At 71.4% G+C, this 114,854-nt stretch carries 99 protein-coding genes, 1 tRNA gene and 4 pseudogenes (1 of these 104 running past the window's edge); 54 read left to right on the top strand and 50 right to left on the bottom strand.

The window, feature by feature from the left end; translation table 11 throughout:
• Positions 1-504 precede the first annotated feature (504 nt).
• Positions 505-661, bottom strand: a pseudogene (locus tag ACFY2B_RS30100) (ISAzo13 family transposase); the annotation flags it as partial.
• Between the two features lie 187 nt (positions 662-848).
• Positions 849-2,147 (bottom strand): hypothetical protein, encoded by a 1,299-nt coding sequence (locus tag ACFY2B_RS30105; protein ID WP_390766221.1) that lies wholly within the window; start codon positions 2,145-2,147, stop codon positions 849-851.
• 216 nt (positions 2,148-2,363) lie between these two features.
• Here ACFY2B_RS30105 and ACFY2B_RS30110 point away from each other — a divergent pair.
• A pseudogene (locus ACFY2B_RS30110) lies at positions 2,364-2,723 on the top strand (transposase); the annotation flags it as partial.
• Between the two features lie 114 nt (positions 2,724-2,837).
• Here the strand turns inward: ACFY2B_RS30110 and ACFY2B_RS30115 are convergent.
• Positions 2,838-4,073 carry a cytochrome P450 gene (locus tag ACFY2B_RS30115; protein ID WP_390766222.1) on the bottom strand — a complete coding sequence of 412 codons (1,236 nt, stop codon included), beginning with the start codon at positions 4,071-4,073 and terminating at the stop codon, positions 2,838-2,840.
• A gap of 242 nt (positions 4,074-4,315) precedes the next feature.
• Here ACFY2B_RS30115 and ACFY2B_RS30120 point away from each other — a divergent pair, with 242 nt between their 5' ends.
• Positions 4,316-5,485 (top strand): steroid 3-ketoacyl-CoA thiolase, encoded by a 1,170-nt coding sequence (locus ACFY2B_RS30120; RefSeq protein ID WP_390766223.1) that lies wholly within the window; start codon positions 4,316-4,318, stop codon positions 5,483-5,485.
• Here ACFY2B_RS30120 and ACFY2B_RS30125 read toward each other — a convergent pair.
• Together ACFY2B_RS30125 and ACFY2B_RS30130 are read right to left on the bottom strand one after the other, a co-directional pair.
• Complete coding sequence (locus ACFY2B_RS30125; protein WP_390766224.1) at positions 5,469-5,720, bottom strand: DUF397 domain-containing protein; 252 nt, start codon at positions 5,718-5,720, stop codon at positions 5,469-5,471. The two genes, ACFY2B_RS30120 and ACFY2B_RS30125, sit on opposite strands and share 17 nt — an antisense overlap.
• A complete protein-coding gene (locus ACFY2B_RS30130) occupies positions 5,701-6,528 on the bottom strand; it encodes a helix-turn-helix domain-containing protein (RefSeq protein ID WP_390766225.1) in 828 nt (275 codons plus the stop codon). The genes ACFY2B_RS30125 and ACFY2B_RS30130 overlap by 20 nt, the downstream gene beginning before the upstream one ends.
• Before the next feature lie 119 nt (positions 6,529-6,647).
• Between ACFY2B_RS30130 and ACFY2B_RS30135 the strand changes: the two genes are divergently transcribed.
• The gene (locus ACFY2B_RS30135) at positions 6,648-7,025 is read left to right on the top strand and encodes an ATP-binding protein (RefSeq protein ID WP_390766348.1); all 378 of its coding nucleotides are present in this window, start codon (positions 6,648-6,650) and stop codon (positions 7,023-7,025) included.
• Position 7,026: 1 nt separating this feature from the next.
• Here the strand turns inward: ACFY2B_RS30135 and ACFY2B_RS30140 are convergent, their stop codons facing one another.
• The 3 genes from ACFY2B_RS30140 to ACFY2B_RS30150 all read right to left on the bottom strand — a co-directional run bounded on the left by ACFY2B_RS30140 (position 7,027) and on the right by ACFY2B_RS30150 (position 11,489).
• On the bottom strand, positions 7,027-8,088 hold the full coding sequence (locus ACFY2B_RS30140) for a winged helix-turn-helix domain-containing protein (protein WP_390766226.1): 1,062 nt from the start codon (positions 8,086-8,088) through the stop codon (positions 7,027-7,029).
• Positions 8,089-8,374: 286 nt separating this feature from the next.
• A complete protein-coding gene (locus ACFY2B_RS30145) occupies positions 8,375-9,844 on the bottom strand; it encodes a hypothetical protein (RefSeq protein ID WP_390766227.1) in 1,470 nt (489 codons plus the stop codon).
• A 205-nt stretch (positions 9,845-10,049) separates the two neighbouring features.
• The gene (locus ACFY2B_RS30150) at positions 10,050-11,489 is read right to left on the bottom strand and encodes a glycosyltransferase family 39 protein (RefSeq protein ID WP_390766228.1); all 1,440 of its coding nucleotides are present in this window, start codon (positions 11,487-11,489) and stop codon (positions 10,050-10,052) included.
• Positions 11,490-11,762: 273 nt separating this feature from the next.
• Here ACFY2B_RS30150 and ACFY2B_RS30155 point away from each other — a divergent pair, with 273 nt between their 5' ends.
• The gene (locus tag ACFY2B_RS30155) at positions 11,763-13,412 is read left to right on the top strand and encodes a hypothetical protein (RefSeq protein ID WP_390766229.1); all 1,650 of its coding nucleotides are present in this window, start codon (positions 11,763-11,765) and stop codon (positions 13,410-13,412) included.
• A gap of 40 nt (positions 13,413-13,452) precedes the next feature.
• On the opposite strand, the gene ACFY2B_RS30160 is transcribed toward ACFY2B_RS30155, so the two are convergent.
• The 3 genes from ACFY2B_RS30160 to ACFY2B_RS30170 form a co-directional block, all read right to left on the bottom strand.
• Positions 13,453-14,316, bottom strand: coding sequence for a hypothetical protein (locus ACFY2B_RS30160; protein WP_390766230.1), 864 nt, complete (start codon positions 14,314-14,316; stop codon positions 13,453-13,455).
• A gap of 112 nt (positions 14,317-14,428) precedes the next feature.
• On the bottom strand, positions 14,429-14,839 hold the full coding sequence (locus ACFY2B_RS30165) for a peptidase inhibitor family I36 protein (RefSeq protein WP_390766231.1): 411 nt from the start codon (positions 14,837-14,839) through the stop codon (positions 14,429-14,431).
• A gap of 110 nt (positions 14,840-14,949) precedes the next feature.
• Positions 14,950-16,998: a bifunctional glycosyltransferase 87/phosphatase PAP2 family protein gene (locus ACFY2B_RS30170; protein ID WP_390766232.1), complete on the bottom strand. Its 2,049-nt coding sequence runs from the start codon at positions 16,996-16,998 to the stop codon at positions 14,950-14,952.
• Positions 16,999-17,641: 643 nt separating this feature from the next.
• Here ACFY2B_RS30170 and ACFY2B_RS30175 point away from each other — a divergent pair.
• The 3 genes from ACFY2B_RS30175 (at position 17,642) to ACFY2B_RS30185 (ending at position 20,327) form a co-directional block, all read left to right on the top strand.
• Positions 17,642-17,794, top strand: a complete 153-nt coding sequence (locus ACFY2B_RS30175; RefSeq protein WP_390766233.1) for a hypothetical protein — start codon at positions 17,642-17,644, stop codon at positions 17,792-17,794.
• 240 nt (positions 17,795-18,034) lie between these two features.
• Positions 18,035-19,378, top strand: coding sequence for a YcaO-like family protein (locus ACFY2B_RS30180; protein ID WP_390766234.1), 1,344 nt, complete (start codon positions 18,035-18,037; stop codon positions 19,376-19,378).
• A gap of 277 nt (positions 19,379-19,655) precedes the next feature.
• Positions 19,656-20,327 (top strand): O-methyltransferase, encoded by a 672-nt coding sequence (locus ACFY2B_RS30185; RefSeq protein ID WP_390766235.1) that lies wholly within the window; start codon positions 19,656-19,658, stop codon positions 20,325-20,327.
• A 28-nt stretch (positions 20,328-20,355) separates the two neighbouring features.
• On the opposite strand, the gene ACFY2B_RS30190 is transcribed toward ACFY2B_RS30185, so the two are convergent.
• Complete coding sequence (locus ACFY2B_RS30190; protein ID WP_390766349.1) at positions 20,356-20,748, bottom strand: hypothetical protein; 393 nt, start codon at positions 20,746-20,748, stop codon at positions 20,356-20,358.
• Between the two features lie 108 nt (positions 20,749-20,856).
• On the opposite strand from ACFY2B_RS30190, the gene ACFY2B_RS30195 reads away from it, so the two are divergent.
• Positions 20,857-21,270 (top strand): DUF1992 domain-containing protein, encoded by a 414-nt coding sequence (locus tag ACFY2B_RS30195; protein WP_390766236.1) that lies wholly within the window; start codon positions 20,857-20,859, stop codon positions 21,268-21,270.
• A gap of 185 nt (positions 21,271-21,455) precedes the next feature.
• Here the strand turns inward: ACFY2B_RS30195 and ACFY2B_RS30200 are convergent, their stop codons facing one another.
• On the bottom strand, positions 21,456-23,495 hold the full coding sequence (locus tag ACFY2B_RS30200) for a DHA2 family efflux MFS transporter permease subunit (protein WP_390766237.1): 2,040 nt from the start codon (positions 23,493-23,495) through the stop codon (positions 21,456-21,458).
• Positions 23,496-23,801: 306 nt separating this feature from the next.
• Between ACFY2B_RS30200 and ACFY2B_RS30205 the strand changes: the two genes are divergently transcribed.
• Positions 23,802-25,010: a peptidoglycan-binding protein gene (locus ACFY2B_RS30205; RefSeq protein WP_390766238.1), complete on the top strand. Its 1,209-nt coding sequence runs from the start codon at positions 23,802-23,804 to the stop codon at positions 25,008-25,010.
• Between the two features lie 79 nt (positions 25,011-25,089).
• On the opposite strand, the gene ACFY2B_RS30210 is transcribed toward ACFY2B_RS30205, so the two are convergent.
• On the bottom strand, positions 25,090-25,440 hold the full coding sequence (locus ACFY2B_RS30210; protein WP_390766239.1) for a hypothetical protein: 351 nt from the start codon (positions 25,438-25,440) through the stop codon (positions 25,090-25,092).
• Between the two features lie 170 nt (positions 25,441-25,610).
• On the opposite strand from ACFY2B_RS30210, the gene ACFY2B_RS30215 reads away from it, so the two are divergent.
• Positions 25,611-25,841 carry a DUF2277 domain-containing protein gene (locus tag ACFY2B_RS30215; RefSeq protein ID WP_390766240.1) on the top strand — a complete coding sequence of 77 codons (231 nt, stop codon included), beginning with the start codon at positions 25,611-25,613 and terminating at the stop codon, positions 25,839-25,841.
• A gap of 155 nt (positions 25,842-25,996) precedes the next feature.
• Here the strand turns inward: ACFY2B_RS30215 and ACFY2B_RS30220 are convergent, their stop codons facing one another.
• Entirely contained in the window at positions 25,997-26,440 is a 444-nt protein-coding gene (locus ACFY2B_RS30220; RefSeq protein WP_390766241.1) for a winged helix-turn-helix transcriptional regulator, read from the bottom strand.
• 97 nt (positions 26,441-26,537) lie between these two features.
• On the opposite strand from ACFY2B_RS30220, the gene ACFY2B_RS30225 reads away from it, so the two are divergent.
• A complete protein-coding gene (locus tag ACFY2B_RS30225) occupies positions 26,538-27,407 on the top strand; it encodes an alpha/beta fold hydrolase (RefSeq protein ID WP_390766242.1) in 870 nt (289 codons plus the stop codon).
• A gap of 89 nt (positions 27,408-27,496) precedes the next feature.
• Here ACFY2B_RS30225 and ACFY2B_RS30230 read toward each other — a convergent pair whose 3' ends face one another.
• The 4 genes from ACFY2B_RS30230 to ACFY2B_RS30245 form a co-directional block, all read right to left on the bottom strand.
• On the bottom strand, positions 27,497-28,102 hold the full coding sequence (locus ACFY2B_RS30230) for a DedA family protein (protein ID WP_376526032.1): 606 nt from the start codon (positions 28,100-28,102) through the stop codon (positions 27,497-27,499).
• Positions 28,103-28,264: 162 nt separating this feature from the next.
• A complete protein-coding gene (locus ACFY2B_RS30235) occupies positions 28,265-30,175 on the bottom strand; it encodes an FAD/NAD(P)-binding protein (protein ID WP_390766243.1) in 1,911 nt (636 codons plus the stop codon).
• A 374-nt stretch (positions 30,176-30,549) separates the two neighbouring features.
• Positions 30,550-30,873: a hypothetical protein gene (locus ACFY2B_RS30240; protein ID WP_390766244.1), complete on the bottom strand. Its 324-nt coding sequence runs from the start codon at positions 30,871-30,873 to the stop codon at positions 30,550-30,552.
• Positions 30,870-31,106, bottom strand: coding sequence for a hypothetical protein (locus tag ACFY2B_RS30245; RefSeq protein ID WP_390766245.1), 237 nt, complete (start codon positions 31,104-31,106; stop codon positions 30,870-30,872). Before ACFY2B_RS30245 ends, ACFY2B_RS30240 begins: the two co-directional genes overlap by 4 nt.
• Before the next feature lie 585 nt (positions 31,107-31,691).
• Here ACFY2B_RS30245 and ACFY2B_RS30250 point away from each other — a divergent pair.
• Positions 31,692-32,423, top strand: coding sequence for a DUF4232 domain-containing protein (locus ACFY2B_RS30250; RefSeq protein WP_390766246.1), 732 nt, complete (start codon positions 31,692-31,694; stop codon positions 32,421-32,423).
• A 184-nt stretch (positions 32,424-32,607) separates the two neighbouring features.
• Here ACFY2B_RS30250 and ACFY2B_RS30255 read toward each other — a convergent pair whose 3' ends face one another.
• The 4 genes from ACFY2B_RS30255 to ACFY2B_RS30270 all read right to left on the bottom strand — a co-directional run bounded on the left by ACFY2B_RS30255 (position 32,608) and on the right by ACFY2B_RS30270 (position 39,519).
• Positions 32,608-33,573: a hypothetical protein gene (locus ACFY2B_RS30255; RefSeq protein WP_390766247.1), complete on the bottom strand. Its 966-nt coding sequence runs from the start codon at positions 33,571-33,573 to the stop codon at positions 32,608-32,610.
• Between the two features lie 4,001 nt (positions 33,574-37,574).
• Positions 37,575-38,057, bottom strand: a complete 483-nt coding sequence (locus ACFY2B_RS30260; RefSeq protein ID WP_390766248.1) for a hypothetical protein — start codon at positions 38,055-38,057, stop codon at positions 37,575-37,577.
• Positions 38,058-38,485: 428 nt separating this feature from the next.
• A complete protein-coding gene (locus ACFY2B_RS30265) occupies positions 38,486-38,695 on the bottom strand; it encodes a DUF397 domain-containing protein (RefSeq protein WP_390766249.1) in 210 nt (69 codons plus the stop codon).
• Positions 38,692-39,519 (bottom strand): helix-turn-helix domain-containing protein, encoded by an 828-nt coding sequence (locus tag ACFY2B_RS30270; RefSeq protein ID WP_390766250.1) that lies wholly within the window; start codon positions 39,517-39,519, stop codon positions 38,692-38,694. Before ACFY2B_RS30270 ends, ACFY2B_RS30265 begins: the two co-directional genes overlap by 4 nt.
• Before the next feature lie 357 nt (positions 39,520-39,876).
• Here ACFY2B_RS30270 and ACFY2B_RS30275 point away from each other — a divergent pair, with 357 nt between their 5' ends.
• The 4 genes from ACFY2B_RS30275 to ACFY2B_RS30290 are packed head-to-tail and all read left to right on the top strand — an operon-like array spanning position 39,877 to position 41,308.
• Entirely contained in the window at positions 39,877-40,149 is a 273-nt protein-coding gene (locus ACFY2B_RS30275) for a hypothetical protein (RefSeq protein ID WP_390766251.1), read from the top strand.
• Positions 40,146-40,637, top strand: a complete 492-nt coding sequence (locus ACFY2B_RS30280) for a hypothetical protein (RefSeq protein WP_390766252.1) — start codon at positions 40,146-40,148, stop codon at positions 40,635-40,637. The genes ACFY2B_RS30275 and ACFY2B_RS30280 overlap by 4 nt, the downstream gene beginning before the upstream one ends.
• Before the next feature lie 3 nt (positions 40,638-40,640).
• The gene (locus ACFY2B_RS30285; RefSeq protein ID WP_390766253.1) at positions 40,641-41,054 is read left to right on the top strand and encodes a hypothetical protein; all 414 of its coding nucleotides are present in this window, start codon (positions 40,641-40,643) and stop codon (positions 41,052-41,054) included.
• Positions 41,055-41,077: 23 nt separating this feature from the next.
• Positions 41,078-41,308, top strand: a complete 231-nt coding sequence (locus ACFY2B_RS30290) for a hypothetical protein (protein WP_390766254.1) — start codon at positions 41,078-41,080, stop codon at positions 41,306-41,308.
• Here ACFY2B_RS30290 and ACFY2B_RS30295 read toward each other — a convergent pair.
• Both ACFY2B_RS30295 and ACFY2B_RS30300 read right to left on the bottom strand, forming a co-directional pair.
• Positions 41,284-42,951, bottom strand: coding sequence for an alkaline phosphatase D family protein (locus ACFY2B_RS30295; protein ID WP_390766255.1), 1,668 nt, complete (start codon positions 42,949-42,951; stop codon positions 41,284-41,286). The genes ACFY2B_RS30290 and ACFY2B_RS30295 overlap by 25 nt on opposite strands.
• An 89-nt stretch (positions 42,952-43,040) precedes the next feature.
• Entirely contained in the window at positions 43,041-43,685 is a 645-nt protein-coding gene (locus ACFY2B_RS30300) for an HNH endonuclease family protein (RefSeq protein ID WP_390766256.1), read from the bottom strand.
• Positions 43,686-44,067: 382 nt separating this feature from the next.
• Between ACFY2B_RS30300 and ACFY2B_RS30305 the strand changes: the two genes are divergently transcribed.
• Together ACFY2B_RS30305 and ACFY2B_RS30310 are read left to right on the top strand one after the other, a co-directional pair.
• Positions 44,068-44,646, top strand: coding sequence for a TMEM165/GDT1 family protein (locus ACFY2B_RS30305; protein ID WP_376526009.1), 579 nt, complete (start codon positions 44,068-44,070; stop codon positions 44,644-44,646).
• A gap of 622 nt (positions 44,647-45,268) precedes the next feature.
• Entirely contained in the window at positions 45,269-45,925 is a 657-nt protein-coding gene (locus ACFY2B_RS30310; protein ID WP_390766257.1) for an HAD-IA family hydrolase, read from the top strand.
• Between the two features lie 53 nt (positions 45,926-45,978).
• On the opposite strand, the gene ACFY2B_RS30315 is transcribed toward ACFY2B_RS30310, so the two are convergent.
• Both ACFY2B_RS30315 and ACFY2B_RS30320 read right to left on the bottom strand, forming a co-directional pair.
• Entirely contained in the window at positions 45,979-46,170 is a 192-nt protein-coding gene (locus ACFY2B_RS30315) for a hypothetical protein (RefSeq protein ID WP_390766258.1), read from the bottom strand.
• 198 nt (positions 46,171-46,368) lie between these two features.
• Positions 46,369-46,584: a hypothetical protein gene (locus ACFY2B_RS30320; RefSeq protein ID WP_389009508.1), complete on the bottom strand. Its 216-nt coding sequence runs from the start codon at positions 46,582-46,584 to the stop codon at positions 46,369-46,371.
• 244 nt (positions 46,585-46,828) lie between these two features.
• Between ACFY2B_RS30320 and ACFY2B_RS30325 the strand changes: the two genes are divergently transcribed.
• The 6 genes from ACFY2B_RS30325 (at position 46,829) to ACFY2B_RS30350 (ending at position 52,032) form a co-directional block, all read left to right on the top strand.
• On the top strand, positions 46,829-48,274 hold the full coding sequence (locus ACFY2B_RS30325; protein WP_390766259.1) for a VanZ family protein: 1,446 nt from the start codon (positions 46,829-46,831) through the stop codon (positions 48,272-48,274).
• A 143-nt stretch (positions 48,275-48,417) separates the two neighbouring features.
• Positions 48,418-48,489: transfer RNA gene (locus tag ACFY2B_RS30330), tRNA-Val, on the top strand.
• Positions 48,490-48,739: 250 nt separating this feature from the next.
• Entirely contained in the window at positions 48,740-49,510 is a 771-nt protein-coding gene (locus ACFY2B_RS30335) for a DUF4097 family beta strand repeat-containing protein (RefSeq protein ID WP_390766260.1), read from the top strand.
• 74 nt (positions 49,511-49,584) lie between these two features.
• A complete protein-coding gene (locus ACFY2B_RS30340; protein WP_390766261.1) occupies positions 49,585-50,976 on the top strand; it encodes a hypothetical protein in 1,392 nt (463 codons plus the stop codon).
• Positions 50,977-51,057: 81 nt separating this feature from the next.
• Complete coding sequence (locus tag ACFY2B_RS30345) at positions 51,058-51,654, top strand: DUF4383 domain-containing protein (RefSeq protein ID WP_390766262.1); 597 nt, start codon at positions 51,058-51,060, stop codon at positions 51,652-51,654.
• A 147-nt stretch (positions 51,655-51,801) separates the two neighbouring features.
• Positions 51,802-52,032: a zinc ribbon domain-containing protein gene (locus tag ACFY2B_RS30350; protein WP_390766263.1), complete on the top strand. Its 231-nt coding sequence runs from the start codon at positions 51,802-51,804 to the stop codon at positions 52,030-52,032.
• A gap of 23 nt (positions 52,033-52,055) precedes the next feature.
• Here ACFY2B_RS30350 and ACFY2B_RS30355 read toward each other — a convergent pair whose 3' ends face one another.
• From ACFY2B_RS30355 to ACFY2B_RS30365, 3 genes are read right to left on the bottom strand one after another with little or no spacing between them, the layout of a single operon-like run.
• Positions 52,056-52,868, bottom strand: a complete 813-nt coding sequence (locus ACFY2B_RS30355; protein ID WP_390766264.1) for an HAD family hydrolase — start codon at positions 52,866-52,868, stop codon at positions 52,056-52,058.
• Positions 52,868-55,768, bottom strand: a complete 2,901-nt coding sequence (locus ACFY2B_RS30360) for a phosphoribosyltransferase (RefSeq protein WP_390766265.1) — start codon at positions 55,766-55,768, stop codon at positions 52,868-52,870. Before ACFY2B_RS30360 ends, ACFY2B_RS30355 begins: the two co-directional genes overlap by 1 nt.
• A 21-nt stretch (positions 55,769-55,789) precedes the next feature.
• Positions 55,790-56,956 (bottom strand): HpcH/HpaI aldolase/citrate lyase family protein, encoded by a 1,167-nt coding sequence (locus tag ACFY2B_RS30365; protein WP_390766266.1) that lies wholly within the window; start codon positions 56,954-56,956, stop codon positions 55,790-55,792.
• 198 nt (positions 56,957-57,154) lie between these two features.
• On the opposite strand from ACFY2B_RS30365, the gene ACFY2B_RS30370 reads away from it, so the two are divergent.
• Positions 57,155-58,030 (top strand): TerD family protein, encoded by an 876-nt coding sequence (locus tag ACFY2B_RS30370; protein ID WP_390766267.1) that lies wholly within the window; start codon positions 57,155-57,157, stop codon positions 58,028-58,030.
• Between the two features lie 392 nt (positions 58,031-58,422).
• Here the strand turns inward: ACFY2B_RS30370 and ACFY2B_RS30375 are convergent, their stop codons facing one another.
• The 6 genes from ACFY2B_RS30375 to ACFY2B_RS30400 form a co-directional block, all read right to left on the bottom strand.
• Positions 58,423-59,160, bottom strand: coding sequence for a Tellurium resistance (locus tag ACFY2B_RS30375; RefSeq protein WP_390766268.1), 738 nt, complete (start codon positions 59,158-59,160; stop codon positions 58,423-58,425).
• A gap of 88 nt (positions 59,161-59,248) precedes the next feature.
• Positions 59,249-60,394 (bottom strand): DUF475 domain-containing protein, encoded by a 1,146-nt coding sequence (locus ACFY2B_RS30380; RefSeq protein ID WP_390766269.1) that lies wholly within the window; start codon positions 60,392-60,394, stop codon positions 59,249-59,251.
• Between the two features lie 77 nt (positions 60,395-60,471).
• A complete protein-coding gene (locus tag ACFY2B_RS30385; RefSeq protein ID WP_390766270.1) occupies positions 60,472-61,047 on the bottom strand; it encodes a TerD family protein in 576 nt (191 codons plus the stop codon).
• A gap of 94 nt (positions 61,048-61,141) precedes the next feature.
• Entirely contained in the window at positions 61,142-61,717 is a 576-nt protein-coding gene (locus ACFY2B_RS30390) for a TerD family protein (RefSeq protein WP_376525980.1), read from the bottom strand.
• A 143-nt stretch (positions 61,718-61,860) separates the two neighbouring features.
• The gene (locus tag ACFY2B_RS30395) at positions 61,861-62,319 is read right to left on the bottom strand and encodes a peroxiredoxin (RefSeq protein ID WP_390766271.1); all 459 of its coding nucleotides are present in this window, start codon (positions 62,317-62,319) and stop codon (positions 61,861-61,863) included.
• Between the two features lie 235 nt (positions 62,320-62,554).
• The gene (locus ACFY2B_RS30400; RefSeq protein WP_390766272.1) at positions 62,555-62,992 is read right to left on the bottom strand and encodes a DUF3052 domain-containing protein; all 438 of its coding nucleotides are present in this window, start codon (positions 62,990-62,992) and stop codon (positions 62,555-62,557) included.
• A gap of 458 nt (positions 62,993-63,450) precedes the next feature.
• Between ACFY2B_RS30400 and aceE the strand changes: the two genes are divergently transcribed.
• Complete coding sequence (gene aceE, locus ACFY2B_RS30405; protein WP_390766273.1) at positions 63,451-66,168, top strand: pyruvate dehydrogenase (acetyl-transferring), homodimeric type; 2,718 nt, start codon at positions 63,451-63,453, stop codon at positions 66,166-66,168.
• Between the two features lie 727 nt (positions 66,169-66,895).
• Here aceE and ACFY2B_RS30410 read toward each other — a convergent pair.
• The gene (locus ACFY2B_RS30410; RefSeq protein WP_390766274.1) at positions 66,896-68,524 is read right to left on the bottom strand and encodes an MFS transporter; all 1,629 of its coding nucleotides are present in this window, start codon (positions 68,522-68,524) and stop codon (positions 66,896-66,898) included.
• 122 nt (positions 68,525-68,646) lie between these two features.
• Here ACFY2B_RS30410 and ACFY2B_RS30415 point away from each other — a divergent pair, with 122 nt between their 5' ends.
• The 3 genes from ACFY2B_RS30415 to ACFY2B_RS30425 all read left to right on the top strand — a co-directional run bounded on the left by ACFY2B_RS30415 (position 68,647) and on the right by ACFY2B_RS30425 (position 71,646).
• On the top strand, positions 68,647-69,273 hold the full coding sequence (locus ACFY2B_RS30415) for a TetR/AcrR family transcriptional regulator (protein WP_390766275.1): 627 nt from the start codon (positions 68,647-68,649) through the stop codon (positions 69,271-69,273).
• A 222-nt stretch (positions 69,274-69,495) separates the two neighbouring features.
• The gene (locus tag ACFY2B_RS30420) at positions 69,496-70,713 is read left to right on the top strand and encodes an alpha/beta hydrolase (protein WP_390766276.1); all 1,218 of its coding nucleotides are present in this window, start codon (positions 69,496-69,498) and stop codon (positions 70,711-70,713) included.
• A gap of 66 nt (positions 70,714-70,779) precedes the next feature.
• Positions 70,780-71,646: a DUF4429 domain-containing protein gene (locus ACFY2B_RS30425; protein WP_390766277.1), complete on the top strand. Its 867-nt coding sequence runs from the start codon at positions 70,780-70,782 to the stop codon at positions 71,644-71,646.
• Positions 71,647-71,655: 9 nt separating this feature from the next.
• On the opposite strand, the gene ACFY2B_RS30430 is transcribed toward ACFY2B_RS30425, so the two are convergent.
• Positions 71,656-72,144: a MerR family transcriptional regulator gene (locus ACFY2B_RS30430; protein WP_390766278.1), complete on the bottom strand. Its 489-nt coding sequence runs from the start codon at positions 72,142-72,144 to the stop codon at positions 71,656-71,658.
• A 97-nt stretch (positions 72,145-72,241) separates the two neighbouring features.
• Between ACFY2B_RS30430 and ACFY2B_RS30435 the strand changes: the two genes are divergently transcribed.
• On the top strand, positions 72,242-72,712 hold the full coding sequence (locus ACFY2B_RS30435) for a GNAT family N-acetyltransferase (protein ID WP_390766279.1): 471 nt from the start codon (positions 72,242-72,244) through the stop codon (positions 72,710-72,712).
• Between the two features lie 18 nt (positions 72,713-72,730).
• On the top strand, positions 72,731-73,552 hold the full coding sequence (locus ACFY2B_RS30440; protein ID WP_390766280.1) for a serine hydrolase domain-containing protein: 822 nt from the start codon (positions 72,731-72,733) through the stop codon (positions 73,550-73,552).
• Positions 73,553-73,580: 28 nt separating this feature from the next.
• On the opposite strand, the gene ACFY2B_RS30445 is transcribed toward ACFY2B_RS30440, so the two are convergent.
• A complete protein-coding gene (locus ACFY2B_RS30445) occupies positions 73,581-74,234 on the bottom strand; it encodes a pirin family protein (protein WP_390766350.1) in 654 nt (217 codons plus the stop codon).
• 298 nt (positions 74,235-74,532) lie between these two features.
• Between ACFY2B_RS30445 and ACFY2B_RS30450 the strand changes: the two genes are divergently transcribed.
• The 5 genes from ACFY2B_RS30450 (at position 74,533) to fabF (ending at position 79,489) form a co-directional block, all read left to right on the top strand.
• Positions 74,533-75,735 (top strand): PucR family transcriptional regulator, encoded by a 1,203-nt coding sequence (locus tag ACFY2B_RS30450; RefSeq protein WP_390766281.1) that lies wholly within the window; start codon positions 74,533-74,535, stop codon positions 75,733-75,735.
• 89 nt (positions 75,736-75,824) lie between these two features.
• On the top strand, positions 75,825-76,742 hold the full coding sequence (locus tag ACFY2B_RS30455) for an ACP S-malonyltransferase (RefSeq protein WP_390766282.1): 918 nt from the start codon (positions 75,825-75,827) through the stop codon (positions 76,740-76,742).
• Between the two features lie 15 nt (positions 76,743-76,757).
• Positions 76,758-77,789 (top strand): ketoacyl-ACP synthase III, encoded by a 1,032-nt coding sequence (locus ACFY2B_RS30460; RefSeq protein WP_390766283.1) that lies wholly within the window; start codon positions 76,758-76,760, stop codon positions 77,787-77,789.
• 104 nt (positions 77,790-77,893) lie between these two features.
• A complete protein-coding gene (locus ACFY2B_RS30465; protein ID WP_004001566.1) occupies positions 77,894-78,142 on the top strand; it encodes an acyl carrier protein in 249 nt (82 codons plus the stop codon).
• An 84-nt stretch (positions 78,143-78,226) separates the two neighbouring features.
• A complete protein-coding gene (gene fabF / locus ACFY2B_RS30470; RefSeq protein ID WP_390766284.1) occupies positions 78,227-79,489 on the top strand; it encodes a beta-ketoacyl-ACP synthase II in 1,263 nt (420 codons plus the stop codon).
• Between the two features lie 355 nt (positions 79,490-79,844).
• On the opposite strand, the gene ACFY2B_RS30475 is transcribed toward fabF, so the two are convergent.
• On the bottom strand, positions 79,845-80,339 hold the full coding sequence (locus tag ACFY2B_RS30475; RefSeq protein ID WP_390766285.1) for a DUF3145 domain-containing protein: 495 nt from the start codon (positions 80,337-80,339) through the stop codon (positions 79,845-79,847).
• Between the two features lie 273 nt (positions 80,340-80,612).
• Here ACFY2B_RS30475 and ACFY2B_RS30480 point away from each other — a divergent pair, with 273 nt between their 5' ends.
• The 3 genes from ACFY2B_RS30480 to ACFY2B_RS30490 all read left to right on the top strand — a co-directional run bounded on the left by ACFY2B_RS30480 (position 80,613) and on the right by ACFY2B_RS30490 (position 84,089).
• Complete coding sequence (locus tag ACFY2B_RS30480; RefSeq protein ID WP_390766286.1) at positions 80,613-81,491, top strand: SGNH/GDSL hydrolase family protein; 879 nt, start codon at positions 80,613-80,615, stop codon at positions 81,489-81,491.
• Positions 81,492-81,506: 15 nt separating this feature from the next.
• Entirely contained in the window at positions 81,507-82,487 is a 981-nt protein-coding gene (locus ACFY2B_RS30485) for an aldose epimerase family protein (protein ID WP_390766287.1), read from the top strand.
• 342 nt (positions 82,488-82,829) lie between these two features.
• Entirely contained in the window at positions 82,830-84,089 is a 1,260-nt protein-coding gene (locus ACFY2B_RS30490) for a pyroglutamyl peptidase (protein ID WP_390766288.1), read from the top strand.
• On the opposite strand, the gene ACFY2B_RS30495 is transcribed toward ACFY2B_RS30490, so the two are convergent.
• Both ACFY2B_RS30495 and ACFY2B_RS30500 read right to left on the bottom strand, forming a co-directional pair.
• Complete coding sequence (locus ACFY2B_RS30495) at positions 84,079-84,942, bottom strand: EI24 domain-containing protein (RefSeq protein ID WP_390766289.1); 864 nt, start codon at positions 84,940-84,942, stop codon at positions 84,079-84,081. The genes ACFY2B_RS30490 and ACFY2B_RS30495 overlap by 11 nt on opposite strands.
• 290 nt (positions 84,943-85,232) lie before the next feature.
• Positions 85,233-85,679: a MarR family winged helix-turn-helix transcriptional regulator gene (locus ACFY2B_RS30500; protein ID WP_376531635.1), complete on the bottom strand. Its 447-nt coding sequence runs from the start codon at positions 85,677-85,679 to the stop codon at positions 85,233-85,235.
• An 85-nt stretch (positions 85,680-85,764) separates the two neighbouring features.
• On the opposite strand from ACFY2B_RS30500, the gene ACFY2B_RS30505 reads away from it, so the two are divergent.
• On the top strand, positions 85,765-86,763 hold the full coding sequence (locus ACFY2B_RS30505) for an NADP-dependent oxidoreductase (protein ID WP_390766290.1): 999 nt from the start codon (positions 85,765-85,767) through the stop codon (positions 86,761-86,763).
• A 128-nt stretch (positions 86,764-86,891) separates the two neighbouring features.
• Complete coding sequence (locus ACFY2B_RS30510; RefSeq protein WP_390766291.1) at positions 86,892-87,311, top strand: organic hydroperoxide resistance protein; 420 nt, start codon at positions 86,892-86,894, stop codon at positions 87,309-87,311.
• Positions 87,312-87,444: 133 nt separating this feature from the next.
• Here ACFY2B_RS30510 and ACFY2B_RS30515 read toward each other — a convergent pair whose 3' ends face one another.
• From ACFY2B_RS30515 to ACFY2B_RS30525, 3 genes and pseudogenes are all read right to left on the bottom strand, one after another.
• Positions 87,445-88,602, bottom strand: coding sequence for a serine hydrolase domain-containing protein (locus ACFY2B_RS30515; RefSeq protein WP_390766292.1), 1,158 nt, complete (start codon positions 88,600-88,602; stop codon positions 87,445-87,447).
• Positions 88,599-88,853: pseudogene (locus ACFY2B_RS30520) on the bottom strand (hypothetical protein); the annotation flags it as partial. The pseudogene ACFY2B_RS30520 and the gene ACFY2B_RS30515, both read right to left, overlap by 4 nt.
• Before the next feature lie 513 nt (positions 88,854-89,366).
• Positions 89,367-90,353, bottom strand: coding sequence for a hypothetical protein (locus tag ACFY2B_RS30525; protein WP_390766293.1), 987 nt, complete (start codon positions 90,351-90,353; stop codon positions 89,367-89,369).
• A 333-nt stretch (positions 90,354-90,686) separates the two neighbouring features.
• On the opposite strand from ACFY2B_RS30525, the gene ACFY2B_RS30530 reads away from it, so the two are divergent.
• The 6 genes from ACFY2B_RS30530 (at position 90,687) to mmsB (ending at position 98,315) form a co-directional block, all read left to right on the top strand.
• Complete coding sequence (locus tag ACFY2B_RS30530) at positions 90,687-91,844, top strand: mandelate racemase/muconate lactonizing enzyme family protein (protein ID WP_390766294.1); 1,158 nt, start codon at positions 90,687-90,689, stop codon at positions 91,842-91,844.
• Positions 91,845-91,921: 77 nt separating this feature from the next.
• Entirely contained in the window at positions 91,922-92,926 is a 1,005-nt protein-coding gene (locus tag ACFY2B_RS30535; protein WP_390766351.1) for a zinc-binding dehydrogenase, read from the top strand.
• 215 nt (positions 92,927-93,141) lie between these two features.
• Positions 93,142-94,119, top strand: a complete 978-nt coding sequence (locus ACFY2B_RS30540) for a hypothetical protein (protein WP_390766295.1) — start codon at positions 93,142-93,144, stop codon at positions 94,117-94,119.
• Positions 94,120-94,323: 204 nt separating this feature from the next.
• Positions 94,324-95,430 carry a multiple monosaccharide ABC transporter substrate-binding protein gene (gene chvE, locus ACFY2B_RS30545; RefSeq protein ID WP_390766296.1) on the top strand — a complete coding sequence of 369 codons (1,107 nt, stop codon included), beginning with the start codon at positions 94,324-94,326 and terminating at the stop codon, positions 95,428-95,430.
• 39 nt (positions 95,431-95,469) lie between these two features.
• Positions 95,470-97,074 (top strand): multiple monosaccharide ABC transporter ATP-binding protein, encoded by a 1,605-nt coding sequence (gene mmsA, locus ACFY2B_RS30550; protein WP_390766297.1) that lies wholly within the window; start codon positions 95,470-95,472, stop codon positions 97,072-97,074.
• Positions 97,071-98,315 (top strand): multiple monosaccharide ABC transporter permease, encoded by a 1,245-nt coding sequence (gene mmsB / locus ACFY2B_RS30555; protein ID WP_390766298.1) that lies wholly within the window; start codon positions 97,071-97,073, stop codon positions 98,313-98,315. The genes mmsA and mmsB overlap by 4 nt, the downstream gene beginning before the upstream one ends.
• Before the next feature lie 104 nt (positions 98,316-98,419).
• Here the strand turns inward: mmsB and ACFY2B_RS30560 are convergent, their stop codons facing one another.
• The gene (locus ACFY2B_RS30560) at positions 98,420-98,878 is read right to left on the bottom strand and encodes an RrF2 family transcriptional regulator (RefSeq protein WP_390766299.1); all 459 of its coding nucleotides are present in this window, start codon (positions 98,876-98,878) and stop codon (positions 98,420-98,422) included.
• 74 nt (positions 98,879-98,952) lie between these two features.
• Between ACFY2B_RS30560 and ACFY2B_RS30565 the strand changes: the two genes are divergently transcribed.
• Positions 98,953-101,952, top strand: a complete 3,000-nt coding sequence (locus tag ACFY2B_RS30565; protein ID WP_390766300.1) for a beta-galactosidase — start codon at positions 98,953-98,955, stop codon at positions 101,950-101,952.
• Positions 101,953-102,030: 78 nt separating this feature from the next.
• Here the strand turns inward: ACFY2B_RS30565 and ACFY2B_RS30570 are convergent, their stop codons facing one another.
• A complete protein-coding gene (locus ACFY2B_RS30570; RefSeq protein WP_390766301.1) occupies positions 102,031-102,876 on the bottom strand; it encodes an SMP-30/gluconolactonase/LRE family protein in 846 nt (281 codons plus the stop codon).
• A complete protein-coding gene (locus ACFY2B_RS30575; RefSeq protein ID WP_390766302.1) occupies positions 102,873-103,646 on the bottom strand; it encodes an IclR family transcriptional regulator in 774 nt (257 codons plus the stop codon). The genes ACFY2B_RS30570 and ACFY2B_RS30575 overlap by 4 nt, the downstream gene beginning before the upstream one ends.
• A 129-nt stretch (positions 103,647-103,775) precedes the next feature.
• Between ACFY2B_RS30575 and ACFY2B_RS30580 the strand changes: the two genes are divergently transcribed.
• Positions 103,776-104,381 carry a hypothetical protein gene (locus ACFY2B_RS30580; protein WP_390766303.1) on the top strand — a complete coding sequence of 202 codons (606 nt, stop codon included), beginning with the start codon at positions 103,776-103,778 and terminating at the stop codon, positions 104,379-104,381.
• Between the two features lie 226 nt (positions 104,382-104,607).
• Here ACFY2B_RS30580 and ACFY2B_RS30585 read toward each other — a convergent pair whose 3' ends face one another.
• On the bottom strand, positions 104,608-105,480 hold the full coding sequence (locus ACFY2B_RS30585; RefSeq protein WP_390766304.1) for a RimK family alpha-L-glutamate ligase: 873 nt from the start codon (positions 105,478-105,480) through the stop codon (positions 104,608-104,610).
• 145 nt (positions 105,481-105,625) lie between these two features.
• Between ACFY2B_RS30585 and ACFY2B_RS30590 the strand changes: the two are divergent.
• The 3 genes and pseudogenes from ACFY2B_RS30590 to ACFY2B_RS30600 all read left to right on the top strand — a co-directional run bounded on the left by ACFY2B_RS30590 (position 105,626) and on the right by ACFY2B_RS30600 (position 109,882).
• Positions 105,626-106,692, top strand: a pseudogene (locus ACFY2B_RS30590) (MerR family transcriptional regulator).
• A gap of 396 nt (positions 106,693-107,088) precedes the next feature.
• Complete coding sequence (locus tag ACFY2B_RS30595; RefSeq protein WP_390766305.1) at positions 107,089-108,537, top strand: acyl-CoA synthetase; 1,449 nt, start codon at positions 107,089-107,091, stop codon at positions 108,535-108,537.
• Positions 108,530-109,882 carry a carboxyl transferase domain-containing protein gene (locus ACFY2B_RS30600; RefSeq protein ID WP_390766306.1) on the top strand — a complete coding sequence of 451 codons (1,353 nt, stop codon included), beginning with the start codon at positions 108,530-108,532 and terminating at the stop codon, positions 109,880-109,882. The genes ACFY2B_RS30595 and ACFY2B_RS30600 overlap by 8 nt, the downstream gene beginning before the upstream one ends.
• Position 109,883: 1 nt before the next feature.
• Here the strand turns inward: ACFY2B_RS30600 and ACFY2B_RS30605 are convergent, their stop codons facing one another.
• Positions 109,884-113,534 carry a S8 family serine peptidase gene (locus tag ACFY2B_RS30605; RefSeq protein ID WP_390766307.1) on the bottom strand — a complete coding sequence of 1,217 codons (3,651 nt, stop codon included), beginning with the start codon at positions 113,532-113,534 and terminating at the stop codon, positions 109,884-109,886.
• 343 nt (positions 113,535-113,877) lie between these two features.
• Here ACFY2B_RS30605 and ACFY2B_RS30610 point away from each other — a divergent pair, with 343 nt between their 5' ends.
• Positions 113,878-114,264 carry a CU044_2847 family protein gene (locus ACFY2B_RS30610; RefSeq protein ID WP_390766308.1) on the top strand — a complete coding sequence of 129 codons (387 nt, stop codon included), beginning with the start codon at positions 113,878-113,880 and terminating at the stop codon, positions 114,262-114,264.
• 359 nt (positions 114,265-114,623) lie between these two features.
• Positions 114,624-114,854 carry the start of a rod shape-determining protein gene (locus tag ACFY2B_RS30615; protein ID WP_376531589.1) on the top strand. Its footprint extends 807 nt past the window's final position, so 231 of the gene's 1,038 nt are visible here — the first part of the coding sequence; the start codon lies at positions 114,624-114,626; the stop codon falls past the right edge of the window.

A 114,854-nucleotide genomic window follows, 5' to 3' on the forward strand; every position in this document is an offset into this window, starting at 1 on the left:
CCCAACCCCGACCCCCGCTGCGCCGGCACCGGCATCCTGCCGGTGATCTCCCGCAAGCGCGCCCCGGACACCAAGACTCTGGGCAAGCTCTGTCAGGTCGTCGAGCAGGCTTTCTCGCTCCTGCACCACTGGGAGAGAAGTGCAGGGTGGCATCTGGCGATCGATCAGGCGAGGCGAGCTCTACACACGGCGTTGAGGCCCGCCGGAGAGGTCGTCGTTCCCGCCCAGAACGTCTGCCGGGTTCGTCGGGTGCTGAGAGGCGGAAGGTCACTCATGCCGCGATCCATGCGCACCCTCGTAGCCGAAGAGGCCGGTGAGCCGATCCCTACGGCTGCAGTCGCAGCCTATTCCCACGGCAGAAGCCGGTCAGGCGTTGATCCGTGTGAAGGCGACTCCGATTCACGCCGGCGATCTGCACGTGTTGCGTGGTCGCCACGAGCGTGTGGTGATCGTTTCGGTCCCGGCCGTACCCGGGCCGTAGGTGGCCGGCACCTGGCAGGAATACCTTGTCGCGCCCGGCCGCCACACGCGTCTCAGAAGTAGTTCCTCACCGGCCTTCAACTCGAATTACGCCCTTGCGGACCGTGGTCTCACTCACCGAGGATGCCCGCACCACGGCCCGAACACCGCCGTGTCCCAGGACACGGGCCGCCGCAGCCATCGGCAGCCGTCACGGCAGCTCATGACAGAGCTTGCCCAGAGTCTTGATGTCCGGGGCGCGCTTGCGGGAGGCCACCGGCGGGATGCCAGTGCCCGCACAGTTCGCGGGGGTCGGGGTTGCTGGGGGTCTCGTGACGGATACGGCGTCCGTCGGCCGCACCTCCTGCGGGCTGCCGCCGACGGGCTCTTCAGCGTCCGCCTCTCGCCTGCCCCTGCGAGCCGCCGTGCCCGAAGAAGGAATCCGGTCGTGGGGGATTGTCCGGCAGCTGGGGAAGTGGCCCCTTGCTGTTGCCGGACACGGGGGCAGGGGCGGGGGTGCCGGGACCGTGGAGGTAGTCCGACGACACGGCACTGCTCGGGAAGGGAGGGGGAAGCGTTCTGTTGTTCGCACCGAAGGAGGAAAGGCCGCCAGGCAGGGCAGGACGAGGACGGTCCGCGGCGGCAGCTGCCAAAGTAGTGGAACCGAGGGCTCCGGCCGGGCCCTCCATCGCGAGGAGGCCAGCAGTTGCGTACTGCGCGAGGGACGGCTGAGTGTAAGACTCCGACGCCTGCTGCGGCGGAACCGCCGCAGCAGGCGACCCGGCGGCCGCCTGTGGCATATCTTCCACCGCAGCACCCACGCCAGTGCCCGCCACCCCCAGCTCCAGCCGGGGCCCCCTCCTGGATTTTTCCCGCAAACGATCGTCCAGCTTCACCTGCTCCTCGGGTTCCAAACCCGCACGACCACCCGGAACCCTTACGCCTTTGGCCCAGTTGTAGAAGGTAGACCGATTTAAATCTTTTTCTGTTACGAATTCCTGCATAGTTTGATCGGAATTCAAGAACTCTTTCAAAATTTCTGTTACCTCTTGGAAATCATCCTCATCCCTCACATTTTCCCGCAAACGGTCGTCCAACTTCTCCCGATCCTCGGGTTCCAAACCCGCACGACCACCCGGAACCGCTATGCCTCCGGCCCAGTTGCGGACGGTAAGCCGACTCACCTTTTTGCTTTTTGCGAATTCTGGCAGACTCAGATCAGAATGCAAGAACTCTTTCAAAATTTCTGTCACCTCTTGAGGATCCGCCTTATTCCGCTTTTCCTGCAAACGGTCGTCCAACTTCTCCCGATCCTCGGGTTCCAAACCCGCACGACCACCCGGAACCGTTACGCCTTTGGCCCAGTTGTAGAAGGTAGCCCGACTCGCCTTTTTACTTTTTGCGAATTCTGGCAGACTCTGACCGGAATGCAAGAACTCTTTCAAAATTTCTGTTACCTCTTGAGGATCCGTCTTATTCCGCTTTTCCTGCAAACGGTCGTCCAACTTCTCCCGATCCTCGGGTTCCAAACCCGCACGACCACCCGGAACCGTTGCGCCTTTGGCCCAGCTGTAGAATGTATTCGGTTTTATATTTTTACTTTTCGCGAATTTCCGCAGACTCTGATCGGAACGCAAGAACTCTTTCAAAATTTCTGTTACCTCTTTGGGGTTTGTCAGCTTCGGCATCGTGTGACCTCCGGTCGTCTGCGGTCGGGAGTCCCGGCCTCCCAGGCTTTCCGGTGCTACAACGGGACTGATCCGCCGTAAGTTCATCCCGTCTTTTTTTCCCCGCGACCGTAACTGCTGGTCACGGGTGAGATGATCTTGATGTGGGTAGTGTGATCACGGCATCGGAACCGTCCTGGACAGCCCCGTTCAGCGGGCTCATCCCTCCCCGTTCGGCAGGACACCGGACTCATCGCGGACGGCACCCTGGTCCCGGCCCGGGACCACACGGTGGCGGAACAGTCCAAGAACCGCCGGTACTCCACCAACCACCAGGCCGTCATCGACGCCGACACCCGCCTGGTCGCCGTACTGGGCCAGCCCCTCACCGGAAACCGCAACGACTGCAAGGCGCGGGAGGAATCCAGCGCCAAAGCCGCCGCCGGCAGAACACTCACGACCACCGACAGCGGCCGTCCCGGCACCGCGCCCGTCGTGCCCCACCACCGACACAAGAACGAAGACCCTCCGGACCGGAAAGAAGCACACAACAAGTCCCACCAGCAGGTCCGCGCCCGCGCCGCGCACGACTACGCGAGTGGCGTTCAGCGCGAGCGCCGTCTTTTGCCGCGGGAAGCGGCCACGTAGGCCGTGCTGATCGGAGCGGCTGTCTCCGGGCGCGGTGCGGGTGACCGACCGGGACAGGGCCGGTCAACCCGCGCTGACCTGAAGCTCCTTGACCCCGTTGATCCAGGCCGAGCGCAGCCGGCGCGGGTCGCCGACGAGGCGCAGGTCGGGCATGGCGTCCGCGATCGCCTGGAAGATCAGGTCGATCTCCAGCACCGCCAGGGACTTGCCGAGGCAGAAGTGCGGCCCGCCGCCGCCGAAGCCGAGGTGCGGGTTCGGGTCGCGGGTGATGTCGAAGGAGTCCGGGTCGGCGAAGACGTCGGGGTCGTGGTTGGCGGAGGCGTAGAACAGGCCGACGCGGTCGCCCTTCCTGATCCGCCGCCCGCCCAGTTCGGTGTCCTGGGTGGCGGTCCGCTGGAAGGAGTTGACGGGGGTGGCCCAGCGGACGATCTCCTCCGCCGTCGTCGCCGGGCGCTCGCGTTTGTAGAGGTCCCACTGGTCGGGGTGGGTGAGGAAGGCGTGCATGCCGTGGGTGATGGCGTTGCGGGTGGTCTCGTTGCCCGCGACCGCCAGCATGAGGACGAAGAAGCCGAACTCGTCCATGCTGAGGTTGCCCTCGCCCTCCGCGGCGACCAGCGTGGTGACGATGTCCTTGGCCGGGCACTGCTTGCGGTCGGCGGCCATGTTCATCGCGTACGCGATGATCTCGGTGGCCGACTCCGCGCCGATCTCCTCGGTGATCGCGTACTCCGGGTCGTCGTACGCGATCATCTTGTTGGACCAGTCGAAGATCTTGGTGCGGTCCTCCTGCGGTACACCGATCAGTTCCGCGATGGCCTGGAGGGGCAGTTCGCAGGCGACCTCGGTGACGAAGTCGAAGGGCCCGGAGCGGGCCAGCGCACCCTGGACTATCGCGTGCGCCCTGGCCCGCAGCCGGTCCTCCAGCGCGCGGATGGCACGTGGCGTGAAACCGCGCTGCACGATCTGCCGGACCCTGGTGTGCTCGGGTGGGTCCATGTTGAGCAGGATCAGCCGCTGGACGTCGATGGCGTCCCGTTCGATGTGCTCGCCGAAGCGGATGATCGCGGTGTTGAGGGTGGAGGAGAAGATCTCCGGGTGGGTGGAGACGTACTTGACGTCCTCGTGGCGGGTCACCGCCCAGTAGCCGTCGTCGGCGAATCCGGCCAGGCCGTGCGGCTGCGGGATCCAGCGCACCGGCTCGGCCCGGCGCAGCTCGGCGAACTCCGGCAGGGGCACGCGGCTGTGCAGCAGATCGGGGTCGGTGAGGTCGAACCCGTCGGGCAGCGCGGGACAGGGCATGAGCGGCTCACTCCCACCATTCTGACGAACCATCAGGATAACCCGGTTGCCGCGAAGGTAGTAACAGGTTCTAGAACTAGCAAGGCCCATGAGGACCCAAATTGCCCGCAACCCCCTTGCGGTCACGGACGGTCTGTCAGCAAACTGCACACAGAACTGATACGCGTTCTAGTTATGCGTGGCGGGGCCGGGCCGGGACGCCTCCGCGCCGCGCGGGTGACCGAGGAGAGGACGTTTCCCCCATGGCCGCGGAACCCGTGATCGTCGAGGCCGTACGGACCCCCATCGGCAGGCGCGGCGGCGCGCTCGCCAACCTCCATCCCGCCTATCTCCTGGGCGAGACCTACCGAGAACTCCTGGGCCGCACCGGCATCCCCGCCGACTGCGTGGAGCAGATCGTCGGCGGCACGGTGACCCACGCCGGCGAGCAGTCCATGAACCCCGCGCGTACGGCCTGGCTGACCGCGGGCCTGCCGTACGAGACGGCGGCGACCACCGTGGACTGCCAGTGCGGTTCCTCGCAGCAGGCCGCGCACATGGTGGCGAACATGGTCGCGGGCGGCGTCATCGACGTCGGGATCAGCTGCGGCGTCGAGGCCATGTCGCGGGTGCCGCTCGGCTCCGGTTCGAAGCACGGTCCGGGCAAGCCGTTCCCCGACGAGTGGAACGTGGACCTGCCCAATCAGTTCGAGGCGGCCGAACGCATCGCCCGCAACCGCGGTCTGACCCGCGAGGACGTCGACCGGCTGGGGCTGCGCTCGCAGGAGCGGGCCGCGAACGCCTGGGCCGAGGAGCGCTTCAAGCGGGAGACGTTCGCCGTGCAGGTGCCCACCACCGAGGAGGAGCAGCACGCCGGGCAGGGCATGTGGCGGCTCGTCGACAAGGACGAGGGGCTGCGCGACACGTCCATGGAGGCGCTGGCCGGGCTGAAACCGGTCATGCCGAAGGCCATCCACACGGCGGGCAACGCGTCACAGATCTCGGACGGCGCGGCGGCCCTCATGTGGGCGTCCAAGCGGATGGCGCGGGCGCTGAAGCTGCGCCCGCGGGCCCGGATCGTCGCGCAGGCGCTGGTGGGCGCGGACCCGCACTACCACCTGGACGGCCCGATCGACGCGACCAACGCCGTGCTCGGCAAGGCCGGGATGTCCCTGAGGGACATCGACCTTGTCGAGATCAACGAGGCGTTCGCGTCGGTGGTGCTGAGCTGGGCCCGGGTCTTCGACCAGGACCTGGCGAAGGTCAACGTGAACGGCGGTGCGATCGCGCTCGGGCACCCGGTCGGAGCGACCGGGGCCCGCCTCATCACCACGGCGCTCCACGAACTGGAGCGCACCGACAAGGAGTTCGCGCTGATCACGATGTGCGCGGGCGGTGGACTGGCCACCGGGACGATCATTCAGCGGCTGTAGCCCACCCCAGGAACTCCGTGAACACCGCGGGCTCGAACGCCAGGTGCGGGCCCGCGGGGTTCTTGGAGTCGCGGACGGCTACGGTGGCCTGGAGATCGGCGATCTCCAAGCATTCGCCGCCCTGGTCGCTGCTATACGTCGACTTCCGCCAGGCCAGAGCGCCGAGGGTGGCGCACTCGACGCAATCACCGCCCTGGTCACTGCTGTAGCTGGACTTACGCCACTTGCTCTCCATAGCGGTCCTCCATCACGCGCCGGATCAAATCCGCCGAGTCCTTGAGGGATAGAGCGGCGGCCTGAAGATGATCGTAACGGAGCGAGCAATCCGTGATGGTTTCCGGGTTCGCGGTTGGATGCCCGCTTCCGTAACCCTCTGTGTAAACGATGGCCGGGTCGCTCGTGAAACGGTAGAGGTTGAACGAGCCGGTCAGTCCCGCATGCGCACCGGCCGAATACGGCAGCACCTGGACATTGATCCGCGGATTGCTCTCGAACGAGATCAAGTGGGCCAGTTGGCCACGCATGATCTCCGAGTTGCCGATCTCCTGGTGCAGGGCTGCCTCGCTGAGCACCATCCAGAAGATCGGTGGTTCCGTCTTCTCGAAGATGCGCTGACGGGCCAGCCGTACGGCGGTGCGGTCGTCGAGGTCAGTGTCGTCCAGCGCGCCAAGTACCGCACGTACGTATTCGGGCGTCTGCAACAGTCCGTGGACCATGCCCATTTGGAAGGTGCAAACCTCGGTCGCCCGCGCCTCCAGCTCCGCCACCTGCCGAAACCAAGCCGGAAGTTGCGACCGCATCACGAGCTCGACCAGTCGTGACAGCAGGCCGCCCGTCTCCAGGGCCGCGTCCGCCCGTTCGCTGAACTCCTGCGTCGGCAACTTCCGCGCGGTTTCGATCTGGCCGACCAGCGACCCCGTGTAGTTGAGGATGTCGCCGAGCTGCCGCTGTGTCAGTCCCGCGGACTCTCGGTGACGGCGCAGTTCGAAGCCGTAGTAGTCGAGCGGCGAGGCGCCCGGGTCGAGGACGTTGATGTGGGTCACGTGTGATCCCCTCTCGCGCAACTCGGTCCACAGCGGGACCCGTTGTGTCTGTTCCATAGCCGAGCGTAGTCGCGGCAGGTCAGCCTCGTTGCGTGAACTTCAATATTCCCCATTACCGCATGAGCCTCACGGTCGGAGAGCACTCCGTACGGCACATCCGCAACATCGTCCGTTCGCTGCTGCACGACTGGGGGCGGGCCGAGCTGTCGGACGCTGTGGAGCTGGGCGTGAGCGAGCTGGTCACCAACGTCGTCCGGCACGTACCCGACCGCCGCTGCGTCCTGCTGGTGCAGCGGCGGCGGGCGGTCGTACGGGTGGAGGTGACCGACGGGTCGCCCGAGTTGCCGCTCGTCTCGTTCGGGTCGGCGATGGACCGGGAGGGTGGGCGCGGGCTCGTCCTGGTGGACGCGGTGGCCGACAAGTGGGGCGTCGAGCCGCGGCCCGGCGGCGGGAAGACCGTGTGGTTCGAGTGCGGTACGGGCCCGTCGGCCCCGTGATTCAGCACATGGACACGTGCGGGGCGATCTCGATCGTGCCCGCGGCCCACTTGGCGCCCGTAACGGGCCGCAGCCGGCGGTCCGGGCGCTGGGCGGCGCGGGCGCGGCCCTGGCGGGCGACGAGCCGGTCGCCCTCGGACGTGCGCTGGTAGTACACGCGGTTGCCCTCGCGTATCCGGTTCAGCAGGCCGACCCGGTGCAGCCGGGTCAGGTGGTACGAGACGGTCGAGGCGGTCATGTGGTGCCGCTCGGCGAGTTCGATGGTGATCCGGGGTCTGTCCAGGTCCGACAGCAGGAGGAAGCGGGCCTGCCCGATGACCTGGCCCAGCGAGTCCGACGCCGTGGGATCCGCCGCCGGCCGGATGCCGCTCCGGCCGGAACTCACCGGGTAGGTGAGGTGTGTTCCGTCCTCGCCCCACGGGTCGGTGCGCAGGAGCCATGTCGTCGCCAGTGGTGCGGGACACAGGGTGATCCGGCTGGTTTCGCGGACCTGGAGCGTGCGCGGGTCCTGGATGCGGAGGGTGCCGGAGTCGTAGGTGAGGGCCGGGTGCAGGGAGTTGAGGGTGGCGGCCAGCCCGTGTTCGGCGATGGCGGCGGCGCGGTGCCGGATGTCGCCCTCGGCCGCCTGGCGTACGGAGTTCCAGCGGGCCGACACGCTCGCCGACCAGAACCGGCCCAGTTCCCGGGCGATCCGCTGGGCGAACGCCCGCTCCCCGGCCTCCAGGGCGGTGGTGATCTTCCGCAGTTCGGCCGGCTCCGGCCCCCGGACGGCCCGTACGGACTCCAGGAACCTCCCCATCTGGCGTGCGACGACCCGGCTCGGCGCCGTGGCCACCGCGTGCAGTTCCTCGTCGAGCGAGCCGTGGTCCGCCGCGCCCGCGAACAGGAAACCCGGCACATAGCTCTGTTTCGCCCGCCGCAACGCCATGAGCAGACCCCCGTCGTGGCGCAGGGAGGTCTCCCGTACGGCTCGTTCCAGCTTGAGCCCGCCGACGGCGGTGAGGCCGAAACCGAGCAGGGAGCCGAGCTGCTCCAGCGGGGAGACCACGAACGTGGTGGACATCAGAGCGTCAGAGGTCAGATAAGCGGAAATCACACAATCCCCCATTGTTGACTGCCACACACCGCCGGTCGGGTCGGCGACCAGCGGAAGAGACGTGTGCGGCGGTCTCGGAAGGCCCCCGTCACCGTCCGTTCGGATCCTCACACGACGGCGGGATTTCCTCCATATCGTTTCGGACACCCGCACATGTCGAGTGAGGAGAAAACGGGACGGAAGCGCTTTTCACCCGTCAAAAAGAATCGCCAGATACGGGACATTCGAGCCTGTTCAAAAGACTCCGTGCGCATCAGCGAACACAGTGCCCGGGGCGGGCGTAGACCAGAACCTGCGCGCCGCGCACGCGAATCCGCTCGCACACCTCGAAAGACGACCGCAGGGTCTGCCGTTTGACCTCCTCCTGCGGGAAGGGGTCGAGCGGCTGCCCGGCGGGATCGGCCAGCGCGATGACGCGGTCCGCCGACAGGATGCGCCGCCGGATGGTCTCGGCGGGCAGTTCGGTGCCTTGCAGGGTGCGCGAGGCGGCCGGGGACCCGGCGAGCGCCAGGTCGTCCAGGCGGTCGAGGACGGACGGGTACGACAGCAGCCACTCGCGGCGCCGGGCGGGCATGAACAGGACGCCGTCGCCGTCGTGCGCGGTCCGCTCGACGGCATGGGCGACGGCGACCACGTCGTCCTTGCGGCTCTCCGGGGAACGGACCAGCAGCGACCACGGCAGCAGCACCGCGACGGCGAGGGCGGCCACCGCACCGGCGGTCAGCGCGCGTGCCACCGGGGCCAGCCGGTGGCGGCGCCGGACGGCGCGGGCCAGGGCGGCACCGGCGGGCAGCGCGAGACCGGCCATGCAGTACAGGACGTACCGGTCGACGTACCACGACTTGACGAGGGAGACCGCCATGAGCAGTCCGGCCGGGGCGATCAGCAGCGGGAGGGCGAGGGCGGCCAGGGTGCCGGAGCCGGTGGCGCCGGAACCGCGCGCGAGGAACCGGCACAGCAGCAGGCCCGCGACGGCCAACGCGGCGAACTGGAGCCACGCGTTCAGGCTCGGCCGTCCCAGCCAGCCCAGTTGCTGGTCCGCCTGCCCCGCGCTCACCGCCGCCAGCGGGAGCAGGCTCAGCGCCGCGCAGGCCGCCGCGAGGGCCCAGCGGCGCCAGGTCCGCCGGGGCACGCGCAGCCGCCACAGCGTCAGCGCGTGGGCCACGAGCGCCAGGACGGCGAACTCGTGCAGCCAGCTCGCGAGGCCGAGCGTGAGCGCGTACGCCACCCACCAGTGGGCCCGGGAGGCTCCTGGCCCGCCTTCGGGGCCGCGGTCGACCGTGCCGTCCGTGCCGCCCTCGATGCCGCGCAGGAAGAAGTACGTCGCCCAGGTGACGCCCGCGGTGACCAGGGCGTAGGAGCGGCCCTCCTGCGCGTACTGCTGCGTCACCGGCAACAGCGCGAAGACGAGCCCGGCGAGCAGGCCCGCGAGCCGGCCGGACAGCCGTCCGCCGATCGCCGCGACCCCGGCCGCCGCCAGCGCGGTCGCCGCCACCGAGGGCAGCCGCAGGACGACGAGACCGCCGTCCCACACGGCGAACACGGCGTGCATGAAGAGGTAGTACAGGCCGTGCACGGCGTCGATGTGGCCCAGCAGGCCCCACAGGTCGCCGAGCGAGCGATGGGCCACCTGGTACGTGACCGACTCGTCGCGCCACATGCTGTCCTGCCGGTCGATCCCCCACAGGCCGAGGGCCAGCGCGGTCGCGGCCGGGACGGACATCGCCACCGCCCGGTCGCGTCCGCGGGTCCGCCGCGTCGCGGACTGCGGGGCGTCGGCCGGTGGGGGATCGACCGGGGCGACGAGCCCGGCGTCGTCTTGCCGAATGATGGTCTTCTCCTTGCGCAGTCGGGTGGTGCTCGGTGTCGTGATGCTCGGTGTCGTGGTGGTCGGTGTCGTGGTGGTCGGTCGGGGGGCGCTTTCCGGGTCAGCAGTGGTCGCCGCGTTCGTACACCTCGATCCGTGCGGTGCTGACGGTGCTGCCCTCGCACCGGGTGAAGTGGTCGCGCAGTTCCGTCTCCTTGGCCTCCTCCCGCCCGTTCGCCTCCCGGCGCTCACGTGCGGGTTCCCGCACCACGACGATCCGTGAGACGCCCAGGATCCGCTTCCGGATGCCTGCGGGCGGAAGTTCGGTGCCGTAGAGCGTGTGCGACGGGTGCGGCGCGGCGGCCAGCGCGAGGTCGTCCGCACCGTACGCGGCGGGCTCCCGGCCGAGCGTCCACACCCGGCGGCTGCCCGGCAGGAACAGCACGCCGTCGCCGGGTGCCGTCGTCTCCCGCACCGCGCGGGAGATGGCCGCCACGTCGTCGGTCCGGCTGGCCGGGCCGCGCAGGTGTGTCCCCACGGGCCCCACGGCGACCAGTACGGCGACGGCTGCGGCGCAGGCCAGGACCGCGCGTGGGCGGACGGACCGCCACAGCACGTCCAGGGCGGCGGCCACCAGGAGGGCGAGACCGGCCTGGGCGTAGAGCACGTACCGGTCGACGTAGAGGGGTTTGACCGCCGAGGCCAGCAGCAGTGACGCCGGGGGCAGCAGGAGCAGCGGGAGGGCCAGTGTGCCGAGCGCCCGGGGGGCGCGGGCGTGCCGGAGCACCGCCGCGCAGGCCGTCCCGATGGCCGCGGTCAGCAGGAAGCCCAGCACGTCCGTGCGCACGGACACCTCGATCCAGGCGACCTGGCCCGACTGGCGCAGGCTCAGCAGCACCAGGGGCGAGACCACCGCCGCCGCGCCGCCCGCGGCGGTCGCCCACGCCCGCAGGACCGGCCGCGGCGCACGGGCCGCGAGCAGGGCGACGCCGTGCGCGGCGAGCACCAACAGGGCGAACTCGTGCAGCAGACCGGCCAGTGCGGCCGGCGCCGCGTACCCGGCCCACCAGCCGCGGCGGCGCTCGTCGCTCGCCTTCAGGAGCACCCAGGTCGCGGCCACGACGAGGGCGGTGACCAGGGCGTAGGAGCGGCCCTCCTGCGCGTAGCGCTGGACGACGGGCAGCAGCGCGAACACCACGCCCGCGGCCGGTCCGGCGCGCGGCCCGGCCAGCCGTCGGCCCACCGCGGCGACCCCCACCGCGGCGCCCGCCATGGCCAGCACCGACGGCAGCCGCAGCGCGACGAGGCCGCCGTCCCAGAGCCCGAACACCGCGTGCATCAGCAGGTAGTACAGGCCGTGCACCGCGTCGGCACCGCCGAGCGTCGCCCACAGGTCCGGCAGGCCGCGGTGGGCCATGTCGTAGGTGACGGCCTCGTCCTGCCACAGCGTGTCCTGCCGGCGGATGCCCCACAGCCCCAGGGCGAGGCTCAGCACGCCGGGGGCCAGGACGGCGAGACGGTCCGCGCGGCGGGCCCGGCGGGACCGCGGCGGGGACGGCACGGCCGGGTGGATGGGCAGCGGGCGGGTTGCGGTGGCGATGACCGGCTCCTCGGGTGCGGCGGGGCGGGCCCCCGGCGGGCGGGCGCGGCGCGGTGCGACGGACGCGTACGACGCGGTGGGCGGGTACGGTGCGGTGAGCCGTCGGCGGGTGGCTCGGCAGCAGTCAACGGGCCGGAGAATTGATGGTCAGCCGCCATGGGGCCCGCCTATCAATCCCGCGTCGCGTACCGTGAACCGCTGATCGCAGGAACGGGGAGCGCAGGGGGAGTCACCGTGGGCCGTGCGGAGAAGCCGCTGGATCCGGACGCCGGTCCGCTGCCGCGGTTCGCCCATGGGCTGCGCGAGTTGCGCCGGATCGCCGGGAGCCCCACCTACCGGGCCATGGCCGCCCGCGCCGGGTACTCCGCCCCCACCCTGTCCGGTGCCGCCACCGGCGAACGGCTGCCGTCGCTGCCGGTGACGCTGGCCTACGTCGAGGTCTGCGGCGGCCCGCGCGAGGAGTGGGAACGGCGCTGGCACGCCCTCGCCGACGCACTCTCCGCCCGGCCGGTCGCGGCGGAGGACGACGAACCGGCCCCCTACCGGGGCCTCGCCCGGTACGGCACGGAGGACGGCGCCCTGTTCTTCGGGCGCGACCAACTGGTGGCGGACCTCGTCGCCCTGGTCCGCGAGCACCGCTTCGTCGCGGTCGTCGGCGCCTCGGGCAGCGGCAAGTCCTCGCTGCTGCGCGCGGGGCTCGTCCGGGAACTGCGCGGCCTCGGCGAGCGGGACGGGCGGCCGGCCGCCCTCCGGATCTGCACACCCGGCCCGACGCCCCTGCGGACCCATGCCGCGCTGCTGGAGCCGGTGCCGGGCGACGCGGACACCGTGCTGGTGGTCGACCAGTTCGAGGAGGTCTTCACGCTCTGCCGGGACGCGGCGGAACGCGCGGAGTTCATCGGCCGGCTGCTGCCCGCCCGAGCGCCCGCCGACGCGCGGCCCGCCGACGGGCCCCGGCTGCGCGTGGTCATCGCCGTCCGCGCCGACTTCTACGGCCGGTGCACCGACCACCACGGACTCGTCGACGCGCTCAACGCGGCGACCCTGCTGGTCGGTCCCCTCTCCCCCGAGCAGGTCCGGGAGGCGGTGGTGAAGCCGGCCGCGGCCGGGCGGCTGGTCGTGGAACGGGCGCTGACCGCCCGGATCGTCGCCGACGTGGCCCGGGAGCCGGGGGCGTTGCCGCTCATGTCGCACGCCCTGCTGGAACTCTGGCGACGGCGGCGGTCCCGCACCCTGACCCTGGAGGCGTACGAGGCGATCGGCGGCGTCCAGGGCGCCGTGGCCCACACCGCCGAGGAGGTGTTCGCGGGTTTCACGGCCCGACGGACCGCACTCGCGCGGGGGTTGCTGCTGCGGCTGATCACTCCGGGCGAGGGCACCCCGGACACCCGGCGGCCGGCCGCGCGGGCCGAGCTGGCCGGGTCCGAGGAGGCGGAGCAGGTGCTCGAAGCCCTCGTCCGGGCCCGGCTGCTGACCGTCGACGGCACCGGCGTGGACCTCACGCACGAAGCGCTGATCACCGCCTGGCCACGGCTGCGCGACTGGGTGGAGGGCGACCGCGAACGGATGCGACTCCAGCGGCGGTTGACCCGGTCCGCCGGGGAATGGGAGGAACTGGGCCGGGATCCCGGTGCCCTGTACCGGGGTGCCCGGCTGCTGGCCGCGCGGGACGCGTTCCTGACCGCGGACGGGCCGGCGCCCGATCTGACCCCGCTGGAACGGGAGTTCCTGACGGTGAGCGTGCGCACCGGGCGGTTCGTCCAGCCGGCCCTGGTCCGGCTCCGGCGTTTCGTGCGCAGCCGCTGGTGGCTGGTGTTCCGGCTGGCGGTGCTGTGCGCGGTCGTGCTGTGGACGGTGTGGTTCCTCAACCGCGACCACCCGTGACCGTGCCGTCGCGGAGCAACAGACCGCGCGGACGGGCCGGTCAGCGCCGGTCGAGTACGGCACGGGCGGCGGCGAGATGGCGGTCCTTGGCCGACTTCAGTGCCGTGAAGTACGCCTGGTGCGCGCGGATGTCCCGCTCCTGGATGCCGCGCTCCTCCTCGCTCAGCGCCTTCACCAGCCCGACCCGCTGCTTGCAGGCCACGTCGGCCTGCGCGGTCTGCTTCTCCGCGGCGGACGGGGTCTTCGAGCGGGCCCAGCGCGGATCCTCGGCGGCGGCGTAGAAATCCTTGTACGTGTACCCCTGCTCGGCCATGCAGCGCGCCCAGGCACGCGTGACGCGTACGCCCTCCGGACTGTTCAGCGCCTCGTCGAGGCTGCCGGAGTTCAGCCGGCCCACCAGGTCCTCGTCCGGCTGGTTTCCCCGTGCGAGCCGGTCGCCCGCCTGCGGGTAGCAGCCGTCGCCGGGAGCCAGCGCGGCGGCCCGCTCCGCCGCGCCGAGGCGGTTCTCCCGGTCCGCTTTGCGGGCGGTGACGTCGGTGGAGCCCATCAGCCGGGGGTTGGTCCGGTAGCCCATCTCCGTCGCGACCGCCGTCTCGATCAGGCCGTAGCGGCGGCGGTTGCGCAGATCGGGGTACTGCCCGCGGTCGTCGATGACCTCCCAGTCGTATCCCTGCCGCTTCATGCAGTCGCGGGTCAGGACGTCCTTGGCGGTCTCGATCAGGTAGATCTCGTTCACGGACAGCTGGTAGCCGTCCAGCGGGAGGACGAGGTCGCGTACCTCCGCGGTCGGCTCGGGGGCCGCGGCGAGCACGGTCGCCGGGACCTCCTGCCGTCCGGAGGTGCTGCCACAGCCGACGGCGAGAAGGACGAGGGCCACGGTCCCCACCACACGGTGCCTGGTCATTCGGCCACTCCACTGCTTCGGAACGGAATGGAAGGGATTGGGAGGAAGGGATTGGGAGGGAAGGGAAGGGACCGGGGCGGCGCCGGCCGGGCCGGCGCCGCCCCGGGGTGGGTCACAGGAAGACGACGCAGCTCGCCTTGTTGTCGAAGCTGTTGTTGCTGAAGTCGCTGTCGACACTGTTCGGCTTGGCGGTGTACGAGGAACCGCTGCACGACGTGCCCTTGTCCCACAGGCCGACGTAGGAGCTGGTGAAGTTCCGCATCGAGCTGGCACCGTTGTTCATGACCTGGGAGGTGCCGCCCCAGTACTTGTTGTTCAGCTCGACGTCGGAGCCGGAGAAGTTGGCGTAGTTCCCGCCGTAGTTGTCGTGCTGGTAGAGCACGAAGTAGGTGGCCTGCGTGCCCGCCTCGGCCGCGGACGCCGTGGGCGCCGTCGCGATCGCGCCGACGGCGCACAGGGCCAGAGCACCGAGAGCCACGCCCAGCTTGTGCTTCATCTGCTGTCCTCCCGTTCGGGTGGTCATGGTGGTGGCGGATCTCCGTCCGCCACCGACAGTTCACGCGAACCGGGGCCACAGGTACAGATGATTGGAAAACCTTCGAATGTTGCCGCTGAGGCGGAAGGTACGTGCCGTCAGACGTCGGTCGGGTGCAATCTCCCCCGGCCGCGTCCGTCCGGCGTCCGGTCGGGCGGGCCGCCGTCCGCGCCCGCGGCGGCCGGGCGCGGCCCGGTCAGGGCATGGGTCAGCCCAAAACCGGCGGCCACCACCGCCGCGCCGCCCACCGCGTCCAGCACCCAGTGGTTGCCGGTGGCCACGATCGCCGACACCGTGAACAGCGGGTGCAGCAGACCGAGCGCCTTCATCCACCACTTCGGCGCGAGGACCGCGATGACCACCCCGCACCACAGCGACCAGCCGAAGTGCAGGGACGGCATCGCCGCGTACTGGTTGGTGAGGGCGGTGAGGGTGCCGTAGTCCGGCTTGGAGAAGTCCTGGACGCCGTGCACGGTGTCGATGATGCCGAGGTTCGGCATCAGGCGGGGCGGGGCCAGCGGGAACAGCCAGAAGCCGACCAGGGCAAGCAGGGTGGCGAAGCCGAGGGAGGTACGGGCCCAGCGGTAGTCGACCGGGCGGCGCCAGTACAGGACGGCGAGCACGCTCAGCGGGACCACGAAGTGGAAGGACTCGTAGTAGAAGTCGAAGAAGCTCCGCAGCCAGTGGATCTTCACGACGGCGTGGTTGACCGCGAGCTCGATGTCGATGTGCAGGAACCGTTCGGCGTCGAGGATGAGACGGCCGTGGTGCTCGGCGGTGGCCCGGCCCGCCGCGCCGCTGCCGGCCGCCGCGAGCCGGACCTGCTGGTAGGCGGCGTAGGTGACGCGTATGAGGAGCAGTTCGAGGAGCAGGTTGGGGCGGGTGAGGACCCGGCGCAGGAAGGGCAGGAAGGGCACGCGGCGGAAGCGGGCCGGGGCGGGGGCGTAGCACGTCGGGACCGGTGAGCGGTAGTAGGGCGAGGTGCGGGGCAGGAAGGGTACGGCGGTGGCGGCGGCCAGCGCCGCGAGCAGCACGATGTTGTCCCGCAGCGGGTACACCGCGGGCGTGTTCGGCAGCAGCATCTTGGCGGGCAGCGTGGTCACCAGGACCACGGCCACCGGCCAGACGTAGCGGTCGGAGGCGCGGCTGCCGACCCGGCCGACGACCGCGAGCAGCACCCACAGCAACTGGTGCTGCCAGGTGGTCGGCGAGACGGCTATGGCCGCGCAGCCGGTGATCGCGACGGCGAGCAGCAGTTGGCCGTCGTGGGCGTAGCGCACGGCGCGGCGCAGGGCGAGGGTCGCGACGACCGCGCCGAGCAGCAGGAACAGCGCGATCTCCAGCGGACCGGTCAGGTCGAGGCGGAGCAGGGCGCCGTGCAGGGACTGGTTGGCGAGGGCGTCGGCCTTGCCGCCGAGACCGACGCCGGCCATGTGGTGGACCCAGTACGTGTACGAGTCGTGCGGCATCGCGGCCCAGGCGAGCACGGTGGCCGCGGCGAACGTGCCGGTGGCCCAGACCGCGGCTCGCCTGCGGCCGGTGAACCACAGCAGGGGCGCGAACAGCAGCACGGTCGGCTGGAGTGCGGCCCCGATGCCTATGCACAGGCCGCCGGCGCGCTGCCCGCGCACGGCGAAGCAGCCGAGGAGGACGAGCAGCACCGGAATGATGCTGGTCTGGCCGAGCCAGAGGGTGTTGCGGACCGGCAGCGACAGCATGAGCAGGCTGATCGCGACCGGCGTGGCCAGCAGGGAGGTGCGGCGGCTGACGGGCTGGGGCAGGGCACGGGCGGCGACCAGGCCGAGGGCGACGACCAGCAGCAGGGTGCCGAAGGTCCAGCCCCAGCCGAGCGCCTGCTGGGCGGCGCGGGTGAGCGGCTTGAGGACCAGCCCGCCGAAGGGGGTGCCGGTGAACTGGGTCGAGTCGTACAGGGACCCGTTGACGTGCAGGACGCCGCCTGGGCCGACCCAGGTCTCCAGGTCCGTCAGCCGCTTCCCCCGGGGTGTGCTGAGGACGGTGGTCAACTGCCGTACCGCGAGGATCGCGGCCACCGCCCACAAGCCCAGCCTGGCCACCTTCAGCCGCGCCTGGTCCGGCGCCTGCGCGAAGGCTTCCCCCCCTCGCCCGCCGTGCTCCACGTTCGCCACGCCTCGTCGGCCTCCCGCCGCATCCGTCCCGCACGCCCCGCGCGGGTTCCCTGAGCCCCCCCCGTGAGGCGGCATCGCCCCCTGGGGGGACGCGGGAAACCCCTGCTTCACCTGACGTCCGCCCGCCTTTTGTCCGGAAGACGATAGTCCGAGAGGGGCACGGCTGCGTCCGCGGGGGCGGGACGCTACGTCCACGGGGCGGGAGATCGGTGGCGACGAGGGGGTGTGCGTCGGGGATCCCGGGGCGACTCGGCGGGCTCGGGTCACCCCGGGCTATTTGGCTGTGCTGTACATCGAGACTCGTATGTAACGTAAGGGGCGAATTCCGCCTGATCACTTTTCGGCCTGGGTGACGGACCGCACCCCCGCCCTCACCGCAGGGGCAGACGCGCACGGTTCCGGCGACCAGCAGGGTCGTCACCCTCCGCGACCGGCCCGCACCCACCACGATCACGCCACCGACCTGATCGACACCCACCCTCCGCAAGTCGCTTCTGAGTCATCTTTATGGCCTGGCCGGGGCTTTCGTGGCCCGCTTTATGGCCGGGTCAGAACTGTTGTGGCGTCTGTGGCCCACCGCAGACTGCAAAAGGCAAAGTAATTACCAACACACAGCAAAGCACACACCAAGAAGGAGAGGGCCATGGGCATCGGCGTCCAGTTCGACATGCAGGGCATCAAGCACCAGACGAACCCCGAACTGTCCGACAGCGAGTTACACGTGCTGGAGGTCTTGGAGTCGGAGAGCGAGGCGGCGGACGCGGCCGGGACGACCGGGGCGACCGGGGGCGCGTAGCGAGGTCCGGGACCGGGCCGGGACGAGCCGGGCGGGGACGAGCCGGGCCGGGCCGGGGCCGCGGACGCGAGGGATGACCTCGGCCCGGTCCGGTCCCGCACCCGTGAGAAGTGGGCCCTCGGCCCGGTCCCCGTCCCCGCGCGACGAACCTGCGCCCACGCGCACGCACACGCACACGCCCCACGCTCCACGCTCCACGAGAAGCCCGTACCCGCGTCAAAAAGGGAGAGCCCCGCACCCGTGACCGCGTCAGCCGCCTCCGCTCCCACCGCCGCCGAAGCCCCGCAACACGGCGAGCGGGCGACGCCCGTCGAACAGGCCGCGCGGCACGCCCGCCGGGCCGTGGCCGACCTGGGCCTGACCGCGTCGCTGACCCCGCTGCCCGTGGACGGGACCGAGCCCGGCGCCTGGCGCTGCGATCTGTTCCGCGGCGGCGTTCCGGTCCCCGGCGGCGTCGGCTTCGGCAAGGGCCCTGGGCCGACCGCACGTGTCGGCGCCGTCTTCGAAGCCCTCGAACACCACCTCGGCGAACTGCCGCCGCCGGGACAGACGGTCCTGCGCGGCGCCCACCGGGTGGCCGCCGCCCTCGGACGGCAGGAGGCCGTACTGGCGCGGCTGTCCGAGGGCCCCGACCGGCCGCTGGCCTGTCTGCCCTACCGGTCCCTGACCGGTCCGGGCGGCGCCGACGTACCCGTCTTCCTCTCCATGCCCGGCTACGTCGACCAGCCGGCCGCGGCCCGCGCCGCCGGGGGCGACCGCTACGACTACCGCGTACTGGGCCGCTACGCGCTCAACAACGGCTGGGCGGCCGGTGTCACCCGGACCGAGGCCGTGGTGCACGCCCTCAACGAGATCATCGAGCGGGACGCGATGTCGCTGCTGCTGGTCCGGCAGTTCCTCTCCCGCACCCCGCCGCCGCTGCGGGTGCTGGACCCGGCCGCCCTGCCCGGACCGCTGGCCGCGCTGCACCGGGCCGCCGAGGAGCGCGTCGGGGCGCGGGTGTGGCTGCTGGAGATGACGACCGACCTGGGCGTGCCGGCCTACTGGGCGTACCTGCCGGCCGCACCGGGCGTCGCGGCCCGGGTGCGCGGCTGCGGCGCGTCCCTGTCGCGGACGTACGCCGTCGAACGGGCGCTGCACGAACTGGTCCAGATCCACACCGGCGTGACCGGGTCCGGCGCCGGGCCGCAGCCGGCGGCGCCCCGCTTCGGGAGCCGCCACCCGGCCCTGCGCCGCTGCTACACGGCCGACTTCTCGGCCCGGCTCAAGGACGCGCACCACGTACCCTTCGCCGCCGACGGCGCGCACGATGCCGTGCCCTGCGTGCCCGCCGCGAGCGCCGTACCCGCCGTGGACGCCGTACCCGCCGTGGACGCCGGCACCCTGCGGACCCCGGCGGACCACCTCGACGCCCTCCTGGCCCGGCTCTCGGCCCGCGGGTTCTCCTCCTACGCGTGGGACCGGTACACCGGCGACCACCTGGCCGTGACCAACGTCTTCGTCCCCGGCATGGAGCGCTTCATGGCCGTCACCGACGGCCACCTCGTCCTGCCCGGCCCCCGCGGCCTGGCGGCCCGCACCTGAGCACCTCCCGCGCCCGGGGCGCGGGCCATCCCCGATATACGGTTCCCCGCCATACCGCCATACCGCCATACCGCCATACGGCTAGCTATACCGCTCCCCGATACGCGGCTCCGCCGCGCGGGCGGCGGAGCCGCGGCTGACCCACGGCTGACCCGCGGGGAAACACCGCCACATCACCCGTGCCGCGAGGCAGACTGGCCGCATCCGGCTTCCGCTGAGGCCGGAGGCGGGGTACTCACCCGTACCGCCGTACCGGACACGGAAAGGCATGCCACGCATGAGCGGGTCGCAGCTCTGGGACGACGTCGACTTCTACTTCTCCAGCCACCTCTCACCGGACGACGAGGCGTTGCAGGCGGCCCTGCGCGAGAGCGATGCCGCCGCCCTCCCGCACATCGGCGTCACCGCGAGCCAGGGCAAGTTCCTGCAACTCCTCGCGCAGATCCAGGACGCCCGGAACATCCTGGAGATCGGCACGCTCGGCGGCTACAGCACCATCTGGCTCGGCCGCGCCCTGCCCGCCGACGGCCGGCTGATCTCCCTGGAGTACAGCGCCAAGCACGCCGAGGTCGCCACCCGCAACATCGCCCGCGCCGGTCTGGACCGGGTCGTCGAGGTGCGGGTGGGTCCGGCGCTGGAGTCGCTGCCCAAGCTCGCCGACGAGAACCCGGCCCCCTTCGACCTGGTCTTCATCGACGCCGACAAGGTCAACAACCCGCACTACGTGGAGTGGGCGCTGCGCCTCACCCGGGCCGGCAGCCTGATCGTCCTCGACAACGTCGTCCGCGGTGGGCGCGTGCTCGACGCGGAGAGCCGCGAGCCGGACGTCCTGGGCACCCGCGCCGCCATCGAACTCATCGCCACCCACCCGAGGCTCACCGGCACGGCGCTCCAGACGGTGGGCAGCAAGGGCTACGACGGCTTCGCGCTCGCCCGCGTACTGCCGTGACCGCCGTGCGGAGCCGGCCGCCCGGACGCTACGCCTCGTGGTAGAAGCCCACATTGACCGTGCGCGGGCCGGTGCGGTCCTGGATGACGACCTCGCCGGCGCCGCCCCGCGGCAGCGCCACGCTCGCGCCGTACTCGATGCTCTGGGCGTACTCCCCGACCGTCAGCCGCACCACGGAGGACGGATCGGGCTGCGAGCCGCGCAGCCAGGTCACCTGCCAGCCGCCGTCCGGCCCGCACAGGAACTCCAGGTGCACCCGGGAGACGAACAGCCAGTCGTCGGGCGTGGCGAGCCGGCACACGGCCCGGTCGCGCCCCACGCGCAGCACCGCGCCCGGTTCGCTCGGCGCGTCGGCCAGGGCCATCCCGGCCGTGGCGCCCGCTTCGGTCCCGGAGACGGTGGCCATGGTGAGTTCGAGCACGTGCGTTCCCCCTGAGGTGATCATGTTCGTTCCGAAGTGCGCCGGTGGCAGCGGGCGAATGATAAATCGCCCGGCCGTGATGCGTGCGCCGTCCGGCACAATGGACGCATGACCGAACGAAAGCCACCGGGTATCCCGTTCGAGTCCTGGGTCGACAAACAGATTCACGACGCGCAGGGGCGCGGCGAGTTCGACGGACTCACGGGTGCCGGCAAGCCGTTGCCGCAGGACGTTTACGCCACGTACGACGAACTGTGGTGGGTCAAGCGCAAGATGGTGCGCGAGGGCCTGGCCCTGCTGCCGCCCGCCCTGGCCCTGCGCAAGGAGGCGGAGGACGCGCTCGCGGCGGCCCTCGCCGCCCCCTCGGAGCGGATCGCGCGGAAGATCATCACCGAGGTCAACGTCAAGATCCGCGACATGATGTTCAAGCCGCCGCCGGGTCCGCCGCTCGGCAAGAAGCCGTACGACGTCGAGGAGGTCGTACGGGAGTGGCAGCGGCGCAGGACGACGCGGGAGACGTAGGCCGGAAACGGCGTGCAACCCGGTCGGCACGGGCGTCCCGCTCCCCGGCAGCAGACCGTAGGGCGCCGCACCGGTCGCGCCGTCGAAGGTGACACCGGTGAAATCGACGTCGTGGCCCTGCCAGAAGTGGCTCGGCCGCCGCGTCAGGTGAACTTCGGCACGAGGCCACGGCATCGGCCGCTGCCTCAGGTGAACTTCGGCGCGGGTCCGCTCGACGGCTGCTCCCGCCGCGAACCGCACATCTCGTCGGTGAGCACCTTCACCAGCCGGTCCAGGTCGGTGGGCCGGTCCGGTCCCCACCAGTCGCCCAGCAGCTCGGCCAGCGAGTCCTCACGGGCCCGGGCCAGCCGTTCGGCGACGTGGCGGCCCCGGTCGGTCAGGTACAGGCCGAGTCCGTCACGCACCGCGAGGCGCCGCTCCTCGATCTGGCGGGCGGCGTCCATGACCACGCCCAGCGTCACGAGCCCGCTCTCGGCGAGCACGCCGGGCTCCACCGACCCGTGCTTCCGTATCCGCAGCAGCAGCCAGCTCGCCCCGGGCAGCAGGTCGTACCCGGCCCGCTCGGTGATCTTCCGATACGTCTCCCGCCGCCCCTCGCGGGTGCCGAGCAACGACAGCGCGCGGCACACCTCGTCGTACGACGACCGCTGGACCGGGTTGGAGGCGAGCGTCTGCGTCCCTTCCGGCGCCGTCACCGAGGCGCGCAGCCGGTCCTCCTTGAGGAACCACGCCAGCGCGAAGCCGAGGAGCGCGACCGGCGCCGCGTACAGGAAGACGTCCGTGATGGAGGTCGAGAAGGCGTGCAGGGCCGCCGGGCGCAGCGGCGGCGGCAGGCCGCCGATGTCACGCGGGTCGGCCTGGAGCGAGTGCACCGTGATGCCGGGCGGGAGGTGCACGCCCCGGAAGGCGGTGCCCAGTTCGACGGCGAGGCGGCTCGCGAAGACCGTGCCGAAGATGGCGACGCCGAACGAGGCGCCGATGGAACGGAAGAAGGTCGCGCCGGAGGTGGCGACGCCGAGATCCTCGTAGGAGACCGCGTTCTGCACGATGAGCACGAGAACCTGCATGACCAGGCCGAGGCCCAGGCCGAGGACGAAGAAGTACGTGCTCATCACGGCCGTGGAGCTGTGCTCGTCGAGGCGGTGCAGCAGGAGCAGCGCGATCGTGGTGACCCCGGTGCCCGCGATCGGGAACACCTTCCAGCGGCCGGTGCGGCTGACGATCTGGCCGGAGACGGTCGAGGACAGCAGCAGGCCCGCCACCATCGGCAGCATGTGCACACCCGACAGGGTCGGCGAGATGCCGTGCACGACCTGGAGGAACGTGGGCAGGTAGGTCATCGCGCCGAACATCGCGAAGCCGACGATGAAGCTGATGAGGGCGGCGAGCGTGAAGGTGTGGATGCGGAAGAGTTTCAGCGGCAGGACGGGTTCGGCGGCTCTGCGTTCCACCCGGACGAAGACCCCGGTCAGGGCGGTACCGAGCACGGCGAGGGCGATGATCTGGGGCGAGTTCCAGGCCCAGGTGGTGCCGCCGAGCGAGGCGACCAGCACCAGGCAGGTGGCGACCGCGGCGATCAGGAAGGTGCCGAGGTAGTCGATGACGTGCTGGGCCCTCAGGCGCGGGATGTGCAGGGAGGTGGCGATCACGGCGAGGGCGACGACGCCGAGGGGCAGATTGACGTAGAAGACCCAGCGCCAGCTCAGGTGCTGGGTGAACAGGCCGCCGAGCAGCGGTCCGAGCACGCTGGTGGTGCCGAAGACCGCGCCGAACAGCCCCTGGTAACGGCCGCGGTCGCGGGGCGGGACGAGGTCCCCGACGATCGCCATCGACAGCACGATCAGACCGCCGCCGCCGAGGCCCTGGAGGGCCCGGAAGATGATCAGCTGGGGCATGTTCTGGGCCACGCCGCACAGCGCGGAGCCGGCCAGGAAGATCACTATCGCGAGCTGGAAGAGTCTCTTGCGGCCGTACTGGTCGCCGAGCTTGCCCCACAGCGGGGTCGCGGCGGTCGAGGCCAGGAGGTAGGCGGTGACCACCCAGGACAGGTGTTCAAGGCCGCCGAGGTCACTGACGATGGTGGGCAGTGCGGTGGACACGATGGTCTGGTCGAGCGAGGCGAGCATCAGTCCGAGGAGCAGGGCGCCGATCGGGACGAGGACGTTGCGGACGGCGCCCGCCGCGTCCCTGGCGTCCTGCGTGGAGCCATGTGTGTCCAGCGCCATGGGACCTCCCGGGCTCTCGTGACACCCTTCCATCGTGAACGTTTTCACCCGGTATGGCCTGTTGTGAATCCTGACGGGCGGCTACTGAATGTGACGCTCCGCGGGGATCCTGGGGTTCTCGGGCTACGAGGGGACGGCCGGGGACCTTCGACGGCTACAGGGTGCCCACGGCGGCCTGCTGGAGCCTGGGGACTGCCCGCGGGGGCCCACAGGGGCGCCGCGAGGGGGCTTCCGTGCGGCAGATGTGTGGGAGGTCTGCATAATTTCTGGAGATCGCACGGGGAAGCGAAGGGAGGGGACGCACACATGACGGATCCGGAGGGCAGCCCGTGCCCGGAGTGCGGGACGCCACGGAAGGCCGACAACACGCCCGCGTGTCCCTGCGGCCCGCGGGCCGCCGACGCCCTGCTCGCCACCCGCACCGCCGAAGCCGCGGCGGCGGAGGACTTCAATCCCTTGCGGATACGGCCGTACGTCGACCTGGAGGGCAACGCCGACGCCGCCACGGGGGCGGCGCCGAGCAAGGGTCCGGATGCCGGAGTGGGCGCGGGTGCCGGAGCGGGTGCGGAAGCCGACGCCGGTGCGGAAGCCGACGCCGGTGCGGAAGCAGGCGCGGATACGGGTACGGGTACGGTGCCTGGCGCGGATGGTGAGGGCGAGGCCACCGCGGAGCCGCGGCAGGTCGGCGGTGCCGGGGATGCCACCGCACCCCGGGGTGCCGACGCCACCATGGAACTGCGTCGGGCCGAGGCCGCCCCGAACACGACGCTGCCCACCCCGCTGGCCCCCGCGGCCACCGAGCCGAGCGCGGCCGACCTGCACCTGTTCGCGCCGGGGCGGGACGAGCCGGACGACGGCACCTCGGCGGCCGAGGGATACGACGACGCCTCGACGGCCGGGGGAACGGCACCGCGCCGCCGCTACCGCCGTACCGTCCTCCTCTCGGTCGTCTCGGCGGCGGTCGCCACCGTCGCGGTGGCCGGCTTCGCGAGCGGGCTGTTCTCCTACGACACGCCGACCCGGGACGGGGCGGCACCCGAGGACGTACGGGCGGGCGTGCCGGAGCCGACGACCGACCCGGCCACCACGAAGGCGGCCACGGCCCCCACCACCGCACCCCCGCCCGGTGCCACCCCCTCCGCGCCGTCCCCCACCACCTCGCCGACCGCGTCCCCCAGCGCCTCGGCGACACCGTCGAGCCCGGCCCCCTCGGCCACCCCGTCCCGCCCGCCCGAGGCGACCCGCACGACGACGGCCACGGCCACCGCGGTGGCCACACCGCCCGCCCCGGGCCCGGTCCTGCGGCGCGGCGACCACGGACCCGAGGTCACCGAACTCCAGCTCCGCCTCAAGCAGTTGAACCTCTACTGGGGCGACGCGAACGGCCGCTTCGACAAGCAGGTGGAAGACTCCGTACGCAACTACCAGTGGGCCCGTGGCGTCCGCTCGGACGAGTCCGGGGTCTACGGCCCGGCCACCCGGGCGAGCCTGGAATCGGAGACCTCACAGCCCTGAGCCCCCGCACCACCCGCCCCGCCCCCGGAGCCGGGCTCACTCGCTCCCCACGGCAGGTCCCACCGGGTCTCGCCCGGTCTCACCCGGTCTCCGGGGACACGGGCGGCTGCTCGTGCGCGTGCTTGAGCCCCATCCGCGCGTCCACCCGCTCCGCCGCCGCGATCTCCGCCCAGAAGCGGTGCGTACTGACGAACACCGCCAGCTCGTGCTCCCGCTGCCGCAGCTTCTCCACCTCGGCCTGCTCGTCGTCCGTCCAGCCCGGGGAGGCGGCCCGCTCGACCTTGCGCCAGCTCTGGTCGTCACTGAAACCGTCCAGCGGCTCGACCGACCAGGGCAGCCGCTTCAGCAGGGCCGACAGCTCGGCCCGGACCTGATGCAGCTCCTCCTGACCGGCGAGCAGGTCACTCGGAAAGTCATAGGTCGTAGCCACGCGGCAATGCTACGCCTGTTCGATTTTGGGATGCGAGCCGCTTCCGTCACTTCGGGCCGTCCGGCGGTGCGCCGGTGATCCGCGAGGTGCCGGTGGCCGCGGGCCGTGGTCCCGGCCAACGGCCCCGCCCAGGACGGCGCGGACGCGGGCGGGTGCGGGAGACTGGGCGCATGTGCCGGAGTATCAAGACCCTGCGTCCGCCCGTACTGCCCGAAGAGGCCACGGAGGAGGAGATCCGCGCCGCGGCGTTGCAGTACGTGCGGAAGGTCTCCGGGTTCCGCGCGCCCGCCGCGCACAACCAGGAGGTGTTCGACCAGGCGGTCGACACGATCGCGCGCGCGACCGACGAACTCCTCGCGGGCCTGGAGGTCCGCGGCGCAGCCGCCCGTCGAGCGGGCTGAGCGCCCCCGTCCGTACCTCGGGCGTGGGCCTGTCGTCGGCGGCCAGCCGGATCGGCGCCGCGCTCGGCACGTTCCTGCTGCCGATCTCGCTCGACCACCTGGGTCTGAGCTGGTCGACGACGCCCCGACGCGCAACGGCCCACCCGACCGCACGCTCAACGCACCCCGCTCCCCCACCCCTCCCGTTCCTCCCCCGCCGCCTCCCGGTCCTCCCGCCCCTCCCCGGCCGCCCGGCCCTCCTCGTTCGCCCGGTCGATCTCCGCCATGTGGTCCTCGGCCCACGTCCGCACCACGGCGAGCGCACGTTCCAGGGAGAGGCCGAGGCCGGTGAGCCGGTAGTGGACGCGGGGCGGGACGGACGGCTCGACCCGCCGTACGACCAGACCGTCCCGGGTCAGGTGCTGCAAGGTCACCGACAGCATCTTCTGCGAGACACCCGGCATCCGGCGCTGGAGTTCCCCGAAGCGCACCTCACCGGGGGACGCCTCCGCCAGGACCTTCACCGCCATCGACGTCCATTTCGTACCGATCCGGTCGAGCAGCCGACGCGTCGGACACCCGGGATCGAACAGGTCCCCGCGCCTGACCTGGGAGGTCACCTGAGGCTCACCACCTGAGACAGAAGTACGGTCTTGGACGGCCCACGCTAGTCACCTAACGTCCCCTTGTCACCAATAGTTATTCATGGAGGGGATCATGGCGGAGATCGCGGCGGAGAGGACAGGCAGCCGTAGGGAACCGCACAAGGTGCGGGCGAACGGCGTGGAACTCAACGTGGCCGTCGCGGGCGAGGGCCCCGCCGTGCTGCTGCTGCACGGCTTCCCGCACACCTGGCGGCTGTGGACCCACGTCATCGACGACCTGGCCGCGCGGCACCGGGTGATCGCGCCGGACCTGAGGGGCTTCGGCGACAGCGCCCGTCCCGCGGACGGCTACGACGCGGGCACCCTGGCCGACGACGCCGAGGCGCTGCTCGCGGCGCTCGGCGTGACCTCCGCGGCGGTGGTGGGCATCGACGTCGGCACCCCGCCCGCGTTCCTGCTGGCGATGCGGCGACCCGGCCTCGTGCGGCGGCTGGTGGTCATGGAGTCACTCCTGGGCAGGCTGCCCGGCGCCGAGGACTTCCTGGCCGGCGGCCCGCCGTGGTGGTTCGGCTTCCACGCCGAGCCGGGCCTGGCCGAGTCGGTGCTGGCCGGGCACGAGGAGGCGTACGTCGACTGGTTCCTGGACCGCGGCACGCTCGGGCACGGGGTACGGCCCGACATCCGCGACGCGATCGTCCGCACGTACGCCGGCCGCGATGCGCTGCGCGCCGCCTTCGGCCCCTACCGGGCGCTGCCGGTCACCGCCCGGCAGATCGGCGCCGCCGTGGCCGCGGGGCGGCTGACGGTCCCTACGACGGTGATCGGCGCCCACCCGGTGGGACGCGCCCTCGAACGCCAACTGCGGCCGTACGCCGATGACTTGACGGGCCACGTACTGGAGGACACCGGCCACATCGTCCCGCTGCACCACCCGGACGCGCTGCTGCGCCTGCTGCGCCCCTTCCTCAGTACGCCCTGGTGAACGACGCGGGTGCCCCCGGTCCCACGCGGACCCTCGGTCAGCCCAGGCCCCCGGTCCTACATGGGCACAGGTCCACGCGGACCGCCTGCCTACGCGGGCCGCCGGCGCATCAGATACGCGGCACCGGCACCGGCCCCGAACAGCGCGGCGAGCGAGACGCCCGTGGCCAGCCAGGTGGCGCCCAGCCACTGGGCGCCGAAGTAGCCGAGCGCGACGCTGTACGCGGCCCAGGACAGGCCCGCCAGGGCCGACCAGGGCAGGAAGTCGCGGGCGCGCCGGTGGGCGGCGCCCGCGCAGAAGGAGACGACGGAGCGGCCGGCCGGGGCGAAGCGGGCCAGTATCACCAGGGCGCCGCCGCCACGGGAGAGGGCCGCGCCGAGACGTTCCTGCGCCGCGGTCAGCCGGCGGGAGCGGGCGATGGCACGGTCCAGGCGTTCTCCGCCGCGCCAGGCCAGGCGGTACGCCACCAGGTCACCGAGGACGGACGCGGTGGCCGCGGAGAGGATCAGGGCGAGCATGTCGGGCATGACGTGCAGGAAGTGCCCGGTCGCCGCGCCGGCCGCCGTCGTGGTGGCGGCCGTGATCACCAGTACGCCGCTGGGCAGCACCGGCAGGAAGACATCGAGCAGTACCGAGAGGGCCACCATGGCATAGATCCATGGACCGGCGGTCAGTGACCCCAGACTCTCCTGCACGACGACTCCCCGATGCTCCCCCGGACGACAGCCACACAGCGTACGCGGCGGATGTGACAGCAGGGACACGGGGTACCGAAGAGGTCATGGGCACGCGACGACACCCCTCCCCGCGCGAACCGGACGTTCCCGAACCGGACGGCAGGGAACCGGGCAAGACGGTCATGTCCGCCGCGCCGGGCCCACCGGAGAGGAACCTGGCTCCGCGCTCGGCCACGGTTTCCCTTCCGAGTCCGCCGCCGTGCGCAGCACCGCTCGTGCCACCGCGTCCGCGTCGGACAGGGTGACCGAGTCCACCCCGGGCCGGGCGCCCGCCGCGGTGACCCAGTGCACCCCTTCGGTGGGCACCCCGAAGGCGAACCGCCGCGGGTGCGGCGTGCCGCGACGGTCCCTCAGGCGGTACGGGCGGCCCGTCACGTCCAGACCTCCGGTCTGGTAGCCGTCGACGGTGTGCGGGCGGCAGTCGCCGGTCCGCAGCAGCCGGGCCAGCAACTCGTCGGCGGTGCGGCGCAGATCGGGTTCCGGGAGGCGGGCCTCTATGAGCGTCGTCACCCGCACCGTCGAACCCGGCACGTCCGGTGAGTGCGCGGTCCACGCCCCGTCCGTACCGCGCACCTCCAGCCGCGGCCCGAGCACGTCCACCACGTCCGCGTCGAGCAGTGCGGCCAGTTCCTCGATGCGCCGGCGGGGCGGGCCGATGGAGAGGAAGGCGTTGAGCGGGGTGTACCAGCGGTCCAGGTGGTCCCGGCGGGAGGCACCGGCGAGGCCGCCGTGGTCGACCACGAGCCGTATCTCGTTGCGCAGGTCGCGGAGCACGTCCAGGGCCGCCTTCAGCGGTCCGGCGACGTTGCCGAGGGCGGCCTGCGCGGCGTCCTCGCGCAGGTACGCCCGCAGCCAGGTCCGCCACTCCTCCCGGTCGGCGAACTCCCGCCCCGTGTGCGGCCGGGCGATCCGCTCCCAGGACCAGCGGTCGGCGGCCGGCACCCCGAACTCGTCGAGCAGCAGGGCCTCCGCCGGGTCGCCGTGCGGCACGGCGAGGAACCGCTCGGCGAAGTCGGGGCGGCGGGTCAGCGCGCCGTAGTAGACCGCCTCCACCTCCTTGGCCACCAGCGGCCATATCTCCGTCAGGAAGTCCGGCGCCTCCCCGGAGTCCGCGCGTTTGCGGAAGCCCGCGATCGCCTCCGGGGTCAGCACGCGCGGGGTGTGTCTGCCGTACGGGCCCTTCGCGTTGTCGCCGCGCGCCTGGTAGGGGATGCCGCGCCGGGAGCCGGCGTACAGGCGTGGTTCGTCGCCGGAGGGGGTGTAGCGCAGGGTGCCGTCGGCGGTGCGGGTGAAACGGCCGCCCCGGCCGGTGGTCAGCAGGGCCAGGTGGTCGAAGAAGTTGAGGCCGAGGCCGCGCAGCAGCACCGGTTCGCCGGGGGCGAGCGGGGCGAGGTCGACGTCGGCGGGGTTGGCGGGCGGTATGTGACGCAGGCCGTGGCGTTCGGCGTGGGCGGCGAGTTCCCGTCGCGTCCCGTCCTCGGCCTCCGGGAGGTGGCCCTGCGCGAGGACCACCGCCGACAGTCCTTCCAGGGTCCGGCCGTCGTCCAGGGTCAGGGTCTGGCGGCCGTCGGGGGCGTCGTCGAGCCGTACGGCGCGCGCCTGGTGCGTCCGCACCTGGACGCCGTCCGGCGCGTGGCGCACGACCTGGGCGAACACCCACTCCAGATAGCGGCCGTAGTGGGCGCGGGTCGGGTACTCGTCCGGACCCAGCTCGCCGTCCGCCCACTCGTACAGGCTGGGGCCGGTCCGGATCGGTCCCGAGCAGTCGACGCTCTCGTCGGTGAACAGCGTCACCTGGCAGGCGACGGTGTTCATCAGCAGTTCCGACGGCTGGGCGGTGCGCCAGACGCGGCCCGGTCCGGGCGGCGCCGGGTCGATCACATGGACCGTCAGGCGGACGCCCGCGGGCAGCAGCTCGGACGCGGAGGCGCAGAGGCGTTCCAGGACACTGGTGCCGCGGGGGCCGGCGCCGACCAGGGCGACGGAGACCGCGGAAGTTTCCTCGGCCGGTGCGGAGGTCGGTGCAGACAAGGGTGGGACTCCCGGACAGGTGGGGCGCAAGGCGGCGGGACGCCCGCGGCGAGCGGACGGTCCGCCTCATCATGCCGCCGCCCGTCACGGAAGCCAACGCGGGCCCCAGAGGTCCCGGTTGTCCCTCGTGTACCGATGAGGACGGAGTTCTCCGCATGACGAGGTCGCGGTACGGCAGTGAAGCGACACGGCATCGAAGGAGTCCGGGCCGCTACCGGACCCGGGGCTGCCTCGTGCCGTTCACCGGCGTCTGCCGGGCCCCGGGCTCGTCGTCCCTGACTGCCCCGGCGCTCCGGCCGACGGGCCGTAAGGGCTGTTCCAGGACGAGTACGCCACCTGGTATCCCGGCTGAGCAGAAGCGGGCGCTGCGATCGTCATCCCCTGCACCCCTGCGACAACGCGTCCACCCCAGGAGGCGGGGCCTGCCACCCCTCCTCGGGATACACGTATCCGCCGTATCCGCCCGCGTAGAGCGCAACCGCATTCACCGGCCCGGACACCGGCCCAGACCAGGAGTCGGGCACCGCGAACGCCGCACCGGCACCGACACCGTAGAAGGAGCCGTCGAGCCCGCTCTGCATCACCGCGTCCGCGTACGGCGGCTGGGGCACGGTGTGCTCCCCGAACCCCTCAAGGCTGAGCAAAGACTTCAGATCATCCTGCACCTGCCGCGCCGTCTCGTATGCCTCCCCGTTCACCCCCTCACGCTCCGCTTTTCCTTCACCTCGTCTTTGGTCAGGTCAACCGAAAGATCAGCGATGAACGACGGCACAGACACACCCGACGGGCCGCTCTCCGGCTGCGGCTCCTTCAGCCGCACCACGACCGGCTTCCGACCCTGACCGAGACTCACCGCCACCTTCAACCCCCACGGCGGCACCTCGGGCCACGTCAACCACCGCCGATAATCCTCATACACACGCTTCGCCACCTCCAGCCGACGCGTCCTCTCCTCAGCACGCCTCTCGTTCTCCTGCTTGCGGTAATGCGGAGTTGCCCGCGACTCCCGCTGCCGTTGCTGCTCCCGTTCGCGGTTCTCCCGATCCGCCCGCCGGTTCCGCACCCCCCGCCCTCTGCCGTTCGCGGTACCCCGGATCCGTCTCCCGTCGCTGCTTCACCCGCGCCTTCTGCTGTTCGCGGTACTCCGGATTCTCCGCATACCGCTCCCGCGCCTCCTTCTGCTCCCGTTCGCGGTGCTCCGGATCCTTCGCCCGCAGGTCGCGCCGCTTTTGGTTCCATCTCTCGCGTCTGGTTCGAGGCCGGTCGTCGTCCGATGGCATATGGGTCCGCATCCCTTCGATCTCCACGTGTTCCCAGCACCACTACAAATCGCCGGCACCACCGTTCGGTTCACCGGTCCGCCCGGCTTTCGTCATGTCATAGGCGTGTGACAGCCGCGTCATGGACGCGGGACGGCACGAACTCGCGGGCCGGAGCGGTCATCAAGAGGACCGTAAGAACGCGGCACCGAGCACCGGGCTGCCCGCGTCCGTCGCCCCGGAAGGAAACCGCCGTGATGAACCATCGTCAGCGCACCACCCTCGCCGCGACCGTCGCGCTCGGCGCGAGCCTGCTGATGACCGCGTGTGAGGGGGGCAACACGTCGTCGGCGCCGACCGGTTCGTCGTCCAGCGTGGCCGCCGTCCCGGGCTCCTCCGCGGCCTCGGGCCGGGCCGGTACCTCGGCGCCCGGCAGCGCCGGAAACAGCGGCAACGGCGGTTCGGCGTCCTCCGGCGGCAAGACCGCGGGAAGCGGCTCGTCGGACAGTTCCGGTACGGACAGTTCCGGTACGGACAGTTCCGGTACGGACGGCGTCGACACCGCCGGGGACAAGACCGGCTACGGGCAGGAGTGCGGTACGAACGACATCTCCTGGAGCGCGACCACCGAGACCCAGGCCGGCGGCTACTTCTTGATCAAGGCCATGGCCAAGCCCGGTATCACCTGCGTCATCCCGGCCCAGTTGCCGGTCGTGGCCTTCGGCTCGGACGGTACGCAGGCCGAGAACGCCGAGCAGTCCGCGGGCCAGCCGATCACGCTGAAGGGAGGGGTCGCCGCCTACGCCGCCGTGAACCCGAAGACCACCAACAACAACGACGGCGTGGAGTACCAGGACCTCATCGTCAGCGTCGCCCAGAACGACCCGAACCCGGAGTCCCTGAACGTCGGCTCCTTCGTCGAGGACAAGCCGGTCGTCAGCAGCTGGCACACGTCCGCCGCCGAGTCGTACGCCGTCTTCACGAACTGAGGCAGTTTTGCACGCGGACAGTCCGCACTCCGGGATTCGTACCGCCGCGCACCCGTTGCAGACGGCGCGGGCGGTCGGACGCCCACCACTGCCCGACCCGGCCACAGCCGAGAGCCCCGCCGCACTTCCGTCATCGGCGGATGCGGACGGGGCTTTCGCCTGCGTGACGCCCCATAGCACGTCGTCACCTGCTCCGGCCGTTCGATCCACTCTGCGAGGGTCCCTTGCTGCGGAGATGAGGCTGGCCAGGGACGCCATTCGGCTGGGACGAAGAAGTTCGCGATACGCGAGAATTGATATTCAGGCCCGCCAGCGCTCGCGCCACTATTGAGTTTGAATTCTGGTTGGCGGGCGGGCGGTTCTGTACTTGCGACGCGGATTGCCTCTCGGACTGTGGGGCCACGGTCTGCGCTACTGCCGACTGCTCGACGGCACCCCGTGCAGCCGCGCCGTAAAACCGTTTATCGACCTCCATCCACTTGCCGAGAGCATTGCGCACCGCAGAAAACGCCTCATTAAAATCCTCAAGCCTGCTTTTCTCCTGCGGGTACATGCGCACGCGTTTCGCGACGAATTCGAAGACGGGCAGAGTGCTGCGGTAATTTTCATACGCCATCTGCCAATCCGTGTCACGGCGCCCGTTACTTGCCAGCAGCCTTTCGCGGTTCTTCTCAGCCGCTTCCCCCCAATCAGTGTAGAGGTCTGATGCATCGAATCTCCCGTCAGGAACCATTTTCGCCGGCATCCCGGACTGTGGGGTCACGGTCTCCGCTACTGCCGATTGCTCGGCTGCGCCCCGTGCAGCCGCGTCGTGCCCTTGATAGAACCGTTTATCGACCTCCATCCACTCACCGAGAGCATTGTCCACCGCAGAAAACGCCCCGTTGAAAGCCTCAAGCCCGCCGTCCTTCTGCGGATTTATGCTCACATCACCCGCAGCGGAAACGAAGGCATGCAGCGACATCAGGTAATTCTCATACGTCTGCCATGCTTCTTCGCTGAGTCCTCTCAAATCAGGAGATTTATTTTCGGAATTGTAATCCCGGGCACGCTGCCTGCTGCTTTCAAGCAGCCTTGCGAAATTCTTCTCAGCCGCTATCCTCCAATCAGCATAGAGACCTGATGCATCGAATCTCCCGTCAGAAACCATTTTCGCTGGCTCTCCAATGTATTGGCGTCGGCGGAGACCAGGGAAGTGCCGCGCGTACCACCCGCCGCTCGGGGCCGCCGGCTCCATGTGAACCTTGCACAGGGGACAACGTCTCGGCGAGGGGACCGGTTCAACCGGCCGACGGGGCAGCCGTCTTGGTGCGCGACCGCGTCATAAACGAGTGCGGGCGGTGCCCGGTTGATCGCATGGACACGCCAGACGGACGCCCGTGTGGGAAAGGCAACGCGGGCCCCACACGTCGTCACCTGCTCCGGGGAGATCCGTTCGATCCGTTCTGCGGGAATCCATTGTTGCGGCGGTGGCTATAAGGTTGCTCGGGGACGCCGTTCTGCCGGTGCGACGGTCCAGCCCCAGGGCGGCCCTGACCGGCGTACCTGGCCACGGCGGCATTGCGGGTAGCACGCCATTTTGCACCCCCGCACGCTGTTCTCGACTATTCACTGGACGTGGTGGGAGCGTTTCTCCAAAGGGGAGGTTGCTGTCTGCGTCCAACGCCAGACCACTTACGTGCAGACGGTTCCTGATGTCCTGCGGAACATCTGTCATGCCCCAAGACTGTAGGCCAGAGATACTTCTGCCCAGACCGTACTGCTCACCGCTGGCCAGCGTCTCCCTATGCGTGTCATGCACTTCATAGTAGGTACGTCGAGGAGCTTCACCGCGGCCTCTGCGAGTCTCCTCGTAGTTACTTGGATTTCGCAAGTAAAGCTCTAGGGCCTCACTGAGCCGCGACATGCCATACGCATGTGCTTGCCCGCTCGCATTATCTTGCCCGCTCCCCCAGTCCGAAAATCCACCCATGGTACCGTCAGATTCCACTCTGTGGGGCATAGTCGCCGCTCTCCTTCCGGTTCTCTGGTGTTCATCAATGATCCGAATTCCGGATGATGGCGAAGACCGGGATGTGCCGCGCGTGCCGCTCATCACCTCGGGCCTGCCAACTCCGCGTGAACGTTGCATAGGGGACAACGTCCCGGCGAGGGGGCCGGTTCAACCGGCCGGCGAGGCAGTCGTCTTGGTGCACGACCACGTCACCCAGCAGCAGCGAGGCAGTGAGCCGCAACAACCGGAAAGCCCCGCCGACATCTAGGTTCAGACGCGGCAACGCCGGGTCGATCACATCGAACCGTCAGACGGACGCCCGTGCGGACGCGAACGAGGGCCCCGCACGCCGTCACCTGCTTGCGGAAGATCCGTTCGATCCGTTCCGCTGGAATCCATTGTTGTGGTGGCGCCGGCTAGGAGGCTGACCGGAGACCCCATTCTGCGGGTGCGACGGTCCAGCCTCAGGACGGCCCTGACCGGCGTTCCTGGCCACGGAGGCGTTCACGGGCAGCGCGGCATTCGGCACCCCCGCAGGCCGCCCTCGCACAATTTCTGGACGTGGGACTGTTTGTCCAGGCTCGCGGTCACTGAACGCGTCCAGCAGCAGACCGGTTTCATGCAGCCGGTCCCTGAGATGCTGCGGAAAAGCCAGTATGCCGAGACGCTCAGCAACAGCAAGTTGCCGGCTCAGATCGTACGACATGCCGTTAGGCAGCGCTACTGTATGATTCTGGGGCAGGTCATAGAGACGCCCAGCAGCATCACGGTTTCCTGGATTACTCAAGTAAGCTTCTACTCCCGTACTGAGTTGTCTCATGACATAGTTAGCCAGTGAGTCGCTCGCATCATCTTGATAGATGGCCTGGGAAAATCCCTCCGGGGTCCCGTCAGGTTTCACTCTGTGAGGCACGGTCGCCGCTCTCCTTCCGATTCTCTGGTGTTCATCAATGATCCGAATTCCGGATGACGGCGAAGACGGGGATGTGTCGCGCGTGCCGCCTCTCAGTTCGGGCCTGCCAACTCCGGGTGAACCTTGCACAGGGGACAACGTCTCGGCGAGGGGATCGGTTCAACCGGCCGGCGGGGCAGCCATGTTGGTGCGCGACCGTTTCACGGGCGGGTCCGTGCGGTGCCGAGTCGATGACATAGATCTGTCAGACGGACGCCCGTGAAGAGAAGAAAACGCGGACCCCGCACCACTTCATCTTCACCTGCTCGGTCCGCTCCGCGAGGATCTACTCTGGGCGCTATTCGGCGAGTACGCCGGAGATCCCGGTCCTTGAGGTCCTGCACGTCGCGCATTACCTTGACCCGCACCCAACTCACCCGAGGAGGGTTGCCCATCCCCACCATGTGGGCCGGATTGCGGATCCTGACGCGCATGCCTGGCCACATCGACGTTCGCATCGGACGTGGTTGGTATAAATATAGGTCTGGGTACTGAATCCAGGTGGGGGAAATTACTGCCTGGGTCCCGTACCAGACCAGTTCGGTGCAACCGGTCCCTGATCGCCTGCGGAACCCCTCGCATGCCGTTTTCCGCCAGGTTATGGATTTGTCGACCCAGATTGTATACTGTGTTACCGCCAAGCGAAACGAAATGACTCTCCAGCGGTCCATAGAGACGCCCCGAAGAATCATAATTCCCTTCATTATCCAGGTATCTGTCCAGCGCCTCCCCCATTAGGCGCCAAGCCTGCGCTGCTTGCTCCGCATTCGGTGCTTGCTGCGCGGGGCGCTGCCGGGGCCGTGCGGCCGCGGCGTGTACCCTTGCCGCCGGCTGGGTCGCGTCCCGAAGATCCAGAGTCTTTTGCATCGCTTCGTGGAACGCTGTCGCATGAAACACCCACCTGCCGTGGGCTTCCTTATGCCGATGCACAGCGTTTTCGTATTCCCCGCGCCACTCCGGATCATCACGCCATGCCACCTCGGCACCACGGAGTTGCCGTTCGGTCGACTTGTAAGTTCTTTCCGCCTCATGTGCAGCTTCGCACAGGCGCTCCAATTCACGAGACCAATTGTCTCGGAGGTAACCCTCGTAGTGCCGCTGGAGAGTTCTCATCCGCCGTGGACTATCAGCTTCTGACTGCCCGGAACTGATGAAATCAGTGGAACTGTCGTCGTAATCCATTTTCCCTGGCTCTCCTTATTCATGACGCCGACGGCGTTGGCGCGGTCGACACCGAGGCAACTACCCCGCCGGGCCCCGCACTCTCTTCACCTGTTCGCGGAATATCCGTTCGATGCGTTCCGCGCGAATCCACCGTTGCCGGGCGGACTGTAGGGCCGGCCGGGGACGCCATTCTGCCGGGGCAACCGTCCAGCCGGTCGGTCCCGACCGGCGTTCCTGGCCACGGCGGCGTTCACGGGTAGCACGCCGTTTTGCGCCCCCGTACGTTGCTCTCGGCCAGTTACTGGACGTGAGAGCGTTTCTCCAAAGGGAAGGTTACTATCTCCGTCGAACGCCAGACCATTTACGTGCAGTTGGTTCCTGATATCCGGCGGAACATCTCGCACGCCCCAAGACTGGAAGTGAGAGATTCTTATGCCCAGAGGGTACTCTTCACCATTGTCCAGCGTCTCCGTATGATTTGCGGACACTGCATAGTAGGTACGGCGAGGAAATCCGTCGCGGTCTCCGCGAGTTTCCACGTAGTTACTTTGATTTCCCAAGTAAAGCTCTAGGGCCTCACTGAGTCCGGGCAGGCCATGCGCATTTATATGCCCACTCGCATTCGCTTGCCCGTCCGCATTCGATTGCCTGCTGTTCCCGGCCGGAAATCCATCCATCATCCCGTCAGATTCAACCCTGTGAGGCATGGTCACCGCTCTCCTTCCGATTCTCTGGTTCATCAATTATCCGAATTCGGGATGATGGCGAAACCGGGGTTGTGTCGCGCGTGCCGCCCCACAGCTCGGGCCGACCCACTCCGTATGGACCTTGCTCAGGGGACAACGTCTCGGCGAGGGGGCTGGTTCAACCGGCCGGCGGGGCAGCCGTCCTGGCGCGCGACCGCGTCATGGAGTGGGCGGGGCCAGGGAGCCGCAGCACCGCGAAAGCCCCGCCGATGCCCTGCTCCGGGCTCGGCGGGGCTTTCGCGGTCGCGGTACCGGCTCAGGCAGGTGCCGAAGCCCCCGTGCCCAGGAAGGCTCTTTCATCTGCGGGGGCCGCCCTGCCTGTTCGGCCGCGATTCATTGCGGTCGTAATAAGGCCGATCGTGGGCGCCATGCGACTGGTGCGACGGAGATCGCGACCCGCTGGCAACGGAATCTTGAGCCGCCAGGCTTCGCATCACTCCCCTCCGCCACTGCTCTATCTGTTGCGTGTTGGACTCCATGTAATTCTCGTAGGCGGCAAGCTGGGCGGGTTGCCACTGATTGTATTCGGCCGCAGCGCGTGCAGCTTCCTGCCGATCCCAATACTTCAGAGTGCCCTTCACTGCTTGTTGGTAGCGTGTCCCGAGACTCACCCACGTGTCAGTACTTTTCTTATGCTGACTCACTGCTTCTCGGTAACCCCGCTCCAACTTCCGCGACCGCTCATCCTTACTCCATGCCTTGAATGCCTCCTTGATTTCCTGTTCGGTCGACCTGAAATTCTCCATCGCCCGCCTTGAATCTTCGCGCATGCTTGCCATGTCGGGAGACATATTGTCGCGAAGGTAAGGCCAGTATTGATGCCCTTTATTATATCCCCACAGCTCGTCGAGTTTGGCTAGCCCAGTCAACTGGTCCGGGGTGTAATATATTCTCCCGGAGTCGTTGGAATCATGGAAGCTTCGGCCGCCAGAGCCCATTTCCGCTGGCTCTCCTTTTTGTTGACGCCGACGGATACCGGGGAAGTGCCGCGTATGCCACCCGCAACTCGGGCCCGCCGACTCCGCGTGAGTCTTGTACAGGGGGACAACGTCCTGGCGAGAGGGCTGGTTCAACCTGGCCCGCAGCGCAGCCGACTTGACACGCGACCGCGCCGAGGAGACAGCGGGACCAGGGAACCGCAGCAACCCGAAAAGCCCCGCCGACGCCCGGCTTCGGGCGCGGCGGGGCTTCCGTGGTCGCGGGTGGGTCAGACGGTACCGAAGTCTCCGGCCTTGACGCCCGCCACGAAGGAGGAGAACGCGTCGGCGGGGAGGCTCAGGGCCGGACCGTCCTGGATCTTGGAGTCGCGGACGGGGACCAGGCCGCGGGAAACGGCGAGGTTGGCGGCGACCTCGACGCAGGCGCCGCCGTTGTCGCTGTACGAGGACGTGAACCAACGCGGGTTTTCGGTCGTCACGAGGTGTCCCTTCCTGACTGACTGATCATGGCCAAGGATTCCGCCTGCGAGCAGGCTTCGGCCTGTAGTTGATGGTAAGCCGTCAGTATTGGTAGTACGAACGCACTATCCCGTTCAAGGTGACCTCGATGGGCGGACTCGGCGTACGACACCAGCGAGCGGTCCGGCAGCGTCAGGATGTAGAGCGGCAGGTTGAACGGACGGCGGGCACCCATGCTGAACGGGGCGACCTGAAGCACCGTGTTCGGCTGATCGGCGAACTCCAGCAGGCGCTCCAACTGAGCCTCCATAACGGCTGGCTCGCCGACAGGCCGACGGATGCAGCTTTCGTCCAGCACCACGAAGACCAGGGGTGAGCGCATCCGGACGAGCGAAGCTTGCCGCGACGCGACGAGTGCCACCCGCTTCTCCGCCTGCTCACTGGTGATGGCCCCCCGCTTCAAGGCGCTCTGCGCGAGCACGGCCGCGTACTCCGGAGTCTGGAGCAGACCGGGGATGACACCGACCTCGTACAGCCGGATCTCCGCCGCGCGCCCCTCGTACTCGACGAACTGCGGGAAGCCCTCCAGCAGTGCCGTCTGCCGGACGGCGCTGCACTGCCGTTCCAGCCGACTGCCCGTACCCAGCGCCTTGTCCGCGCTACGCGCGAAGTGCGGAGTTGGAGAGCGGCGGCCAGTTTCGATGGCCGAAATATGCGTTCCGGAGTAGCCCGACCGTTCTCCCAGTTCGTCCTGGGTCCAGCCGCGCTCGTCTCGTAACACGCGTAAAAGCTGGCCAAATGCGGCCTTGGGTGACCTTTCGGGGTCCAATTCTTTCCTGTTCAACGAACGCGGCCCACCCTCCGTGCAGATAACGCAAGTTGAAGACAATCTCACTGTAGGTCACGCTGATTCCCCTTGGTAGTGGATTCACTACAGAGAGGAGTCGGTCGTGTCCATCAAAAACGACCCTCACCAGCAACAACGCCCTCCGCACGTACCACCCACCGGCACTCTCATGGTGGACGCAGACGAACAAGTCGGCGAATTTCGTGGGGAGTTGGGCGGGCTATGGTACCTGCGCCCTGTAACAGGCGGACGGGAATGGGCCGTTGCCCCAGCCGACGCCCACCCCGCCAGCCCCGCACAGCGGCTACGCGCCGAGACCGCCCGTGCGAACGCGCGCAGCCGAGGTGAGGTGCTGTGACCACCCCCGCCCGCCGCCGCAGGTTCGTCTTCGTCGACTGGCGGCTGCGGCCCGACCTGGACGATGACGCCCCGCCGCTCATCTACGTCCTCCGGTGCCGTGCGCTGCGGGACGACGGCAGCGAGTGTGCGGCGCAGTCGCCGCCCAGCGAGGACCCGGCGCAGCCACAGACCTGGGCGTTCACGCATCTGCGCGAGCGCCCCGAGCACACCGGCTACACCGAGGTCATCGAGCGTCCGTGGGTGATGGGGCGGGAGGGACCGACGTGAGCGCCGGGCCGCCGGAACCCGCCTGCTACTGGGCCGAAGTGCGGGCCGCGGGGCCGGTGTTCGGCACGGACCGGTGCGTGCAGTACGTCCTGGGCACCTTCCGGACCGTCTCCCCGGGGCCCGCACTGCGCTGGCTGCGGAGCGAAGCGCTGCGCGTCGCGGACCGGCTGGATCCCGATCCGGCACGGTCGGTGTGGGTGCGGCCGGCCATGCGAAGGGCGGCCGTACCCGTGCCCGACTGCCCGGCCGAACTGCGCGTGTGGGCCACCGACCCCGACGAGCAGCGCGCCGCCCATGACCGCCTCAGGGGCGGGCGCCCGCTGTTCCTCAGGTTCCCCGACCCGGACTGCACCTTCACTCTCTCCATCTGGCCCGCCCAGTCCCCCGCCCCCGGCGAACCCGACCGGTCGCCGCCCGTGCCGCGGACCCACCGCGTCGGCGGACCGCCGCAGCCACCCTACGTACTCGTCCAAGACCCCCGGAGGTAGCCCGTGCGCCGCCCGACCCCGGCCGAGAGAGCCGCCGCCCGCGCGGCGGCCCGAGCGGACAAGGACACCATCATCGAGCGGTACCGGGCCCGCGAGCCGGTGCGCCGGATCGCCGACGCGTACGGCGTGACACCCGGCTGGCTGGCGCTCCGGCTCGACGAATGGGGTGTTCCGCGCAGGCAGCGCTACGAGGCGCACCTGCACCGCCGCCCCGTCCGACGCGTGTTCCGCGGGCGCATGCCCCGGCGGCCGGCAGCGGACGTACGCGCGGCACGGGCCGAGTTCGTCGCCGCCCGCACGGAGGTGACGACGCGCTACCGGAACGGCGAATCCCTCGCGTCCCTCGCCCGGTCCTTCCACGTCAGTCATGCGTGGATCAGGGAACGGCTGGACGAGTGGGGGGTGCCCCGCCGATGACCCACCACGGCACAGCAGCCGGCATGCCCCGCCGAACCCCCGCGGGCAAGGGATCCACACCCGCACCCGTTCGCGCACCCGCACCCACACCCATCCCAGTCCCCGTCCCCGCCGTCCGGGTCTGCGCGCGCTGCCTGCGGGAGACCGCCGACGCGGTGCTGGTCGAGTGGATCGACACCGGCAGCGGACCCGGGGTCGAGGTGTGGACCTGCCCCCAGCACGTGAGGGGCTACGACCCCGACCGGCTCTCATGACCCGGTGAGGGAGCGGATGACCCGGTGAGGGCGGACTCCGCCACAGTCGTCAGCGTCCCGTCCCGGCGGGCCCGCTCCAGCCGCAGCCGGGCCGAACGCCCGGCCAGCGTCAGCGTCATGAGCTGGTTGCCGAACCACGGGCCGCCCGTCCTGCGCCAGTCGACCGGCGGCCTGGGGCAGCGGCCGTGCCGGGCGAACCGGCGGCCCAGGGCACGGGCCGCCGCGCTCCAGCCGAAGCGGAAGCCGAGCCGGATCGAGAGCGGGATGGAGTTGTGCACCGGGGAGCAGGTGAGCTGGAGGACCCGGGCGTCGGGCGGGCCGGCGGGCCAGGACGGCTCGGCGACGTAGGCGTGGTGGACGTCCCCGGACAGGACGAGGGCCGTCGCCGGGGCCCCGGGTCCGGAACCGGCCTCGGCGAGCAGCGCGGCCAGGGCGGCGAAGGAGTCCGGGAAGGCCGCCCAGTGCTCCAGGTCGGCCCGGCGGCGCAGGTCCTCGCCGAACCGTGCCCAGCGCGGTCCGCGTTCACCCCGGCACAGCGCCGCGTCCCAGGTCTCGGCGTCGTGCACCAGGTGCGGCAGCAGCCAGGGCAGCGAACTGCCGATCAGCAGGTGGTCGCAGGAACCCCGGTCGGCCAGCGCCTGGTCGCGCAGCCAGGCCGCCTCGCCGGGGTCGAGCATCGCGCGGCCGTTCTCGTCGAGCACCCGGGCGGCCCGGGTGTCCACCATCAGCAGCCGGACCCGGCCGAAGTCACGGCGGTAGCTCCAGCGCACCGACGCGGGGTCGGCGTCCGCCTCGGCGGCGAAGGCGCGCAGCAGGTCCGTGCCGTCGGGGGTCCCGCGCACGGCGGCGTACAGCGGGTCGGCGGCGAGTTCGGCCGGGGACAGGTTGCCGAGGTGCTGGTGCACCCAGTACGACATCAGGCCGCTCAGCAGCCGCTCGCGCCACCAGTCGGTGGCCCGCATGTCGGCGAGCCAGGCGGCAGAGGTGTTCCAGTCGTCGATCACGTCGTGGTCGTCGAAGATCATGCAACTGGGCACGGTGGACAGCAGCCAGCGCACCTCGGGGTCGAGCCAGGACTCGTAGTAGAGCCAGGTGTATTCCTCGTAGTCGGCGACCTCGCTGCCCGGCGGATCGTCCAGGCCGCGGCGGGCGGCGATGCGGCGGCGGATCGCGCCGGAGGTCTCGTCGGCGTACACCTGGTCGCCGAGGAGCAGCAGGACGTCGGGCCGCTCGGCGTCGGGGGTGGCGGCCAGCCGGAGGGCGAGCGAGTTCAGGGCGTCGGGGCCGACCCGGTCGTGCCCGTCGGCCGGGGGCGCGGCCCAGCGGCAGGAACCGAAGGCTATGCGCACGGTGTCGTCGGCGGCGGGCGTGCGGATGACCGAGGGCGGGAAGGGCGAGTCGGGCAGCGGCCACACGCGGGTGTCGTCCAGGAACACCTCGTACTCCGGTGCCGTGCCCGGGGTCAGGCCGGTCACCGGGACCAAGGCGTAGTGGTGGCCCGCGACCTGGAAGGTGCGGGCCGTGCCGCCCGCGCCGCCGGCGCAGCGCACCTCGGCCGTACACGGGCGGCTCGCCTCCACCCAGACGGTCGCCGACGAGCGGTCGGCGTACCTCAGCAGTGGTCCCAGGCGCAGTTCGGTCACGATCACCCTCCTCCGTCGTCCCGTACGGTACGGAACGACGGAGGCCGGTGCGGAGCGGTTCCGGTGATCGGCAGCCGCCGGGGTGGAGATCAGCAGCCGCTGAGGTAGTTGGTGAGCGCGCTCTTCTCGGCGGAGTCCACGGAGAGGTTGTAGTAGTACTTCACCTGGACCCAGGCGCGGACGTACGTGCAGCGGTAGGCGGTGCGGGACGGCATCCACTCGGCCGGGTCCTGGTCGCTCTTCGCCTGGTTCACGTTGTCGGTGACGGCGATGAGCTGCGGACGGGTCAGGTCGTTGGCGAACGCCTGCCGCTGGGCGGTGGTCCACTTGCCGGCGCCGGAGTCCCACGCCTCGGCGAGCGGGACGAGGTGGTCGATGTCGAGGTCGGAGGCGGCGGTCCAGGTGGCGCCGTCGTACGGGGAGTACCAGCTGCCGCTGGTGGCGGCGCAGGAGGAGTCGGTGACGACGTTCGAGCCGTCGCGCTTGAGGACCGTCTCGCGGGTGTTGCAGGCGCCGCTGATGGTGATCCAGTGGGGGAAGAGGTCGCGGTTGTAGCCGGTGCGGTTCTCGGTGGCCACGGTGAGCTGGGCGAGGTAGCTGCGGGCGGTGGCGCCGCTGACCGGGGTGGGGAGCGCGGCCGAGGCGGCCGGGGAGTTGAAAAGCGCGACGGAGGCTATGAGAGCGGTGAGTGCGCCGAGTATGCTGATCTGTCGACGCGCGTAGAACCTGGGCATGCGAACTCCCTTGAGGGGTGGGGGTGTTGGTACGCGAGCGAAGGAATGCTCGCGGGCCGGCGTTGCGCTCGGGTGTGCGCCCGGTAAGAAGCTAGTGACGCGTACATGACACGACAAGGTTTACGGTCGAACTTTTCCTCGCGTACGATGGCTGGCGCGAAGGGGAGTAGCTCTACGCCGGGGTCGTCGACACACTGCTCAGCTCGTCTGAGCCGGCGCCCGGAGGCGGACCTCGGAGACGGGGCCGGCCAGCGAGACCTTCGGCAAGCAGTGCACGCCCGTGCCCGACGGCACGGGCGCCACGTGGACTGCCATGCCGGGGTGTCGTGATCGCGAAGCAGGAACACTCTCGGCGGGGCGGCCCCCGACCGATTGAGGAATCTTGATCAGCATCACCGTGACGGCGCTCGTCTTCGGCGTCATCTTCCTCGCCGAGCTACCGGACAAGACCGCGCTGGCCGGCCTCGTCCTCGGCACCCGCTACCGTGCCTCGTACGTCTTCGCGGGCGTCGCCGCCGCCTTCACCCTGCACGTCGTGCTCGCCGTCGCGGCGGGCAGCGTGCTCACCCTGCTGCCGCACCAGATCGTCCAGGCGCTGACCGGTGTCCTCTTCCTCGGCGGCGCGGCGGTGCTGCTGCTGAAGAAGGACGACGGCGAGGAGGACATCCGGCAGCCGGAGAACCAGTCCTTCTGGAAGGTCGCCGGGACGGGCTTCATGCTCATCCTGGTCGCCGAGTTCGGCGACCTCACGCAGATCATGACCGCGAACCTCGCGGCCCGTTACGACAACCCGCTCTCCGTCGGCCTCGGCGCGGTGCTGGCGCTGTGGGCGGTGGCCGGGCTCGGCATCGTCGGCGGAAAGGCGCTGATGAAGCGGGTGCCGCTGACGCTGATCACACGGATCGCGGCCGTGCTGATGCTGGCGCTGGGTGTGTGGAGCCTGTGGGAGGCGGTGGCCTGACGGCAGATCCCGCGGCGGCGCGGTCCGCTGCCGCCGTTCCGCTGCCGCGGGGCGGAGGACGCAGGGCCGCTGCCGCGGGGCCGAGGACGGAGGCCCGAGGACGCAGGTCCGAGGACGGAGGACGCAGGTCCGCTGACGCAGGGCCGAGGACGCAGGGCCGAGGACACAGGTCCGCTGGCGCAGGGCCGAGGAAGCAGGTCCGACGGCGGAGGCCCGAGGACACAGGGCCGCTGGCGCAGGGCCGAGGAAGCAGGTCCGACGGCGGAGGCCCGAGGACACAGGTCCGCTGGCGCAGGGCCGAGGACGCAGGTCCGACGGCGGAGGCCCGAGGACACAGGTCCGCTGGCGCAGGGCCGAGGAAGCAGGTCCCAGGACACCGGACGAACTGAACGTCCGGTGAACGGTCGCGGGGGGTGCTGGCGAGACACCGGAACGGTTTTGTACCGTAGACAAACAAAGTGGCTCCCGTCCGCTTCCCCTGACCGGCGGGCGGGGCCGCCTTGTCCCTCCGGGGGTCCGATCGTCCAGGGGTGTCCTCCGGAACCTCCGGGGGCGACCCCGCGGAACCGCGTCCGTCCCGGGGCCCGCCCCTCCCGATCTTCCGTCCCGCCTGGAGCCGTCGATGCCGCCCACCGTCCTCACCGCCCGCGCCCTGCTGCTCGACATGGACGGCACGCTGGTCAACTCCGACGCCGTCGTCGAACGCATCTGGCGCCGCTGGGCCGAGCGGAACGGACTGGACGGCGACGAGGTGATGAAGGTCGCGCACGGGCGGCAGGGGCACGCCTCGATGGCCCTGCTGCTGCCCGACCGGTCCGTCGAGCAGAACCTCGCCGACAACGCCCGCATGCTGGCGGAGGAGACCGCCGACGTGGACGGCGTCATCGAGATCCCGGGCGCGGGCGCCTTCCTGCGGGCCCTGCACGGGCTGCCGCACGCCCTCGTGACCTCGGCCGACGTCGCCCTGTCCACGGCGCGGATGGCCGCGGCGGGACTGGACCTGCCGGAGGTCAGGATCACCGCCGAATCGGTCGGCGCGAGCAAGCCCGACCCGGAGGGCTTCCTGAAGGGCGCCGCGGAACTCGGTGTCGCGCCCGCCGACTGCCTGGTCTTCGAGGACTCCGGCGCCGGCATCGCCGCGGGCCGCGCCGCGGGCATGCGGGTCGTGGGCGTGGGGCCGCGCGCCGAGGCGCACGGGCCGGACGTCGTCGTGAACGACCTGACCGGGGTCCGCCCGGAGCAGGCGGCGGACGGCACGATCCGGGTGCACATCGGCTGACCGTGCCCACCGGCCGGGGTGCGGGCAGGGTCCATCAGACCATCAGAAGGGCCTTAGTCGCCGCCGCCGCCGCTACTACTACTACCGCGCCGTCGGTTCTTCTCGGCAAACCGCAGCAGTTCGCCCGCGCCAAGGGTCAGCGCCGCCACCGCCCGGACCCACCGCGGCCCGCCGCGCTGCGCCCAGACCACACACCCGCACCCGGCGACGACGAACACCAGGACACCGAGCAGTACAACGATCATGTTCCCCGCCTCTGTTCACCTACGACGCGCGCCATCCTGGCAGATCGGGTACCGGCATGGCTGCGGCCGGGCAGCGATGCAAGCGACGCACTCCGCGGGCAGGCGGCGAAGCGCAGTTGAGTGCCTGTAGTGACGGGGGATGCGTCTGTAGTGACGGCGACGCGCCGGTGGTGACGGCGGACCGTCGCTCCGCCCGCGTCAGTGCGCCCAGGCGTCGGGGCCGCCACCCCGCCACTCGATCAGCTCGGACCTGACCACATCCATCTCGTCCCAGCCCTGAAGTCCCGCCTGCTGCATGAACCGGGCGATGTCCTGCACGCTGAACGCCCGGCCCAGGATCTCCCCGTCCACCCGCACCCGCCGCCCGCCGTCCTCGTCGGGCGGGTAGATCACCACAGGTCTCGTGCCGGCCATACCCACCACCCTCTCCCGTCGCACGGAGCGGCGCACAGCGAATCACAGCCGGCCGCAGCGGGCCGCAGCGGGCCGCAGCGGGCCGCTTGGAGAACTGATCCGGAGAAGATACGGAAAAGGCCCCTGCGGTTCGGCGAATCAACGCGGCCCCGGACTGCGCCCTTCGGGGATATGCACACATACGCACCGGCTATACATTCCATCTATACATTACGTGTATACGCATCGCGTACAGTCCTGCCGCATGGCCACCGCTTACATTCTGCCGATCAAGACGGCAGCTGCTCTTTTCCCGCTGCTGGCGCTCTTGTTACTGCTGCCGACGGCCGTCGTCGTCTACCGCCGGCACGGCGTGATGTCCCCGGGCAGGACGCTGTCGCTCTACGGCTTCCTCTACTACCTGCTGACTGCCTACTGCCTGACGATCGTGCCGCTGCCGAAGAAGACAGCCGACATGTGTGAGCGGTTCGTGCTGGTGGCCCATCCGCAGTTGAGGCCCGGAAACACCTTCAGCGACATCTGGAAGGAGGCGGACCACAAGATCGGGCTCGATGCGCTGGTCCTCCAGAACCCCGCCGTCGCCGGAACCGTCTTCAACCTGCTGCTGCTCGTGCCGCTCGGCATCTTCCTGCGCTATCACTTCGGGCGCTCGCTGCACACCACCGCCTGGACCGGCCTCGCCGTCGCGCTGTCCTTCGAGTTGACGCAGTGGACCGGGGTCTGGGGCCTCTACGACTGCCCGTACCGCCTCTTCGACGTGGACGACCTGATCGTCAACACCTCGGGGGCAGTGGTCGGCTGGCTGCTGGCCGGTCCGATAGCGCGGCTGCTCCCCACGCTGGAGACGCTGGACGGACGGGCGCTGGCGGCCCGCCCGGTACCGTTCGGACGCCGGCTGACGGCGCTCGTCGTCGACGTGGCCGGGTATGTCGCCGCCTCGGTGTTCATCACCGCCGTGCTGACGTTTCAGGGCGCGACGCCCTCGCTCTGGATACCCGTCGCGGTCTTCGTGGCCTGGTTCGTCCTCCTGCCGCTGGTGACCGGCACGACACCCGGCAAACGGCTGTTGCTGCTGCGGCTGGTGGCCGATGGCGGCGGTCCGCTCGTGGTGGGGCGGCTGGCCCTGCGAGCGCTCCTGCTCGGGCTGTTGGTGCTGCCCTTCCTGGCGGGGCTGTTCCTGGCCATGCTGACCCTGCTGGCCGGGCCCATACCGTCCGACCTGCTCGCCGGCGTCCAGGACGCGGGCGCCCAGGGTGCGGCGGAGGTCCTCTTCGCACTCGACCCCCTCGAACTGCTCGCGGTGATGACCAGTGTCACGCTGCTCGCCATCTGCGCGCGGACCACCTTGCGCCACCCGCACCGGCTCGCCCCGCACGACCACATCTCGGGCATCCGCAACACCACGCTGCCACACGCCCGCGCGAGGCAGGCCGCCGCAAAGGCGGACGGGCGAGCGGACGGCGGGACGGATGGCGGGATGGGTGGCAAAGCGGACGAGCCGGCCGACGGCCCGGCGGATGACCGGGCGGGCGACGGGGAAGGCGAGGACGACCAGACAGGCAACGGGGAGGGCAAGGACGACCGGGCAAGCGACCCGGCGGACGACCGGCCCGCTCGGGTCCCGGTGGAGCGGACGGCCGAGGACGCGTCGACGGAGCCGCAGAACTCCGCCACCGCCGGCTCACGCTAGAGCCAGAGGCAGCCCGGCCGGACCGGCACGGCGTTGGAGCGTGAACGGCGGGCCCGCGGGCCCGCGGGCCCGCGATCAGTGCGCCGGCCGGATACGGGTTTGCGGCACAGCCCCTCGGGCAATGTAGGCTGTCGACCCGTCCCGGGTGCGTAGCTCAGGGGTAGAGCGCCTGCCTTACAAGCAGGATGTCGGCGGTTCGAAACCGTCCGCGCCCACCGGTGACAAGACCCTGGCCGGCTAGGGTTTGCGGCCCCTCGGAGTGATCTTCGAGGGGCCGTTTCGCGTGACCGGTCGAGGCCGCATCCGGCCGGGCGAGGTGCCCAGCGTGGACGCCGGGCGGGTGGCCGGGCGGGGCGCCGGGGGCTAACCCCACCTCGGATGCGGTAGTGGGCTGGATCGTGATGGTGCGCGGGGCTGCATACGGTCGTGGAGTTCCCAGCGTCCGGCCCAGGGGGAGTCCCCGTCATGACCCGTATCGTTCCCGCCCGCGCGGCCGCCGTCGTCGGCGGCGTCGTGGTGCTCGTCGCCACCGCCACCGCCTGCGGCGGCTCCGCCGCGGACGACAAGAATCCCGCGCACCGCTCCTTCGCGCTGCACGGACGCACCCTCACCGTCGACTCCGACGACTCGTCGCTGGAGATCGTCGCCGCGGACTCGGCCGAGGCCGGCACGGTGAAGGTCACCCGCTGGTTCCACGGGTCGGTCCTCATCGGCAGCGACCCGCGGGTGACCTGGTCGATGAAGGACGACCGGCTGGTGCTGCGGATGAAGTGCTCCGGCATCGTCGCCAGCTGCTCGGCCAAGCACCGCGTCGAGGTGCCGCGCGGGATCGCCGTCAAGGTGACGGACGGCGACGGCAGCGTGCGGGCGCAGGGCTTCAAGGAGGCGCTGGACATCCGTACGCACGACGGCTCCGTGCACGTCACCGACTCCACCGGCCCGCTGGAGCTGCGTACGGACGACGGCTCCGTGCACGCGGAGGTGTCCTCGCCCCGGGTGCGGGCGACCTCCCACGACGGCTCGGTCCACCTCCGGCTGGGCGCCGTGCCCGACCTGGTGGACACCCGCACCGACGACGGCTCCGTCACCATCGGCCTGCCCCACGCCGCGTACCGGGTGACGACCGGCGCGGACGACGGCTCGGTCGACGTGTCCGTGCCGCGCGACGACTCCAGCGCCCATTCGGTCACCGCCCGCACCCACGACGGAAAGATCACGGTACGAACCGCGAACTGACCGGCCCGTGTGTTCGTCCTTCACGGGTGGGAGAATGACACCACCGAGGACGCGGCGCAGCACGGGAGAGGGATGTGACGGCGACACCGGCGACGACACCATCGCAGCCGTACCCGCCGTTCGCCCGGCCCAGGCGCGGTTCCTTGGTCCTCCGGGACGTCCTCACCCTGGTGGGCCTGCCGCTGCTCGCCGTCCTCGCGGTGCCCGCGGCGTACGCCGGCGGCGGCACCCGGCGCTGGTTCGGCGGGCGGGCGGACAGCCAGCGGGCCCAGGCGCAGGCCGCGAAGGACGCCGCGGCGGCCGCGTTCTACGAACTCGACACGGCCCAGCGTGACCTCAGGATCTCCATCGAGACGATCACGGCCGTGGACGACTCCCCCGCCGCCCGGCGCGCCGTCACCGACTTCGAGGCGATCAGCCGGCGCATCGACGAGGCGAGCCACCGTTACATCGAGGCCGTCGACGCCCACGACCTCGACCGGGACGATCTGGAGGCGTCCGCCGCCTCCCGGGCACGCGGCGAGCTGACCGGCGCCAAGGAGGAACTGGTCCGCGTCAAGCAGGAGCTGGACCGGTTCGGCGAGGGGCTCGGGCCGCTGCTCGGCAAGGCCGAGACCCAGCTGGCCCGGATCGCACCCGCCGTGGAGCGGGCCCGGCAGGCGCTGCTCGCCGCCTCGAACGCGCTGGACGCCGTCCGCGGGACCGGGCTGACGGCGGACGACCTCGCCGCCCGGCTCGCCGCCCTCTCCCCCGAGCTGACCAAGCTGAACCAGGGCGCCGGGCAGCACGGAGTGCAGCCGACGCTTGAGCGGGCCGAGCGGGTGGCGCGGGAGGCCGAGGCGATCCGGGCCGAGGCGGAGCGGCTGCCGGAGAAGGCCGCCGAGATCGATCACCGGCTGGTGAGTCTGCGGACCCGCGCACAGGCCCTGACCACCCGGGCCGGACAGGTCGACCCGATCCTGAGCGAGCTGCGCCGCCGTTTCGTGGCGGCCTGCTGGCAGGACCTCCAGCAGGTGCCCGCGCAGGCCGCCGAGAACGTACGGCAGGCCGAGCAGAAGCTGCGGGAGGCGGGGGCCGCCCGGGACGCGCAGCGCTGGCCGGACGCCGGGTCGCTGCTGTCGACCGTACGGGCGCTGCTGAACAGCACGGACGAGGCGGTGTCGGCGGCCGGTGACCGGCTGACCCGGCTGAACGCCGTGCAGAAGGACCCGCAGCAGGAGATCGAGCGGACCCGGTTCGCGATCCGGGACGCGCAGCGGCTGGCCATGACGGGCCGGTCGACCCCGGATCCGCGGGACGCCAGGCCGCTGGACGACTCGGTGGCGCGGCTGGAACGGGCGATCGGCACTCTGGAGGGGCGCCACCCCGACTACTGGCACTTCCTGACCGAGACCGAGGCGGTGCGGCAGACGGTGGCGCGTGTGGTCTCCCGCATCCGCGGGGAACGCGGCACGACCGGCCACTGAGACGAGGCGTTTGCCGGTAGGGCCGGCTGGGCGGATATTGGGTGATATGTAGGCCCGTCCGACACGCCCAGGGAGGCGGACATGGCCACGCACTCACCGCCCCCGGCGCGTCGCCGGATCCACTTCGACGAACAGTTGCCCCTCCACCACCGGCTGAACCGGGTCTACCGGATCGGTGCGGGGTTGATGGGTCTGTTCCTGGTGGCCTTCGGCATCCTCGGCCTCGCCAACCACTTCGGCTTCTTCGACACCGGCGGGGGCAGCACGCTGGGCCTGAACACCAACGGCGCGCTCAGCGTCCTGTCGATCTGCGTCGGCGTGCTGCTGTTCGTCGGCATGGTGATCGGCGGGAACCTCGCGTCCACGCTGAACATGGCGTTCGGACTCCTGTTCCTGCTCAGCGGCTTCGTGCACCTCGCACTGCTGGAGACGGGCTACAACTACCTCGCCTTCAAGATCCAGAACGTGCTGTTCAGCTTCGTGGTCGGCATCCTGCTGATGGTGTTCGGGATGTACGGCAGGGTCGGCTCGACGCTGCCGCACGACAGCCCGTACTGGCGGGCCCGCCACCCCGAGGAGGCCGAACTGGAGGCCCGCAGGGCCGGCACGACGCACGGAGCGGACGCGCCGGAACTGGAACAGCGGAGCAGAGGGCCGGGCACGACGCCCCGGATGTAGCGCCGCGGCGGATGCGGCGCCGGCGGCCGGCGGGCTTGCCGTAGGTGATGGGCTCGGCCAAAGGCAGCGGCCGCGCATGCGGCACGGCGGCGCAAAGAACCGGCGGAGGTCTCGGCCGCCGGTGGCCGCGCCGGTTAACCTGAGCGTATGCCTCGCTACGAGTACCGCTGCCGGAGCTGCGGCGACACCTTCGAACTGAACCGTCCGATGGCCCAGTCGGCCGCCCCCGCCGTCTGCCCCGCGGGCCACGACGACACGGTGAAGCTGCTGTCGACCGTGGCCGTGGGCGGCTCGGCGGCCGCGCCGTCCGCCGCGCCCCGGGCCGGTGCCGGGGGCGGGGGCGGCGGTGGCTGCTGCGGCGGGGGTTGCTGCGGCTGACGCCCCCGAACGGGCCGGCAGGGCTACGAGCCCTGCTGAGCCGTCCGCAGGAACTCCCGCAGGATGCGCTCCCCGGCCAGTACCCCGCGGTCCGGCAGGGCGCTGACCGCGGGCGCCGTCCAGCCGGAATCGGCCAGTTCCCCGTGTCCGGGCCGCCAGCCGCGGTCCGCCGCGAGCAGCAGATCGGCGTCGAGCAGCGAGTCACCGGCGGCCAGCGTCAGCTCGGCACCGGTACGGCGGGCGATCTCGCGCACGGCCGCGCTCTTGGTCAGCGGCTTCGGCACGGCGTAGATCTTGCGGCCCTGGAGGGAGACCGTCCAGCCCCGGCTCTCGGCCCACACGGCGAGTTCCTTCACCCAGTCCTCGGGCAGCAGCTCGCGCTCGACGACCAGATAGGCGAACAGGTCGTCGGCGACCCGGTGCTTGCGCGCCCACGCCGGGTCCGCGGTCTCGGCGAGGTATGCCCGCACCTCGTCCAGCGGTGCGCACTCGTCGGCGAGCCGCGCCGTCACCCGCGCGTGCCAGTCGGGGTCGGACACGCCGTCCACCAGCAGGTGCCCGCCATTGGCGCAGACCGCGTACGTCGGCGCCGGGCCCGGCAGGTTGATGCGCAGATACTGCTTGCGGGTCCGGGTGGTGGTCGGCACGAACACGGCCGCGTCCCCCAGCTCGGTGAGCAGCCGGGCCGCGGTCTCCGTCAGATAGGACAACGGCTTGCTCTCGTGCACCTCCACGCACAGCAGCCGGGGCGCGCGGGCGTCCGGCATGGTCAGCGCGAGGGCCGCCGCGGAGTAGATCAGGGTGCGGTCGAGGTCGCTGGCCACGAGCACCGGCATCAGACCGTCACCGCCTTGCCGTCGGCGCCGGTGGCGCCCCGCGTGTACTTGGGGTGGATCAACCCCATGCAGGTGTACGGGAGTCCGTCGACCTCCTCGACCGGTACGCCGCGCTGCTCGGCCAGCAGCCGTACGTGGTCCAGGTCGGCGCCCGCGCCGGACCGGGCGAGGATCTTCCACGGCACCCGGCGCAGCAGCACCCGGGTGGTCTCGCCCACGCCCGGCTTGACCAGGTTCACGTCGTGGATGCCGTACTCCTCGCTGATCCGCTCGACCGCGGCCCAGCCCGCCCAGCTCGGGGTGCGGTCGGTGGCGGCCAGCTCCTTCACCGCCGTGGCCACCGCGTCCGTGACCTCGGGGAAGCATCCGGAGACCGCGTCCAGGAAGGCCACCGAGACATCCGAGCCGGCGAGTTCGCGGTAGAACTTCGCGCCGTGGAAGTCGTGCGGCCCGACCAGGTCGGCACGCAGGACCGTACGCGAGATCAGGCCGGACACCGTGGAGTTGAGGCAGGCGGACGGGATGAGGAAGTCCTCGCGGGTGCCGTAGGTCCGGACGCAGGAGCCCGGGTCGGCCAGTACCGCGATCTCCGGGGAGAAGCCGGTGATGCCGTCGGACTCCTCGAACTCCCAGATCGCCGAGGCGAGTTCACGGGTGATGGCGCCCTTGCCGGTCCAGCCGTCGACGAAGACGACGTCCCGCGGGTCGTGGTGGGCAGCGAGCCAGCGCAGCGCGTTGGCGTCGATGCCCCGGCCGCGCACGATCGACACGGCGTAGTGCGGCAGGTCGACCCCGTGCCGGAAGCGCGCCCAGCGGCGCATCAGCACGCCGACCGGGGTGCCCGCGCGGGCCAGGGAGACCAGGACCGGGCGGGGGGTGGGGGTCCCCCCGTTCGAGCGAAGCCGAGAGTGGGGGAGTTCGGCGAGGACCGTCTCGGTGACCACGCCGACGGCACGCGCCAGCCGGCCGGCGGTGGCGTCGAGGGCCGCCTGGAACAGCTCCTGGTACTGCTCGCTCGGCTGGTACTCGACCGGCAGCGACTCGGCGTAGTGCGCGCCGCCGCTCTGGATGGCCTCCTCGCGCTCCTCGGTCGGCGCCTCCAGCGTCACGTCCGAGAGGTCCTGGAGCAGCCAGCCGACCTCGTCGGGCGCGTACGAGGAGAAGGCGGGGCCGCGCAGCGGCTCGGACAGCATGGCGGATTTCTCCTCGCAGGAGGCGGGGACGTACAGGGGCTCGGGAACGTACGACGGGACGACGGCGAGCAGGACGTGCGGGGCGTGCGCGCCCAGCCGGGCCAACAGGCCGTCGGGGGCGTGCAGTTCGGGGGTGTCGGCCACCGAGTCGACGACGGCCACGACAGTGTCGAAGCCGCCGCCCGCCACGTTGTAGGCGTAGCGCTCGCCAGGGCCGTCGGCCGGGCCGTCGTGGGCGGGGAAGACGAGGCGGCTGCGTATCGCGTAGCCGGGGTCGTCGACCGCGAGGACGGGCGAGCGGGTGGTGGTGGAGTAGCGCACCTCGGCGCCGACGACCTGCTCCAGTTCGCGGGCGAGCCGCAGCGGCGCGTACATCAGCTCCTCGAAGCCGAGGACCAGGACGCGCCGGGCGCCCGTGGGCAGGGCCTCGGCGACCCGGGCGGCCATGGCGGGCAGGGCCCGCTCCAGACGGGCGCGGTGCACGGGCGTGAATCCGTGCCGTCCGCCGTCGGGCAGCCCGTGCGGCCAACGCAACTCCACCCGCCCGGCCTGACCCCGCCCCACCCACTCGGACACGGCGGCGACGCTGAAGGGGACCGTGAGCCCGGCGGGCACGGGAGCGCCGGGGACGGCGACAGGGCTGGCGACGACGGGGCCGGCGGTGACGGGGGCGGTCACCCGGCTGGTAAAGCCGGGGGCGGGGCCGGCGGTGACGGGAGCCGTCACGGGGCCGGCGGCGGCATCGGGGGCGGGGGCGGCGTCGGATTCGGCGGTGCCCTGGTCGGCGACTTCACCGGCATCGGCATCGGCACCGGCACCGGCATCGGCATCGGCATCGGCATCGGCATCGGCATCGGCATCCGAAGGAGTACCGTCCGGCGCGGAGCGGTTCGGCGCGGGCGGGGCGTGGCGGGCGACCAGTTCGCGGCCCTTTTCCAGGACCCCGGCCGGGAGGCGCAGCGCGCCCGAGGCGGTGGCGACCAGGTCCACGCGGGTGTCCGTCTCCCGGGCGAAGTCCGCCAGCCGCGCGCGGTCGGCCGAGGCGCGCATGTCGACCAGGGCGACCACCACATAACGTCGGCGCGGATAGCGTTCGTGCAGGTCGCGAAGGGTGTTCAGGACCGTGTTGCCGGTGGAGAACTCGTCGTCGACGAGCACCAGCGGGCCGTCGCCGACCAGCAGCGTCGGATCCTCCGGCAGCAGCAGGTGCGTGGTGGCGTGCGAGTGGGTCTCCTCGAAACCGCCGGCCCGGGCCACCCCCGGCACCGGGCGGCGGGTGGAGTGCAGGTACGGGGCGAGCGCCAGGCCGTCGGCGACCGAGTGGCCGAGCCCGGTGGCGGTCTCCGCGTAGCCGACGACGACCGCGGCGGCGGACTCTTCCTCGCCCAGCAGTTCCCGCACCCGGCGGCCGAGGGCGACCCCGTGGCCGTACACCACGGCCGGCGACTGCGGTACGTGCTTGCCCAGGACGTTGGAGACGAGCAGGTGCGCCCGCTTGGGATTGCGGCGCAGGGCGAGCCCGAGCAGGCCGTGCAGCGCGTCGTCGCCCGTCAGCTCGACACCGAGCCGCTCGGTGACCCAGCTGCCGGACCACGCCCCGGCGCTCGCCGCGGAGCGCGTGGGGTGCGGGGGATGCTGGGAGTGCGGGGGCCCGGGAGGCCCAGGGGGGCCAGGGGGCATTGGGGTGGTGGGTTTCATGGGGTCCATGGGGTTCCTTGTGGCGGGCGCTCAGCCGGGTATGCCGGCGGCGAGCAGCTCCACGAAGCCGACGTCCTCGTTGGCGACGCCGAACGCCTCGGCACGCAGCAGGGTGCGCTCGGCCCAGGCGCGGTGCGGCTTCACCTCGTTCATCTTGTTCGTGTAGGCCGACCGGAGTACACCTCCGCCGCCACGTTCCGGCCGCAGGATGTCCTGCGCGTCACTGAACTCCTCGTGACTGACCACGGACAGTGCGTGCACGGGAAGCACATGGGAGGGGTGGATGCAGGTCTTGCCGAGCAGACCGTTGGCCTGGTCCAGGGAGATCTCCCGCAGCAGCCCGTCCATCGCGTGCTCGATGAGCCTCTCACGCAACTCGACGGCCTGCCCCTCCAGGAACGGACTGCTGCGCAGCATCGGCTTGAACATGCGCTCCGGGACCCGGAAGTACTCCCACACCGGGCCGGTGACCGTGAAGCCGGTGCCGTCCGCGCGCCCGAGCATGTTGACCACGTCGGCGATCACGGAGGCCACGATCTGGACATCGTACGCCGTCATGTCGGGCGCCCGGCGCAGCCCGTACGAGGAGCAGAAGTCGGTCACGCCGAGGCGCAGGGCGAGCACCCGGTCGCGGTACTTGTCGACCGCGCGGAAGATCCCCTCCAGGGCCTGCACCCGGGACTCCCGGTACAGCAGCTCCGGCGACTCCAGGACCGGCATCGCGAACAGCCGTCTGCCGCTGGCCGTCTCGGCGCTCGCCAGCGCCTCCAGGAAGAGGAGCCCGCGCTCCCCGGTGAACTTCGGCAGGACGAAGCCGGACAGCAGGCGGATGCTCGCGCCGAGCCGCCGCGCCAGGTCGGGGATCTGGTCGGGGACGCGGACCCGGATGAACAGCAGTGGCAGCTGCGCCTCCGGCCGGGACGCCAGGTCGGCGAACTGCCGGACGAGGTTCTCCTCGCCGGCCACGACATCCGCGTCGTCGATCGAGTCCTCCAGGCACAGCACCATCGAGACCACGCCGAGTCCGGCCTGCTTGACGATGTCGTCGGCGAGCCGCGGCCTGGTGGCCGGGCTGTACAGCGTGGCGCCCAGAGCCGCGGAGAGCAGCCGGGCCGAGGAGTCGGCGGTGAACTCGCACGGCTCCTGGTGAAAGAGGCGCTGCCGCTCCTCAGGGGCGATGTGCCCGAAATGACGCATAAAACTCCCCCGTGGCGCAAGGTGATCCTGTCGAGTCCTTGAAAGGGTGGCCGGTAATAGTACGTAGGGATTCATGCCCGAGGTTCCCGTCGGGCATGAACTTCAGGTAACCCGACCGTGTCAGGCACCGCCACCCCCGCATTGTCGTGACCGACCCCCGCATTGTCGTGACCAGGTCCGAGAGGGCAGGATGACCGCATGACGCACGCGATGCTGAAAGGGTCGAACGTCCCGCTGGAGGCCACGACGGTACGTGCCGTGCTGCGCTGGTCGTCCGGGCAGGGAATCCCCGACGTCGACGCCTCGGCGCTGCTCCTCGGCCCCGACGGTCGTGTGCGTTCCGACGAGGACTTCGTCTTCTACAACCAGCCCCGGCACCCCTCCGGGAAGGTGTGGCGACTCGGCAAGAAGCGGGTCACCGAGGGCCTCACCGACACGATCCAGACAGATCTGTCGGGTGTCGACCCCGCTGTGAGCCGGATTCTCCTGGTCGCTTCGGCGGACGGCGTCACCTTCGACCGCGTACAGTCGCTGCGCATTCTGCTGTACGACGCGACGGCCGGCGACGGTGAGGCGTTGGCGTACTTCGACGTCAAGCCGGAGACCGGTGCGGAGACGGCCCTGATCTGCGGCGAGTTGTACCGGCGCGGCGAGGGCTGGAAGTTCCGTGCCCTGGGCGAGGGCTACTCGAACGGTCTCAAGGGCCTGGCCGTGGACTTCGGCATCTCGGTGGACGAGTCGGGCGCGGGCCAGGATTCCGGTTCGCGGGCGCCGGAGATCTCCCGGCCGCTGCCTCCGGAGCAGCCGACGGTGCCGGCTGCGCCTGCGGTTCCGCCTGCGGCTGGGGCTGGGGTTCCGGCCACGGCCGCGGTTCCGGCCCAGCCGGCGGGCGCGGTGCCGGCCCAGGCCGCGTACGGGTATCCGCAGTCGACGTCTGCGCAGTCTGCGTACGGGTATCCGCAGGCGGAGTCGTCGCAGCCGGCGTACGGGTATCCGCCGCCGGTGGCGGCGGGGCCGGGGCCAGGGCCGGATGTGCGGTTGCCGCCGCAGGGGCCGCAGTTCATCAGCCGGTAGCCTGCGGCGGGCCTGGGGGCGGGGGGCCGGGGGGCCGGGGGCGTTGTCGGGTGGGCGCGGGTGCGTCCTGGCTGGTCGCGCAGTTCCCCGCGCCCCTATAGGGGGATCCGTCGTCCGGTCGGTGCGGGTGCGTCGTGGGTCGTTGCGCCGTTCCCCGCGCCCCTGCAGAGGCATCCGTCGTCCGGTCGGTGCGAGTGCGTCGTGGCTGGTCGCGCAGTTCCCCGCGCCCCTATAGGGGCATCCGTCGTCCGGTCGGTGCGAGTGCGTCGTGGCTGGTCGCGCAGTTCCCCGCGCCCCTGTAGAGGCATCCGTCGTCCGGTCGGTGCGAGTGCGTCGTGGGTCGTTGCGCCGTTCCCCGCGCCCCTGCTGGGGCGCGAGGTGTTCTGGGGTGGTCAGCGGCCTGTTTGGGTTTTGTAGCCTCTGCCCCACTGGAGGCCCCAGCCGTAGAGGCGGTCCAGTTCGCCCTGGAAGCCGTACACGAACTGCACCTCGCGGCGGACCAGTAGTTCCCCCTTGACGTTCTCTATCAGCACCACGGCGCAGGAGCGTGCCTGTGGGTGGCGTTCGTCCAGGCCTATCTCGATGCGGGGACCGTTGCTCGGGTAGAGCGTGACGATCGCGTGGGTGCGGTCGAAGGCCGGCGTCTGGTCGTAGATGTACACGAAGACCAGGAGCCGTTTGATGTTGTCCCGGTGGTCCAGGTTGATGTACATCGTCTCGCCGGACGCCGAACCGAACCGGTCGTCGCCGCTCAGCTTGACGTACGGCGGTGCGTTGACGTCCCCCAGGTAGCCGCCGAGGGGCTGTACGACGCCCTTGGTGCCGTCGCTCAGTTCGTACAGGCAGCCCAGGTCGAGGTCGACGTTGACCATGCTCTGCCCGTGTCCGAGGACCTCCGGGGGCTTGAGCGCCTTGAAGGGGTGCCGGAACAGGCTGGTGCGCAGCGCATCGCCCATGTCGGCCTCGCGCATCCGCCAGGTCAGATTGACGCGCAGATGCCCGGTGGCCGCGTCCTGCTTGGTCAGGGACACCTGCTGGTGCCGTTTGGTGAGCTGGATGGAGTTGGTGGCGGCGCTGCCCGAGTCGAACTCGGCCGCCCGCCCGCCCAGCAGTCCGTCGAAGAAGCCCATTCCCGCCCCCAGTACTCATGCCCGACGTGTGCGGGGCGGCCGAACGCGTCGACGGCCCCGCACAGAGCGTTCCTCACCGCCCGGGGTGTCACACCCCGGACGCGACCTCGGCCTTCTCGTCCGAGTCCGTGTCGCCTTCGGCCGCGGCCAGTGCGCGGTTGCGGCGGACGGAGGACCAGAAGGAGGCAGCGATCAGGATGACACCGACCAGGCCGGTGATGACCTCGTTGATCTGGAACTGGATGGTGACCAGGAGGAGCACGGCCAGGGCGCCGATCGCGTAGTGGGCGCCGTGTTCCAGATAGACATAGTCGTCCAGGGTGCCCTGGCGCACCAGGTAGACGGTCAGCGACCGGACGTACATCGCGCCGATGCCCAGACCCAGCGCCATCAGGACGATGTCGTTCGTGATGGCGAAGGCGCCGATCACACCGTCGAAGGAGAAGGACGCGTCCAGGACCTCAAGGTAGAGGAACATGAAGAACGCGGCCTTGCCGGCCAGGACGACCGCCGAACGCTTCTTGCCGGTGCGGGCGGCCTCCTCTTCCTCCTCCTGCTCCCGTTCCTCGTCTTCCTCCAGCCGGTCCTCGAAGAAGCCGGACAGGCCGCCGACGACCATGTACGTGATCAGACCGGCGATGCCGGAGATCAGGACGGTCTGCGCCTTGTCGGCGTGCGCGCCGCCGTGCTGGTGGGCGTGGGCGGCGAAGGTGAAGGAGGTGATGAGCAGGACGGCGAGCGCGATGCAGACCGACAGCATGTCGACCTTGCCGAGCTTGGCCAGCGGCCGCTCGATCCAGCGCAGCCACTGGACGTCCCGCTCCTCGAAGATGAAGTCAAGAAAGATCATCAACAGGAACATGCCACCGAAGGCGGCGATCGCCGGGTGGGCGTCGGTCACCAGTTGCTGGTAGTGGTCCTTGTTGTTGAGCGCGAGGTCGACGGCCTCGATGGGGCCCATCTTCGCGGTGATCGCGACGATCACGACCGGGAAGACCAGCCGCATGCCGAACACCGCGATGAGCACGCCGACCGTGAGGAAGATCTTCTGCCAGAAGGCATTCATCTTCTTCAGGACCCCGGCGTTGACCACCGCGTTGTCGAACGACAGCGAGATTTCGAGGATGGACAGGATCGCCACGATGCCGAATGCGGTCCACCCCCCGTACAGGACCGCGGCGACCAGGCCGAGCGCGGTGACCGCGAACGACCAGCCGAAGGTTTTGAGAAGCACTGGCTACCCCATCGTGTGTTGGGGGTCCCCACCCAGACGCAGTCTGAGGGAGATTTTCCCCCGCGCCGTACTCGGCTTTACGAAACGTTGACTCCGAAGTCTAGAGCGATACCCCGGAGCCCCGACGCGTACCCCTGTCCTACCGCGCGGAACTTCCATTCCCCCTGGTAGCGGTACAACTCACCGAAGATCATCGCGGTCTCGGTGGAGGCGTCCTCGCTGAGGTCGTAACGGGCGAGTTCCTGCCCGTCCGCCTGGTTGACGACCCGGATGAAGGCGTTGGAGACCTGCCCGAAGGTCTGGCTGCGCTCGTCCGCCATGTGGATCGAGACCGGGAAGACGATCTTGTCGCAGCCGGCCGGGACCTTCGGCAGGTCCACCAGGATGCTCTCGTCGTCGCCCTCGCCCTCACCGGTGAGGTTGTCACCGGTGTGCTCCACCGAGGCGTCCGGGCTCTTGAGGTTGTTGTAGAAGACGAACCACTCGTCGCCGAGGACCCGGCCGCCCTGGCACAGCAGCGCGCTGGCGTCCAGGTCGAAGTCGGCTCCGGTGGTGGAACGCGCGTCCCAGCCGAGCCCGATCATGACGTTGGTGAGGTTCGGTGCGGCCTTGGAGAGGGAGACATTGCCTCCCTTGGCGAGCGTGACGCCCATGTTGCTGGTCCTCCCCTGGGTGGAGCTTCTCCGGTTGTCCTGCGGGTCCGGCGCCGGCCCCGGACGGAGCGGCACCGGACACAGCGGTCACGTCTCAGACGTTGACGCCGAAGTCCTGTGCGATGCCGCGCAGGCCCGAGGCGTAGCCCTGGCCGATGGCGCGGAACTTCCACTCCGCGCCGTTCCGGTACAGCTCGCCGAAGACCATGGCGGTCTCCGTGGAGGCGTCCTCACTGAGGTCGTAACGGGCGATCTCCTGCTGGTTGGCCTGGTTGACGACGCGGATGAAGGCGTTGCGCACCTGGCCGAAGGACTGCTGGCGGGTCTCCGCGTCGTAGATCGACACCGGGAAGACGATCTTGTCGACGTCGGCCGGGACCGTCGCGAGGTCGACCTTGATGACCTCGTCGTCGCCCTCGCCCTCACCGGTGAGGTTGTCACCGGTGTGCTCGACGGAGCCGTCGGGGCTCTTGAGGTTGTTGAAGAACACGAAGTTCTGGTCGCTGCCGACCTTGCCCGCCGTGTTCAGCAGCAGCGCGCTCGCGTCGAGGTCGAAATCGGTGCCGGTGGTGGTGCGGACGTCCCAGCCCAGACCGACGAGGACCGCGGTCAGGCCCGGGGCCTCCTTGGTCAGTGATACGTTGCCGCCCTTGCTGAGGCTGACTCCCACGAGTCCTCCATGTGTGTCCGGGGGCGGGGAGCCCCGTGAGTCGTCGGATATCGGATCAACGACTCGATCCTAGTAATGGGTTCCCGCCCCCCGCAGGCCCTGGGACCGAAGAAACGAACGCGTGTCGGTCGCAGGGCACCGCGTCACAGGCTGCCGAGCGCCTGTACGTAGCCGTCGAGGTCACGCGCGTCCGGCAGGTCGTTGACGACGGTCCACCGCACGACGCCTTCCTTGTCGATGATGAAGGTGCCGCGGACGGCGCAGCCCTTGTCCTCGGCGAAGACGCCGTACGCGCGCGAGGTCTCGCCGTGCGGCCAGAAGTCGCTCAGCAGGGGGTACTCAAGGCCCTCCTGCTCGGCGAAGACCCGCAGGGTGTGGATGGAGTCGTTGGAGACGGCGAGCAGCTGCGTGTCGTCGTTGACGAACGTGGGCAGGTTGTCGCGCAGTTCGCACAGCTCACCGGTGCAGACACCGGTGAAGGCGAAGGGATAGAAGAGGAGCACCACGTTCTTCTGGCCGCGGAAGTCCGAGAGCTTCACGCCGCGGCCGTGGTTGTCCTTGAGTTCGAAGTCGGGCGCCTTGTCGCCGACCTGGATCGCCATCGTCCTGCATCCCTTCGGTGGGGGCTGTTCGGGTGAGACCACCCTACGCAGCGATCACCGGAGCCGATGCGGGCGGCCGGGCTGAGCCATGCGGCCCAGCCCGGCGGGAACGGGCCCGTCCGGCGATCGGGGACGGGCCGTTCAGGCCGCTGCGGGTGTACGGGGGATCAGTCCCCCGAGGACGGTCACCGCGGCGGCCGGCGTCACCTCTGGGAAGGTCACCTCTGGGAAAAGGTCACCGCTTCGACTTCGCGGCCTTCGGCGTCACCAGACGCGAGCCGCTCCAGTCCTTGCCCACGCTGACGCTCTTGGACGCGGACAGACCTGCGGTCGTCGCAGCCTCCGAGATGTCGCTCGGCTCCACGTAGCCGTCACGCCCGGTCTTCGGGGTCAGCAGCAGGATCGAACCGCCTTCTTCGATGTACGTGATGGCGTCCACCAGCACATCTGTCAGGTCGCCGTCGTCGTCGCGGAACCACAGCACCACGGCATCGGCCACGTCGTCGTAGTCCTCGTCGACGAGCTCGCTGCCGATCGTGTCCTCGATGGCCTCACGAAGCTCCTGTTCGGCGTCTTCGTCGTAGCCGATCTCCTGGACCACCTGTCCGGGCTGGAACCCCAGCCGGGCGGCAGGGTTCGTCCGCTCCTCCGCGTGGTCCGCGGTCGCGCTCACGGGTTGCCTCCTGATCATGTTTCGATGAATAACTCAGCCACGCGCGTGCGCGAAGCATTGGCCGTAGTCCACACGGGCGGGGCGGATCGCGCAAGTACCCGGCCGTCCAGACCGTCGAAACGGTGACGATCCCGACCGTGTCGTCGCAACTCCTGGCACCGTATCGCGCGACTGGCGGCCACACACCACACCCTATTGCCCGATTTGCCCCGTTCGAAATCCTCCGCGTATGCGTCTATCGAACAACTTTGTCAGCAACGATACGCCCTGGGCGTATCGCCGCGTTTCGACCGGAGAGCCCGTAACGCGAGGCGGGAGGGGCCTTACGGGGTTGCCGTATCGCCGCACGGCAGAGATGACGTACGTCGCCCCGAGGTACACGATGGGGAACGACGCAGAGACACACGGAGAAAGTAGCGAAAGCAGAAAAAACAGCCCTCTGACAGGTAAGGAACAGCGTGGCTTCCGGATCCGATCGCAATCCGATCATCATTGGCGGCCTGCCGAGTCAGGTTCCTGACTTCGACCCCGAGGAAACCCAGGAGTGGCTCGACTCCCTGGACGCCGCCGTCGACCAGCGCGGCCGTGAGCGGGCCCGCTACCTGATGCTCCGCCTGATCGAGCGGGCCCGCGAGAAGCGGGTGGCCGTGCCCGAGATGCGCAGCACGGACTACGTCAACACCATCGCGACCAAGGACGAGCCGTTCTTCCCGGGCAACGAGGAGATCGAGCGCAAGATCCTCAACGCGACCCGCTGGAACGCGGCCGTGATGGTCTCGCGCGCCCAGCGCCCCGGCATCGGCGTCGGCGGCCACATCGCCACCTTCGCCTCCTCCGCCTCCCTGTACGACGTGGGCTTCAACCACTTCTTCCGCGGCAAGGACGACGGCAGCGGCGGTGACCAGGTCTTCTTCCAGGGCCACGCCTCTCCTGGCATTTACGCGCGCGCGTACCTGCTCGACCGGCTCACCGACGCCCAGCTCGACGGCTTCCGCCAGGAGAAGTCGAAGTACCCCGACGGGCTGTCCAGCTATCCGCACCCGCGCTCCATGCCGGACTTCTGGGAGTTCCCCACGGTCTCCATGGGGCTCGGCCCGCTCGCCGCGATCTTCCAGGCCCGGATGAACCGCTACCTGGAGGCCCGCGGCATCGCGGACACCTCCGGGTCGCACGTGTGGGCCTTCCTCGGCGACGGCGAGATGGACGAGCCGGAGTCACTGGGCCAGCTGACCATCGCGGCCCGCGAGAGCCTGGACAACCTGACCTTCGTGGTGAACTGCAACCTCCAGCGGCTGGACGGGCCGGTGCGCGGCAACGGCAAGATCATCCAGGAGCTGGAGTCGGTCTTCCGGGGCGCCGGCTGGAACGTGATCAAGCTGGTCTGGGACCGCACCTGGGACCCGCTGCTCGCCCAGGACCGGGACGGCGTGCTGGTCAACAGGATGAACACCACGCCGGACGGCCAGTTCCAGACGTACGCCACCGAGTCCGGCGACTACATCCGGCGGCACTTCTTCGGCGACGACCACCGGCTGCGCGCGATGGTCGAGCACCTGACCGACGACCAGATCCTGCACCTGGGGCGCGGCGGTCACGACCACCGGAAGATCTTCGCGGCGTTCTCCGCGGCCAAGGCGCACAAGGGCCAGCCGACGGTGATCCTCGCCAAGACCATCAAGGGCTGGACGCTGGGCCCGAACTTCGAGGGCCGCAACGCCACCCACCAGATGAAGAAGCTCACGGTCGACGACCTGAAGCACTTCCGCGACCGGCTGCACCTGCCGATCTCCGACAAGGAACTGGAGTCCGGCCCGCCGCCGTACTACCACCCGGGCCGGGACTCGGCGGAGATGCAGTACATGCACGACCGGCGCAAGGGTCTCGGCGGCTACGTCCCGACCCGCGTCGTACGCTCCCGGCCGCTCGTGCTGCCGGACGACAAGACGTACGCGACCGTGAAGAAGGGCACCGGTCAGCAGTCCATCGCCACGACCATGGCGTTCGTACGACTGCTGAAGGACCTCATGCGGGACAAGGAGATCGGCCGCCGGTTCGTGCTGATCGCGCCGGACGAGTACCGCACGTTCGGCATGGACTCCTTCTTCCCGAGCGCGAAGATCTACAACCCGCTCGGCCAGCAGTACGAGTCGGTGGACCGGGACCTGCTCCTCGCCTACAAGGAGTCGCCGACCGGTCAGATGCTGCACGACGGCATCTCGGAGGCGGGCTGCACGGCGTCGCTGATCGCGGCGGGCTCGGCCTACGCGACCCATGGCGAGCCGCTGATCCCGGTCTACGTCTTCTACTCGATGTTCGGTTTCCAGCGCACCGGTGACCAGTTCTGGCAGATGGCCGACCAGCTGGCGCGCGGTTTCGTGCTGGGTGCGACCGCCGGGCGTACGACTCTGACCGGTGAGGGGCTCCAGCACGCGGACGGTCACTCCCAGCTGCTCGCCTCGACCAACCCGGCGTGCGTCGCCTACGACCCGGCGTACGGGTACGAGATCGCGCACATCGTGCAGGACGGGCTGCGCCGGATGTACGGCGGTGACGCCGAGCACCCGCACGGCGAGGACGTCTTCTACTACCTCACGGTCTACAACGAGCCCATCCAGCACCCGGCCGAACCGGCGAACGTGGACGTCGAGGGCATCCTCAAGGGCATCCACCGGCTCGGCGAGGGCACCTCGGGCTCGATCCCGGCGCAGATCATGGCCTCCGGTGTCGCGGTGCCGTGGGCGCTTGAGGCGCAGCGGCTGCTCGGCGAGGAATGGAACGTGCGGGCGGACGTCTGGTCGGCGACCTCCTGGAGCGAGCTGCGGCGGGAGGCCGTGGCGTGCGAGGAGCACAACCTGCTGCATCCGGAGGAGGAGCAGCGCACTCCGTACGTCACCCGGAAGCTGGGCGGGGCCGAGGGGCCGTTCGTGGCCGTGTCCGACTGGATGCGGGCAGTGCCGGACCAGATCGCGCGGTGGGTGCCCGGGACCTACCAGTCCCTGGGCGCGGACGGCTTCGGGTTCGCCGACACCCGGGGGGCGGCGCGGCGGTTCTTCCACATCGACGCGCAGTCGGTCGTGGTGGCGGTGCTGACGGAGTTGGCGCGGGAGGGCAAGGTCGACCGTTCGGTGCTGAAGCAGGCGGTTGATCGGTATCGGCTGTTGGAGGTGTCGCCGTAGGCCTCCGGCGGTTGGGCAGTGGTTCGGCCTCGGCCGGGTGGGGGTGGGGGTTGTTTGCGCCGTTCCCCGCGCCGCGCCCCTGGGGGGGGTGGCGAGTCGGGAACAGCCGGTTCCCGGGCGCGGCGGCGTGGGGGCTGGTCGCGCAGTTCCCCGCGCCCCTGGGGGGTGGCGAGCCACGGACGGTCAGATTTTCGGGCGCGGCCGAGTGGGGGTTGGCCGCGCAGTTCCCCGCGCCCCTGACGGGGTGGCGAGCCACGAAGGGCCGGCTTGCGGCCTCGGCAGCGTGGGGGCTGAGCGCGCAGTTCCCCGCGCCCCTGACGGGGGCGCGGGTGGGGTGGGGGGGCTGAAGGGTCACTGCGGGCGGTCGTGCCCCTTTTAGGGGCGCGGGGAACTGCGCGACCAGCCCCACACAGCCGCAACCGGAAAACCACCGCCACCGACCACCGCGCAGGCCCCACCAGGGGCGCGGGGAACTGCGCGACCAGCCCCACACAGCCGCAGCCGGAAAGCAACCGTCACAGATCACCGTGCAGCCCCCGGCACGGGGGCAACGCGCTGCCCCCCTCCAGCAGCGCGCCACCGCCCCCGTCGTCCCCCTATGCCCTGCGGAGGACTTGACCCACTGTGACCCGCGGCGCGCGTCGGGGCGAGGGATCTTCCGGGGAGTCACCCTGATAGGCGAACTCCCCGGAATCCGGCGTGCCGGACGGGTGGGCGCGGCGCGGGCTCAGATGTGGCCCATGCCCGCACCCGCCTCCGCGTTCTCGCCGCGCTTGGTCAAGAGCGCCACCAGGACGGCGACGACCGCGACGCCCGCGGCCACGAAACACGCCAGGCTCATGCCGGAGATGAACGTGTCGTGCGCAACGGTGGTGATCTTCGAAGCGATGGCCCCGGGCGTGCCCTTCGCCACCGGTGCCACCCCCACCTGCACCGCTTCGGACGCCTGCGCGAGCTGCGCCGACGTGAGCTTCGGCAGCCCCGCGCGCGTCCAGTTGCCCGCCAGGTCGCTGTCGACCTTGGACGCCATCACGGCACCCAGCACCGCCGTACCGAGGCTGCCGCCGATCTGCATCGCGGCCTGCTGGAGCCCGCCGGCCACGCCGGACAGCTCCATCGGGGCGTTGCCGACGATGACCTCGGTGGCGCCGACCATGACCGGGGCGAGGCCGAGGCCCAGCAGCGCGAACCAGAGCGACATCGCACCGCTGCCGGTACCCGCGTCCAGCGTCGACATGCCGTACATCGCGATGGCCGTGAGGGCCATGCCGCCCGCGAGCGGGACCCGGGGGCCCAGCTTGGTGATCATGGCGCCCGCCAGCGGAGAGCCGACGATCATCATGCCGGTGAGCGGAAGCAGGTGCAGACCGGCGTCGATCGGGCTCATGCCGTGCACGTTCTGCAGGTAGAACGTGACGAAGAACAGGCCGCCCATGAAGGCGATGGCCATGAGGACCATCAGCACCACACCGGCCGACAGCGCCACGGACCGGAACAGGCCGAGCGGGATCAGCGGTTCCTTGACCTTCGTCTCCCAGAAGGAGAAGGCGGCGAAGAGGAGGACCGAGCCGACGATGAAGCCCCACGTCTTGCCGTCGCCCCAGCCCCACGCCGGGGCCTTGATGAGCGCCCAGACGAGGCAGAACATCGCGCCGGACAGCAGCGCGATGCCGGGGATGTCGAAGGAGCGCGGGGCGTTGTCGGCGCGGTGGTTCCTGAGGATCAGCAGGCCGAGGACCAGGGCCAGGACGCCGACGGGCACATTGATGAAGAACACCGACTGCCAGTTGACGTGCTCGACCAGGACGCCGCCGAGGATCGGGCCGCCCGCGGTGGAGGCACCGATGACCATGCCCCAGATGCCGATCGCCATGTTGAGCTTCTCGGCCGGGAAGGTGGCCCGCAGCAGGCCGAGCGCGGCCGGCATCAGCAGCGCGCCGAACAGGCCCTGGAGGACGCGGAAGGTGACGACCAGTCCGATGCTGTCGGACAGGCCGATGGCGCCGGACGCGGCCGCGAAGCCGACGACGCCGATCAGGAAGGTCTGCCGGTGACCGAACCGGTCGCCGAGCTTGCCCGCGGTGATCAGGGAGACCGCGAGGGCGAGGAAGTAACCGTTGGTGATCCACTGGACCTGGGCGAAGGTCGCGCCGAGGTCCTTCTGGATGGCGGGGTTGGCGATGGCCACGATGGTGCCGTCGAGGGCCACCATCATGACCCCTACGGCGACGGTGATGAGCGTGAACCACGGGTGGCCGCGCAGGCCGGTGGCCGAAGCCGGGACGGACGGGTCGGCCGGAAGCCCGTCCGCTCTGCCCTCCGACCCCGTCGCGTCGATGGTGGTCTGACTAGTCATACCTTCGAGGCTAATGACAGCCTCTGACAATTGACAAACCAAATCACTCGCCGGTAACTGTCACGCCGATCACATATAGCTTGAACTGCAAGAACAGTTCGCTCAACCGGTGGAGGCCATCCGTGGAGACGCTGCGCGAGCGCAAGAAGCGCCGTACCCGGGACGCGCTGCTGCACGTCGCCCTCGACCTCTTCACCGCGCAGGGGTACGAGCAGACGACCGTCGACGAGATCGCCGACGCCGTAGAAGTGTCGCAGCGCACCTTCTTCCGCTACTTCCCCGGAAAGGAGGAGGCCGCCTTCGCCGTTCAGGCGATGGCCGAGGCCCATTTCATCCAGGCGGTACGGGAACGTCCGCCGCACGAGCCCCCGCTGGAGGCGCTGCGCCAGGCCATGCTGGAGGGCTGGGACACCGTGCACGAGGCCATCGGCTTCGTCGTCCCGGTCGAGACGTATCTGCGCATGTTCCGGGTGATCGAGTCGACGCCCGTGCTGCTCGCCGCCCATCTGCGCCGCTCGGTGGAGACGGAGGACACGCTGGCCCGGCTGCTCGCCGAGCGTGAGGGCGTGGACGTCGACACGGACCCGCGGCCGCGCCTCCTGGTGGCCGTGTTCGGCGCGGTCATGCGGTTGACGGGGCGCGTCTGGTCGATGGGCGACGACTTCAGCGTCGCGGCAATGCGCGATCTGACCAGGTGGTACCTGGATCAGGTGGGACCGGAACTGATCGGGAGCTGGCGGCAGGGCTGAGACTGCCGCCGTTCAGGGGACGCCGCCGACGGAAACCGCCCTACCGGACGCCGCGACGGGACCCGACCGGACACCGCGCCAAAAGACGCCGCGCCGGGTGACGCCGCCCGGAACCAGGTCACCGGCGTGTCCACCGGAACGGCCCCCACCGTGTCCGCCGAAGGGTGAGACCTGTCACTTGGTTACCGCGAGACCCTCTCGTTCTCCTAGTGTGTCCTCCCAGTGACTTCCTTCGACACCTCCCCGCAACTCAACGTCTGGCGCGCGCTGCTCGCGCTGGCCGTCGTGTTCGTGATGCTCGCGACCACCGGCTGGACCGCCCTGCGCAGCCACCGGGAGGCAAGCGCCCTACAGGTCTCCCTCTCGGCCTGGGAGCACGGCAGCCTGCACGGCCACCGGCTGCCCGACCCGAACGCGGCCCCCGCCGTGCTCACCCGGTTCTTCGCCTCGCTCGGCGCGCAGGAGCGCACCCACCTGGCGCACCGGTACCCGCTCGCGGTCGGCAACATGAACGGCGCCCCGGTCGACCTGCGCTACCGCGCCAACCACATCGCCCTCGACCAGGCGCGCAAGGTCGAGAAGAAACGCATGCACGACAGCAGGCTCACGCCCGACGGGCAGCAGCAGGCGGGCCGCCGCATGCACCGCTACGAGGCGCTGATGACCAAGGGCCGGCACATCCTCGCCTTCGACCCCGCGGGCTCGGGCCGGATCGCCGAGGTGTTCGGCAACCTGCGGACGGCCCAGCGGATCTCGGTCGTCGTCCCCGGCGTCGATACCGACGTGCTCACCTTCCAGAAGACGTACAGCCCGTACTCGGCGCCGGTCGGCATGGCCAAGGCCCTGTACGCGGCGGAGCGCGCGCAGAGCCCCGCCACCCGTACGGCCGTGATCGCCTGGGCCGACTACACCGCGCCGGGCGGCCTCGGCGTCGACGCGGCCACCGCGATGCGCGCCGAGGACGGCGCCGTCCGGCTGAACGCACTGCTGCGGGCGCTGCCCGGCGCCGCCCCGGTGGCGCTGTTCTGCCACAGCTACGGCTCCGTGGTCTGCGGGGTGGCCGCGCACGGCATGCCGCGCCGGGTGACCGACCTGGCGGTGGCGGGCAGCCCGGGCATGCGGGTCGCGAACGCCGCGCACCTGGGCACGAGCGCCCGGGTGTGGTCGATGCGGGACGCCGGCGACTGGATCCAGGACGTGCCGTATCTGGAGGTCGGCGGGCTGGGGCACGGGGCCGATCCGGTCTCCGCGGCGTTCGGCGCGCGGGTGCTGTCGGCGTGGGACGCCGAGGGGCACAGCGGCTATTTCGAACCGGGCACGGACAGCCTGCGCAACTTCGCGGACGTCGGGGTCGGCGCATACCGCTCGGTGACGTGCGCCCGCAGTGACGCCGGGTGCCAGGCGGGTTTGTCCGGCACGTCGAAGGTCGAACGCGCGTAGAAGTGCAGGAAGTGCGGTCCGCTCGGGTAGCGACGGAAAGACCTGGTGCCGCATACGATGACCCGCATGGGTGACGTACTGGCCGGATTTCATGCCACCTGGGAGTTCGACTCCGACTCCGTGCTCATCCGTTACGAACGGGGGATTCGAACGCCCAAGCTGTTCCAGGTGCTCGGCGAACGGCGGGTCCCCGTGTCCGCGCTCGCGGGGGTGACGCTCTCCCCGGGCCGGCGCGGCTCGCTCGTGCTGAGCGCCCGGCCCCGGCCCGGCGCCGACCCGCTCGTGGAGGCGGCGGCCGGACAGCTCAAGGAGCACAGCGACCCGTACCGGCTGGTGGTGCCCGCGGAGCGGGCCCGGCTCGCCGAGGAGTACGCAGGTGACCTGCGCGCGCGGCTCACCGAGACCGGCCCGGCCGAACACCATCTGGTGGACGCGCCCGAGGCTCCCCGGCACTTCAAGGCGTACGACGGGAAGGCGACCTTCGACGGGACGTCGGTGCACTTCCGCTGGTCCCGGACGGGCGCGTCCTCAGCGAAGTGGAAGGCCGGCGACCAGAGCTTCCGGATCGCCGATCTCGGCGGCGTCGAGTGGCACTCGCCCGAGGCGTTCGAGGGGCACCTGCGGCTGCTGCGCCGCTCCCCCGCCGCCGCCGGGTCCGCCCGGCCCGACCAGGATCCTGCGACGGTCGTCTTCGGCCACGGCTACGGGCCCGTCCACGAGTCGCTGCCCTTCGCCGCGGCGGTGCTGGCCGCGGTGCGGGCGCGCGGCCCGGTGGCGGCGGTGCCCGCGGCCGTGCCCTCGGCCCCGTCGCGCCGCCGTGATCCCGCCGACATCGCCGAGCGGATCAGGCACCTGGGGGAACTGCACCTGGCCGGGCTCGTGACGGACGAGGAGTTCTCCCTGAAGAAGGCCGAGCTGCTGGCGGAGCTGTAGTCGCCGGGGTCAGCCGCGGGCCCGCGACCGCTCGAAGTCCCGCCCGGCCTCCGCGTAGAAGCTGATCTTGTGGTCGAGCACGGCCAGGGTGTCCTGGAGTTCGGCGATGCGGGAGAGCACGTCGCGGCGGGTGGCCTCCAGCAGTTCGTGGCGTTCCAGGTAGGTGTGGTCGCCCGCGCGCACCAGTTCCGCGTACCGGACCATGTCCGCCACCGGCATGCCGGTCAGCCGCAGCTTGGTGACGAGGTCGAGCCAGTCCAGGTCACGATTGGTGTAGCGGCGCTGCCCGGTGTGCGAACGGTCGATGTGGGACATCAGGCCGATCCGCTCGTACCAGCGCAGGGTGTGGGCGGTCAGACCGGTGAAGGCGACGACCTCGCTGATCGTGTAGCTGTCCTTGCCGTCGGGGCGCGGGTGCCGCTGGGGCGGGGCGGAGCAGATGTCGGTGCGGGTACGGGCTTGCTCGGTGGCCGCTGGCGTGGTCTGCATCACCGTCATGCTCCCCACGCTATGACGTTCGAGCACACTCGAAGCAAGCGGGCCGGGTAAGAAATCGACGGGACGTACAGGACGCGCGGTGACTAGCGTTCCGTACATGAGTCTCGTACGCCGTGCAACACCCGAGGACGCACAGGAAGTGCTGCGCCTGCGCCAGATCATGATCGACTCGATGTTCGGGGCCGACCGGTCCACGGCCTGGCACGGGGAGTCCCTGCCGACCCTGCGGACCCGGCTCGCCGAGGCCGACGGCGAGTTCGCCGCGTTCGTCGTGGACCACCCCGAGCAGCGGCGGACGCTGGCCGCGCTGGTGGCCGGCACGATCGAGTACCGGATCGGCCGGACCCGCAATCCGCACGGCACCGTCGGCTTCGTCTTCAGCGTCGCCACCGACCCCGGCACCCGCCGCCGCGGGTACGCGCGCGCGTGCATGGGCGAACTGCTGGAGTGGTTCCGCGCGCACGGCGTCGCCCAGGTCCAGCTCACCTCCTCCGCCGAGGCCCGCCCGCTCTACGACTCCCTGGGCTTCCGTCCCAAGCCGGACCCTCTGCTGGAACTGAAACTGTGACGCCCTAGGCTCGGCCGCATGGCGTTGGAGAGTCTTGCGTTGATCGACAGCTGGCCCGTGCCGGCCGCCGCGGCGGGCGTCGTACGGGCCGACGGTACGGTGCTCGGGACCCGGGGTCCGGTCGGCCGGCGCTTCCCGCTGGCCTCGGTCACCAAGCCGCTCGCGGCGTACGCGGCGCTCGTCGCGTACGAGGAGGGGGCGATCGAACTCGACGAACCGGCGGGGCCGCCCGGCTCGACCGTCCGTCATCTGCTCGCCCACACCTCAGGGCTGGCCTTCGACGAGCACCGGGTGACCGCCCCGCCCGGGGAGCGGCGGCTGTACTCCAACGCCGGCTTCGAGCAGCTCGGCGACCACATCGCCGAGGCCGCCGACATCCCGTTCGCCGAATATCTGCGGCAGGCCGTGCTGGAGCCGCTGGGCATGGCGGACACGTCGCTCGCCGGCTCGCCCGCGAAGGACGGGGTGTCGACGGTGGCGGACCTGCTGCGGTTCGCGGCGGAGGTGCAGGCGCCCCGGCTGCTCGATCCGCGTACGGTCGCGGAGGCGATGACCGTGCAGTACCCGGGCACCAAGGGCGTCCTGCCGGGATACGGGCACCAGAACCCGAACGACTGGGGGCTGGGCTTCGAGATCCGGGCCGCCAAGGCGCCGCACTGGACGGGCGGTTCGTCCTCCCCGCGCACCTTCGGGCACTTCGGGCAGTCCGGTACGTTCCTGTGGATCGACCCGGACGCGGGCGCGGCGGGCGTCGCCCTGACCGACCGGGCGTTCGGCCCCTGGGCCGTCGAGGCGTGGCCGGTGTTCACGGACGCGGTGCTCGCGGAGCTGCGCGGCTGAGGCCCGCGGCGGCCGGGCGGGGACCTCGCTACGGCCCCATCTCCCACAGCAGCAGCTCCGCCGCGGTCTCCCCGACCGCCTCCAGGTCCCGGGCGTCGGTGATCCGCGCCGAGTCCCCCGGGCCCAGCAACTCCCCGGCCAGCCGCAGTTCGCCGCGCGCCACGTGCGCGTACACGCGGGCGGCGTCCGGTACGGCCGTCCGCTCCCCGGGCCGCAACCGCCGTACGTGCAGCATCGCGCGGGCCTCGGGGAGGGCGTACGGGGTGGAGTCGGCGATGCCCCGGACGATCTCGTAGCCGGGGGTGCCGCCGGGGTTCAGCGGGGCCAGCCACATCTGCACGAAGGTCAGCGGCACCGGGCCGTCGTTGCGCTCGACATGACGGACACCGGCAGCCGAGCTGAGGCGCTGCACGTCACCCGGGGCCACCACGGTCTGTCGGCCCGTCGAGTCACGGTGAGTCAGTTCGCCCTCGACGACCCAGGTGACGATCTCGGTGTGGCTGTGCGGATGCTCGTCGAACCCGGCGCCGGGGGCGAGCCGTTCCTCGTTGCAGGCGATGACGGCGCCGAAGCGGAGGTTGTCGGGGTCGTAGTGCGGCCCGAAGGAAAAGGCGTGCCGGGAGACGATCCCGGCCTCCGGCTCCCCTCCCGGATACCGCTCACCGGCCCGCCTGACGTCCATCACACCCACCACGGTAGCCCCGCGAACCCCCTGCCGAAACGCACCCGACAGCACCCCCGACAGGGGCCCCAGGGGCGCGGGGAACCGTGCACCCGCCCCCACCCACCCGCACCCGACCACACCCGCTGAACCGCGCCAGGGGCACGGGGGACGGCACAAAACACCCCCATCCACCTACACCAGACCACACACCCAAAAACCCCAAATCAGCTCCCCAAGGAATTCCGCAAATACCCCTACTCCGGGCGAACACCCCACCCCCTGCCACCCGCTCCCCCGAATGAGGCAGTCTTGTCCCGTGCCCGAACCCGAATCCCACAAGCCCGAGACCACGCCCGGCGTCCACCCGCACTCCGCGACCCTGCGGCGGCTGGAGAAGTCGTCCGGCTCCCTCGCCGCCCAGGCCATCGCGCGCATGGACGAGACACTGCCGTGGTACCGGGCCATGCCCCCGGAGAACCGTTCCTGGATCGGGCTCGTGGCCCAGGCCGGCATCGCCGCGTTCACCGAGTGGTTCCGGCACCCGGACGCCCCGCAGGCCATCTCGACCGACGTCTTCGGCACCGCGCCGCGCGAACTGACCCGGGCCATCACCCTGCGCCAGACCGTCGAGATGGTGCGCACCACCATCGAGGTGATGGAGTCGGCCATCGAAGAGGTGGCCGCACCCGGCGACGAGAACGTGCTGCGCGAGGCACTGCTCGTCTACGCCCGCGAGATCGCCTTCGCCACCGCCCAGGTGTACGCCCAGGCCGCCGAGGCACGCGGCGCCTGGGACGCGCGGCTCGAATCCCTGGTGGTCAACGCGGTGCTCAGCGGGGAGGCCGACGAGGGCGCCGTCAGCCGCGCCGCCGCGCTCGGCTGGAACTCGCCCGACCATGTGTGTGTCGTCCTCGGGACCGCGCCCGACGGGGACAGCGAGCTGACTGTCGAAGCCATCCGGCGGGCCGCCCGGCACGCCAAGCTCCAGGTGCTCACCGGGGTGCTCGGGGACCGGCTGGTCGTCGTGGCCGGCGGCAGCGACAACCCGTTGGCCGTCGCCAAGTCGCTGATCGGGCCGTTCGCCGCGGGACCCGTCGTGGCGGGCCCGGTGGTGTCCGATCTGCAGGCCGCGACCCGGTCGGCACAGGCCGCCGCCGCGGGACTGAAGGCGTGTTCCGCCTGGCAGGACGCGCCGCGGCCGGTACTGGCGGACGATTTGCTTCCGGAACGCGCCATCGCCGGTGACCCGGGCGCCCGTGAGCAACTGGTGGAGGAGATCTACAGACCTCTGGAAGAGGCGGGTTCGGCCCTGCTGGAGACCTTGAGTGTGTACCTGGAACAGGCAAGCAGTCTGGAGGGGGCCGCCCGGATGCTGTTCGTTCACCCGAACACCGTGCGCTACCGGCTCCGACGTGTGACTGACGTCACCGGATGGTCACCATCCGATGTACGATCCGCGTTCACGCTGCGGATCGCGCTGATCCTGGGGCGCCTGGCCGTCGGAGATACCCAGCTCTAGCCTTTTGTGAGAGACCCACAAAACCCCCTCGTGTTCTTCGTCCCTGTCCTCACGGGCGGCTCCGGCCGTCCCCAAGAGAGAGTGTGAGAGTGCTCGTACTCGTCGCTCCCGGCCAGGGCGCCCAGACGCCCGGCTTCCTGACTCCCTGGCTCGACCTCCCCGGTGCCGCGGACCGCGTCGCCGCGTGGTCCGACGCCATCGGCCTGGACCTGCTCCGCTACGGGACCCAGGCCGACGCGGACGCCATCCGCGACACCGCGGTGGCCCAGCCGCTGCTGGTCGCCGCGGGGATCCTGTCTGCCACGGCACTGGGTGACAGCTCGCCCGGCGCCGTCGCCGGGCACAGCGTCGGCGAGATCACGGCTGCGGTGTTCGCCGGCGTGCTGAGCGAGGACGCCGCGCTGAGCCTGGTGCGCACCCGCGGCCTGGCGATGGCGGAGGCCGCGACGGTCACCGAGACGGGCATGGCGGCGCTGCTCGGGGGCGACCCCGAGGTGTCCGTCGCACATCTGGAGAAGCTGGGCCTGACCCCGGCGAACATCAACGGAGCCGGCCAGATCGTCGCCGCCGGCACGCTGGCACAACTGGCCGCGCTGGGCGAGGACAAGCCCGAGGGCGTCCGCAAGGTCGTCCCGCTGAAGGTGGCCGGTGCCTTCCACACCCACCACATGGCCCCCGCGGTGGAGACGCTGGCGAAGGCCGCCGCAGATCTCACGCCCGCCGACCCGAAGGTCGCCTACGTCTCCAACAAGGACGGCAGGGCCGTCGTCTCCGGTGCCGAGGTACTGGACCGGCTGGTCGGCCAGGTCGCCAACCCGGTCCGCTGGGACCTGTGCATGGAGACGTTCAAGGAACTGGGCGTCACCGCGCTGCTGGAGGTGTGCCCGGGCGGCACGCTGACCGGCCTGGCCAAGCGCGCCCTGCCCGGTGTCAGGACACTGGCCCTGAAGACCCCCGACGATCTCGACGCGGCCCGGGAGCTGATCTCCGAGCACGCGCGCGCCTAAGGAGCCGTACCGATCATGTCGAAGATCAAGCCCAGCAAGGGCGCCCCGTACGCGCGCATCCTCGGTGTCGGCGGCTACCGGCCGACCCGGGTCGTGCCCAACGAGGTGATCCTGGAGCGGATCGACTCCTCCGACGAGTGGATCCGTTCGCGCTCCGGCATCGAGACCCGGCACTGGGCGGGCCCCGAGGAGACCGTCGCCGCGATGTCGATCGAGGCCGCCGGCAAGGCGATCGCGGACGCGGGCATCTCCAGCGAGCAGGTCGGCGCGGTCGTGGTGTCGACCGTCTCGCACTTCAGCCAGACCCCGGCCGTCGCCACCGAGATCGCCGACAAGCTCGGCACCGACAAGGCCGCCGCCTTCGACATCTCGGCGGGCTGCGCCGGCTTCGGTTACGGCCTCACCCTGGCCAAGGGCATGGTCGTCGAAGGCTCGGCCGAGTACGTGCTGGTCATCGGCGTCGAGCGGCTCTCCGACCTGACCGACCTGGAGGACCGGGCGACGGCCTTCCTGTTCGGCGACGGCGCGGGCGCCGTCGTGGTCGGGCCCGCCCAGGAGCCCGCGATCGGCCCGACCGTGTGGGGCTCGGAGGGCGACAAGTCCGAGACGATCAAGCAGACCGTGCCCTGGGACCGCTTTCGGCTCGGCGACGTCTCCGAACTCCCCCTCGACAGCGAGGGCAACGTCAAGTTCCCCGCGATCACCCAGGAAGGCCAGGCGGTGTTCCGCTGGGCCGTGTTCGAGATGGCGAAGGTCGCGCAGCAGGCGCTGGACGCGGCCGGGATCAGCGCGGACGACCTGGACGTCTTCATCCCGCACCAGGCCAATGTGCGGATCATCGACTCGATGGTGAAGACCCTCAAACTGCCGGAGCACGTCACGGTCGCCCGGGACATCCGCACCACCGGCAACACTTCGGCCGCCTCGATTCCGCTCGCGATGGAGCGGCTCCTGGCGACCGGCGAGGCGAAGAGCGGCGACACCGCGCTCGTCATCGGATTCGGGGCGGGTCTCGTCTACGCCGCCACGGTCGTTACCCTCCCCTAGGCACTCCGTGCCGGATCATGGATCCGACACGGCAGCAGCACCCCCCGCCGCCGATGCGGCGGGCGGGACCAACCGTCTGGATTATCGAAGAAGGAGCGCCTGACATGGCCGCCACTCAGGAAGAGATCGTCGCCGGTCTCGCCGACATCGTGAACGAGATCGCCGGCATCCCGGTTGAGGACGTCCAGCTGGACAAGTCCTTCACCGACGACCTGGACGTCGACTCGCTGTCCATGGTCGAGGTCGTCGTCGCCGCCGAGGAGCGCTTCGACGTCAAGATCCCCGACGAGGACGTCAAGAACCTCAAGACCGTCGGCGACGCGACCGACTACATCCTCAAGCACCAGGGCTGAGTCCCCCTCAGACCCGAGGCTGCACTGCCCCGCCACCCGGCGGTGGCGCCGCTGAATCCCGTATCCGTTGGAGAAAGAATTCCCGTGAGCTCGACCAATCGCACCGTGGTCGTCACCGGTATCGGCGCAACCACACCGCTGGGTGGCGACGTAGCCTCTACCTGGAAGGCCCTGACCGCCGGAGTGTCCGGTGTCAGCCTTCTGGAACAGGACTGGGCCGCCGACCTGCCGGTCCGTATCGCCGCGCAGATCGCTGTCGAACCGGGCGAGATCATCCCGCGCCCGCAGGCCCGCAAGCTGGACCGGTCCGCGCAGTTCGCGCTGATCGCCGCCCAGGAAGCCTGGAAGGACGCCGGTTTCACCGCGAAGGCCGGTGAGGACGCGTCCGTGAACCCCGACCGGCTGGGTGCGGTCATCGCCTCCGGAATCGGCGGTGTGACGACCCTCCTCGACCAGTACGACGTGCTCCGGGAGAAGGGCGTACGCCGGGTCTCCCCGCACACCGTGCCGATGCTGATGCCCAACTCCCCCGCGGCCAACGTCGGGATCGAGCTGGGTGCCCGCGCCGGGGTGCACACTCCGGTCTCGGCCTGTGCGTCGGGCGCCGAGGCCATCGGTTACGCCATCGAGATGATCCGTACCGGCCGCGCCGACGTCGTCGTCGCGGGTGGCACGGAGGCGGCCATCCATCCGCTGCCCATCGCCGCGTTCGGCAACATGATGGCGATGTCCAAGAACAACGACGACCCACAGGGCGCCTCGCGTCCCTACGACGCCGGCCGGAACGGCTTCGTCCTGGGCGAGGGCGCCGGTGTGGTCGTCCTGGAGTCCGAGGAGCACGCGAAGGCCCGCGGCGCCCGGATCTACGTCGAGGCGGTCGGCCAGGGCATCTCCGCCGACAGCCACCACATCACGCAGCCCGAGCCGTCCGGCAACGGCATCGCGCAGGCGCTGCGGAACCTGCTCGACAACACCGACCTGAAGCCGGCCGAGATCGCGCACGTCAACGCGCACGCCACGTCGACCCCGCAGGGCGACGTCGCCGAGACCAAGGCGCTGCGGAAGGTGTTCGGCGACGACGTCGACCACATGGCGATCTCCGCGACCAAGTCGATGACCGGGCACCTGCTCGGCGGCGCCGGCGGCATCGAGACCGTCGCCTCGGTGCTCGCCCTGGTCCACCGGATCGCCCCGCCGACCCTGAACCTCGACAACCCCGACCCCGAGGTCGACGCGGATGTGGTCGGCGGCGAGGCCCGGGAACTGCCCGGGGGCCGCATCGCCGTGCTGAACGACTCGTTCGGCTTCGGCGGCCACAACGTGGTGCTGGCGTTCCGGACGCTCTGAGCGCGACAGGACAGGCTGACAGGACAAGTTGAACGGCCCGGTCTCCGTGGTGGAGACCGGGCCGTCGGCTGTCCTGGGGGTGGTGGGCCGTCGGGGTGGTCGGCCGGCGGGGGCGGCGGCGTTTGTGCGGCGGGGAGACAGACCTCCGCCCGGTCCGGTCGTCCGCCGGGGGAAGGCAGTCGTCCACCGGGACCGGACGTCCGCCGGGGCGGCCCTGGCGGGGGCTCAGGTGGTCCGGCCGCGCGGGCGTCTGTCGGAGGGGCCGATGGCGCCGGTCCTGCGGCGGGTACGGGCCGGGGGGACGCGCGGGCCCGGTGCGGGTCCCCGGTGCGGTCTCCCGTGACCCTGAGGGGCGTCAGACCACCTGGTGGAGCCAGCGCACCGGGGCGCCCTCGCCCGCGTAGCGGAAGGGCTCCAGTTCGTCGTCCCAGGGCTTGCCCAGGAGCTTGGCGATCTCCGCCTGGAGATCCGTCTCGCCGCGCTGGGACCGCGTCAGCGCCGCGCGCAGCCGGTCCTCGGGGATCAGGATGTCGCCGTGGATGCCGGTGACGGCGTGGTAGATGCCGAGGTCGGGGGTGCAGCTGTAGCGCTCGCCCTCGGCGGTGGGGCAGGGCTCCGCGGTGACCTCGAAACGCAGCAGGTGCCAGCCGCGCAGCGCGGAGGCCAGCTTGGACGCCGTGCCCGGCTCGCCCTGCCAGGAGAACTCCGAACGCCAGGTGCCGGGCGCCGCGGGCTGCCGGATCCAGTCGAGGCTGACGCGGGTGCCGAGCACCCCGGCGACGGCCCACTCGACGTGCGGGCACAGCGCGCGCGGCGCGGAGTGCACGTACAGGACTCCACGTGTCGTCACCGGGACCTCCGGGCTGAGCGGGACATATGCGGTCTGGCTTGGCGGCTGTGGCGCGACGGCCGCGTTGATGGCGAGGCTACCGTGCGGCGGGGGGCGGAGTGTGACGTACCGTCCGTCCCGCCGCCAGGAAACGCCGCCATTCACCCAGGGGGACGCTTGTGCGGGTGTGAGACGTTGCATGCCGCCCGACGGGAACCCTCCCGCGTTGTTATGGGTTGGAGAGCACGACGGCACGACGGACCACGACCGCGCGACAAGGGGATGGAACAGGGCATGCGATACCGACGCCGGCACTCACGAGCCCTCCTCGCCGTCGTGCTGACGGCGGTCCTGGGCGCCGCGGGGTGCGGCGGGTCGGGCGACAAGTCCCCCGCGCCGGGCGGCACCAAGGCGCGCACGGTCCCGGTGTGGAACCGCAGCCCGGCCTCGGTCGCCGCCGTCGGCGACTCCATCACCCGCGGCTTCGACGCCTGCACGGTGCTGTCGGACTGCCCCGAGGTGTCCTGGGCGACGGGCACCAGCACCGACCTGGACAGCCTCGCGGTCCGGCTGCTGGGGCGGACCGAGGCGGCCGAGAGCAGTTGGAACTACGCGGTGACCGGCGCCCGGATGCGTGACCTCGCCGACCAGATGAAGCAGGCGGCGACCCATGCACCCGAACTGGTGACGGTGATGATCGGCGCGAACGACGCCTGCCGGGCCACGACCTCCGCGATGACCTCGGTGACCCGGTTCCGCGCCGGGTTCGAGGAGGCGATGGCGACGCTGCGCAAGGCGCTGCCGAAGACCCAGGTGTACGTGGCGAGCGTGCCGAACCTGAAACGGCTGTGGTCGCAGGGCCGTACCAACCCGCTCGGCAAGCAGGTGTGGAAGCTCGGCATCTGCCCGTCGATGCTGGGCGACGCGGACGACCTGGACACGGCGGCCACGGTGCGCCGGGACACGGTGCAGCAGCGGGTCGAGGACTACAACAAGGTGCTGGCGGAGGTGTGCGCCAAGGACCGGCGGTGCCGTTTCGACGGGGGCGCCGTCTTCGACTACGACTTCACCACCGAGCAGCTCAGCCACTGGGACTGGTTCCACCCGAGCACGGACGGCCAGCAGCGGCTCGCGGCGATCGCCTACCGAACCGTCACCTCGCGCACCCCGTGACCTAGTGTTTCCCACATGAGCGAACTTTTCGGCACACTTCCCGACGGCACCCGGGTCCACCGCTGGACGCTGGAGCGCGCGGGAGTGCGGGTGCGGATCCTGACGTACGGCGGGATCGTGCAGTCCGTCGAGGTTCCGGACCGGGACGGGCGGACGGCCAACGTCGTGCTGGGCTTCGCCGGCCTCGACGGCTATGTCACCCATCCGGAGCCGTACCTCGGCGCCGTCATCGGCCGGTACGCCAACCGCATCGCGGGCGCCCGCTTCCCGCTGGACGGTGCCGTCTACGCGCTGGAGCCGAACAACGGCCCCAACTCGCTGCACGGCGGGGAGCGCGGCTTCGACAAGCGCGTGTGGGACGCGGAGCCGGTCGAGCACGGTGTGCGCCTGACCCGGGTCAGCCCGCACGGCGAGGAGGGCTTCCCGGGGCGGGTCGACGTCGCCGTGACGTACGCGCTGGGCGCGTCCGGTGCGCTGCGTATCGGGTACGAGGCGGTGACCGACGCGCCGACCCTGGTCAACCTGACCAACCACAGCTACTTCAACCTGGGCGGCGGCGGCAACGCGGGCGGCCAGGAACTGCGGCTCGCCGCCTCCCGGTACACCCCGGTCGGCGCGGACCTGATCCCGACCGGGGAACTGGCGGACGTGACGGGCACCCGGTTCGACTTCCGCACGGCGCGCAAGACCGGCGCCGGCTACGACCACAACCTCGTCCTCGACAAGGGCGTCACGGACACCGCGGTCGAGGTGGGCGAGTTGCACGACCCGGCGAGCGGACGGGTGCTGACGGTGGCGACGACCGAGCCGGGCGTGCAGTTGTACACCGCCGACCAACTGGGTGATCCGTTCGCGCCGGGCGACGGCGTCGCGCTGGAGACCCAGCACTTCCCGGACTCCCCGAACCGCCCGGACTTCCCGGACACACGGCTGCGGCCGGGCCGGACCTACCGGTCGGAGACGGTGTACGGCTTCGGGGTCCGGGACCAGGGCTGACGCCCGACGCACCCCGGTCCAGGCGTCAGGTCCCGGACCGGGGCTGGTCATGGGGTTCTCGTCCCGGCTCAGACGTTAATCGTGGTGGTGACGCGCCGGCCGGTGATCGACCGCCCGGCGGCAACCTCGTACGAACCCTTCACACACACCCACGACTTCGCCTTGTCGTCCGGTCCGGGCGCCGGGCAGGGGCCGTGCGTCCGCGGTGTGCGCGGTGGCCGGGTCCCGCGGTCGTCCGGGTCCCTTTCAGGGGCGTTGTCCCATGGCGCGGGCCCTTCCCGCACCGTCATACTTCCGCCGTCCCGTACCAAGCGCCCCACAGCGACGGAAGGCTCGAACCCCGTGAATTCCCTACGCGCTCGCATCGGTGCCCTCGGACTGACCCTGCTCGCCGGGCTCGCCACGACCGCCTCGGCACAGACCGCCGCCGCCGGCACCGCCCTCGCGCCGACGGTGGAGGAGCAGCGGCTCGACCGGGCCGTGCCCCAGGAGATCCTGCGGCGCTCCGGTTTCGACACGGTGGCGCCGGAGTTCGCCCGCACGCTGGGCCGTGCGCACTCCTCTGCGCAGGCCCGTGCCGTCGTCGTGCGCGAGGGGGCCGCGCTGTGGCGGCGGGCCGTCGACCGGGCGCAGGGGCGCGGGCCCGCGGGCGGCGACCTCAGCCGGGACGACGACCGGCCGCTGTACTGGGCCCGGCTCGGGATGACCCGGGAAGTACGGACGTACGAGCCCGCCTTCGCCCTGACCGACTCCCAACGGGCTGCCCTGCTCGGTGAGTTGGAGCGCACCTCGCGTGGGCAGACCGACCTCCGGTATCCGGGCGGCAAGGGGCTCAAGCGGATCCTGGTGACCGGTTTCGACCCCTTCACCCTGGACCGGGACATCCGCATCTCCAACCCGTCCGGCGCCGGCGCGCTCGCCCTCGACGGCACGGTGATCGAGACGGCGGCGGGGCCCGCGTGGGTGGAGACGGCCGTGTTCCCGGTGCGCTGGCAGAACTTCGCGGAAGGGACGGTGGAGCGGGCCCTGCGGCCGTACCTGCCGACGGTGGACCTGTTCACGACGGTGAGCCAGGGCCGGGTCGGGCGCTTCGACGTGGAGCGCACCAACGGCGCCTGGCGGGGCGGTTTCCCCGACAACGACAACGCGTCGGTGACCGGCACCGTCCCGGTGTCCGACCCGGCGAGCCAGCCGCAGTGGACGACGACGACCCTGCCGTACGCGGCCGTCGTCGCCGCGGACACCGGCCGCTTCCCGGTGTACGACAACACGACGGTCACCGAGATCCCGGCGGGCGGCACCGCTCCCGTCGTCCGGCAGGACGGCCCGACCCCCGGGTCGACGGCGCGGGCCGGGGGCGGCGGCGACTACCTGTCCAACGAGATCGCCTACCGGGTGACCCTGCTGCGCGACCGGCTGGGCCTGCACGACACGCTGCCGGGCGGCCATGTGCACACGCCGGTGCTGGAGTTCGGCGCCGGGAACACCGACCCGGCGGGCGGCACGGTCACCGACCCGGAGTTCGCGCGCAACCGGCTGGACATCATCCGTCAGGTGCGCGCGATCGTGACGGTGGCGGCGGACGCGGCGCTCACGAAGTGATCCGGTCGGACCGGGTCCCGTCGGCCGGCCCGGATCCGGCCGTGTCGGGCACCTCGTGCACCTCGTGCACGCGGTCGGGTTCGGTGTCCTCCCCCATGTCCTGAGTGGTCTCCTCGCCCCGCAGGTCCCGGGCGAGCAGGGTCGCGCCGACGACCGCGCCCGGCATCAGGAACACCGCGACGAGCGGCACCAGGAAGGCCAGGCCCAGGGGGGTGCCGAAGCCCCAGACCAGGGACTTGCGGGAGCGCAGCAGGGCGAGGCGTTCGCGCAGCACGAGGCCGCGGCGCTGGAAGGCGATGGCGGTCAGCTCCTCGGCGAGGAAGAACCCGGTGACGAAGAAGCCGATCACCGGGACGACGGTCTGGCCGACGAACGGGAGGAAGCCGAGGGCAAAGAGGAGGACGCCCCAGACGGCGGCCCGGACCAGGATGCGGAGGCTGTCGCGGGCCGAGACCCACAGGTCGCGCCAGAGGGGCAGGCCGGACTCGGGGGCGGTGCCGTCGGGCGACACGTCCCGGTCCACCGCCTCGGAAAGGCTCTCGTAGAAGGGCTGGCCGATCAGGAGGGTGACCGCGGTGAAGGTCAGCACGGCCAGGAGCAGCGCGAGCGCGAAGAGGACGGCGGTGAGGAGGCCGCGGAACAGGCCCTGCCACGGGCTCGACCAGTCGTCGGCGAAGGGGGTCGACCAGGCGATGAGGTCCCCGCCCCAGACCGCGAGCGCGACCAGCGCCGCCGCGTAGAGGACGAGGGTGATCAGGCCGGGCAGCAGCCCGAACCCGAACTGCCTGCCGTGCCGGACCACCCACCGCTGGCCCTTGAGGAGATAACCGAAACCCACCCCGAGTTCACGCATGCCCGAACCCTACCGACCCACACCCCGAGCAGGCGCCCCCGAAAGAGGCGCGGGGAACTGGGGGTCCCCCCTGTTCGAGCGAAGCCGAGAACTTGGGGGAGCACTCAGCCACCACCCACCCCGCACCCAAAAAACCAAAGCCACCCTCCCCCACCCAACACCGGCGAGGGCAAGCGCCCCGAAAGGGGCGCGGGGAACTGCGCGCTCAACCCCCACCCACCCCGCACCCGAACGGCAACCCGGCCCAGCCCACAGAACGAAACCCGAAGGCTCCCGCCCGAAGGGCACGGTCAGAACGTGTCCGACCGCACGATCCGCCCCAGCAGATCCCGCAGCGTCCGCCGCTCGTCGTCGGACAGGCACGCCAGCGGTTCACGGGCGAAGCGCAGACCGTCGCGCAGGTCCTGGGCGACCCGGCGGCCCTCGTCGGTGGCCGCCGCGAGCTTCACCCGGCGGTCGGTCGGATCGGGCCGGCGCTCGGCGAGTCCGCGGGCCTCCAGACGGTCCACGATCCCGGTCACGTTCGACGGCTCGCACTTCAGCCGCTGCGCCAGCTTCCGCATCGGCAGCGGCTCGACCGACAGCAGGCTCAGCAGCCGCGCCTGCGCTCCGGTCAGGGCGTGCTCGCTCGCCGCCTCGTCGTAGTCCGCGTAGAAGCGGGCCACGACGTCCCCGACGAGGTCGACGACCTCCAGGGTCAGGGCGTCCGGACGGCGGGCCTTCGATGGGGTGGACATGGGACCCAGGATACCCGGTTACTTGACATGATGAAATATTCAGGCCCATCGTTATTTCAATCACTGAAGTAAATGGAGCGCTGTCATGATCAATCGTGAGTGGCACCTGGTCAGCCGTCCCGTCGGCTGGCCGAAGCCCGAGGACTTCGCCCTCGTCGAGACGGAGGTGCCGACACCGGGCGAGGGCCAGGTGCTGGTACGGAACGAATACCTCTCCGTCGACCCGTACATGCGTGGCCGGATGAGCGCCGCCAAGTCGTACGCCGAGCCGTACCGTCTGGGCAAGGCCATGCTGGGCGGCGCGGTCGGCGAGGTCGTCGCCTCCCACGCCGACGGGATCGCGGTCGGCGACCACGTGCTGCACTACCTCGGCTGGCGTGAGTACGCCGCCGTGGACGCGGCCACCGTCGTCAAGGTCGACCCGGCGGCCGCACCCCTGTCCGCCTACCTCGGCGTCCTCGGCATGACCGGCCTCACCGCCTACGCCGGACTGCTGCGCACCGCCTCCTTCCAGGAGGGCGACGCCGTGTTCGTCTCCGGCGCGGCCGGCGCCGTGGGCAGCCAGGTGGGTCAGATCGCCCGGCTCAAGGGCGCCTCGCGGGTCATCGGGTCGGCGGGCTCCGACGAGAAGGTCAAGCTGCTGGTCGACGAGTACGGCTTCGACGCGGCCTTCAACTACAAGAGCGGCCCGGTCCGCGAACAGCTGCGCGCCGCCGCCCCGGACGGCATCGACGTCTACTTCGACAACGTCGGCGGCGAGCACCTGGAAGCGGCCATCGGCGCGCTCAACCTGCACGGCCGGATCGCGATCTGCGGGATGATCTCCGGCTACAACGCCACCGAGCCGGCGCCCGGCCCGCGGAACCTGGTCCGGCTCATCCAGACCCGCGGCCGGATCGAGGGCTTCCTGGTCGGCGACCACGGCGACCTCCAGCCGCAGTTCGTCCAGGAGGTCGGCCCCTGGGTCGCCTCGGGGCGGTTGAAGTACCGGGAGACCGTCGTCGAGGGCATCGGGAACACCCTGGAGGCGTTCCTCGGCGTCCTGCGGGGCGACAACACCGGGAAGATGATCGTCAAGCTCTGACGCGAGGGCGGCGGCAGGGCGCCGCCCCAGGGTCTTCCGTCAGGTTTCCGTAATACGGTAACTTCTTTCCGAAACCGTCGGCGATCGTGGGCGCGAGTCCCGGCGGACCGAGGAGGAGGACGACCCCCATGCCCATCCAGCAGTCCGACGTCCTGTACACCGCCGTCGCCACCGCCGAGAACGGTCGCGACGGCCGGGTCGCCACCGACGACGGCAGGCTCGACGTCGTCGTGAACCCGCCCGAGGAGATGGGCGGCAGCGGCGCCGGCACCAACCCGGAGCAGTTGTTCGCCGCCGCCTACAGCGCCTGCTTCCAGGGCGCCCTCGGCCTCGTCGCCCGCAAGGAGGGGGTCGACGTCACCGGCTCGACGGTCACCGCGAAGGTCGGCATCGGCAAGAACGCGGACGGGTTCGGGATCCTCGTCGAGATCTCGGCGGACATTCCGGACGTCGACGGTGACACCGCGCGCGGCCTGGTCGAGAAGGCGCACCAGGTCTGCCCGTACTCGAAGGCGACCCGCGGCGATGTCTCGGTGACGCTTGCCTGACGCCGTCGTTGCGTATCCCGGAGGCCGCACCCTTGGACGTGGGGTGCGGCCTCCGGCCGTCGCGGACGCCCGTCGGGGCCGAGCGCTCCGCCGGACAGGCCCGTCGGGCCCGGCGCTCCGCCGGGTGCGCCGGTCAGAGCGCCAGCGCCGCCGTGTGCACCGCCCTGGCCAGCCGGTCGTTCTCCGGCGCCGCCCCGCCCGGGAAGGCGCACCGGCGCCGGGTGTAGCCGTAGGCGAGCGAGCTGCGCGGGTCCGCGAACGCCTGGCAGCCGCCCGCACCGCTGTGCCCGATCGCCCCGGCGCCCAGGAACGGGTGCCAGGTGTCGGCGGTCGCCTGGAAGCCGAGACCGTACGCCTTGTGGCCCCGGGCCACCACGTCGTAGCCGACGGAGTGGAACTGCCCGAACTCCGCGACCGTGTCCGGCTTCAGCAGCGGTGCCTGCCCGCCGACCTCACTGATCAGCGCCGCGTACAGCCCCGCGAGACCGCGTGCCGAGGCGACCCCGCCGACCGACGCCGGGCCCTTCGCCCGGATCAGCCGGTGGTTCGGGAGGGTCGCCAGGTCGGTGGGCTCCGCGCCGTGCCGGTTGAACGCGACGGCCTGCAAGGTGTGCGGCGGGCTGAGCAGCGCGTCCAGCAGCTCCCGCTGCTCCGGGGTGGGCAGCATCGGCTGCGCCGGGCGGAAGCGGGGCTCCAGGGCGGCGGGCAGTCCGAGGTGGAAGTCCAGGCCGTGGGGGGCGCGGACCCGTTCCTCGTACAGTCCTTGGACGGTCCGGCCGGTGGCCCGCCGTACCACCTCGCCGGTCAGCGCGCCGATGACCAGGGCGTGGTACCCGAAGGCCGTGCCGGGCCGCCAGAACGGCCGCTGGTCGGCGAGCCGTTCGGCGATCACCCGGTCGTCGGCCAGCTCCGCCAGCGTGAACCCGGTGTCCGTGCCGACCAGGCCGGCCCGGTGCGCCAGCAGCTCGCGCAGGGTCAGCGCGCCCTTGCTCTCGGCGGCGAACTCCGGCCAGTAGTAGGTGACCTTGCGGTCCAGCTCCAGGGTGCCGTCCTGCACGAGCAGCGCCACCACCAGGTGCGCGGCGCCCTTCGTGGACGAGTACACGCCGTACAGGGAGTCCCCGTCGGCGTCCGGGCCCGCCCACAGGTCGACGACCCGCCGTCCGTGCGCATACGCGCACAGCTGCCCCTCGTAGTCAGGGCGTTCCGCGGCGGCCACCGCGGCGAACTCCTCACGCACCGCCTCGTAGCCGTCCGCGACCGTGCCGTGGACGGTGGTCTGCTGCGTCATCCGTTCTCCTCGACTGAGCTGCCGCGCACCGCTGCCACGGCGAACAGTGCCCTTGTCAGCTGGGCGAATTCCCCCTTCGGGTGGTCCCGGAAGAGGGGTGCGGTGCCGAACGGCACGGCGCGCGGGCCGCTCACCACCGAGGACGGTCCCGCCGCCGCGGCCGGCCCGCCGGTGCCGTCGCGCCGGGGCCGCCAGTGCCGCCAGTGCCCGGAGACCAGCGGGTTCCGGGCCGCGTACGACCGTTCCGCCCGCGCCGGGGCGGCCGGGGCGGCCGGGGCGGCCGACGTGGCCAGGACGCAGGCGCCGGTCAGCATGCGTCTCGGGGGAACGGCTCTCGCGGTGGGGCGCACGCGTACCTCCTCTGGGGGTCCTGAGATCGGTACGGCGAGATGTACCTTGTTGGACTCAACAGCAACAAGGGGGTGTCGGTGTCTCCGATGCCCCGGATGGCCGATCCGGGACCGCCCGCACGGGGCATGCCGGGACCGGGCCCGCGGGGCCGGGGACACCGGCTGCGGCGCGCTCGGCAGCGGCGGGAGGTACGGGGCCACCGCACTCAACGCCCTTGACGCGTGGCCCGGTTGGGGCAGGTGATGTACCCGGGACCGGCTCGCCGCGCGGGACGGACTCCGATCGGGCCCGGTGGTGGACGGGGCTTGACGGTGCTGGACCGCGTGGCGCTCGGGGGCGGCCCCTGCGGGGCGTCGGGCGCTCGGTCCGGGAGGGGTGCCGTGGGCAGCGGTGGGCCGAATGAGTCGGCTGGGTCAGGTGCACCACCACAGGAATCGGGTGCAGGACTCGGTCGGCGACGGGCTCGGGGGCGGGTCGGAGGTGGTCGGGTCGTCGCTCGGGCTCGGCGCCTGGCCGCTCGTCGTCGGCGGCGCGGGCGCCGAGGAGGTCGGATCCGTGCCCGCGCTCGACGACCCGTCCGACGCCGTGCCGCTCGGGGACTCGGACCCCTTGTCCTCGTCCTTCGCGGACCTCGACGCCGACGGGGGCGCCGAGGCGTCCGGCGAGGCCGAGGCGTCCACGCCCGCGGGACGCGCGGTGCTCCCGGGCCGGCCCGACTCGTCCGGGGTCCCGGACGAGGGGCTGCCGTCCGTCGCCTCGTCCCCCGCCGACGTGGGCCGCGGAGCGTGGAACGGGGCGTCCGTGCCGAGCTCGGCGAGGCTCAGGCCGCCCGCCGCCAGCACGAAGCCGGCGGTGACCAGCAGGATCCGCCGACGGCGCCTGCGGTGTGCCGCCGCCTTGCGGTCGCGCCGGCTCGTGTCCGCCCCAGCCGGTTCCCCGGCGTCCGCACCCCGCGCGCGGCCCCGGCCGCGCGTCGGCCCACGGCGCCGCGCCGCCCGCCCGCGCCCAGCGCCGTCGTCGTCACCGTCACCGTCATCGCTTTCATGGACCTCGTCGGCCTCATGGACCTCGTGGACCCCGTCGGCGGTGCCGTCCGGGTCACGTCGGCCGCCGTACTCCCGGCCGTCGTACCCCTGGTCGCCGTGCCCTTGATCGCCGGGCCCCTGATCGCCGGGCCCCTGGTCCCCGTGTCCCCGCTCGTCGTACCTCTGATCCTCGTACCCACGGCCGTCATGGGCGCCACCGTCGGCGTGGCCGGCGCGCGCGGGTGCGTCCGTCTCGCGTGTGTACGCGCGTAGCTCCGCGGCCGATGTACCGCACCCCGGGCAGGCGAGGGCGCCGTTGAGGTGCCGTCGGCACGGGTGGCAGTAGTCCATGACGCCGGACACTAGGTTCCGCACAGGTCACGTTCCTAGGTGAATCTGTGAACATTCTGTGGGGGAATGAAAGAAAAGTCGACGGACCTGCACCCGGATGGTCACGAAGCCACCGTTCTTTCATCCGGGTTGAGTCGGCCGGACGGGCCGGACGCGCTGAGCAGCCCGGCCGTCCCCGCGGGCTCGCCCGTCGTGGAGGTTCCTGCGGATGCCCCACGGGACACCGAGAACGCCGCCGGAGGACGTGCCGAAACCGTTACCTGTGCGCCCCATTGACACCCCTGCCGCCCCGTCCCTACTGTCACGCCAACATTTCGAACGTGTGCCGAAATCTCGAACAACCGAGGGGCAACTGCCGTGCGCATCACCGGAATCAGCACGCACGTGGTCGGGACGCCGTGGCGCAACCTGACCTACGTCCAGGTGCACACCGACGAAGGGATCACGGGAGTCGGCGAGACCCGGATGCTCGGTCACACCGACGCGCTGATCGGCTATCTGCGCGAGGCGGAGGCCAACCACGTCCTCGGCTCGGACCCGTTCGCCGTCGAGGACCTCGTGCGCCGCATGAAGTACGGCGACTACGGCCGGGCCGGTGAGATCGTCATGTCCGGGATCGCGGTGGTCGAGACGGCCTGCTGGGACATCAAGGGCAAGGCGCTCGGCGTCCCCGTCTGGCAGTTGCTCGGCGGGAAGGTGACCGACCGGGTCAAGGCGTACGCCAACGGCTGGTACACCACCGAGCGCACACCGGAGGCGTACCACAAGGCCGCGCGGGAGGTCGTCGCACGCGGCTACCGGGCCCTGAAGATCGACCCGTTCGGCACCGGCCACTTCGAACTCGACCACGAGCAGACCCTCTGCTCCGTCGCCCTCATCGAGGCCGTGCGCGACGCCATCGGCCCGGCGGCCGAGCTGATGGTGGAGATGCACGGCCGCTTCTCCCCCGCCACCGCGGTCCGCCTCGCCAGGGAGCTGGCACCGTTCGAGCCCGCCTGGCTGGAGGAACCGGTGCCGCCGGAGAACCTGAAGGCGCTGCGGAAGGTGGCCGAGAAGGTGGACCTGCCGGTGGCCACCGGCGAACGGATCCACGACCGGATCGAGTTCCGCGAGCTGTTCGAGAGCCAGGCCGCCGACATCGTCCAGCCGGACGTCGGCCACCTCGGCGGCATCTGGGAGACCCGCAAGCTCGCGGCGACCGCCGAGGCCCACTACGTCCTCGTCGCCCCGCACAACGTGGGCGGCCCGGTGCTGACCGCAGCGAGCCTCCAAGTCGGCTTCACCACACCGAACTTCAAGATCCTGGAGCACTTCAACGATTTCGCCGACGCGGAGATCAAGAAGGTGGTCAAGGGCGCGCCCGAGGTCGTCGACGGCTACTTCCGGCTGTCCGACGCTCCCGGCCTCGGAGTGGAACTCGACGTCGACGCGGCGGCCGGGTTCCCGCAGCAGCAGGCCCGGTTCGACCTGTGGGCCGAGGGCTGGGAGCAGCGCAGGCCGAAGGGCACGAAGTGAACGCGCAGGTCGAAGGGCGTGAAGCATGTGCGCGGGCCGAAGGGCATGAAGTGAGCACTCGGACCGAAGGGCGTGAAGTGAGCGCGCAGGTCGTCGTCGCCGCGCCGGGCGAGCACCGGATCGAGGAGCACACGCCCCGCGCGCCCGGACCCGGGGAGGCGCTGGTCGCCGTGCACGCGGTGGGCATCTGCGGCAGCGACCGGGAGCTGTACCAGGGCAACCGGCCCGAGGGGTACGTCCGTTACCCGCTGACGCCCGGCCACGAGTGGTCCGGGACCGTACGGGCGGTGGGCGCCGGAGTACCCGCGGCGCTGACGGGCCGCAAGGTCGTCGGCGAGGGCTTCCGCAACTGCCAGGTGTGCGACCGCTGCCACGCGGGCGAGACCACCCTGTGCACCGCGGGCTACGAGGAGACCGGCTTCACCCGGCCCGGGGCCATGGCGGCCACCCTCACCCTGCCGGCCCGGCTGCTGCACGTCCTGCCGGACGCGGCCGACCTGACCGCGGCGGCGCTCCTGGAACCGGCCGCCTGCGTGGCCGCCGCCGCGGCCAAGGGCGGCGCCCGGCCGGGCGAGCGGGTCGCGGTGGTCGGCACGGGCACGCTCGGGATGTTCGCCGTGCAGTTCCTGCGGGCGGTCTCGCCCGCGGAGCTGCTGGTGGTCGGCACGGAGCGGGACCGGGAACCGCCGGCCCGGCGGTTCGGCGCCACCGCCTTCCGCACGACGGACGAAGGTCTCCCCGATGACTTCGACGTCGTCGTGGAGGCCGCCGGGTCCGCGTCGGCCGCGCGCACCGCCGCCGCGCTGCTCAGACGCGGCGGGCGCCTGGTCCTGACCGGTATCCCGGCGCCGGGGGCCGACGGCCTCGACCCGACCGGCCTGGTGGTGCGGCAGTTGGCGGTGCACACCGTCTTCGGGGCGCCGCCGGACGCCTGGGCGCACACGGTGCGGATGTTCGGGGCCGGGCTGCTCGACCCGCTGCCGCTGGTCACGCACGAGCTGCCGCTGTCCGGGTTCGCGCAGGCCATCGAGTTGGTGGGGGCCGGCGATCCGCAGGTCGGCAAGGTGCTGCTCCGCCCCTAGGGCCCTGCTGGCGGATCTCCTCGGCGTCGCGGAGATCCACCAGAAGGACCCCGGCCGTCCGCCGGTCCCGGCACGACCGGACGACGCCGAGGCCGCCGTACACCCGGCCCGTCCCCCCAGCCCTCCCCTCGGCCCGTCCCTCGGCCCTTCCCCCGGGCCTGCCCGCACCCTGAGCCGCGAACACCGTCCGACATACCGAACACTAAGGACAGCTTGTGACCGACGCTTCCGCCACGGCGGCCCGCAGGCCCGGTGAGCACGCGCTCGCCGCGCTCGGCCTGGGCGCGCCCGCCCTCGATCCCGCCGACGCCTCCGCCCACGGCTTCCCGGGCGGCGGTCGCTGGCGCACCGAGATCCCCTCGTGCGAGGGTCCCGAGGCGCTGGCGGTCGTCCTCAGGGAGGCCGCGCGGCTCGACGTACCGGTCCACCGCATCAGCCAGGGCAGCGGCGTGTGGATGCTGACCGATGCCGAGATCACCGAGATGGTCGGGGCCACCGCCGAACGCGGGATCGAACTCTGCCTGTTCACCGGCCCGCGCGGCACCTGGGACATCGGCGGCTCGGTGCGCTCCGACTCGCGCGGCGCGGGGCTGCGCGCCCGCGGCCACGACGCGGTCGCCGGCTGTGTCGAGGACGCCGTCCGGGCCACCGAACTGGGCGTCAAGTGCCTGCTGGTCGCCGACGAGGGCGTGCTGTGGACGCTGCACCGGGCGCGCACCGCCCGGATCATCCCCGCCGACACCACGCTCAAGGTGTCCGCGCTGATCGGGCCGGTGAACCCGGCGTCGTACGCGGTCGTCGAGCGGCTGGGCGCCGACTCCGTCAACGTGCCCAGCGACCTGACACTCGACCACCTCACCGAGATCCGCCGGGTGTCCGCCGCGCCGATGGACATGTACATCGAGGCGCCCGACGACCTCGGCGGCTATGTGCGGATGTACGAGGTCGCCGAGCTGATCCGGCGCGGTGCACCGCTCTATCTGAAGTTCGGCCTGTCCAGGGCACCCGGCATCTACCCAGCGGGCGCCCACCTGCGGGACCTGACCCTGGACACCGCCCGGGAGCGGGTGCGGCGCGGCCGGCTCGCCCTCGACCTGCTCGCCCGGCACGGCGCGGACGGCGGCATGGCGCCGCTCGGCTCCCGGCTGCCGGGGCCTTTGCACCGGTTCCCCGTCGAAGGTGCCACTGGATGACAGATGACAGATGACGGAAGCCGGATGTCAGAAGGCGGAAGGCGGAAGGCGGAAGGCGGCTGCGGGTCCGTCGCGGCTGGTCGCTCCCCCAAGTCCTCGGCCCCGCTCGAACAGGAGGAACCCCCGGTTCCCCGTGCCCCTTCGGGGTGCTCCACCGACCTCGCTCGATCCATCTCACCGAAGAGAAGAACAGGGACGATCACCATGCGTACTCGCAGCAGCGCCCTCGCCGCCGTGGCCGGGGCCGCCTCCCTCGCCCTCGCCCTGTCCGCCTGCGGGCAGAACAGCGAGGGCGGCAGCAAGGAGGACAAGGGCAGCTCCAAGGGCGGCACCATCGGCATCGCCATGCCCACCAAGTCCTCCGAACGCTGGATCGCCGACGGCGCCAACGTCGTCAAGAACCTCAAGGCCAAGGGCTACCGGACCAAGCTGGTCTACGGCGAGGACGACCCCGACCAGCAGGTCTCGCAGATCGAGAACCTGATCACACAGGGCGTCAAGGGCCTGATCATCGCAGCCATCGACAACAAGTCGCTGAACAACGTGCTCCAGCAGGCCGCGGACGCCAAGATCCCGGTCATCTCCTACGACCGGCTGATCCTCGGCACGCGGAACGTCGACTACTACGCGTCCTTCGACAACACCAAGGTCGGCGAGCTCCAGGCCGCCTTCATCGTGGACAAGCTCGGCCTGAAGGACGGCAAGGGCCCGTTCACCATCGAGTTGTTCGCCGGGTCGAACGACGACAACAACACCAAGTACTTCTTCAACGGCGCGATGAGCGTGCTCCAGCCGTACATCGACGGCAAGAAGCTCGTCGTCAGGTCCGGCCAGACCGAACTCACCCAGGTGACCACGCTGCGCTGGGACGGCACCACCGCGCAGAAGCGCATGGAGGACGTCCTCACCTCCGCCTACAAGAGCGGCCGGGTCGACGCGGTGCTCTCCCCCTACGACGGCATCTCCATCGGCGTCATCTCCGCGCTGAAGTCCGACGGTTACGGCTCCGCCGGCAAGCCGCTGCCGGTCATCACCGGCCAGGACGCCGAGCTGGCGTCGGTGAAGTCGATCATCGCGGGCGAGCAGACGCAGACCGTCTACAAGGACACCCGGGAGCTGGCCAAGGTCGCCGCGACCATGGTCGACGACGTGCTGAACGGCAAGAAGCCCCAGGTCAACGACGTCAAGACGTACGACAACGGCACCAAGGTGGTGCCCGCCTACCTGCTTCAGCCGGTGAGCGTCGACAAGACCAACTACACGAAGGAACTCATCGACACCGGCTACTACACGGCGGGCGAGCTCAAGTAGTCCGCACGCCGTTCACCCACGGACCGAAAGGGCACGACCATGGCGGGACCCGTCCTGGAAATGCGCTCGATCGTCAAGACCTTCCCCGGTGTCACGGCGCTGTCGGACGTCACGCTGACCGTCCGCCGGGGCGAGGTCCACGCCCTCTGCGGTGAGAACGGCGCCGGGAAGTCCACCCTGATGAAGGTGCTCTCCGGCGTTCATCCGCACGGCAGTTACGGGGGCGAGATCCTCTTCGAAGGCGAGGTGTGCGCCTTCAGGGACATCCGGGCCAGCGAGCGGCGCGGCATCGTGATCATCCATCAGGAGCTGGCGCTGGTGCCGTTCCTGTCCCTGGCCGAGAACATCTTCCTCGGCAACGAACACGCCTCGCGCGGGTTCGTCGACTGGCGGGAGACCCTGCGGCACGCCACCGAGGTGCTGCGCCGGGTCGGCCTGAGCGACCACCCCGAGACCCGGATCTCCGACATCGGCGTGGGCAAGCAGCAGCTCGTGGAGATCGCCAAGGCGCTCTCGAAGCAGGTGAAGCTGCTCATCCTGGACGAGCCGACGGCGGCGCTGAACGACGAGGACAGCGGCACACTCCTCGATCTCATCCTGGAGCTGAAGAACCAGGGCATCACCTCGATCATCATCTCCCACAAGCTGGGCGAGATCCGCCGGGTCGCCGACTCGGTGACGATCCTGCGCGACGGCCGGTCCGTCGAGACCCTCGACGTGAAGGCCCCGGAGACCACCGAGGACCGGATCATCTCCGGCATGGTCGGCCGCGACCTCGACCACCGCTTCCCCGACCGCACCCCGTACGCGGGCGCACCGGGCGCGGCACCGGCGCTGGAGATCCGCGGCTGGACCGTGCGCCACCCGATCGACCAGCAGCGCAAGGTGGTCGACGACGTGTCGATCCTCGTGCGGCGCGGGGAGATCGTCGGCATCGCCGGGCTGATGGGCGCGGGCCGCACCGAACTGGCGATGAGCGTCTTCGGGCGCTCCTACGGCCGGTACGCGGGCGGCACGGTCCGCAAGGACGGCGAGGAGATCCGTACCAGGACGGTCGCCGAGGCGGTCCGGCACGGCATCGCCTACGTCACCGAGGACCGCAAGCACTACGGCCTCCACCTCATCGACACCATCAACCGGAACATCTCGCTGGCGGCGCTGGACAAGGTCGCGCGGCGGGGCGTGGTCGACGAGCACGCGGAACGGCAGGTCGCCGAGGGCTTCCGCGCGTCCATGAACATCAAGGCGCCGACCGTCTTCGAACCGGTCGGCAAGCTGTCCGGCGGCAACCAGCAGAAGGTCGTCCTCAGCAAGTGGATCTTCGCGGGCCCGGACGTACTGATCCTGGACGAGCCCACGCGCGGCATCGACGTGGGCGCCAAGTACGAGATCTACACGGTCGTCGACCGGCTCGCCGCCGAGGGCAGGGCGGTCGTCCTCATCTCCTCCGAACTGCCCGAACTGCTCGGCATGTGCGACCGCATCTACACCATGGCCGCCGGGCGGCTCACCGGTGAGGTGGCGCGGGCCGAGGCCACGCAGGAAGTGCTGATGCGCCGGATGACGAAGGACACCCCGGACAAGGACACCCCGGACGAAGACCGGAAGGCGAAGGACACCCCGGACGGAGAGGTGACCCGATGAGCACGGATATGACCGACAAGCTCCCGGCCCCGGCGCCGCCCGGCAGGGGCGGGGACGCCGCCGGGGGCGGCCTGCTCCGGCTGATGCTGAACGGCCTGCGCCGCAACCTGCGGCAGTACGGCATGCTGATCGCGCTCGGCCTGATCGTGGTCCTGTTCCAGGTGTGGACCGGCGGCGACCTGCTGCTGCCGCGCAACGTCTCCAACCTGGTGCTCCAGAACAGCTACATCCTGATCCTCGCCATCGGCATGATGCTGGTGATCATCGCGGGCCACATCGACCTGTCGGTCGGCTCGCTGACCGCGTTCGTGGGCGCGTTCGCGGCCGTGCTCACCGTGCAGCACGGCGTGGCCTGGCCGGTCGCCCTGGTGCTGTGTCTGCTGGTGGGCGCGGTGGCCGGTTCGGTGCAGGGCTTCCTGATCGCGTATCTCGGCATACCGTCGTTCATCGTGACCCTGGCGGGCATGCTGCTGTTCCGCGGTCTGACGGAGATCTTCCTGAAGGGCCAGACCCTCGGCCCGTTCCCGGACGGACTCCAGAAGCTCGGCAACGGCTTCCTGCCGGAGGTCGGCCCGGACACCGACTACCACAACCTCACCCTGCTGCTGGGCCTCGCGCTGCTGGCCTTCGTGGTCTTCCAGGAGGTCCGGGACCGAGGGCGTCAGCAGGAGTTCTCGCTCGCCGTGCTGCCGCGCAACGCGTTCCTGCTGAAGCTGGTCGCGATCGCCGCGGCGATCCTCGCGGTCACCCTGCTGCTCGCCAGCTACCAGGGCGCCCCGATCATCCTGATCGTCCTCGGGGTGCTGGTGGTCGGCTACGGCTACGTGATGCGCAACGCCGTCTTCGGCCGCCACATCTACGCGATCGGCGGCAACCTGCCGGCGGCGAAGCTGTCCGGGGTCAAGGACAGGAGGGTCACCTTCCACGTCTTCCTGAACATGGGCGTGCTCGCGGCGCTGGCGGGTCTGGTGGTCGCCGCCCGGCTGAACGCGGCCTCGCCGAAGGCGGGCCTGAACTTCGAGCTGGAGGCCATCGCCTCGTCGTTCATCGGCGGCGCGTCCATGAGCGGCGGTGTCGGCACCGTGCTCGGCGCGATCATCGGCGGTCTGGTCCTCGGCGTGCTGAACAACGGCATGAACCTGCTGAGCGTCGGCACCGACTGGCAGCAGGTCATCAAGGGCCTCGCCCTGCTCGCGGCGGTCGGCTTCGACGTGTGGAACAAGCGCAGGTCCGGTTCGTGAGCCGGGCGTGAGCGGTCGCACGGTCGTCGCGGGGGCCGCGGCGGCGGGTCCCGCCGCCGCGGCCGGGCCGGCCCGTCACCGAGCCGCGTCACCACCCGGCCGGGTCACGGGTTCTCCCAGGCCGCCGGGTCCGCCGCCAGCCGGCGCACCGGTGCGGGGAGTTCGGCCGCGGCGAGGTCGGCCAGGGTGACGCCCTCCAGGATCTTGCGGACGTTCGCGCGCAGGGCGATCCACAGGGGCAGCAGGGGCTCGGCGGTGCCGGTGTAGGTGAGGCCCGACGGGCGTTCGCCCCGCACCGAGACGATGGGGCCGTCCACGGCCCGGATGACGTCCGCGACCGTGGTCTGTGCCGCAGGACCGGCCAGCCGGTAGCCGCCGCCCCCGCCACGCCGGCTGGCCACGATCCCGGCGCGTCGCAGGTCGCCGAGGATGCCCTCCAGGAACTTGTGGGGGATGTCCTGTACAGAGGCGATTTCCTCTGCCTTCACCGGGCCGTTACCCTGCCGTGCGGCCAACTCCAGCACCGCCCGTACCGCGTAATCCGCCCGTGCCGAGATCCTCATGGATCCATTGTGGGGCGTACGGCCATGGAGAATGGCCTGACCCGCGCCCCGTAGGATCGCCCGGGAGGAACCCCTTGGCACTCAGCAGACGTACTTTCGGTGCCCTCGCAGGCTCCGCCGCGCTCGGCCTGGCCCTGGGCGGCAGCGGTGGCCCGGGGGCGCTTTCGGCGTACGCGGCACGCAGCGTACCGACCGGGCCCGCGCCGGCCCCGCCGAGCGCCGACCGCCGCCGGCACACCATCGGCTACGACCGCTACTCCCTGCTCGTGGACGGCAGGCGGCTCGTGGTGTGGTCCGGCGAGATGCACCCGTTCCGGCTGCCGAGCCCGTCCCTGTGGCGCGACGTCCTCCAGAAGATGCGGGCGCACGGCTTCAACACCGTCAGCGTCTACGTCGCCTGGAACTACCACTCCGCCGCCCCCGGGCACCACGACTTCGGCGGCGTCCGCGATCTGGACCTGTTCCTGCGCACGGCCGCCGAGACCGGCCTGTACGTCATCCTGCGCCCCGGCCCCTACATCAACGCGGAGGTCGACGGCGGCGGCTTCCCCGGCTGGCTCACGGTCACCGAGGGCGTGGCGCGCACCGACGATCCGGTCTACCTGTCGCACGTCGACGCGTGGTTCACGGCCGTGAACCGGATCGCCCGCCGGCACCAGTTCACGGACGGCGGCGGCACGGTCCTGCTGTACCAGATCGAGAACGAGTACGACGCCCACGTGGGCGAGCCGGCCGGCCGTGCCTACATGTCCCACCTGTACCGGAAGGTGCGGGCGGACGGCATCGACGTACCCCTCTTCCACAACGACAAGGGCCGCGACGGCGCCTGGGTCCCCGGTTCGTTCGACACCGGCGGGGAGCGGGGCCGCTGGCTGTACGGCTTCGACGGGTACCCGGCGCCGGACCGTACCCCGCCGGACTGGGGACGCTACGGCACCGGCGGGCCCACCGGGGGCGCCTCCGCGAGTCCGCACACGCCGGGTTTCGTGCCGGAGTTCGGCGGCGGCTGGTTCGACCCGTGGGGCGGGGTCACCTTCGACGGCAAGGGGTACGCCGAGTCCCGGCGGACCCGGGACGAGTCCTACGAGCGCCGCTTCCACCTCACCAACCTGGCCAACGGCCTGACCCTGCACAACGTCTACATGACCTTCGGCGGCACCTCCTGGGGCTGGCTGCCCGCACCGGCGGTCTACACCTCGTACGACTACGGGGCGGCCATCGACGAGGCCCGCAACGTCACGGGCAAGATCGTCCCGATGCACCAGCTCGGCCATCTCCTCGGGCGGGTCCCCGACTTCGCCAAGCTGGACCGGGCGGCGGACGTCAGGGCGAAGGGCCTGAAGGTCTACCACCTCACCAACCCGGACACCGAGGCCCATGTGTACGTGGTGCGCAACGACGGGACCGAGGAGGTCACCTCGACCGTGCCGACCGCGGCGGGCGGCCTGGAGGTCACCGTCCCGGCCCGCGACGCCCGGCTGCTGGCCACCGGACTCTCCCTGGGCAATCGGACCCTGCGGTCCAGCACCGCGCAGCCCGTGTTCCGGCTGAACACCGGGCGGCAGGACATCGCGCTGTTCACCGGCCGGGGCGGCGAGATGGCGCACCTCGTGCTGGACTGCCCGAGCGAACCGGTCGTCAACCGGCTGGACCCGGACGGCGCCTGGGCGTACACCCAGGGTGCCCTGCACGTGTCCGTGCCGCTCGGCGCCGGCGGGCTCACCCGGGTGCTGGTCGAGGGCGGCGAGAGCGACACGCCGCTGCTGCTCCTGTTCGCCGACGACGCGACGTCCGTACGGCTGTGCCCGTACGACACCCCGTCCGGGACGGTGCTGGTCTACGGCCCCGAGCTGCTGCGCGAGGTCACGCTCGACGGCTCCGCGGTGCGGCTGACCGGCGACACGGTCGAGGAGAGCGGCCTGGAGGTGTGGGGGCCGCGCGGGGTGGCCACCGTGGCGTGGAACGGCCGGCCGGTGCGCACGCGCGTCACCCGGTCCGGCAGCCTGATGGCCGAGGCGCTGCTGCCGGCGGTACCGGACATCGCGCTGCCCGAGCTGGGCGGCTGGCGGCGGAAGGCGGAGAACCCCGAGGCCGCGCCGGGGTTCGACGACTCGGCGTGGCAGGTGGCCGACAAGCGGTCCTCGCACAGCACGACGCCGGTGCCGGCCGGGCAGCCGGTGCTGTTCGCGGACGACTACGGCTTCCACTACGGCGACGTCTGGTACCGGGGGCACTTCGACGGCGCGGACGGACTGGAGTCCGTGTCCCTCTCCTACAGCACCGGCACCCAGGGCATGCTCATGGCCTGGCTGGACGGTGAGCCGCTGGGCGTGCACCGGATGCCGGTGCCGGACGCCGGCACGGCCCGCAAGGGGACCTGGACGGACACGGCGGTGCTCGACCTGTCCGCACTGCCCGGAAAACGGGCCGAGCGGCTGCGCGAGAAGCTGGCGGCGCCCGGCGGGCATGTGCTGTCCGTGCTGGTCCGCCGCATGCAGCACGACATGGACGGCAGGGCCCAGGACACCCACAAGGCGGCCCGCGGGCTGACCGGGGCCGCCTTCGAGGGGGCCGCGCCCACGGTGCGGTGGCGCGTCCAGGGCGCGCTCGCGCCGGACCCGGTGCGCGGGCCGATGAACCACGGCGGGCTGTACGGGGAGCGGGAGGGCTGGCACCTGCCCGGGTTCGCGGACGGCGGCTGGCAACGGGCCGACCTGCCGCACACCGGCCGGAAGCAGGGCGTGACCTGGTACCGGACGACGTTCCGGCTGTCGGTCCCCGGCGACCTGGACGCCTCGGCCGGGCTGGTCCTCCAGGACGACCCGGCCCGCGCCTACCGCGTGCAGATCTTCCTGAACGGCTGGAACCTGGGCCAGTACATCAACGACGTCGGCCCGCAGCACACGTTCGTGCTGCCGGGCGGCATCCTGAACACGCGCGGCAGCAACAGCCTGGCCCTGGCCGTCCTGTCCGACGGCACCACGGACTCGGGACCGGGCGAGGTGCGGCTGGCGCTGCTCGGCCGCGCGGCCGGAGGAGTGCCGGTGACTCCGGTGGCCTCACCGGGCCGCTGAGGTCACCGGGGTCACCGGGGTCACCAGGGTCACCAGGGTCACCGGGGTCACCGGGGTCACCGGGGTCACCGGCCGTCGCTACCCCGCGAACGCCGGCTGCGGAAGGCCCTTGCCCGCGGCCGGGAACACCAGCAGTGACCCGGACAGCGGGTGCGGTCGCTCCAGTCCGGTGCGGGCCGTCGTGACGTACAGGTCGGTCAGGTCCGCGCCGCCGAAGGCACAGGCCGTCGGACGGGCCGTGGGCAGGGGGAGGACGCGGTCCAGCGCGCCGTCGGGCGTGTAGCGGCGTACCGCCGCGCCGTCCCACAGGGCCACCCACACACAGCCGTCGGCGTCGACGGCCAGCCCGTCGGGGAATCCGGCGCCCTCCTCGACCTCGGCCAACGGACGCCGGTCCGTGGCCTGTTCACCGTCGAAGTCGAAGACGTCGATCCGCCGGGTGGGGGTGTCGACGTAGTACATCAGGCGCCCGTCGGGGCTCCAGCCCGTGCCGTTGCTCACCGCGACGGACGGCAGGACCGTGCGGACCGCACCCGTGCCGGTGACCCGGGACAGCGTGCCGCCGCCCGGCGCCCCGTCGTAGCGCATCGTGCCCGCCCACAGCGCGCCGTCGGGCGCCACCGCGGCGTCGTTCCCGCGGCGGCCGGGCACCGGCTCGTGGTGCAGCCAGCGGAAGGCGCCGTCCGGGTCCAGCAGGCCGATCCCGTCCCGGAGGTTCAGCACCAGGCCGCCGCCCGCGCGCGGCTTCACGGCGCCGACGTGCTGCTCCGTCGTGCGGACCGTACGGCGGCCGGAGGCGGGATCGTAGCCGTGGACCCGCATGCCGAGGATGTCGATCCAGATCAGGCGGCCCGTCGCCGCGTCCCACGTCGGTCCCTCGCCGAGCGTCGCCTCGGCCCGCACCGCCACCTCGTACCCCGTCATGCCGCCCTCCGGTGACCCAGGCGCTCCGACAGTTCAACCGCGCCCTCGGCGGCCAGCTGCGCCAGTTCGGCCAGCCGCTCGTCGCTCCAGCGGATCATGGGTACGGAGATGGACAGCGCGGCGACCACCTGGCCGGTGCGGTCGCGGACCGGGGCCGCGACACAGCTGACGTCCGGATTGGACTCGCGGTTCTCCACCGCGACGCCGCGTTCCCGGATCGCCGCCAGTGCCTCGCGCAGCGCGCCGGGATCCGTGATGCTGTCGGGGGTCATGGCGACCAGTTCGGCCCCGTCCGGAATGCGCGCGGCCAGCTCCGGCTGGGGCAGCGAGGCCAGCAGCATCTTGCCGACCGAGGTGCAGTGGGCGGGCAGTCTGCGGCCGGCCGCGGACACCATGCGCACCGCGTGCGTGGAGTCGACCTTGGCGATGTAGATGACGTCCGTGCCGTCGAGGATCGCCACGTGCACGGTCTCGTCGCAGGTCTCGGCGACCGCGCGGGCGACCTGCTGGCCCTCGGCGGCGAGGTCGAGCCGCTCGGCGTAGTGGCTGCCGAGCTGGTAGGGACGCACCCCGAGCCGGTACTGTCCGGGCTGTCCGGGTACGGGCACGATGTACTGGCGGGCGGCGAGCGTGGTGACCAGCTCGTGCACGGTGGTGCGCGGCAGTCCGAGCCTGCGCACGATGTCGGGGGCGGAGAGCGTCCCGTCCCCGTCGAGGAAGAGCTCCAGTATGTCGAGAGCCCGGGTCACGGCGGGTACGAGGCGTCCCATCCTCCGGCCCCCTCCCTTGATCAGCGCCCGCGTTCGTTCGAGATTTCAACAGGCGATCGACATGACGAACAAAGGCTAGTCATGGGGAGTTGCCCCGGCAACGGGTGTGTACCCGGCCGGTGAGCGACGATGGTTCCCATGCCGTCCTCCGCCAAGCGTCCCACCGCCCCCTTCACCCCGCTCGACTTCCAACTGGTGCTGTTGCGCCGGATGGCCGACCACAACCCCGGTCTGGTCGAGGACGCACGGCACGAGCTGGGCGTGTCGATCGCGGACATGCGGGAGGCCAACAAGCGCTGGCAGGCGATGGTCCGCTCCCCCAGACCGCGCGCGGCGGCCGGCCGGTACCGCTCGGTGCTCGGCGCGCCGGAGTCGGAGGGCAAGCGGACCGTCGGCGACCTGGAGTGCGCGGTGTGGCGGTGGCCGGTCCCGCTCTGGCCCGACCTGCGCTTCGAGGTGCTGGTCGCGGCCACCGGCGCGGTCTGGAACGAGTGGCTGGTCCGCGCGCCGGGCGCCGCCGCGCCGCGCCTCGCTGTCCTCGACGACCTCATCCCCTGGTCGTGCACGGTGGACGAGGCGGCCCGCGCCTTCGCCCCGGTCCGCCCCCTGGAGGGCACGGCGCCGACCCGCTGGGGCCTCGCCTTCGCGGCCCCCGACGCGGGCGGCGTACGGCACGAGGTCGTCGCCGAGTTCACGTGGGGGTTGTTGCAGAGGACTGCCGTCGTGGGGGAGTGACGGGGACTGCCGTCGTGGGGGCGTGACGGGGTCGTAGGTCGGGTGCGGGTGTGTTGTGGCTGGGCGCGCAGTTCCCCGCGCCCCTGTGGGGCGTTGCCGCAACCGTCCGGCAGTAGTCAGCCGGGGGCAACCCCGACAAGGTCGTAAGTCGGGTGTGGGTGCGTTGTGGCTGGGCGCGCAGTTCCCCGCGCCCCTGTGGGGGCGCCCACCGCAACGTCGGCGGTGTTCAGCCGGCCGCCGCCGCGACCATCGCCGTCGCCACCTCCGGCAGTGATGCCGGGTGCAGGAAGAGGAAGAGGTTCGGCTCGACCAGTTCCAGTTCCATCACTCGGGGTTCGCCGTCGTCGCCGTCGACGAGGTCCACGCGCGCGTACAGCAGCTCCGGCGTGTCCGGCACGGCGGCCAGCGCGCGCCCGGCTACGGCGAGTTCGGCCGGTGTCGGCGTCCACGGCTCCAGGTCGGGATGGGCCACCTTCTGCGCGTCGTACGCCGTGCCGGGCGACAGGACGGCCCGCTTGCGGCTGGCGTGCAGCAGTCGGCCCGCGAAGAACTGGAGGGCGCGCTCGCCGCCGACGTCGATGCCGCGGACGTAGGGCTGCACGATCGCGGTCAGCCCCTCCTCGTGCATCCGGGCCAGCTGCCGCAGGGCCGTCGCACGCTCGCCGGGCGCGTACCGGGCGACGTACCGGGCGCCCGCGCCGAAGGTCGGCTTCACGACGAACTCGTGGTCGTCGGGGAGCACGGCGGGATCCCCGGGCGCGAGGTAGCGGGTCGGCACGACGGGCACCCCGGCCGCCGCGAGGTCCCCCAGATACCGCTTGTCGCTGTTCCAGCGCACGACGGCGGCCGGATTGGCCAGCCGGGTCGCCTTCCCGGTCCGCTCCGCCCACGCCACGAACTCCGCGGCTCGCCAGCTGTAGTCCCAGGTGGAGCGGATGACGGCGAGGTCGAAGGCGCTCCAGTCGACACCGGGGTCGTCCCAGTGCACGGCGGCGGCCTCGGCCCCCGCGTCCGTCAGCGCCCGTATCAGGAGCGGCAGGTCGCGGTCCCGGTTCGGCTCGGTCCCGGGGTCGTAGGTGACGAGTGCGATGCGGGGCACGGCGGGCTCCCTCGGCGTACGGGCTGCTGACGAACCGCAGGCTAACCGCCGCGACCGCAACCATGGCAACGGGTTTGACCTTCCCCCTCGGTGAAGCCACAGCATCGATGGCGGGACGACGAGGAGCACGTACCGGGGGTGGAGCATGGAGATGCTGACGATCGGTGCCTTCGCGAAGGCCAGCCGGCTCTCGCCGAAGGCGCTGCGCCTGTACGACGAACTGGCGCTGCTGCGCCCCGCGCGGGTCGATCCGCACACCGGCTACCGGTACTACGCCGTCGGGCAGTTGGAACAGGCACGGCTGGTGGCGTGGCTGCGCCGCCTGGGCATGCCGCTCGCCGGCATCCGTGAGGTCTGCGCGCTGGCACCGGCCGAGGCCGCCCGGGAGATCCGCGCCCACTGGGCGCGGGTGGAGGCGGAGACAGCCGTACGGCGGGACCTCGCCGCGTTCCTCGTCGACCACCTGACCGCAGCGTCGAGGAAGGACACCATCATGCTGGAACTGCGTTATTCCGCCCATTCCGACATCGGGCGGGTGCGGCCCGCCAACCAGGACACGGCGTACGCGGGCGCCCGGCTGCTCGCCGTGGCCGACGGGTGCGGGCCCGCCGGGGCGCGCGCGAGCAGCGCCGCCGTGGAGGCGCTGAAGTTCCTGGAGAGCACGGAGCTGCCCGCGGGCAGCGTCCTGAACCTGCTGGAGGACGCCGTCGACGGCGCGCGCCGGGCCGTCGAGGACGTGGCCGCCGGGGCACCGGAGGCCGGTACCACGCTGACCGCGCTGCTGCTGACGGGCTCGCGGCTGGCCCTGGTGCACATCGGGGACCGCGTGCCTATCTGCTGCGCGACGGCGGCCTGTTCCGGATCACCCACGACCACACCGTGGTCCAGTCGATGATCGACGAGGGCCGGCTGACCCCCGAGGAGGCCACCGCCCACCCGCAGCGTGCCCTGCTCCTGAAGGCGCTCGGTACCGGTGGGAGTGCGGACCCGGACCTGAAGCTGCACGACGCGCTGCCCGGGGACCGGTACCTGCTGTGCTCCGACGGCCTGACCGGGGTCGTACCGGACGGCCGGATCGCGCACCTGCTGGCCGCGGCGCCCGCCCCGGACGCGGCGGTCCGCGCCCTGATCACCGAGGCGAACGCCACGGGCGGCCCGGACAACGTCAGCTGCGTCGTCGCCGACGTGGCAGAGGCGGAGACGGCGGCCTGATCCTGCGCCGGCCGGCGGGCTTGGCGAGCGGCGGACCGGGTGAGCGGGCTCCCCGCCGGGCGGCCAGACCCGTGGAGGGCGGGCCTGGCAAGCGGACTCCCCGCCAGGCGGCCAGACCCGTGGAGGGCGGGCCTGGCAAGCGGACTCCCCGCCAGGCGGCCAGACCCGTGGAGGGCGGACCTGGCAAGCGGACTCCCCGCCAGGCGGCCAGACCCGTGGAGGGCGGGCCTGGCAAGCGGACTCCCCGCCTGCCGGGCCGCGTGCCTCCGCGTCCGCCGATCCGACCGGATCCCGCGCCGTCGCCCCACCGCCGTCGGCCTGATCCTCTACCGTCGGGAGAACAGGTGGGTCCGGAGCGCCGTGCCGGTGCTCCCCGACGGCTAAGGAGTGCGTCTCGTGTCCTCCCTCTTTCCGGCCCTGGCGGACCGTCCGGGCGAGCGGGTCGCCCTGCGGTTCGGCGCGCGCTCGCTGACGTATGCCGAGTTGGGGGCCGCCGCGGGCGCCGTGGCCGCCCGGGTCCGCGGCGCGGGCCGGGTGGCCGTGTGGGCGACCCCGGAGCTGGAGACGGCCGTCGCGGTGCCGGGCGCCCTGCTCGCCGGGGTGGCCGCCGTACCGCTGAACCCGAAGTCCGGGGAGCGGGAACTCGGCCACATCCTCTCCGACAGCTCCCCCTCCCTGGTGCTGGCCGCGCCCGGTGCCCGGCTCCCGGCGCCCCTGGACGGCCTGACCCGGATCGACGTGGACGCGCACGGCGGCGGCGACGTCCCCGAGGACCACGCCACGGCGGAGGACCCCGCGCTGATCGTCTACACCTCAGGCACCACCGGCCCGCCCAAGGGCGCGGTGCTGCCCCGCCGCGCGCTCGCCACCACCCTGGACGCGCTGGCCGACGCCTGGCAGTGGACCGCGGACGACGTGCTGGTGCACGGACTGCCCCTGTTCCATGTGCACGGGCTCGTGCTGGGCGTCCTCGGCCCGCTGCGCCGCGGCGGCTCGGTGCGGCACCTGGGACGGTTCAGCACCGAGGGCGTGGCCCGGGAGCTGAACGACGGCGCGACCATGCTGTTCGGCGTGCCGACCATGTACCACCGCATCGCCGAGGCCCTGCCCGAGGATCCCGGTCTCGCCAAGGCACTGGGCCGCGCCCGGCTGCTGGTCTCCGGCTCGGCCGCGCTGCCGGTGCACGACCACGAGCGGATCGCGGCCACGACCGGGCGCCGGGTGATCGAGCGGTACGGGATGACCGAGACCCTGATGAACACCAGCGTGCGGGCCGACGGGGAGGCCCGCGCGGGCACGGTCGGGGTGCCGCTGCCGGGCGTGGAGCTGCGGCTGGCGGAGGAGGACGGCACCGTCCTTTCCGCGTACGACGGGGAGACCGTCGGCGAGATCCAGGTGCGCGGCCCGAACCTGTTCACCGAGTACCTGAACCGGCCCGACGCGACGGCCGCCGCCTTCACCGCCGACGGCTGGTTCCGCACCGGCGACATGGCGGTGCGGGAGCCGGACGGCTACGTCCGGATCGTGGGGCGCAAGGCCACCGACCTGATCAAGAGCGGGGGTTACAAGATCGGGGCGGGCGAGATCGAGAACGCGCTGCTGGAGCACCCGGGGGTGCGGGAGGCGGCGGTCACCGGGGAACCGGACGTGGACCTGGGCGAGCGGATCGTCGCCTGGATCGTCCCGGCGGAGGCGCAGTCGCCGCCCGCCGCCGAGGAGTTGGCCGACCACGTGGCCGCCCGGCTGGCCCCGCACAAACGGCCGCGCGTGGTCCGCTACCTCGACGCGCTGCCCCGCAACGACATGGGCAAGATCATGAAGCGGGCGCTGTCGGCCGATGTCTGAGCGGCCGTCGGCGCGGGAGGTGCTGGCGCTGGTCACGGACGAGGACACCTTCCGTGAGCTGCCCCACGGCACCCGGCACGCACCGGCCGACGGACCGCTCGGCTGGCCCGGCTACGACGCCTCGCGCGCCCGCGCCGCCGCGCGCACCGGCGAGGACGAGTCCGTCGTCTGCGGCACGGCGGACGTCGGGGGCACCCGGGCCGTACTGATCGCGTTCGAGTTCGGCTTCCTCGGCGGCTCCCTGGGCGAGCGCACCGGTGACCGCCTGGAGTCGGCGTACCGGCACGCCCGTGCGCACCGGCTGCCGGTCGTGCCGCTGATCGCCACCGGCGGCAGCCGGATGCAGGAGGGCATGGTCGCGCTGGCCCAGCTCCAGCGGGTGGCCCGGGAGTCCGCGCTCACCCGGGCGGCCGGTCTGCCGCAGCTGGCGGTCCTGCGGGACCCGACGACCGGCGGCGGCTGGGCCACCCTGGGCGCCGGGGCCGACGTGGTCCTCGCGCTGCCGGGCGCCCAGGTGGGCTTCGCGGGGTCCCGGGTCCGGCCCCCGGACGCGGATCCGTCCGCGTACACGGCCGAGGCGCAGGTGGCGGCGGGTTCGGCGGACGCGGTGGTACGGCCCGAGGAGCTGCGGGAGACGCTGGGGCGCTGGCTGCGGCTGCTCACCACGCCCGCGCCGCAGGCCCCCGCACCCCGCGCCCTGGGCCGCGCCGGCCTCCCGGCCACCGGGTGGGCGGCGGTCGGCGGTGCCCGCGCCCCCGGACGCCCCCGCGCCCACGCCTACCTGGACGCGTACTTCGCCCACCGGGTCGCTCTCGGCGGCGACCGCGCGGGCGGTGCGGATCCCGGGGGCATGCTGTGCGGGTTCGGCGAGCGGGACGGCCGCGGCGTGGCGTACGCGGCGCAGACGGGGGTGGCGACCCGGCCCGCCGGGTACCGCACCGCGGCCCGGCTGATCCGGCTCGCGGACCGGCTCGGCATACCGGTGCTGACGCTGGTGGACACGCCGGGCGCGGCCAACGACGCGGAAGCGGAACGGCAGGGGGCCGGCGCCGCGATCGCCGAGGTGTTCGCGGCGGTGGCCGCCGCCCGGGTGCCGATCACCACGCTGGTCATCGGCGAGGGCGGCTCCGGCGGGGCGCTCGCGCTGGCCGCGCCCGGCAACACCTGGGCCACGCCGGACAGTTACTTCTCGGTGATCGCCCCCGAACTCGCCGCGGCCATACTCAAGCGCCCGCCCGAGGAGGCCGAGGCGACCGCGGACCAGTTGCGCATCCGGCCGCAGGATCTGGTGGAGCTGGGCGTGGTCCGCGGCGTCGTCACCGCCGCGGACCACCCCGGGCCCTGAGCTACTTCACGGCCACCGCCCGGACGATCTCCTGGGTCACCGATCCGCCCTGGTCGTCGCGGGCCGTGGCGCGCAGGGAGACATGGACGGCGTCACGGGGCACGGTCAGTGTCCCGTGCCGGGCGGCCCCCGGGCCGGCGGTGAGCGCGACCGGCCGCCAGGTCGTGCCGTCGTCGTACGACACGTCGAGCGTGCCGCCGCCGAGCCTGCCGGTGCCGGCCGCGCCCGCCACGTACGCGGCGCCCAGCCGCACCGGCACCCGGCCGCCGGCCACCCGGCCCGCGAGATCGGTGCCGACGTCGAAGGAGAGGTTGATCAGCGGGAGGCCGGTCCAGCGGTCCTCGGGGGTGGCCGCCGACCTGAAGGTCCACTCGGCGTGGCCCCGGGTGGCCCGCCCCCAGCGCCCGGCGTCCAGGGCGGTGTCGGTGACGACCTTGTACGTGTGCTCGTCGGCGGGCGCGTCCGTCACGTAGGCGGCGGAGCCCTGCCGCCGGTCCACCTCGGCGCCGTCCAGGTACACCGCGGTCTCCTGGGTCATTCCGGAGCCGTCGCTCCACACGTCGCCGAAACCGGTGTGGTCCGGTCCGGAGTCGCCCCACCCGGGGGTGTTGAACTGGAGCCGGCCGCCGGACCGCTGCTGCCCGAAGCCGAGCCCGGTGCCCAGCCACGGGTGCCACACCGGGCGGAACCAGTTCAGCGCGGTCCGGGACCCGCCCGGGTAGCTGACCAGTCCGCCGCGTTCCTCCAGCGCGCCGCCGGCGGCGGTCACCGACTCGTGCCACTGCTGCCCGGGACCGGTGGAGACGTGGTCGGTCCGTTCGGCGGGCAGGTCGACGCGCTCCTGGAAGCCGAGGCCGATGGGGAAGGCGTCGGTGATCGAGTACCGGAACTCGCCGCCGTCGCCCGGCTGTACGGCGTGGAACCTCACGTCCAGCGTGGCGAGCCCGCGCCCGGACGGCGCGTAGGTCAGGTCCCGGTCCGGGACGGCACCCCGGTGGCCCTCCGAAAGGTCGTACACGTAGGGCGAGTTGCGGGTGCCCGTCATGTCGACGCGGCCGGCCGCGCGCAGTTTCGCGGCGTCCGCGGCGTTCACCGTGGCGATCTGCAGCGGCCGGTCGGCGTTGTCGTCCGTGCCCCACCAGGCCATCAGCCGGCCGGGCAGGTCGTCGGTGACGAACAGCGCCTCGGCGCCCGCGTCCTGCGCGGCGCAGGCGAGCGCGGCCGGGTCTCCGCCGTCGGCGAGCCGGGCGAGCACGGCCTTGCCCGCCACCCCGCGCTCCCCGGTGACCGGACCGTCGCCGACGTCCACCAGCGGCAGCCTGCTGCGGCCCTCGATCAGGGTGCCGCCCGACTGGACGGTGGCCTCCCCGAGCCCCTTGACGTCGAGCGACGGCCGGGCGAGCCGCCACACCGTCCGGTACTCGAAGCTTCCCCGGGTGACCGGTGCGGTGGGCGCGGCGAAGACGCTGTCGTACGTCAGCGGCACCTGGACCGCGCCGAACAGGTCGGCGCCGTCCGCCTGCCGGTCGTACTCCATGGTCAGCTGGCGGGTCTCGGTGCGGTCGGGGACCTCGGTCCGCAGCTCGCGCAGCGTCCGCCCGTCCAGGGTGACGTCCCGGTCCCGGTCCAGGGTGATCTCGGGGGCGGCGAGGAAGCCGAGGCCGAGCGAGTCGGCGCCGTGGCTGCCGCGCACGTCCAGGAAGGAGGTCAGGGCGTACGTGCCCGGCTGGAGCCGCAGCTCCAGGGTGCCCGAGGCGCCGACCCGGACCGGTACCGCGTCGGTGCCCTCGGCGAGCCGCCGCACGGTGAGGTCGGCGGCGGCGGGCCCGCCGTCCCGGTCCTTGACGTGCACGGTGAGCGTGTACCGCTCGCCCTCCTTGACCAGCCCGAACACGGTGTGCGCGACCGTGTCGCCGGTGGCGTCGACGGCCGTGATCTGCCCGCTGGTGGTGCCGACCGGAGCGCCCGCGCCGTCGCCGGTCACGGTGGTGGACGCGGTGCCGTGCGCGGGGACGGTGAGCGTGCTGTCGGCGAGGGAGACGACACCGTCCGGCGCACCGCGCACGGAGAGCTTCAACTCTGCTTCACGGTCCGACGAGTTGGCGTAGGTGACGGTCCTGGTAACGGGCTTGTCCGCCGGGTAGGGCCAGCGGTAGAAGCCGAGGTCGGCGCTGCCGGTGGCGGTCACCCCGGCCGCCACCGCGTCGGGCACGCTCAGCCGGCCCGCGCCCAGTACGTAGGCGGACGCGTCGAGTTGCCGGGACGTCGACATCAGCGCGTCCTTCAACCGCGCGCCGCTCCAGTCGGCGTGCTCCTGGGCGAGCAGCGCGGCCACCCCGGTGACGTGCGGGACCGCCATCGACGTACCGCTCATGGAGGTGTAGGAGCCGCTGCCGGGGGCGAGCCCGGAGCGGGCGGCGAGGATGTCGACGCCGGGCGCCGAGATGTCGGGCTTGAGGGCGTTGTCGCCGTAGCGGGGGCCGGCGCTGGTGAAGTAGGCGGTCTGGTCGGCGGAGTCGACCGCGCCGACGGTCAGGGCCGCGTCGGCGGCGCCGGGCGAGCCGATGGACGAGGGCGTCCCGGTGTTTCCGGCCGCGACGACGAACAGCGTCCCCGTCTCCTTCGACAGGGCGTCGAGGGCCTGGGCCATCGGGTCGGTGCCGTCGCTGGGCTCGGTGGAGCCGAGGCTCATCGAGACGATCCTGGCGTGCACGTCCCGGGCCGCCCACTCCATACCGGCGATGATCTGGGACTCGCTGCCCGAGCCCTGGTCGTCGAGCACCTTGCCGACGGCGAGGCCGGCGCCCGGGGCGACGCCCTTCTCCCGGCCGTCCGAGGCGGCCCCGGTGCCGCCGACGGTGGAGGTGACGTGGGTGCCGTGGCCGTTGCGGTCGGCGACGTCCTCGCCCTCGACGAAGCTCTTGCCGGTGGTGATCCGGTCCTTGAGGTCGGGGTGGTCCGGGTCGACCCCGGAGTCGAGGACGGCGACGGTGACGCCCTGGCCGGTCAGCCCGGTGTCCCAGGCCGCCGACGTGCCGATCTGGGCGTTGCTCTCGGCCAGGTCGGCCGTGACGCGCCCGTCCAGCCAGACCTTGTCGATCCCGTCCTGCGCGGTGAACGCCCGCCAGAAGGTCCGTCCCTTGTCGGCCCGGACGGCGGCGCCGCGCAGGCTCGCCAGGTTCCGGGTCCGCTCGGCGCCGTGGGGCGTGGCGATCCGCGCGCCCTCGTCGTAGGTGATGATCAGCGGCAGCGCGCCGGTACCGGAGTCGGTGAGCCCCTGCCGGATCAGCCCGCTGACGTCGAACAGCCGCCGGTCCAGGGCGCGCGTGCGCAGATAGGGCACGGCCTCGTCCGGTACGACGCTGATGTCGCCGTCGCTCGACTGGGTCCGCACCGCCCCGGTGGCCCCCGCCGGCCGCTCCACGGTCACCGTCTTCTTCCCCTGGCCGAGGTCGGTGACGGTGACCCGGTCGCCGGTGACGAGGGTGACGGTGTTCGCGGCGGTGGCGGCGTGCGCGGCCGGGGCGGCGTCCGGGGCGTGCCGGTCCGCGTCGGCGGCCTGCCGTGCGCCCGCCGGGGCCGTCGCCGACAGGGCGATCACGAGCCCGGCGGACAGCAGGGTGGCACCGCGTCCGACTGGTCCTCTGGTCATCCACGCCTCTTCTCGTTCGCGTGCGTCGAGTCGTCCGTGCGCTACGGGTGTCGTACGTGCGTGCCGAGTGCTGTGAAGAGTCTCACGGGGCTTGTGTCACCGGGGTATTGACGGGTGCCGACGGAAATCTGCCCTGGCAGGTTCCCGCCATTGGCGGCACCCGCCGGGCCGAACCGGGGACGCCCCGCGCGCCGTCCACGACAATGAAGCCGTACGGGGATGCCAGTGCGGAGGATCCTGCACGAGGATGCCGGTACGGAGGACCCTGCACGGGGAGTCCGGCACAGGGAGTCCGGCACAGGGAGTCCGGCACGGGACGGGAATCCGGGGGGCGGCGGTCGGTATGGCCAGGCTGGTGGAGTTCGAGACCGAGGACGGTGCGGTGGTCGTCGTGGAGACCAACGACGCCGGTCCGCCCGGGACCCGGCTCGTGGCCCGCGGTGACGGCCCCGCGGCCACCGCCGCCCGCAGCTTCGAGCAGGCCCTGACCGGCGTGCGCGCCGCGGCCCAGTCCGCGCTGCGGATCTTCCGGGACGGCGCGCTGCGGCCCGACTCCGTGGAGCTGGAGTTCGGGGTGAAGCTCACCGCGGAGGCCGGGGCGATCATCGCCAAGGGGACGGCGGAGGGGCAACTGGTCGTCCGCCTGAACTGGTCGGCCGACCGGACGCCGCCCACCGCGCCGGAGCCGGAGCCGACGCCGGAGCCGGAGCCCGGCCGGACGGAACCGTGACCGGCGCCCGGCAGGCCGCGCCACAAGCGCCCGGCCGGACCCGCGGCTCAGCCGGACCGGCCCGGACCGACCCGAACCGGTCCCGCCGAACGGGCCGAACCCACGAAACCCACGAGCCCCACGCAACCCGCGACAGCCGCGACAGCCGCGGCAGCCGCGAAACCCACCGACCGCCTGCTGACCACGGAATGTCCGCCCGGCGCGACGCGACGCGCCCGTCAGATCCGCCGGACCCCCCATTCAGCGGTGCCCCGCCCGGCCCCCTCCAGAAGGCATCGGTCCGATCGGCCGCAGAGGATACGTAAGAGGCCCGCCGTCCGGCGGCACCGCCACGGCCTGCGCACCCAGGAGGATCTGCCGTGACCGTCAGCCTGGAGCAGTTGCGCCGCTGCCACTTCGCCGTCGACCTGGGCGCGGCCCGTACCCGCGTCTACGTCAAGGGCGCCGGCCTCGTGGTCGACCAGCCGTCCGCGGCCGCCGTGAACACCCGCAACGGCGCGCTCATCGCCGTGGGCGAACTGGCGGAGAAGATGACGGGCCGCACCCCCAGCTACATCCGCGTCGTACGGCCGGTCTCCGGCGGCACCGTC

Source organism: Streptomyces sp. NPDC001270, from assembly GCF_042896695.1.
In the GTDB taxonomy this organism is placed as follows: domain Bacteria; phylum Actinomycetota; class Actinomycetes; order Streptomycetales; family Streptomycetaceae; genus Streptomyces.

Coding starts and splice junctions, on each gene's coding strand:
- ACFY2B_RS30500 (WP_376531635.1), bottom strand. CDS start 85,679: ATGTCCACCCCATCGAAGGCCCGCCGTCCGGACGCCCTGACCCTGGAG.
- ACFY2B_RS30205 (WP_390766238.1), top strand. CDS start 23,802: ATGACGGATCCGGAGGGCAGCCCGTGCCCGGAGTGCGGGACGCCACGG.
- ACFY2B_RS30165 (WP_390766231.1), bottom strand. CDS start 14,839: ATGACCACCCGAACGGGAGGACAGCAGATGAAGCACAAGCTGGGCGTG.
- ACFY2B_RS30350 (WP_390766263.1), top strand. CDS start 51,802: ATGCCTCGCTACGAGTACCGCTGCCGGAGCTGCGGCGACACCTTCGAA.
- ACFY2B_RS30250 (WP_390766246.1), top strand. CDS start 31,692: ATGAACCATCGTCAGCGCACCACCCTCGCCGCGACCGTCGCGCTCGGC.
- ACFY2B_RS30310 (WP_390766257.1), top strand. CDS start 45,269: ATGCCGCCCACCGTCCTCACCGCCCGCGCCCTGCTGCTCGACATGGAC.
- ACFY2B_RS30440 (WP_390766280.1), top strand. CDS start 72,731: ATGGCGTTGGAGAGTCTTGCGTTGATCGACAGCTGGCCCGTGCCGGCC.
- ACFY2B_RS30485 (WP_390766287.1), top strand. CDS start 81,507: ATGAGCGAACTTTTCGGCACACTTCCCGACGGCACCCGGGTCCACCGC.
- ACFY2B_RS30145 (WP_390766227.1), bottom strand. CDS start 9,844: ATGTCCGTCCCGGCCGCGACCGCGCTGGCCCTCGGCCTGTGGGGGATC.
- ACFY2B_RS30430 (WP_390766278.1), bottom strand. CDS start 72,144: ATGACGGTGATGCAGACCACGCCAGCGGCCACCGAGCAAGCCCGTACC.
- ACFY2B_RS30120 (WP_390766223.1), top strand. CDS start 4,316: ATGGCCGCGGAACCCGTGATCGTCGAGGCCGTACGGACCCCCATCGGC.
- ACFY2B_RS30445 (WP_390766350.1), bottom strand. CDS start 74,234: ATGGACGTCAGGCGGGCCGGTGAGCGGTATCCGGGAGGGGAGCCGGAG.
- mmsA (WP_390766297.1), top strand. CDS start 95,470: ATGGCGGGACCCGTCCTGGAAATGCGCTCGATCGTCAAGACCTTCCCC.
- ACFY2B_RS30160 (WP_390766230.1), bottom strand. CDS start 14,316: ATGACCAGGCACCGTGTGGTGGGGACCGTGGCCCTCGTCCTTCTCGCC.
- ACFY2B_RS30345 (WP_390766262.1), top strand. CDS start 51,058: ATGGCCACGCACTCACCGCCCCCGGCGCGTCGCCGGATCCACTTCGAC.
- ACFY2B_RS30355 (WP_390766264.1), bottom strand. CDS start 52,868: ATGCCGGTGCTCGTGGCCAGCGACCTCGACCGCACCCTGATCTACTCC.
- ACFY2B_RS30425 (WP_390766277.1), top strand. CDS start 70,780: ATGGGTGACGTACTGGCCGGATTTCATGCCACCTGGGAGTTCGACTCC.
- ACFY2B_RS30395 (WP_390766271.1), bottom strand. CDS start 62,319: ATGGCGATCCAGGTCGGCGACAAGGCGCCCGACTTCGAACTCAAGGAC.
- ACFY2B_RS30105 (WP_390766221.1), bottom strand. CDS start 2,147: ATGCCGAAGCTGACAAACCCCAAAGAGGTAACAGAAATTTTGAAAGAG.
- ACFY2B_RS30195 (WP_390766236.1), top strand. CDS start 20,857: ATGACCGAACGAAAGCCACCGGGTATCCCGTTCGAGTCCTGGGTCGAC.
- ACFY2B_RS30465 (WP_004001566.1), top strand. CDS start 77,894: ATGGCCGCCACTCAGGAAGAGATCGTCGCCGGTCTCGCCGACATCGTG.
- ACFY2B_RS30140 (WP_390766226.1), bottom strand. CDS start 8,088: ATGTCCACCACGTTCGTGGTCTCCCCGCTGGAGCAGCTCGGCTCCCTG.
- ACFY2B_RS30200 (WP_390766237.1), bottom strand. CDS start 23,495: ATGGCGCTGGACACACATGGCTCCACGCAGGACGCCAGGGACGCGGCG.
- ACFY2B_RS30185 (WP_390766235.1), top strand. CDS start 19,656: ATGAGCGGGTCGCAGCTCTGGGACGACGTCGACTTCTACTTCTCCAGC.
- ACFY2B_RS30225 (WP_390766242.1), top strand. CDS start 26,538: ATGGCGGAGATCGCGGCGGAGAGGACAGGCAGCCGTAGGGAACCGCAC.
- ACFY2B_RS30360 (WP_390766265.1), bottom strand. CDS start 55,768: ATGGACCCCATGAAACCCACCACCCCAATGCCCCCTGGCCCCCCTGGG.
- mmsB (WP_390766298.1), top strand. CDS start 97,071: ATGAGCACGGATATGACCGACAAGCTCCCGGCCCCGGCGCCGCCCGGC.
- ACFY2B_RS30600 (WP_390766306.1), top strand. CDS start 108,530: ATGTCTGAGCGGCCGTCGGCGCGGGAGGTGCTGGCGCTGGTCACGGAC.
- ACFY2B_RS30215 (WP_390766240.1), top strand. CDS start 25,611: ATGTGCCGGAGTATCAAGACCCTGCGTCCGCCCGTACTGCCCGAAGAG.
- ACFY2B_RS30480 (WP_390766286.1), top strand. CDS start 80,613: ATGCGATACCGACGCCGGCACTCACGAGCCCTCCTCGCCGTCGTGCTG.
- ACFY2B_RS30290 (WP_390766254.1), top strand. CDS start 41,078: ATGCCCCGCCGAACCCCCGCGGGCAAGGGATCCACACCCGCACCCGTT.
- ACFY2B_RS30315 (WP_390766258.1), bottom strand. CDS start 46,170: ATGATCGTTGTACTGCTCGGTGTCCTGGTGTTCGTCGTCGCCGGGTGC.
- ACFY2B_RS30260 (WP_390766248.1), bottom strand. CDS start 38,057: ATGGCAAGCATGCGCGAAGATTCAAGGCGGGCGATGGAGAATTTCAGG.
- ACFY2B_RS30175 (WP_390766233.1), top strand. CDS start 17,642: ATGGGCATCGGCGTCCAGTTCGACATGCAGGGCATCAAGCACCAGACG.
- ACFY2B_RS30575 (WP_390766302.1), bottom strand. CDS start 103,646: ATGGGACGCCTCGTACCCGCCGTGACCCGGGCTCTCGACATACTGGAG.
- ACFY2B_RS30365 (WP_390766266.1), bottom strand. CDS start 56,956: ATGCGTCATTTCGGGCACATCGCCCCTGAGGAGCGGCAGCGCCTCTTT.
- ACFY2B_RS30255 (WP_390766247.1), bottom strand. CDS start 33,573: ATGGTTTCTGACGGGAGATTCGATGCATCAGGTCTCTATGCTGATTGG.
- ACFY2B_RS30610 (WP_390766308.1), top strand. CDS start 113,878: ATGGCCAGGCTGGTGGAGTTCGAGACCGAGGACGGTGCGGTGGTCGTC.
- ACFY2B_RS30325 (WP_390766259.1), top strand. CDS start 46,829: ATGGCCACCGCTTACATTCTGCCGATCAAGACGGCAGCTGCTCTTTTC.
- ACFY2B_RS30505 (WP_390766290.1), top strand. CDS start 85,765: ATGATCAATCGTGAGTGGCACCTGGTCAGCCGTCCCGTCGGCTGGCCG.
- ACFY2B_RS30370 (WP_390766267.1), top strand. CDS start 57,155: ATGACGCACGCGATGCTGAAAGGGTCGAACGTCCCGCTGGAGGCCACG.
- ACFY2B_RS30580 (WP_390766303.1), top strand. CDS start 103,776: ATGGTTCCCATGCCGTCCTCCGCCAAGCGTCCCACCGCCCCCTTCACC.
- ACFY2B_RS30570 (WP_390766301.1), bottom strand. CDS start 102,876: ATGACGGGGTACGAGGTGGCGGTGCGGGCCGAGGCGACGCTCGGCGAG.
- ACFY2B_RS30300 (WP_390766256.1), bottom strand. CDS start 43,685: ATGCCCAGGTTCTACGCGCGTCGACAGATCAGCATACTCGGCGCACTC.
- ACFY2B_RS30560 (WP_390766299.1), bottom strand. CDS start 98,878: ATGAGGATCTCGGCACGGGCGGATTACGCGGTACGGGCGGTGCTGGAG.
- ACFY2B_RS30495 (WP_390766289.1), bottom strand. CDS start 84,942: ATGCGTGAACTCGGGGTGGGTTTCGGTTATCTCCTCAAGGGCCAGCGG.
- ACFY2B_RS30435 (WP_390766279.1), top strand. CDS start 72,242: ATGAGTCTCGTACGCCGTGCAACACCCGAGGACGCACAGGAAGTGCTG.
- ACFY2B_RS30385 (WP_390766270.1), bottom strand. CDS start 61,047: ATGGGCGTCACGCTCGCCAAGGGAGGCAATGTCTCCCTCTCCAAGGCC.
- ACFY2B_RS30460 (WP_390766283.1), top strand. CDS start 76,758: ATGTCGAAGATCAAGCCCAGCAAGGGCGCCCCGTACGCGCGCATCCTC.
- ACFY2B_RS30335 (WP_390766260.1), top strand. CDS start 48,740: ATGACCCGTATCGTTCCCGCCCGCGCGGCCGCCGTCGTCGGCGGCGTC.
- ACFY2B_RS30375 (WP_390766268.1), bottom strand. CDS start 59,160: ATGGGCTTCTTCGACGGACTGCTGGGCGGGCGGGCGGCCGAGTTCGAC.
- ACFY2B_RS30135 (WP_390766348.1), top strand. CDS start 6,648: ATGAGCCTCACGGTCGGAGAGCACTCCGTACGGCACATCCGCAACATC.
- chvE (WP_390766296.1), top strand. CDS start 94,324: ATGCGTACTCGCAGCAGCGCCCTCGCCGCCGTGGCCGGGGCCGCCTCC.
- ACFY2B_RS30320 (WP_389009508.1), bottom strand. CDS start 46,584: ATGGCCGGCACGAGACCTGTGGTGATCTACCCGCCCGACGAGGACGGC.
- ACFY2B_RS30410 (WP_390766274.1), bottom strand. CDS start 68,524: ATGACTAGTCAGACCACCATCGACGCGACGGGGTCGGAGGGCAGAGCG.
- ACFY2B_RS30605 (WP_390766307.1), bottom strand. CDS start 113,534: ATGACCAGAGGACCAGTCGGACGCGGTGCCACCCTGCTGTCCGCCGGG.
- ACFY2B_RS30125 (WP_390766224.1), bottom strand. CDS start 5,720: ATGGAGAGCAAGTGGCGTAAGTCCAGCTACAGCAGTGACCAGGGCGGT.
- ACFY2B_RS30515 (WP_390766292.1), bottom strand. CDS start 88,602: ATGACGCAGCAGACCACCGTCCACGGCACGGTCGCGGACGGCTACGAG.
- ACFY2B_RS30115 (WP_390766222.1), bottom strand. CDS start 4,073: ATGCCCTGTCCCGCGCTGCCCGACGGGTTCGACCTCACCGACCCCGAT.
- ACFY2B_RS30510 (WP_390766291.1), top strand. CDS start 86,892: ATGCCCATCCAGCAGTCCGACGTCCTGTACACCGCCGTCGCCACCGCC.